Raw genomic sequence first — 98579 nt, 5'->3', positions numbered from 1 at the left:
TACACCTAAGTTGTAAATTATAACAATAAATTCAAAACACTGTTTGTAAATGAAGTGAAAAAATATTTTCTCTTCATCATGAAATGGCGGAAACCGTTGATACATCAATGTTTATAGAGGGAGTTTAGTTGAAGAGTGTTGTTTAACTTGTGTTCAACAATCGGGCCAGATTGTTGAGGAACGTTTTCAATGGATGTTATTGTTGAAATATAGAGTTAGATAAAGATTAACTCCATTTTGATCAATCTTTTTTCAAAATGGAGTTTTTGCATTTGCTGATAAATAAAGTCTGAAGGTAACTTTTTGATCAATCTGTATTCTAAAGCTACATTTACTTGTTTTTTATTTTTTATTTGTAAGTAAATCTTTATTTGGTTGGGAAAATGAAGCAAGGAGGTGAAATAATCCAGGTAAAACAATTAACATACCAACAATCGCATATATTTGACGCGTACTTAAATCTAAAAATGTTGAGGAAGCAAACAATATCCCTAATGGCATGGTAACTCGAATGAATAGTAATCGAACTGCACTTAGTTGGGTTAAACGATCTCTAGGAGCTTCACGCTGAAAAATTGCTGCACTTTGAGCATTGAATAAAGGAAATACCATTCCTCCAAACAATTCACACACCCATGCAATAGGAACTGAATTTACAAAAAACAAGAGTACGAATGAAAGACCTCCTCCTATTAAACCAAGGTACATAGTTTGATAGGTTTTTGGTAACTTCGTAAGTAGTACCATACCTACAGCATAACCGACTGGGAAAGACCCAGAAAAGATCGCATATTCCCAAGAATGACCATTAAGGTCTCCTCGTATAAAAGGAATACTTAAAACCATCGTTGCTCCAACCGCAAATTGTACCGTGGAAGAAAGAATGATAAGTCGAAAAAGATTTGGATATTTAAAGAATGTTCGATATCCTTCCTTCATTTCTGCCCACCAAAATTTCTTTGTCCAAGTTGCCACTTTCTTCTTACTTGATTGAGGGATACGTGAAAGTGCGAGAAAGCTGACGAGGAACATAACAGATGAAAACCCATATATAAAATGTATAGGACTGACCAACAGCAATAATGAAGTTGCTCCAGGAGCGATAAAACTCATAAGTCGAATAGTTCCATCTAGTAATGCATTTGCTTCGACAAGTTCTTTCTCTTTACAAATTTCTGGTAGAAGTGAAAAAGATAGACTTGCGTAAATTGGTTGCATCAAGCCTAACAAACATTGTAAAATGACTAATCCTAAAATGGTTCCCACGTCTGTACCAATTAAATAACCAACAAGTGGAAGGATGTAGGCTCCAGCACGAATCAACTGTATGTTTTGAAGCATTTTCTCCTTTACAACATGGTTTAGGAAAGGCGCACTAATGCCTTGCAAAATTAAAGAGGGGATAAAATATACAAGCCAAAGTACACCCATCCATTCCCTTGAACCTGTCAATTCATAAAGTAACAATCCATTAATAATTCCTCCAGCTGCTCCACCAAATTCGGATACAATTTCACCTATCCAAAGTGCTTTAAATGACTTAGAGAACTTATTCATTTGTGAACCTCCAGGTACTGAGTGAGTCGTCCAGAAAAAGTGTTAATCTGCGTTAGATTTGCTGAATAGATCCCTTTATCAACACGAATAAACTTTGCTGCTTTTAATATAGAAAGTTGGTGATGTAGTGTTGTTTTAGACGTATTAAACTGCACGCTCAACTCTTGAAGTGATAAAGGCCCCTTTAGAAGTTGATAAAGCAATTTCAATCGAAGTTCATCCCCTAAGGCCTTATGACCACGAATTAACTCATTTGATGGAACACCAGGCTCTATCAAATATTCTTCCTTTAAAGGATAAAAGAAAAGTTTAGTATCAGGTGTGCGTTTTTCTAAGATCCAAGGACGATAAGATACATGTGGAATTAATTTGACATTCCAGACAGAAGGTTCAGGGAGATACTTGATTCCACCCGTAATTCGTTCGATTTCCTCAATAGGATTTGTTATATCCAATGATTTGTATTGTTTCTGTTCAAAAGCAAGCGCATGAGTCCATTTTTCCCATTCTTCTTGTTGACTTACCCACATGTACCACTCAACCAATGTATTGTTGAATAGGTCACAAATTTCTTGTTGTGTATAACGACTAAGATTACGCACATATCCACCTAAGTAATCGTGGTCTTCAAAATATGTCGCATACTTCTCAAATAATTCATCTCGATGATGTTCAGTGGCTGTCGCTTTTCTTATAGGTTCTGTATTCCGATCTTTGTACGGCAAAAGTATGTCATAAAAGCGAGCAATTGGAATTTCTGAAAGTTGATTCGAAAAATCTTGAACAGATAATGCAGATAGTTTATCTTGAAGCATAATCAGTCCATACCATAAATTGGTCTCCTCAATTACCTTCAAATGTTTTAATAATGATGAAGGCATTGAATCTTGCTCTGATATCCACTTTTCATCTAAATCGAATGTATGTCGAAGTTGTCCATGTGTGTACCCTGCAATACCAAGTATCACTTCCCAAACAGGTGAGGATTCTACTTGTAAGGAAATGCTTTCAGCTGGATATGGAGAATAAAGGTGTTTCATAAAAGAGCCTCCTTATTATGTATTTCCTATATTCTAATATATTAGAATTTTTTATTCAATAAATTTGGAATTAAAATTTCTGCTTGCTCCCTTGTAACAAAATACTTCCTTTTATTGAAATCTTAAAAGAGAGATGTTTACAGTAATAAAAGCCCGTATTTTAGTTATTCCATTAAAGGGCGCGATTCAGTAACAAGAATCAGTGCTCGTTTTCATTAAAGGGCCATGATTGTTGAATAAAAACTTAAATGGATATTACCAAATGACGCCTTGGGAAGAATTTAGACTAACAAATATAAAAATTAGAATTTAAATTTTTTCATATTTTACTTTTATTAACTTATTTCGCGGTATAATAAAAGTCTAGTTACACTAAAAATTCATAAGGAGTTTAACAATGGAAAAGTGGGATTTATATGATAAACAACGCAATAAAATAGCGAAACAAATAACTCGCGGAGATGAAATGGTTTCAGACGAGTTTCATTTAGTAGTACACGTTTGTATATTTAATTCAAAAGGAGAAATGCTTATTCAGCAGCGTCAGCCTTTTAAGAAAGGTTGGTCGAATCTTTGGGACATTACTTGTGGTGGTAGTGCTATTGCAGGCGACACAAGTCAGCAAGCTGCTTCAAGAGAGTTATTCGAGGAGTTAGGGATTCATTATAATTTTGAACGTGGATTTGATGATTATTACCTCATTGAATATGACTTTAATTTGAATGAATTGACTTTACAAACTGAAGAGGTACAAGCAGTAAAATGGGCTTCTAAAGAGGAAATATTAAGGCTAATCGAACTTGAAAAATTTATACCTTATTATGAAAGTATCATTGCTTTTCTTTTTGAAGGGCGACATCATTATGGCTCTATTCGTCTTTAAAAGGAACGTGAAAAGAATTATACATATATTCATTCAATAAAAACGTCCTCAAATAAATGTTTGTGAAGACGCAAAACATCAAGGAATGCTGTGATAACATCATTTGTGGGGGTCTTCTTTTATACTATTATAGGGGTTTTAGTTGAAAAACAATCTTCTACAATCGAGCGCGATTGTTGACATCAACAGTAGGAAATAATCAAACTTTTTTATAAAAATTATACAGTGTTTTACAAAGAATTAACCATTGCAATAGAACGAGCTGAATATGAAAGGGGCTGGCCCTCTTTCTTACAGTCTACCGTTCGTTTGTGATTTAGAGGGAAGCGAGAAACGACAATGACACAACGCTTTAGCGTTGATATGCTTATCAGTTGAGCTGAAAGCCTGCCCAACAAAAAAAGCCCTTAAAAAAGGACCTCTTTGTTTTCTATGCCGTTATACTATAAACCATACTCGCTGTTATGATTAGAACATAGAAACCGGAACAAGCAAAAACTAATGCTACTTCGGTCCTCGTTGTAAATGGATGATAGTCCCAACGATTTTGTGGCCGTCTATTAGCATTAGTAATCTTACTATTTACTATTACGCCTGATACTAACAACAATCCAATTCCGAAAAGCACAAATATTGGTGCTAACACTGAAATAATAATGTTCATATTCTCCTAGTCAAATTTATTTCACACTACCTTATATACAGTTGGAGTGTGAGTTATGCCATCTTTTCAGATTTATTTTTAATATTTTCACCTGAAGAAATCCCCTGCCGCAGAACGAATAGCTTCTCCGTATTTTCAATACTAACGGAAATTTCGAAAAAGCAAATCGAAAATATGCTCTATATTGTTCTAGTGTGGCTTCGAAATAAAGTTTGATGATTTATAATAAAGTCTGATCTTTTGTGAAAAATTTTGGTCAAATTTCTGTGTAGATAGGTAAGATATTTTCTTGTTCCACAAACGGGCGCGATTGTTTAATAAGCTTCACTTTTCTTCTTCAACTATTTCATTTTCAAACAACGCAACAATTTTGAGGAGGAAGTGATTGACAATATCTATTCACGATGGTGTGTTAGTAGGATACTCAGCAAATTTTCTAGAAAATGAATTGCTATTAGATATCGAAACGGTGGCAGATGAAATTGTAACTGTTACATTCGAGAATTACTTAGCACATTATTTCGATCATGTAATGGCGGGAAGTATTTTATTTGATATTGAAGAAACAGATTTGAATACATTTTTCGAAGAGAACAAAGAACAATTTGAATCACATAAATTATATGCTTGGCCGATTTGGTACGATGATATGAATGAACTCGAACAATTCTTACAAAAAAATAATTATAAATGCTATGTTATTAGTGCGTCACTAGGATTATCAGGTTATGTATTTGCTAAAACGCAGAAAATCAAAAGGAAATGATATGTTGCGTGAGAACAGCTAGAGTTTGTGAAGTATTCTACTTAAACTAACGGGAAGCGATTGTTCAGTTAGAACAGTCGCTTCTTGTGCTAACAGGGCAGCACCTATATTTATTTTTAGTAAATTATTACATAAAATGAATGTGTTGGCTTAACTTGTTATACAATTACAATAGATAATGGTTATCGAATTAATTGACTCTCTGCCCATCAAATTGCAATTTATGGGGAGAAACCAGTAAACACTGAAAGGAAAATATATTAAATTACTTATATGTACCCGAAATGTGACTGATGTATGGTGGGATGATCAATATATTAATGCTAAACAATTGCATTTGAAGGCTAATGAGCGAGGTATTGAAGAGCCACCAAAAAATCCTACTGAAGATGACTTTTCTTATTGGACAATTGAAATGCAGAAACAAGAAGTACATGGTCTTTGGTCACAAATAGAATGATTAGAGTGGATTTCAATCTTAAAGGATAATCGAATTTTGTATTGTCTTATTCAACTACCGGAGGCTTTACGTCAATAAGGAGTGGAGCCATTTTCTCCTTAAACTAAACCGGCAGAATAGTTGAAAACGATAAAATATGGGTGGCAAGAGATGAGAAGAGCAGACTTTAAAAGTATTTCTGCCATAAATGAGTTAAGAAGATAGCTATTTTATTTAAGGAATAGTAGGTAATTTGCATAGAATTTGCGGAGAGGCTCAGAAAACAATAATTTAAGCTATAGCCTAAATTAGGCATTAGAAGATCGCGTATGATATTACAATCATTAATGGTCGCAACGACCACAGTGCTATAATGTATGACATGTGCGAGTGGAGCGATTATGCAGGTGGAGGAGTAACTTTTTACGGTAGATGGTGGACAATTTTTTATTACAGCGAATTTTTGACTTGTTGTGGATATTATCAAGCAAACATTGACGATTTCGAATATTATAGAATGACAATGATAAATCGTTTTATTGCGAACTAATTTTCATTTATCTTAATTGGAAAAGAGGTTTTGAATAAATGAATAGCAATATTATTTGGGGGATAGTATTATTAGCGCTAAGTTTGTTTCTTAAGCCATTATTGGCGATTGTGGGTAAGAATGAAAGGTTATTCAGCTTGCACTTGCAAGGTGAAACTGTGTTTTCATTAAGTCCATTTTTAGTTCAGATTATTCTGGCGGTAATTGGTATTATCATGCTTATCATCGGCAGTATGCAAGTTACAAAGCAGTAGAAAAAATAGTTGAAAGGATAGAGAGCACAACTATTGATCTTGCTACAATATTGAACATTTATAACCAAGGTATTGAAGACCGCGTTATCTAATTAGATGAAAATCATTAGGACCTTCTTCAACTAATGAGGTTTTTTTCTTGATGATCATTGAGTTGCATATGCAGCTCTTTTTTATTGAACTTACGGAGACAGATTAGTGGAAGAAGGAATATGACTTCAAATAGGGGGAGCATCAGGAAAATGCGGATTTTCAACGTTATGAATATTTAATATAAAAAGCCGAATTCAATGTTTATGGAATTCGGCTTTTCAAGTGGCTTTTAATAAAATTCGATGTTCAATTTAGATACTTCCACAATATGAGTAAACGAAACAAACGAGGTCATTATTTACTTTTATTTATAGGAACGACCAATTCCAATTCCTTTATCTCTTCACTAAAGCCCTCATTGTTTGTATGACTTGGCTTGAGTGTAAATGATTTTGGTATCGTATCCATTGGAGGCAAAGTCAGTACCATATGATGACCATAGTTCCCAACAGCCATGCCTGCTTGTAGTTTCAGTTTATCATATACATGACCATTATCATCGACTACAGAGAAATCAAACCATGGCCAACTATCGTTTTCATCCATTTCAGTAGGGTAATCAATCGTTAGGTCTATTCTTGTTGATAGAGGTGAAAATGTTACTTTGTCGGCTGTTAACGTGTAAACTTCATCCACCGTTTTAGTTGTAACTTCTGGATAATATTCAAAAACATCACCTTTTATTTTTTTTAGTGGGAAAGACACCTTCAACTTGCCCTCATAGCCAAATAAATCTTCTCCATGGACGGCAATCTCAATTTCTTCTCCATATTCATTATAATTAGAAAAGGTAAATTGATGATGTTCAATTATTGTTTTTGAGTTTATGTCATCTTGCCCAGTTGAACCAATCGCTGGTTTAACTGGTTGTCCATTAATTGTTATATAATTAAAGCCGACAATTTCTTCTTCCATCGAAAGTTCCTTTTCTCCTGTGTAAACGACTGTTACGATTAACCGGCTCCCATCATAAGCTGCTTCTTTTACAGTCATTGTTAAGCCATTTTTACTATCTTGTTTATCAATTACAGTCGTAAGTTGATCGTGTTCGATTTTATCTGAGGCAATGTCTCTAAAGTCCTTATAAATTGGACCAATCAGGGGAATATTTGATAATGCTTCTGCCATGCCTGTTGAAACAAATCCAGAACCAAGCAAAGATATACATAGCCCACATGCAACTAAGATTGACTGTTTAGTTGTTCTTCCTACTTTTCTTTTTTTCTTGGCTTGAAAGATAGCCGTTTTCTCCCTTGCCTTTAGCTTTTCAACAGGTACATTTATGTTGTCGATAGATCGATTGAAATTGTCTTTATTCATACAGATAACCCTCCTTTAAAATGGGTCTTAACTCTTTTTTTGCTCTATTTAAGTGTGATTTAACGGTTCCTTCCGGGTAATTCATGATCGCAGCAATTTCCTTAATGGACAGATCGTGGTAGTATCTCAACAAAATAATGGTTTTTACAGTAGGGTTTAAGAATTTAAAGGCTTCTGACAAATCCATTGAATGCATGATAAAATCGTTATTTTCAGAAGCGATTAATTCATTAAAGATTTCCTCATTATCCGCAGTAAAATGGCGGGACTCTTTTCGAATAAAATCAATCGATTTAAAAACTAGAATTTTTGTAATCCAACTAGAAAAACTTTCAGGCTTCTTTAATGTTTTTATTGAAATATAGGCTGTATAAATTGTTTCTTGATAGACATCTAAAGCATCTTGTTCGTTTCTAACGTATGCATAGGCAGTTCGGTACAGCTTTTGTCGAACAGAATCAATCAGTTGTTCAAATGCTTCATCATCACCCTTTTTTGCTTTTTTCACTATTTTTCCTAAATCCATTTTGGTCCTCCTATCCGTTACACAATAAAGTCGAATGAACTAGTAAATCGGTTGCACAATTATTAATTAAGCAAAACATTTCTCGAACTTGTACTCTAAAGGCTACCATTCCCGTTAAAAAGAATGTCTCCTCTCCTTGTTATTCAGTTTTTATAATAGTCATCTCATTTGTTGTAAATTTACATTTTTTATACCATTTTACAATGTTCCGTGTTATAATTTTGAAGAAAATTAATATTACTTTAATTTTAAAGGAGCATAAAATGAAATTTAAAGACCCTTGGAATCCTACACAAAAAGAAATAAAAAAATGGGCATATAGTGATGAAATGGCACCTGAGCAAGATTGGGAACTCGCCATTTATAAATCTGAAAATATACCGATGATTTGTACATTCGTTGAGGATAAGCAATGTGAACATACTTCTTATTTCCTTAATACTTTATATGTATTCACAGGAGATACGGTTCGAGTAGGGGACAATGAAGAAATTCAAAAGCTATCTCAATTACTAGATACGATGGAAAAAACAGCTGAATCAAAAGAACTTCAATTGTGGATTGAACGTTCACAACTTCTTATCGAATATCCAGAATACTATGAGAACTCTTATTGGGGTATTTGTTCAAAGTTTGTTTATGACATATAATTTAGAAGCGGGCGCAATTTTCAAAAGTTCAATTTTCTAAACAATAACAAATTCTTACATAGCCAGCAAGTTAGGAATTGCAGTTAACTGCAATTCCTTTTGTTATCTTCTAACTACTATTTGACAGTGCTAAATAGAATAGAAATTCGAATACTATTGAACAAACATAAGCGGGTTGATTCAATAAGGGGGGAATACAATTATCAAGGGAGAATATCACTCATGGCGAAAATAGAAAAGGAGAGTTAGACGATAATTATGGAGGATGTATTAAAGCAGATTATTAAAGATGATATTCCTCCTTTATTTAAGGCTAAAGGTTTTAAAAAGAAAGGAAATCATTTCGCAAAGATATTCCCGGATTTTGCGTGGGTTGTAAATATCCAAACTTCTAAGTGGAATTCGAAAGAAGATGTTGAGTTTACGTTTAATACTGGAATTTTTACTGTTAAATTGTATGGGCCATTTTATAAAGAGGATCCACCAAAATTTCCAACAGAAGATAATTCCGTTCTTAGACTTCGCATATCTGAGTTGAAAAATGAGACAGAGACTTGGTATAAAATTGGTCTTTCGAATAATTTAGATGCAATTAAAAGGGAAGTCCAAAGCGACTTGCAAAATGTGGTTTTTCCATACTTTGAGAAATTCCAAACAATAGAAGATGTAATCCAGGAAATGAAAAGAAAAGAAGAACAGGGCTGGTACGAATGCCCTCACTTCCTTACAATACTATGTAATTCATATGGTTATAATAATGAAGCGAATAAATAAAGTATATCCTGAATCCGAACTGGATTCACAAAAAGAATTCATCAAAGAATTCGCTGAATATTTAGGGCTAATAATAAAATGATTTCACTACAAGTGGAGTTACCGATTAAATTACCATACAGCTTTACCCAAACAAAATATGTTTTTTTACATTCTAAAAGGCAGATAAATTACTCTCATCTGCCTTTTTTCAAGTTATACAACCCAATGAGACGGACGTTTCAGGTGGGAGGGTAATTTTGTTTGAAGATTGCCTTGTGCTGAATTAATTTGCATTTGGGTTAAAAACATACTTGTTGAAAGGTCTGCGCCGCGTAAATTGGCATCACGTAAATCTGCACCAATAAAATCAACCCCTCTTAAATCTGCATTTTGTAGATTGGCAGCAATTAAATAAGAACCTCTAAGATCGGTTGCTCTTAAATCTTTGCCTTTTAAATTTTTCCCCATCCAATCAACCCCTCGATTGTCATACTTTCGAGTGTTTTTTCCAATCTTTACGATAAGACTTTGGCGAATTTGCTCACTTGTTTCTAACAGTAAACCATTCACTGGCAGTCGGAAAGTAGGAATATCTATTGCAAGCAATGCATCAGCTTCCAGCTCAGTTGCACGCTGTAGCTGTTCTAATTGTAAATGTAGTTTGTTATATAGAGATGAATCAACCTTATACGATAAAGCCTCCGCTACGTAAGCAATCATTTCATAAAGTTGGTCCATAATCGGAAAGACACGAAACATTTTCTCGGAAACTTCAGGGAATTGTCGCCAGTCTTGTCCATGAAAAGTTGTTTGTGAAACCTTTTGTCCAGCTCCTAAACAATCAAAAACTGTACACCCTTTAAACCCTTGATCTCTAAGTTTATGATGAATTTGGCAGCTAAAATCTGATTGTAGATTAGGGCAAGGTGTTCCGGCTGCTTTATGAATGGCAAAGTCACTAGAAGCAGCAATATTTAAAGCCGTGCAGCATAGACCAAAACAGCTTTGGCAATCAGCCTGTAAGCTTTCACGAATCTTTTTTCCATTTGTAAAATCCATTTTTTTCACTTCAGACATTGTTGTTTTCCTCTCTTAACGCATAAACTTCTTACATTTAATTCTATCATTTATTATGATTAAAAGGATATTTTTGTGTGGAAGTTTTCTACATATCGAGGAGGCAATATTCATCGTTTAACTCTAGATGATCAGGAAAATGAATTGATAGTTTTTTACAAAATGGAAACAGCCTATTGACAATTTATAGAAAAAAGTTATAATTTTTTGTAGACAGACAGTCGGTCTATTGAGGAGGCGTAATAATGAGAAAAGAAGCAATGGAGCGTAGAAACGAAATACTTGATGTAGCTGATGAGCTTTTCGGTCAGAAGGGCTTTGATGGCACAAGTACTAACGATATTCTTGAAAAGGTTGGTATTGCACGGGGAACGCTGTATTATCACTTCAAGTCGAAGGAGGATATTATGGACGCGTTAATTGAGCGGTATAATGCTCAAATTCTAGGTGCAGCAAAAGAAATTGCTGCAAATAAGAGCATCCCCGTTCACGAGCGAATTGTCCGTGTTGTAATGGCATTAAACATAAGTAGCGGAAACGGTAAAGAAATTATTGACCATATACATAAGCCCCAGAACGCGCTTATGCATCAGAAAATACAAAAGGTCATCATGAACGGTCTGCCACCGATACTGACGGAAATAATCCATGAGGGTATTGAGCAAGGATTATTTAGTACACCGTATCCCTATGAATGTATGGAAATGATTGTGGCTTATACGAATACCGTTTTTGATGATGATATGGTTGATATGACCGATGAAGAGCGTGCTTCACGTATACCAGCTTTTGTCTTCAACGTAGAAAGACTGCTCGGTGTCGAAAGTGGAAGCCTTATGTACATGATGAAGATGTTTGGCAATGGGGGTGAAGAAAATGGAAACAACGATGGTTGATTCCGAGCGTCTTTTCAAAAAATTTCTTCTGCTTTGGTCAGAGCAGCTGAAGAAATGAAAAAGAAAAAACGGTAAGATGGATTCAAAGTAAGTTTTTGGCAATTATTTGAAAATGTGGTGTGTTGATTGGGTAAATAAAGTTTATTATTGATTTCTAAAAAAAACACACATGGTAGTACATAAAAAATATAACAAGAAGCAGTGGTGAAGAATAATGGGGTAACGGTAAAAGATTTACTACAATTGCCATCATTTAGAGGGGCAGAAGTATTAACGGGTAAAATTAATCTTAATCATACGGTCTCCTCTTTATCTGTGTTAGAAGTTTCGAATGTAGATTTTTTATCTACGATCATCCAATCGGTTCAGGAAGAGTGGTATGCAGAAGAGCTAGTTATTAGCTCTTTTTATTCAATTAGAGATAGTGTTGAGCAACAATGTAAAACCATTCAACACTTACATGATCTTGGAGAATTGGGACTTATTTTATATTATGTAGGAATTGTTTTGCCTGAAATTCCAGAGGAGGTACTGCAATTAGCAGATTCTCAAGGTTTTATCATTATTTGTATGCCTAAAAATGATTACTCTCTACGTTATAATGAAGTCATTTATGAAGTGATGGAAGCGATTGTTAGTAATCAGGCTGTTAATGATCAGTTTGTGAAGGAAACTTTAGAAAAAGTCTCCTTATTGCCAGAGCATTTACAAAGTGTAGAAATCACACTGAAAATGTTATCTGATCGTCTGAAAGCTAATATTGTACTGACTAATAGTAGTTTTGATATTGTCAACCAAGTGATGTGGCCTAGAAATTCTTCTTTAGATGTTTGGCAAGTCATACAGGAATTCTCACGCGGTCATTTGCATAAGGAAAAAGGCAAACTAGAATTACAAAGAAGCAATTTAACGTGTGTCGTTGAATACAAAAGTATTCAGCAAAAAAATGGAGAACAGCTTTTTCTGTTTGTTATTAAAGAGAACACACCATTACCAGCAAAGACCATTGAAAAAATAAGTGAAGTTGTCCAAGTGGCCATTAATCTTTGGGTAACTAAACTGTTACAACAAATTTAGACAAACCTATACAAATCTGTATAGAAGCATAAATTTCTAACAGAATACCCTTCGTATCAAGCGATTGGTGCGAACTCCACGTTAATTGCTTTTAACTCCTAAAGCCTTGTGACCAACGCGGAGCTGGAAACGGCAGACGTAACGGTGCGAAAGCAGAAAAAACAACAAGGATGGCATAAGCTGAAAAAAATTACTCAGTGTCCGTAAAGGATCATCGTGACAACGGAAAACGGTGGCGCTAAGTGCTTTGGAAATGGATGTTTAGCAGCGAAACTCCTAAATCTCTCATGAGACAAGGAAGACGTTCAACGACTATCTCCTTGAGGGAGAGTAAAACCGCAAGCGAATGGCGGAAGAAAAATGTGGCTCTTATCAGAGGATAAGATGAAGATATAGTCTGCGCTTATGTGAAAGCATAAGAGGTCTACTCGTGAGAGAAAGACTGCATGAAGGGTTGCGCCGTCATGTGAACAAGAAAAACATATACAACTATAAAAATGTTAACAAACTCTCTAAATAGGGTAATGTGATTTTATCCGAGTGAAAGAGAGGTGGTACGCATGGAATGAATGTCCGTTGAGAAATTTGCTAAACGTGTTGGCGTAAATGTTGTAACGCTAGCGACAAAGATAAGACTAAAACCAACTAAAGAACAAGAGGTTTTGTTTTGGAAGTCTGCGGGGACTGCGAGATGGGCTTATAATTATTTCTTGGCTGAAAGTGAACGTATTTATAACGACGAGAAGCGTACAGTCAAAGAGGGCGAAGTTCGTAAAAAAATCAATAACGAACTGAAACCATCAACGCATAAATGGCTTAAGGAAGTTGGAAGCAATGTGATGAAGCAGGCGGTGAAAGATGCTGACATCGGTAGAAAGCGTTGGTTCGAAGGCATGACTGGAAAGCCAAGGTTCAAAAGCAGACGAAGAAGTAAAGTTAGTTTTTATGTAAATTACGAAAGTTTAAAACGAACGAATGAAGGTTTTAGAGGTGAAAAAATTGGTAATGTGAAAACTTGCAATGCACTTCCTAAGCTTAAAAAAGGTCATAAATATTCGAATCCACGCATTTCATTCGACGGACGAAATTGGTTCTTATCCATTGGATTTGAGCAAGAATTTGAGCCATATGATTTGACAGGCGAAAGTTTAGGAATTGATGTAGGTATTGAAAAATTGGCAGTTTGTTCTGATGGTGAGTTCAAAAAGAACATCAACAAAACCAAAGAAGTCAAACGATTAGAGCGAAAGTTGAAACGAGAACAACGACAACTAGCTCGGAAGCTTGAGGCCAACACGAAAGAGTATACTAAAAACCGAAAGCCAATCTATAAAATACCTTTAAAGAATATGAAAAATATTCAAAAACAAGGCACTAAAATCCGTAATTTATATAAGCGACTTAACGACATCCGAACAAATCATTTACATCAATGTTCTAATGAGATTGTGAAAACCAAACCATCTCGTATTGTAATGGAACATTTAAATGTAAAAGGGTTGATGAAAAATAAACATCTGGCGAAGGCGGTAGCCGGGCAAAAGCTATATGAATTCAAACGGCAAATTCACTACAAATGTCAAAAATACGGAATTGAATTTATTGAAGCCGACAGATGGTATCCATCATCCAAAACTTGTTCTTCTTGTGGGCAAATCAAATCTAATTTGCGACTGAAAGACAGATTATTTATCTGCTCTTGCGGATTAAAGTTGGATAGAGATTTGAACGCAAGCATTAACTTAGCAAATTACTTAATCTAAGGAATTTAACCGAAACTAAACCTTAGATGTGTACGCAACGATACTGCGGAATTTAAGCCTTTGGAGAGTCATATTAAATGGCAGTAGCTTTTTGCGAAACCAGACTCGGAGAATAAGGAAGACAAACATACGAAAGTCGGAAGATATAAGTTGTGTCACAGTAGAGATGTCTACATTTTAGAAATGTATATGTTTTTCGTATCGGGGGACAAGCACGATGAAGTTAGTGAATATGCATTAGTAAAAGCTATTATTAATGATGAAAGTGACAAAAAGCGAAGACTAGCTAACATGCTAAATATCGATGTTTCAACTATTCAAATGTTGTGGTTAATTTATATTAACGATATATCAGAAGAGAAAAAAATAAGGGATGAACTTGGAGAGCAACTTTCAAAATATTATCAAACGACAGTGATTCAATGCATTGATCGCTGTATTATTGTTCTTTTAGGAAATGGCTTGTATAAACTTCATGAATATGAGATTGCTACTGAGTTTATTGAAACAACTAATTACTACTCCCAAATATCAGAAATTGTTTACTCACCGAAAATGAAAAATACGAAAGCTGTCCGTCAAATGTATCAATTGGTGAATCAAGTAGGAGAGAAAGCTCATATCATCTATCCAATGCGCAAATTGTTTACTGCCGCTGAATTTCGATCGATGCAACGAGCTATTGATTTAAGTAAACAGGGAGAAGAAGTGATTGAAGAATCCCTTTCCGTTATTGAGCCGATTTTAGATGAAAAAGAGTCCCTCAATACATTAATGGCTTTTCTTTTAGATGCAAATGGTAGTTTTGATGAATGTGGGAAAAATTTATTCATTCACAAAAATACAGTAAAGTATCGTATCAAAAAAATTAGTGAACTAATCGGAAACGATGTAACGGCTTATTCGGAATTTTACGATGTATATATGGCATGCATGATCTATCGACTAATAAATGGTTAGAAAAGTCTGAATCTTTGTCTAGAAAGACAAAAATTCAGACTTTTTTTTCTTTTTCGAAAAAGACATAGGTCTCTTCCTTCTTTTATAATAACAAACATTAACTAATTCAAAAGGAGGGGACAAAATGGAGAAAGATGGGCAAAGTCAGTCTTGGTATAGTTTAGGGATTATTTGGGCAGGCGCAATGATTTGTATACCAAGCTTATTAGTTGGGAATACATTGATTTCTGGTATGGGTTTAACGAAGGCATTAGCCGTGTCTTTTGTTGGATATGCAATTGAAGTAATCATCATGATTTTTCAAGGAATGCAAAGTAGTGATTTAGGAAAGCCAACCGTTCATGTCGCGGGACAAGTGTTTGGTAAAAAGGGATCCCGGACGATTCTTTCTATTATTTTGGCGATTGCTTGCTTAGGTTGGTTTGGGATTCAAGCCAATGTTTGCGGAGTTGCGTTAGCTAATTTATTTGCAGAGTATGATATGAATGTACCTATTCCCGTAGCTTCTTTACTTAGTGGTTTGGTGATGGTAATTTCAGCTGTTTATGGCATCAAAGTGCTACGTGTCTTAAGCTATATTGCAGTTCCTTTCTTAATTGTCATTTGTCTACTAGGTTTAACGCAAGCTTTATCTGGTGACACGCTACAGCTTATCTTGGACTACAAACCTAAAAATAACATGAGTTTTTCGGATGGACTAGCTATAACAATCGGTTCATTTGCACTTGGGGCAGTAATCGCAGGTGATTATTCCCAATATTCCAAAAAACGTTCCGATGTTTTTAAAGCAGCAACATTTGGCATTATTCCAGCTGGAGTATTGATGATTGGTGTTGGAGCTGTTTTAACAATCGCTTATCAAACAAGTGATATTACTGCAGTCTTTCTGAATATTGTCACGCCATTAATCGGTGGGATTGCTTTGATTTTAGCTACATGGAAAACCAATTTGGTAAATGCAATCTCTGGAGGAATCGCCTTAATTAATGTATTTAATATTTCCAAGGACAAAGAAAAAATGGCGATTGCTCTAGCTGGAACGGTAGGGACTATACTTGCTGTGATTGGTATTTTAAATTACTTTACACCCATTATGTCGATATTATCTGCGATGATTCCTCCAGTTGCAGGCGTTATGATTGCCTCTTATTGGGTGATAAATAAAGGGGATCAAACAAGCTGGAAGGAAGTTGACGGTGTCAATCGTTTAGGTGTTTTCTCATGGCTAGTAGGGGCAGTTGTTGCTAGTATCCCAGTTGTTTTATCGTTATTCCCTAGCTTGCCGCAATTACCTAATCAGCCCTTAATTGGAATTGTTATTTCATTTGTCATTTATTATTTCGGTTATCGTTTATCAATGCAAAAGACTGTCATATTGGAGGAAAATAGATGAGATATTTAGATAAAGAAGCTATTGAACATATTGCGATTGGAGCAGCCTTTTTAGGAACAGGCGGAGGAGGGGACCCTTATATCGGGAAGATGATGGCTCTTTCTGCAATTGAAAAAAATGGTCCAGTTAAATTGTATTCAGTGGATGAAATTGAAGATGAAGATTTTTTCATTCCAGCTGCTATGATGGGGGCACCTTCTGTTCTAGTCGAGAAATTTCCGCGAGGAGATGAGTTTGTTAAAGTTTTTCAAAAACTAGCGAAGTATATTGGACAAGAAAAGATTACAGGAACATATCCAATGGAAGCAGGGGGAGTGAATTCGATGATCCCGATTGTCGTAGCGGCACAACTGGATATCCCACTCATTGACTGTGATGGCATGGGGCGTGCATTCCCTGAATTACAAATGGTGACGTTTAATTTGGACGGTATTTCTGCAACACCAATGGCCATTACTGATGAAAAAGGAAATATCGGGATTTTTGAAACGATTAATAATAAATGGACAGAACGGATAGCACGTTCAGCAACAGTTGAAATGGGCGCTAGCTCTTTAGTTAGTTTGTACCCAACGACTGGAGCTCAGATTAAAAAGAGCGGAGTCCATCATATCATTACACTTTCAGAAAAAATCGGAGAAATAATTGCTTCCAAAAATAGAAATGTAAATGATAAACTTCATGAATTGTTACAGCTAGTTTCTGGCTATGAATTATTCCAAGGTAAAATTGTCGATGTGATACGAGAAACAAAGGGTGGATTTAATCTTGGAAAAATGAATCTGGAAGGAATGGAAGTCAATAAAAACGAAAAAATGAAAGTTCATTTCCAAAATGAAAATCTTATCGCTGAGATAAATGATCAAGTTATAGCAATGACCCCAGATTTAATTTGTTTAGTAGATTATGAGACTTTATTGCCAGTAACAACGGAAAGTTTAAAATACGGTAAGCGTGTCCGAGTAATTGGATTGCCAGCCAATGAAAAATGGCGAACTGATAAAGGAATAGAAACAGTAGGACCAAACTATTTTGGTTATGATTACGATTATGCTCCAATTGAGGAATTGGTTAAAAAGGTGGGTGCTGAACATGTATAAGATTGGAATTGATGTAGGTGGGACGAATACGGATGCCATTATTTTAGATGAACATAGCAATCTCGTTCATAGTGTTAAATCGCCAACAAGTGTAGATATTAAAACAGGTATTGAAACAGCATTACGAAACTTATTACAAGAATCGAATATTGATAAAACGAAAATTACGCATGCAATGTTAGGAACAACGCAATGTACAAATGCCATCGTAGAGCGTAAAAAATTAGCGAAAGTCGGTGTGATTCGACTAGGCTATCCAGCAACTGCCTCTGTACTTCCATATACTGCATGGCCTAAAGATATGATTGAAAAATTATCGGGAAATTATGCTTTAGTCCATGGGGGGTATGAATACGATGGTCAACTTTTAGGCGAGCTTGATGAAGGCGAGATTCAAACGCTTTTAGAGGACTGGCGTGATAAAGTAGACTCTATAGCGATAGTTGGCGTCTTTTCCTCCATTAAAAATGATCAAGAGTTGCGGGTTCGCAGACTAATACAAGAAGTTTATGGAGAAGAATTCCCAATCTCCTGCTCGTCGTTAATTGGATCAGTAGGTTTAATTGAACGTGAAAATGCTAGCATTTTAAATGCGGCTTTAAGCAAAGTAATTGAAACGACAACGACAGGCTTTGTTCATGCGTTAGAAGGTGAGGGGATTTTCAATGCCAAAGTGTATTTATGCCAAAATGATGGAACTTTGATGTCAATTGACTATGCTAAACAATTCCCGATTTTAACGATTGCATGTGGACCGACAAACAGCATACGTGGCGCATCTTATTTAGCCAAAATCAAAGATACGATGGTTTTGGATGTTGGTGGAACAACTTCCGATATCGGTGTTTTACAGGATGGATTTCCGCGCGAATCTTCTGTAGCAGTAGAAGTAGGGGATATTCGCACAAATTTTAGAATGCCAGATATCATTTCGGTTGGACTAGGTGGAGGCAGTATTGTCCGAGTACACAATGGGAAAATTACGGTTGGACCTGATAGCGTTGGGTACAAAATTTCTGAAGAAGCACTTGTTTTCGGAGGGAATACTCTTACGACAACAGACATTGCAGTTCGTCTTGGATTAGCTGAAGTGGGTGATTGTTCTTTAGTAGCGCATATTGATGAAGCGTTCGCTAAAGAAGCTCAATTAGAAATATCATTTTTAATTGAGCAAGCCATTGATAAAATGAAAACTTCATCAGAAGATGTTCAGCTTGTCTTAGTTGGTGGGGGGAGTGTTATTGTTCCAGAAACTCTTCGAGGAGTCTCCAATATTGTTAAATTTGAAAATGGGACTGTAGCAAATGCAATTGGTGCGTCTATTGCTCAAATAAGTGGTCAATATGAACAAATTTATATTTACTCTAGGGAGCCACGTGAGATTTCTCTGAACGATGCTCAAGAAAAAGCAGTGAAACAAGCTGTTTTAGCAGGAGCTCTTGCTGAGACGATTGAGTTAGTAGAAGTAGAAGAAACACCTCTTGCCTACCACCCGGAAAATGCAACGAGATTAAAAGTTAAAGTAGTTGGGAAAATGGGCTAGCAATTGCTTTCAGCTAAATTAATGTAAATAAACTAAATAGAATAAAATCAAGGAAGTGCCATATTTTTTAGAGGGCACTGAAAAAGTCTATATCTTCTCACATTGCGAAGTATTCAACAATTAAATCGTTGAATACCTCGCTTTTTTCATTTGACACTGTGACTCTACTGTTGTTTTCCGAAGCATTCCGCTCGCTTTCCGCGGGCGAGCGCCGAGCCTCCTCCTACGCTTCGCTTCGTGCGGGGTCTCGTCTGTCTCGCTTTCCTTTATAATAAAAGAATCAATGTGCAGGTGGTACCCCCGATGATTTCAAAATCAAGAAACCCTTAATTAAGTCCATATATGGCGATCTACGATATTGTTGTGCCAAAAGATAATATACTTCGCCAAATCAATGAACTTGTTGATTTTTCATTCATTTTAGTCTTCTGATGCGGATGCGCGAAAAGGGTATAAGACGTCGGAATCTTCTTTCTTCGGGTATAAGACACATATCGCGTTGAGTGATGAACGTATTATTACAGGGGCTGTCATTACAACAGGTGAAAAAAGCGATGGAAAATATCTTCAAGAGTTAATTGAAAAAAGCAGACAAGCAGGTATGAAAATTAATACAGTTATTGGTGACGCAGCTTACTCTGATCTCCACTCACCCCTATTCACAAAGGTTGAGTTTTAGCATAGTATTCTAATTTATTAGGAATAGGAGAAACCTCAGCATTAATTTAGACCGAAGACGAAGATACAGCTTTCCCATTTCATGAAAGAAGAGTCCTTTATCAAAGGGTTCTTCCTTTTTTTGAAGTAATACTTGCAAATTTAAAAGTCATAGTGTAATATCTGACTAGTACACTATGACACGAGGTGTTTATGTTGAAAAAATTCGCAGGGCTTTTAAAAAAGGAATGGGTGCTTTATCGGACATGGCTATTTGTAGGGGTTTTTATAGGGATTATGCTGTCGATGGTAGTTCCATATTTAATAAGGCGGTTAAGTGATGGATTTACGATGGAAAATCAGCTGTCATTTGCTTTCTCAATACTAGTACTTATAATAGGGGGATTTTTTTCGATATTACAATTCCTAGCTAGTATGCGTCATGATTTAAAGAGCAAAGAGATATGGCTGCATTCAACTAGTTCTATCGCACAGCTTGTAGGTGTGAAAATCGTATTTTCCTTAATAGGATACGCTATCTTCAATTTTATCTTTGTGAGTTTAGCTATTTACAAAATCAGAGATGAAATTGTTGGTAACTTCGCCCAAGTACTTTTATTGCTGTTGTTTATTGTAGCAATTATTGTAATTCTTCAATTGATGATGTTTGTAATAATGGTATTATTTTTAGCATTTAATCTCCAAATGAAACATTTAGTTGGTAGATTTTCTATTGTTATTACTATGGTTACCTTCTTCTTCAGTATGGATTTGTGGTTTAAATTTACAGAAAGTAAATTATATGATAATATTTTCCATCATGTAGAGATTCCGTTAACGTGGTTGGATCAATATTTCCCGAAAATACAAACGACGGAGCTACTTTTAGGCTCATTTTATGTCGTAGAAGAAGTGGCATCGATCATTTGGCTAGCGATCTTATTTATCATAGCGACAAAGTGGCTTGAAAAGGTGGTTTTACGATGACAATCGACTTTTCTCGTGATAAGCCCATATATAGCCAGCTCGTAGATCGGATATGTGGGGATATTTTGAAAGGGAAGCTAGTGCTTGGGGATCGACTTCCTTCGGTTCGAGAATATGCAGTGGAAACAGGTGTCAATGTAAATACTGTGCAACGAGTGTATAAGGAGTTAGAAGCAATGAATATAACGGAAACCAAACGAGGGCAAGGTACATTTATTACAACCGATGATGAGCGGATTACTCTATTACGGGAAGATATGAAAAATCAACTGGCAGATCATTTTTTAACTTCTATTGAAGCACTTGGGTTTTCAAAGGATGAGATGCTCGTTGTTTTACAAAATAAATCATGAGGTGAAATAAATGCTACAGCTATCAAATGTTTCTTTTCGTTATATGAAAAAGCCTATTTTACAAGATGTGTCTTTTTCCATACCTGTTGGACAAATCATTGGGCTTGTTGGGGAAAATGGTAGTGGCAAGTCGACACTATTAAAAGTGTTGGCCGGCTTATTACGTCCATCAAGTGGTGAGGTATTGCTAAATGGAACGCCTGTTACACGTAGAAGTGCTGACGAAATTGCCTATTTACCAGATATTGATTTGTTTTTTGATTTTTACACAGGTGAGCAGCTTTTTCAGCACTATGCCTCTCAATTCGAAGATTTTTCGTATGATAAAGCTTGTATCGTTGCAGAATTTTTACAGGTTGATAAAAATGTAAAGTTACGGCAATTATCGAAGGGGAACCGTGGCCGGATGAAAATGGCCGCAACTCTTGGGCGAGAAGTACCTTTTTATTTAATGGATGAGCCTTTCTCTGGTCTGGATCCAATCGTTCGAGAACAGTTAATTAAAGGGTTAATTCAATTTACTGACATTGAACACCAAACAATTTTATTATCAACGCATGAGTTATATGAGGTAGAGCCTATTTTAGATCAAATCATTTTATTGCAAAATGGATCGATTATTGCACAAGAGGAAGTAGAGACGATTCGAGATGTTTCGAATAAGGATGCTGTGCAATGGATGAAGGCGTATTATAAGAAAGGGTGAAATTTATGACAACACAACCAATTGTTCAATTGCAAAATTTATCAAAAACTATTGGTGGCAAGCAATTGATTCAGCAATTGAATATCGATTTATATCCAGGGCAAATCACTGGTTTTTTAGGACCGAATGGTGCAGGGAAAACAACGACAATTCGTATGATGACAGGTCTTATGAATCCAACAGAAGGGAAAGTCATTATTGATGGTCTTTCTTTACAGGACAATTATGAGGAAGCGATCAGTAAAGTCGGTGTAATTGTAGAAAATCCGGAAATGTATAAATTTATGACGGGCTATAAAAACCTATTGCACTTTGCGCGTATGCATAAAAATGTTACAAAAGAGCGTATTCAAGAGGTAGTGAGACAGGTCGGTCTTGAAAATCGTATTCATGAAAAGGTTTCGACGTATTCGCTAGGGATGCGTCAGCGTTTAGGGCTTGCTCAAGCACTACTTCATCGACCAAAATTTTTAATTTTAGATGAACCAACAAATGGTTTAGACCCAGCAGGTATCCGCGAGTTTCGTATGTACTTGCGTAAAATTGCGACGGAGGAAGGCGTATCTGTATTTGTTTCCAGCCATTTATTATCCGAAATTGAATTAATGTGTGATCGAGTAGCTGTCATACAAAACGGCAAACTCATCGATATTCGTGATATTAACGTTGAAACATCTTCGTTTTATTATATTGAAGCTACACCAAATGATCAGGTTGCAGCTCTTCTACAAAAGCTCGATTACAACTTTGTGGCGGAAAATAACGGTTATGTAGTGGAAATTAAAAAAGAGGACATACCGAAACTCATTACCCAATTTGTTAACGAAGAAATTCAATTATTTGCCGTACAACCGCATCAAAAAACGTTAGAGGATCAATTCTTAGAAATGACAGGAGGTGGCCAAATTGTTGAAGCTAATGCAAAATGAATGGATGAAGTTATGGCATAAAAAAGGAACTTGGGCAATGGTCGCGCTAGTAATCCTCTTTATTATTGGTCCTGGTATTATGATGAAATACTATGAAACAAAAGAGGGTAGCACATGGCAGGAAAGTGAACAGCAGGCCATTGAGAATTATAAAGAAATACTGAATGATGACAATTTATCGGCAGAGGATAAAAATATCTATGAAGAGAAAATAGCTATTTCTGAGTATCGATTAGCAAATGATGTGCCGTCTCAAGACTTAGCAGGCTTTATGTCATTTACAGGTAGTATGCTGAATTTAGTCACATTATTTACAGTTATTGTTGCCGCAAGTATTGTGTCTAGTGAATTCTCTACTGGTACGATTAAAATGTTATTAACACGTCCTGTTTCACGGGCAAAAATATTAACTTCAAAATTACTAACGACTTTCATATTTGGACTCTTATTATATATTGTCAATGTTGGAGTTAGCGCTCTAGTTGGGCTTATACTATTTGGTGGTACAAATGGTGCTGAGTTAGAAATAGTCAACGGTCAGGTTGTTGAAAAAGCAATATGGAATGATTTAGCATATCACTATTTACTTACTGGTGGAAACTTTGTTATGTCAATGTTGTTTGCTTTCTTAGTAGGCTCTGTTTTCCGTTCAAGCTCTTTGGCGATTGGCTTAACGATGTTCTTATCGTTTACTGGCGGTATGATTGTGATGTTCTTAAGCAAATATAAAATCGTTAAATATGTTTGGTTAACTCATTCAGATTTAACACAATATGAACATAGTAGTTCAATACTAGACGGCATTACAATGCCATTCTCACTCACGATTCTTGCGATTTATGCTGTACTTTTCCTTTTGATCAGCTATATCTCCTTTATGAAACGTGACGTCACAGCATAAATAAAAGAATTAATGAACTGTAGTCCAATTGGCTTGAAGAAAAGCTTCCAATTGGGCTATATTTTGTTCCTATAAAAATCATGCTTATGTGTAATAGGATTTTAAATTTTTGAATTCCTTTCTTCAGTTCAAAAATAATGTTTATTTTTTATTCGAGTGGTAATATAATTGATAACAAACTTAATGAAAACGCTTTTTCTATTAAGTGGTCTAGACAACTATACCAAAGGGGGATATTTAATGTTAGCTTTCTTACAAAAAATCGGTAAGTCGTTAATGTTTCCAATCGCTACATTACCAGCAGCAGCAATATTGTTACGCTTAGGCTCTGATGACATGCTTGGTGCAGTGTCAAATGACGTTATTAAGCATATTGCAAGTATTATGGCAGCATCTGGTGATGCGATTTTAGGTAATTTATCTATCATATTTGCGATCGGTATCGCGATGGGCCTAGCACATGATAATAGTGGTGGTGCAGCATTAGCGGGCGCCATTGCACATCTAGTGCTAGTCGCAGTATTAGGATCTGTAAATGAAGACCTGAATATGGGTGTATTCGGTGGTATTATTGCAGGTATTACTGCAGGCTTACTTTATAACAAATTCTATAATGTAAAATTCCCAGAATGGCTGTCATTCTTCGGAGGACGGCGTTTTGTACCAATTATAACGTCCATCACGATGGCGATTTTAGGTGGTATTTTAGCTGTTATATGGGGACCAATTCAAGGTGGTATTGATTCAGTAGGGAACTGGTTAATCGGTGCTGGATCACTTGGAGTTGGGTTATATGGCTTCTTAAATCGTCTATTAATTCCAGTCGGTCTACATCATGTTATTAATACGATCATCTGGTTTGACTTTGGTGAATTTACGAATGCTGCAGGCGAACTTGTTAAAGGAGATATTCATCGATTTTTAGCTGGAGACCCATCAGCAGGACATTTCCAAGCAGGTTTCTTCCCAATTATGATGTTTGGATTACCAGCAGCGTGTCTTGCGATGTACTTTGCAGCGAAAAAGAAAAATCGTGCAGTAGTCGGTGGTATGTTCGTATCCATCGCATTGACAGCATTTTTAACAGGTGTAACAGAACCTATTGAATTTACATTTATGTTTTTATCGCCAGTTCTTTATGGGATCCATGCAGTTTTAACAGGTATTTCGCTTGCCGTTGCCTATATTATTGGATTCCGTGACGGTTTTGCCTTTTCTGCAGGTTTAATTGACTATCTTTTAAACTTTGGTTTAGCTGATAGTCCATGGCTATTACTGCCATTGGGATTAGGTTTCGGGGCAATTTACTTTGTCGTTTTCTATTTCTTAATCAAGAAGTTAGATTTAAAAACACCTGGTCGTGAAGACGAAGATGAAGAAGGGGCAGATGTTACTTCGGCTGTTTCTGATGATTTAGATGTACGTGCTTTCCGTACAATCGAAGCGTTAGGTGGACAAGAAAATATTAAGCAAGTTGATTACTGTACAACACGTCTTCGTATGACTGTTGATGATGCGGATCAGGTGGATGAAAAAACATTAAAACAAACGGGCGCACGTGGTGTTATGCGTATAAGTAAGACAAATGTACAAGTAATTATCGGTACATCTGTAGAGTTTTTGGCAGAAGCCATGAAGGATCGCCTGAAAAAAGGGAATCCAGCTCCTTCAAATGTAGATGTACAAAAAGAAGCGCCTGGTGAAGAGGCAACAGCAGCAGAAGGAACAAATCCTTCCAATGATTTTGAAATGCCGATTACAGGAGATTTAATACCGTTATCTGACGTGCCAGATGATGCATTCTCGTCAGGTATAATGGGGCCAGGTTTTGGTATTCATCCAAAGGATGGTACAGTTCATGCGCCATTTGATGGTCAAGTAGTAATGGTTTTCCCAACGAAGCATGCGATTGGCTTAAAATCTGATTCAGGTGTTGAACTATTAATTCATGTCGGTTTAGATACGGTCACTCTAAATGGTGAAGGTTTTGAAGCGATGGTTACAGAAGGTCAAGTAATTAAACGTGGCGATACATTATTAAAAGTTGATTTTGAGAGTATTAAAGACAAAGTACCGTCTATCGTTACACCAGTTGTTTTCACAAGTTTAATGGGACAGGAAATTGCACTTGAAAAAACTGGTTTCCAACGATCGGGTTCACGTAACATTATTTCGATGAAGAATTAACAAAAAAGGATGCTGTCTAAAAAGGTCCATCTAACAAAATGAACATGCACTAATCGTAAATCCGCTTAATTTTCTGTGGGAAAGCATAGTCCCACAGAAATCTATGCGGTTCGTAGCGCTTTATCAAAATATGAGCATTGATAGGATCGCTTTAAACATACTATTTTTAGGCCAGTATCTTCTATCAATCCTAGGAGATGTTTTTAATGAATTTATTAATCCGTAACATCACAGTTGTTAATGCAACAGGACGACTGGAATGTGTCGACGTTTTCATGAAGGATGGGAAAATTGCACAAATTGCGCAGCAAATTGACGCAGATCACGTGCAAATTATAGATGGTACAGGGAAATTTTTATTCCCTGGTTATATAGATATGCATATTCATGGCTCTGCTCAAATGGACACGATGGATGCATCGAATGAAGGTCTTCATACAATGGCGAAATCACTTGCAAAAGAAGGTACAATAGGCTTTTTAGCAACGACTATGACACAAAGCTATCAAAATATTGAACGTGCTCTTGAAAATATTGCGCAGTTTACTTCAAATCCAGATGAGGCAGAACTTCTAGGTATTCATGTAGAAGGCCCTTTTATATCAAAAAAGCGTGTAGGTGCACAGCCGCTTGAATATGTTGTACCACCTGATTTTGCTGTTTTTACAAAGTGGCAAAACATAAGTGCCCATAAAATTAAACAAATTACAATGGCGCCAGAAGAACCAAATGGATTTGAGGTCGTTCAAGCAATTGCAGATAGCGGAGTGGTCGTTTCAATTGGTCATTCTGATGCAACATTTGAACAAATGAAAGAAGCGGTTCGTCATGGTGCAACACAAGGCACACATTTATACAACCAAATGCGCCCATTCCATCATCGAGATCCAGGTGTTGTCGGTGGCGTATTATTATTAGAGGAAATGAAGGCAGAAATCATTGTTGATTTTATCCATATGCACAAGGATGCCGTGAACATGGCATATCGTTTAAAAGGGGCAGATGGTATTATTTTAATAACCGATGCAATGCGAGCAAAAGGTATGCCCTATGGGGATTATGACTTAGGTGGTCAAATGGTTCATGTCTCCGAAAGTGGAGCGCATTTATCAAACGGAGCCCTTGCTGGTAGTATATTAAAAATGGACCAAGCTGTGAGGAATATGCAACTCATCACGAACTGCACGTTAGAAGAACTAGTTAAAATGTCGAGCTACAATGCAGCAAAACAACTAAAACTGACGAACAAAGGACAAATCGAAGAAGGATTTGATGCAGATGTTGTAATTGTGGATAAACAGTTAATGTTGCAACAAACAATAAAGGCTGGAAAAGTAGTCTACGAAGCATAAGATTTCGTATGCCTGTTTAATAAGTAAATAAGGGGGAATAGGAAATTGAAACTGGAACGCTTTGCTTCAAAAGAAGATTTATACGCTCGTGCAGTAGACATTATTGTGAGTACTAAAAATGAAGGTGCTACAACGTTCGGTCTAGCTACAGGTGGTACAATGGAGCCGGTGTATAGTAAAATTTGTGAAACTGATATCGATTTTACGAATTGTATTAGCTTCAACCTGGATGAATACGTTGGACTTAGTGCTAAACATGAACAAAGTTACGCATATTATATGTACAAACATTTATTTCACAACAAACCATTTAAAGAATCTTATTTACCGAATGGTTTAGCTCATAATCCTGCTGAGGAAATGGCAAGCTATGAATCATTATTACAGCAGCATCCATTAGATTTTCAATTGCTTGGGATCGGACAAAACGGTCATATCGGCTTTAATGAACCAGGCACATCATTTGATTCGTTTACACATCTTGTAACGCTTGAAGAATCAACACGTCAAGCGAATGCACGTTTCTTTGATTCAATTGATGACGTTCCAACCCAAGCATTTACGATGGGAATTCAATCAATCATGCGCGCTAAGTGCATTTTGTTAATAGCTGTAGGAGAAGCGAAACGTGAAGTATTAGAACGCGTTCTTGCATCTGAATATACAGAAGATGTTCCAGCAAGTGTATTAACAAAACACCCCAATATCATTATATTAACAGATTTACAAAAAGAGGAGAATGAACAATGAAAACAAAACAATTTACAGTAATAGACCCACTAGGAATTCACGCACGTCCAGCTAGCCAATTAGTAGCAGCAGCAACACCATTTGCTTCTTCAATTGAGTTACAGACAGAACAAAGAACAGCCAATTTAAAATCTATTTTAGGCGTTATGGGATTAGCCCTAAAACAAGGTTCAATGTTTACATTACAAGTAGAGGGGGAGGATGAAGAACAAGCGTTTACTGCATTAACAAAATTAATTTCAGAAACGGGGCTAGCACAATGATCCAACTCAAAGGTATTGCCGCATCTGACGGCATTGCCATTGCAAAAGCATATTGTTTAGTACAACCGGATTTATCGTTTGCGAAAACAACTATTCAGGATATTGATGCAGAGCAGCAACGCTTAGTGGCCGCGCTTGACAAATCAGCAGAAGAGTTGGCCGCTATTCAACAGCTAACGCATGAAAAATTAGGGGCGGAAGAAGCTGCTATTTTCGGTGCACATCTACTTGTCGTAAAAGATCCAGAATTAATTGGACCGATCAAACAAAAAATTGCCGAAGAAGCTGTCAATGCTGAATATGCATTGAATGAAGTTTCGACGATGTTTGTATCATTATTTGAAGGTATGGATAATGAATATATGAGTGAGCGTGCTGCAGATATTAAAGACGTGTCAAACCGCGTTTTAGCGCATCTACTCGGTGTACATATTCCAAATCCAAGCAATATTAATGAACAGGTGATTGTTGTAGCAACTGATTTAACTCCTTCTGAGACAGCACAATTGGACCGTAATTTTGTACTTGGCTTTACAACGGATATTGGTGGTCGTACATCACACTCTGCCATTATGGCACGTTCACTAGAAATTCCAGCCGTTGTAGGGACAGGTACAGCAGTTGAGTCTATTCAAGATGGTGATTTATTAATCGTGGATGGTTTAACAGGTGATGTACTTGTGAATCCAACAGAAGAAGTGGTTGCAACCTATAGAAAAAAAGCGGAAGGCTTTACTGCTCAACAAGCAGAGTGGGCAACATTACTAACCGAAAAAACGATTTCCAAAGACGGTGTTCAAGTTGAACTAGCTGCCAACATTGGGTCACCAAATGATTTAGAAGGTGTTCTACGTCACGGTGGTGAAGGAATCGGTTTATATCGTACAGAATTTTTATATATGGGACGAGACAACTTACCTTCTGAGGAAGAACAATTTACGGCCTATAAAACGGTATTAGAAGGAATGGAAGGTAAAGCGGTTGTCATCCGAACACTCGATATTGGTGGCGATAAAAACTTACCATATTTACCGCTCCAAGAAGAAATGAATCCGTTTCTCGGTCATCGCGCGATTCGTCTATGTTTAGAGTATCAAGACATTTTCCGTACACAATTGCGTGCATTACTACGTGCATCCAATTACGGTAACTTAAAAATTATGTTCCCTATGATTGCGACATTGCAAGAATTCCGTGACGCGAAAGCGATTCTTTCGGAAGAAAAGGAAAACCTACTTGCAAAAGGCGTCGAGGTAAGTGAGATTGAAATTGGCATTATGGTTGAAATTCCATCAACAGCAGTGATGGCAGATATTTTTGCGAAAGAAGTAGACTTCTTCTCGATTGGTACAAATGATTTAATTCAATATACGATGGCAGCGGATCGTATGAATGAAAAAGTATCTTATTTATATCAACCATATAACCCTGCGATTTTACGTTTGATTAAAATGGTCATTGATGCGGCTCACAAAGAAAAGAAATGGGCTGGTATGTGTGGTGAAATGGCAGGGGATGAATATGCTGTACCACTATTACTTGGTTTAGGTCTAGATGAATTTTCAATGAGTGCAACATCCATTTTAAAAACACGTTCCTTAATTAAACATTTATCCGTAGCGGATATGCGAACATTAGCAACAGAAGCATTACAATTAACAACATCTGATGAAATATTAGATAGAGTGAAGCAAGCTGTTCATTAATTGTTTGCAAACATAAGACAAGATAATAAGTAGTTGAAGATTAAGAAAATGGGTGATCTTCAACTGCTTTTTTATTTTGTACAATGATGAGAAATGGATTTAAGACAAAGATAGATTTCGATATAATGAATGAAAAACTGGTAAGCAAATTAGAATTAATTATATTGAACTTTTACGTTAATCTGCATCATTTATTCATATTTACCTTCTATACTAGGGGAATATCAGAATTCATAACTAGTTTAAGAGGAGTGGGAAAATGAAAGCAGGAAAAATAACGAAAGATGAAGGAACAAAGTGGAATAAAATCGCCGCTGCGGGTAAGTTATAAAATAGAAGGTGTATGTATAGTTTAATGTCGAAAATAAGTCAAACTATTAGTGGACCTATTACAGTATTTTTAAACGCCTATGAACATTCCCCATTCATTATAGCAATTCTTCTTGGATTAGTAGGCGCTTTAGCACCTTGTCAATTAACGGGGAATATGAGTGCTATCACTTTTTATGGAAATCGATCTTTGCAAATGAAAAACAATTGGCAGGAAATTGTCTTCTTTATAGTAGGGAAAGTCGTTGTATTTAGTTTAATAGGTTTATTCGCCTGGCTATTCGGTCAGTCCTTTGAAACGGTGATGACAAAGTATTTTCCTATTTTCCGTCAAGCGATTGGTCCAATCATGCTAATAACAGGACTCGTTCTAATTGGAGTTTTAAAATTAAAATTTTTAAATCGAATCCCTAATTATATTCCTGCTGTTTTAAAAGAGGGGAAATTGGGCTCATTTCTGATGGGGGCTAGTTTTTCCATTGCATTTTGCCCTACGATGTTTGTGCTATTTTTCGTATGGTTAATGCCTACTGTCATAACCTCTTCATATGGGGTAGTTTTACCGGCCATTTTTGGAATTGCAACCTCTGTGCCACTTCTAATGATGCTGGGGCTTATTCAATTATTTGACGCAAAAAGGTTTATTATGCGTACAAGTATGAAAATGGGAAGAGTGATTCAAATCGTAGCGGGGGTTATTCTTATTCTAATCGGCGTAACGGATACAATTACTTACTGGGGATTGTATTAAAGTGAAAGAAAGTAAAAGGAAGAGAAGTATAGTAAAAATAAAATAGTGATATATAATATTTCGCATTTCTCCAAACAACCTTTTGTTTTTGGTTGCACAGGAGAAAAGCGAATTTTTTTGATTTCGTTAATGGGAACGAGCTTTTATGTATAATAGAGCAGAAAATAGAAATTTTCTTTTTAAATATGAATAGAAAGTGTGAAAAAAATGATAGGTGCAACATTATTATTTATCCTCGCGGGTATTGGGGAAATTGGTGGCGGCTATTTAATATGGCTTTGGCTAAGAGAAGGTAAACCATTTTACTGGGGCGTTTTAGGCGGAATTGCGTTGGCTTTATATGGAGTTGTCGCTACTTTTCAGACCTTCCCAACATTTGGGAGGGTTTATGCTGCCTATGGAGGTGTCTTTATTGTCCTTTCCATTTTGTGGGGCTGGGGAATAGATGGAGAAAAACCAGACACTTTAGATTGGGTTGGAGCTGGTATTTGTTTGATTGGTGTGATGGTGATTTTATTACCTCGATCATGATAGGTTGTTGAAGCGATTAAAGTAGAACGTTAAAGCTGAAAAAGGCTATATACCATTAATATTTTTTAAAATAACATATTAGAGGATTTTTCAAGTTTGAATCGAATATTTGTAGTAATACCGAAAAAGTTTGGAGGTCGCAATTTTGCTACTTTATTTTTGATATGTATCATCTACCTAAAAATTTCAAAAAAATTTAGGAGCTGATATATTATGATGATATACAAAAATTCTCTTGATGGAATTTCTTCTGAGATGTTGAATGGCTTTTTTGTGGATTGGCCGAATCCACCAAATCCCCAAACTCACTTAAAATTACTAAAAAACAGTAGTAAAGTAGTTATTGCTTTAGACGATCATACGAACCGAGTAGTTGGATTTATTACAGCGATTAGCGATGGGGTTCTATCTGCTTATATTCCGTTTCTTGAAGTTTTGCCGGATTATAAAGGAAAAGGTATTGGCAAGGAATTAGTCAATCAAATGTTAAAGGATCTTGATCATATTTATATGGTTGATTTGTGTTGTGACGATGACTTAGTTCCTTATTATGAAGAGTTTGGCATGATCAAATCAAACGGTATGCTCATTAGGAATTACGACATGCAATCGGGCATTTCAAACAAATAAATAGTGAGAAAAACGCTTGGATATTTTCCAGCGTTTTTTTGTGCTTAAATCAATGCTTTCTGCGATTTCACGTGTGAAAAGAATGTTATTTTTTTATAGCTACAAAACGTAATCTGCAATAATCAGCAACCCATTGATGATTCTGATAAAGCATTGGCTTTAATAATTGTTCGCATTTCGCATAAATTTGTTCTTTTTCAGTTTCCGATAAATGCTGGAGCATATTAGTACTGAACATTACTAGCCAATTTCGTAGTCCATCCTCGCCCTGAAGCGGTGTTGGACGTTCATATAGTGAAATCATGTCAACTGTAAAACCAGCACCTTCCAACTTCGATTGATATTCTTCTATAGTTGGAAAATACCACGGGAAATATTCCTCAATATAAGGAAGTTTATATTCTTCCATACTTTTTTGAAGCGCCCAAACAATAGAAGCAATATTACCGTGTCCACCCATTTCAGCGATGAAACGACCACCTTGTTTAAGTGCACTGTAAATGTTTTTGATGACTGCATCCGGATGCTTCATCCAATGTAATGCAGCGTTTGAAAAGGCAGCATCGAATTGATTGGTTATGTGAAGTGCTGTAGCATCCATTGTGTGAAACGTAATGGATGGATATTTTTGCTGTGCAGCAATAATCATCTCGTGGGAGGCATCTATCCCTTGAACATGGGCGCCATGAGTAGCAATTTCATGTGCTAAGTCACCAGTGCCACAGCCGACATCTAAAACTCTTTCATTTATTTGTGGAGCCAGCAAATCAACTAAGCTTCCTCCAAATTTTGAAACAAAGTCATGTTTTTGATCATATAAATTCGCATTCCATTTTGGTGTCATTTCCCTCATCTCCTTTGTTTGAGCATAACAGAGAGTTTAATTGAACAGAAATACGTAAAATGATTAGTTTTGATTCCACATTGGAATATAGAGAGACCGATTTATAGTTTCGGTAGACCATTTCATATAAAAATGAAAGACCTAAAGTATTGATTTACCTGTTCAGCTACTCAATTAAGTCATTTTTTTATTATATTATATGGAAGAATTGTATAAATAATATATAAGCATTTTGTTATAGGTAAAATGAAGGTATAATTTACTTTATGTTGAAAAAATTTGGAAAATAGATTCAGTTGTAATTTTCGGGAAAATGAAATTGCACAATTTATATGAGGGTGGTTTTTTTATGTGGATTTTTTTGGGGGGCATAATAATAGGACTTTTACTAATATGTATACGCCTACATTATCAAAAATCTAAGCTACAACAAAAAGTAGAGTTATTAGAACCACTAGTGGAATCGGTTGAAAATATACGTGATATTTTATATTACTGTGAGACAGTTCCTAAGTTGAAATATCTATATTTAAGTCCTACTGTCAATAATCTCCTTGGTCCAAATGCATTAAGCGATCATACACAGGATCCTGATAAAATTTTTGAAATAATCCATCCTGATGATTATGAGATCTTAGTAAAGAAAATAGTAGGGACACTTAATTTTAACCAGCCTATTACGGTACGCTTAAGAAATCATCTAGGGGAATACATTTGGTCTGAAGAATACGCTACACCTGTTTATAAGGACGGCAAGTTTGTAGCTATACAAGGTTTATTTAGAAATATTAATGATAAAATCGTATTACAACAGCAATTAGAGTACAAATCTACTCATGACGCCTTAACAAATTTGTATAATCGTGATTTTTTTCAAGCAAAGATGGCTCATTTTAACGAACGCAACGAGCCGATTACAGTAGTCCTAGCAGATTTAGATGAGCTGAAATGGGTTAATGACGAATACGGTCATCAAATGGGAGATAAATTAGTTTGTGAAACAGCAGCTTGTTTGGAAGCTTATGCAGATAATGACATGTTTATAGCAAGAATCGGTGGTGATGAATTCTCTATTCTTATTCCAAATAAAAGCGTTTTACAAGTCGAGCAATATTTAAAAAATGTTGAGATGAAAATGCAAAGAGACTATAAAGATTTGCCGTTCTCATCGATTAAAATATCTATCGGATATGAATATAGTAACTCCTCTTACGGCGTTATGGAGCAGTTGTTTAGCCAAACAGATGCGAAGATGTATAAAAATAAGAAGAAAAGAAAATTATTAAAGCAAAAGGTTTAGTTTTTTATTTTGATCAGTTAAACCGCATCATAACTAAGTGCGCTTATGAAAAGAGAGTATGGAACATAATAAAAAGTCATCATTTCTTGAAGAAAGAAATGGTGGCTTTTTGCTATTGAAGGAATTGATTTACGTTCGAGGTATGCTTTAAGGGGGGAGGATGCTCTTATAGTATCAACAGTCTCGCCGCTTCGCTAGGAGTATCCCTGCACGCCTGTTAATTTAATGACTATCAAATTTTTATAAAAAAAGTTCCAAGAAGGGAAAGAAAAGTAAGATTTTTATGCTATAATTCCATAGCGGACTTTCAAGCCGCCAGTACATATTCAATAGTTCGAAGCAATGCAACCTAGTAAAGTTATAAGAGAGGAAGTTAGAATGATGAAACGTTTTACAGTTTTTTTACTTATTATCGTGTTATGTACGAGCTTTTCAAAACAAATCTATGCTGAGGAGGCTCCTAGCAAAGAAGTGGTCTTTGCTGACCCAAATCTTGAAACAGCTATTAAATCATTATTGAAAAAAACTAGCGAAGAAGCGGTTACCAAATCAGATTTAGAGACCCTTACGGACGTTAATTTATCAGATAAGGAAATTAAGAATTTGCAAGGATTGGAGTACGCCACAAATATTACGCAATTAAAATTATCCTATAATCACATTGCTGATATCTCACCTTTGAAGGGGCTTACAAAGATCCGAATTCTCAACCTTACGGATAACCAAATCTCTTCGATTCAAGATTTGTCAGCTATGAAGGAGCTGGAAACTCTTCACATTTCAAATAATCAAATCTCATCTTTGGATGCGGTGAAACAACTTCCCTGTCTACTACAGCTTTTTGCTGATAGAAATCACATTTCGAATGTCCAAGGTCTATCGAATGCCATAGAATTGAATCTTTTAGATTTGAGTTATAATAAAATTGAGAATATAGCGCCTCTCAGCAACTTATGGAAGCTAACAGATTTGTATGTTGGTTATAACCAGATTCATGATCTTACGCCACTTCGGGTGCTGACTACCAATTTAAAGTCACTGTCAGTTAATAATAACAGGATTACGGATATTAAACCGCTAGAGACGTTGTTCAACCTAAAAGCACTGTCACTTAGCAATAACAAGATTACGGATATTAAACCGCTAGAAAAATTGGTCGACCTAACATCGCTTATAATTGGCAGCAATAATATTACTGATATTAAGCCGTTAGCAGGATTAGTTAACCTTGGTACACTCAATGCAAGTGATAATAACATTAAGGATATTGCGCCTTTATCAAAATTAGTCGACTTGATAGGGTTGGGCTTATCATCGAATCAGATTTATGATTTGGAACCATTAAGGAATATGAAAAGACTGGTTACCCTCGATTTGAACAACAATCGGATTTGGAATTTAGAACCCATTCAGGATATTAAATTTTCGACTTCTTACGAGTACGAGAGTGGGGTTGAGCTGTATAACAACAACTTGGACATGAGCCCAGGTACAAAAGCATACAAAATATTCTTAAAAGTGAACAGTATTAGTGATTATGAAAAAGTTAAAGCGTCTCAGAGAAAGACTCAGCGCCTGATAATTGGAAGCACTACAGCATATGTGGGCGACAGTGCTTACCGTAATACGATGGCCCCATTTATTTATATGGATCGTACTTATGTGCCAATTCGTTTCGTTTCAGAGCAGTTGGGGGCAAACGTAGGGTGGAACCAAAGTAAGAAAGAAGTAACGATCCAAAAAAACGGAAAATCGATACGTTGGACAGTGGGGAACAAGCAAGTACAGGTTAACCAGCAAACGATGATGTTTGACTCTCCTTTACTTCTAAGAGGTAACACTACTTTTGTTCCTATACGCTTCGTTTCAGAACAGTTAAATACTTCCGTTGAATACTTAGGTAGTAAAAAAATGGTCATCATTTTCGAGAATGAAGCAAAATAAGTTTTGATTTAAGGGCATCCGTCAAGAGGATGCCCTTAAATTTGCCATTACAGACAGCAAGGATAGGCAAGGTTTTTAAAAGCACCATCTAAAACGTTGATTTAATAATGTTTTAGACTGTTTTCTTTAATCATAATATCAAATATAAATAGATGGAGATTCACACATAATGAAAAGGTTCCTACTAAAATGGTTAGGATTAGCAGCTATTTGCTTAATAGGTATAGTAACTTCAACAAATGTTTTTATGCCTGACAAAGGCTTAGACTCCCGAAAGATCGACCGTAATATTAATAAACTAAAGTTATTTTCATGGTTTAATGAGTTATTTGAAGATGACAGGCATCATAGCAGTTTCTTTATCAATTTACATGTTAGAAAATATTTAGAAAGCTCTATTCATGTTTTTCTACTAAAGAGTAGCGAAAAAGAACAGAAAAAATTTATTCAACTATTAGAGAAAGTTGCTCAAGAGCGAGAGAAAAATAAAGTTGAAAAAACTTCCAGTTAATATGGTGAGGAGAATTTTACGGTAATTAAACAATTCTTATTTATGTTTAGGAAGGATAAAATGAAGCTTATAAAAAATATACACATGGTTTTTTAACGGATGCCTAATCAAATAAATCTCTAGTAAACAAAGTAAGCTCCTTGTTTACTAGAGATTTTTATTGTAATTATTTAATTGAAATGCTCTTGTTTTTAGCGTTCCAAAGTACAGTTTTACCAAGTTCTTCACTTACAAAGCGAAGCGGGACAAATGTCGTGCCATTAATGACTTCAGGTTTTACTTGAAGTCTCTTATAACTGCCGTTAACAGTTACATAATAGCTATCAGTATTTAATACAATTTTTGTACCGTTTAACTGTACTATAATATCATTTGTTTTAGAGTTCCAGTCAACTTTTGCACCAAGCTCTTCACTTACAAAGCGTAAAGGAACTAAAGTTGTTTCTTGTTTAGTGAAAGGTGCAACAGCAAGTGTTTTACTTTTACCATTGATATAGGCTGTTTTACTATTTAAATATAATAAAATCTCGTTACTTTTTGTTGTCGCATTTGGATAACCAGCAGTTAAAGTATACATACCTGAAGAGTATTGATCACCCCAAGAGTCACTGTAAACTTTGATATAGTATGTGCCGGCTGCTAAATATTTTGAATAAGACTGTGAGTAGCTACTACCCAAATATTTTTTATTTGCATCATAAATTTCAAAACGTGCTGGCGCTGAAGCATTGGATAACGAGATGCTAATATTTCCTTCTTTATTTGACGTAATTGAATAAAAATCAATATCATAGCTATTAGAAATTTGAGATGTGATTGTAACATTTGATTTGATAGGGAAAGCATTTTCACTTGTATCATTAGGTTCAAATGTTGAAGGATTGTGCTCTTTAGAATTTGTAGAATAAGTCGCCATTAAATCATACGTACCAGAAGAGTATTGACTACCCCAATTGTGTTCATAAACTTTAATATAATATGTTCCAGTTTTTAAAGATTTGAAAAGAGATGAGTTATAGCTAGAAATTAAATTTTTATTACTATCATATAAATCAAATTTGATTGGTGCAGATGTATTTGCTAAATAAATATTAACATCACCATTGTCTACAGTCGTAGTAAATTTATAAAAATCAACATCATATTCATTTGAAATTAAAGAAGAAATCTTTTTTCCTGACTGAATAGGGAAAGCATTTTCACGCGTATCATTAGGTTCAAATGTAGTCGAATCATGCGTTACATTTCCACTACTATACGTCGCTTTAATTTCATAAGAACCGCTAGAATAGCTATTACCCCAATAGGAAGCATAAATTTCAATATAGTATGTACCAGCTTTTAAAGTTTTTAAAAGAGATGTATTACCGCTACTAATTAAATTTTTATTACTATCATATAGAGTAAATTTGATTGGCGCAGTTGTGTTTACTAAATAAATATTAACATCGCTGTTATCTTGCGAAGTATTAATTTGATACCACTGTGATTCTTTTGAAGATGTTAGTGTGTTTGAATGTGTGTTGCTAGATTCTAAATAAATCATATCTGATGCATGACTTGTTGAAGCGAGTCCAACCATAGCAAACATCACAAGAAATAAACTTAAAATATGTTTTTTCAATAATGACACTCCTTTAAAATAATATTGTATTATTATACAAATAAATAACTATAATATCAACAAAAGGATAAATTAACCTAGTTTTAAAGGATTATATCGTAAAGTAAAAATATTAAGTAGGTGATGGAAATTAAATTTAAACTTCATAAAATTGGTATAAGGATTATTTTTAGGTAATTATTAATGAATATTCATGAACTATGTAGTAGGATAGTTCATTTTATGCGGCAGTTTATTATAGATGGACAACTCTAGCGACTTTATACCCTAAATATATGGTGGATCAAAATTGGTTATATCCAACCCAACCTTGCGAATAGATGATTATTTCGTTAGGTATTTTCGGCGTCCTTAATTTTGTTTGCTTTGGAGTGGTACCAGTACCAGTCCCGGCTAAACAAATTCCATTGTTCACACAAAAAAATTCACCCTCATGTTATGGTGATGATCCAATATTATTCAAAGTTTTTTTAGTACTTTGAATTGTGTAACTAAGTTCTTATTGTTTTTTTGTCAACGTTTTTTGGATAAATATAAAAATAAGGGATGTGGTACAGTGACTGGCTTAATTACCGCTTGCCATCTCAATAACTGCTGCAATCGGTAGTTTTATTACAGTTTGGTTAGGGGTCAAGTTAGGAAGTAAAGTAGCGGGTGTTCGAATAAGTACATTCACTGTAGGGCAATTTGGAACAATTGTTAGTGGAGTAATTTTGTTAATAATTGCTTTTGAAGCGTTCTTTTAACTTCTTTCAGCAGGAGATCTTTGTGCAATCATAAGGTCGAAACTGGACGCAAATGGGTAGAATTTATCTTGAGTGTTGACAAAATGTCAACGTGATAATAAACTTCTTGATAATGATAATTTTATATACAACTGTTTAATGTATGTTAGTCACAGTAAGAAGGAGGAATCAAAGATGGCTGAGGAGAGAAACAGTATTACTCTTGGTGTATTGCTGAGAGAATTATTAAAAGAACGTTCATTATCTATGCGGAAGTTTAGTGAACTCACTGGAATCGATACAGCTACGATTTCACGGATAATAAATGGAAAGAGAAAAGCGACCCCACAACATTTAGAAAAATTTGCTGACTGCCTTGGCGTTCCGTTAATCAATCTTTTTGAAGCAGCAGGTTATGCTATAGAACAGAGACAAGAAGAGTCAGATTCAGATATGCATACGTCTGTTGACGCAATACAGGCTCTACTTAAATCTTCAAATGTTTATGATGATGAATTTTCGGTAGCACATGTTGAACAGAAACTAGAAAGCTATGGATTATATGCGCAAACAGAAGAAGGTAAAAGTTCGATTCATAAGGATTTTGATGAAAAAATTAAGAGTGTAGGTAGCATAGGTCCGTTTATAAGCAAATTAAAAGAGTTATATGAGAAATTCTCATTAGGAAAGGGCACAATTTTTGAACTAACTGTAATTGGAAGTACATTATTGTATTTTATTATTCCAGTAGATGTTATACCTGATTATCTATTTGCTGTTGGTTATTTAGACGATGCAATAGCTGTACAACTAACTTCAAAGGCATTACTAAAAATATAATTTAGCGTTAATGATAGGTGGATATGGATGAAAAAAAGCAAAAAGAGCCGTAAATGGTTAAGGAATGTGTTCTTAACATTCGCATTGGTTATCGTAGCAGGGATTATTTATGGGGTTTATCAATACAGGAGCGGTTTGGCTATGGCAGACGATGGTCTTTATAAAGATGACCAAAAGGCGTATGACCCATTTGAAGGTGCAGATGTGCAATTTGGTCAGATTAATGTGCTATTACTGGGAAGTGACGCTAGGGACGAGGATGGTAGATCGGATTCGTTAATGATTGCACACTATGACCAAACGACGAATGATGTAAAACTAATTTCTATCATGAGAGATACGTATGTTGACATCCCAGGGCACGGAATGAATAAAATAAATTCTGCTTTTGCCTTTGGAGGTCCTGAACTTGTAAGGAAAACAATTAAGCAAAATTTTGATATTGATGTTAATTACTACGCTATCGCGGATTTTAAAGGATTCCCTAAAATTATTGACCTTTTAGCACCGGATGGAATTGAAGTTGATATTCCATATGAAATGTCCTATGGAATTGGTATGACCTTACATCCTGGAAAACAAACTTTACATGGTGACGGGTTATTAGGCTATGTACGATTCCGCCACGACCGTTTAAGTGATTTTGGGCGAGTGGAACGCCAACAAGAGGTTTTGACAAAGGTGAAAGAACAAATCGGTGTTTCAAGCTTAATGAATTTGCCAAAATTACTTGGTGTTGCAGATTCATACTTTGATACAAATGTTGATAATAAAACAATCCTTACCATTGGAAAAGGGATCGTAAATGGAAAATCTAGTATGGACACTTTACGAATTCCAGTTGCAAATTCTTTTGAAGATAAACGTACGAATGTAGGAGATGTTTTAGATATTAACTTAGATAAGAACAAACAGGCGTTAGAGGAGTTTTTATCATCGAAGGACAGTGAAAAAATAGCTAAGACAGACGGAATTTCATCTTAAGTGAAAAGGTATCAAGTTAGCAACACAATAAAATTAGAGTATGTTTTGAACAGTTTTTCAAAGCATACTCTTTTTGTTGTTTTATAGGTTATGGAGATTTTTTTATCTGCAAATTACTTAACATTTTTCGTGAAAATTCTCATATTAACGGATGAGTTAAACCACTAATGCTACATATCTAAAATTTTTTTCATTTTTTGTTCAAGCAAATTTAATAAGCGTCCTCCAAATTTTGAAACAAAGTCATATTTTGATCATTAGATAGTGAAAACATCAATTTAATATTAGTTTCGATGAACCGTATCATAAGTAAGCGCGGTTTATTCACATAGAAGGGGAAGTTATTTTGCGCCTACGTTTGTGGATTTTAAATTAAGATACAGAGAGAATTTATTTCAAAAAGAAGAATTTTATTGATTGGTATAAAAACATAATAAAAGGAGGCATTCCTAAATTTAATGTTAGGATGCCTCCGTTGGCTTTTTGTAAGTGCTAAACTATTACATTTCTACCTTTCGATATTCTGTATATTCGCCTTCATATTCGGCAAGGCCTAAATGATTGCAAGAGCCGTACATATTTTCGATATGGATAGCATCATCATATTTAACTAAATCAAATGAGCAGCCATTTACCTCATATGATGCCACATCATCAGTAATTAGCTGTGCGTCACGTGTTGTATACTTAAAATGCCATGGCATTTGGTAGCCAAATAATTTTCCATTTGTAGGGTCATAGCGAATGCCATTAACAGATGTAAATTTAATTTTTGTCGGTGTTACTTTATCAATACGAAGTGATGTTATTACACCTGATCCTGAAAAGCCTGAATTACCGTAATAGCCTAACCAATGTGAGCGTTCTACTTGCAAAGATCCTTTTGCATAAATTGATACATCATGTGAATCTTGATCCCAAGAAACTGTCGCACCTAATGCTTCGCTAATAAAGCGTAATGGCACTAATGTTGTCCCTGATTTTATAATCGGTGCTACTGACACAGCTAATGGGGTGCCGTTAATTTTTGCTTTTTTCGAACCGACCATTAGCAAAACCGTTTTCGTACTATTTTTCGCTGTAATCGTTTTATCTTTCGCATTCCAGTTTACTGTTGCGCCTAATGTTTCAAATACGCCTCGCAGTGGTACTAGCGTTACGCCATCTTGAATAATTGCATCACTGTGATAGCTTTGTGTTTGTCCGTTTGCTACGTATACATCGATGCCAGAGTAGGCAGAAGCATTATGTCCTTGTAAACTAAATGTAACGATGCATATCATAGCAATTATAAAAGATTTAAAAATCTTATTCATAGTATTCTCTCCTTCTAATGACTAACTGATTGAATAATTTGATTGCTAGTTAATTTTTGTGACTTCTTGGTTTTCCAAATTTACCCTTAAATAAACATATTATACTAGTATAAAACGAATGTAAAGGAAATTAACCCATTTTTTTAATAGATTTTTACTGGTTTTAAACATGCGTATTAGGAGTAAAGGTTTATGTTGGACACTATTGTGGATTATGGAATGAATTATCATTATTTTATGTCTATCAATCTAGTAATCAACGATATATCAATTTGAAAAAAGGTAGCTGACGATTTCATTCATCAGCTACCAATATTATTTTTCAAGCTTTGTTAATGTTTTACCGCTCCAACCAAAGAGGATCGTCAAAATTGGTCCGAGTAGACAGAAGAAGGTAAATGGCAGGTAAGATGTTGTTGGTATATCTAGTACACTAGCAATAAAAATACCACAAACACTCCACGGAATAAGAGGATTGACTACAGTCCCTGCGTCCTCCATAACTCGGGAAAGGTTTTTAGGGGCAAGTCCAACCTTTGCAAACTGTGCTTTAAAAGCTTCACCCGTTAGTAGGATAGATAAATATTGCTCACCAATTAATGTGTTCACACCGATCCCAGTAATGGCAGCACCCGTAATAACAGAGCCAGCGCTTTTAAAGAAGCTTTCGACCTTCGCTAAAATACTTTGAATAATGCCGAGCGTAAATAGTAGACCGCCCATTGTTAATGCTAATAAGACTAAGGCAATTGTAAATAGCATACTGTTCATACCTCCACGAGACAGTAGTGCATCAACATCTTTATATCCCGTAGTAGATACATAGCCTTCAAAAAGGATTTTAAAGACATTCGATAAAGCAATCGGTTCTTGTATGTAGGCAAGTCCGACACCAAGAATGGAGACAACTGCGAGTGTGATAAGTGCAGGTGCTTTATAAAAAGTCATAATAACTAGAACGGCAATTGGTAATAATGTATACCAATGAATAAGTCCAGTTGACAGTAAGCCTTCTTTAAATAGCTCAACTGTTTCAAATGAAGTATTTCCTCCTGTTGGCGATATGATTGCATAAAGGACGAATGAGATCACGAAAGCTGGAATCGTTGTCCAACCCATATTTTTAATATGCTCGAAAAGATCAACACCAACTGTACCAGATGCAAGATTTGTTGTATCCGATAGGGGAGACATTTTATCCCCAAAGAAAGCACCGGAAACAATCGCACCAGCCGTTATAGCTAAAGAGATGTCCATTGCACCAGCAATCCCCATAAAAGCAACGCCCACTGTCGCAACAGTCGTTAAAGAACTCCCAACTGATACACCGACGATACTACAAATTAAAAATACGATGGCAAAGAAAAAGCTTGGTGAAACAGTTAAAAAGCCATAGTAGATAAGTGTTGGAATTGTGCCACCCATAATCCAACTAGAAATTAAAATACCGATAAAGAAGAAAATAAAAACTGCCCCAAGTCCAGCACTTGCACCAGCAACCATACCAGTTTCAAGCTCACGGAACGGAACTTTCTTTAGTAATCCATAGGCAATTAAAAGTGAAATGACAAGAAAAATAGGTATATGGGGTGTCGCCTTTAAATACCCAATACTGTATGCCATCACGGCAATAATTAAAAGTATAATAAAGCTTGCCTCGATAAATCGAGGGTTACTCTTTGCTTCAATTCGAAACATGCTAATCCTCCTACTAGTTACTTCTTCGCTTCAACGCGGTGAAGCCTAAAAGAATTATAGCACGCTAATAATTTTTGTCAATTGGCTGATAATTTTCATTAATGAAATTGGTAGTATTTTACTTAGTGGGTGATGAAATAATCCCATGCATTTTTGACAATTAATGTACAAGTCATGATGATAAAAATAATACGCATCATTTTTGTCCCACGCTTCAGTGCAAATTTTGAACCCAATATAGCACCAAAGATCATGACAAAGCCCATAGGAAGACCGTATAAAAAATTAACTTTTCCTAATAGTAAAAACATAGCCAGTGCAGCTAAGTTCGATGTGAAATTAAAGGCTTTAGCATTACCGGCGGCCTGCAAGAAATCATTGCCCATCATTAATAAAATGAAAATAAAAAAAGAACCAGTGCCAGGTCCGAAGAAACCATCGTAAAAGCCAACAGCTGCAAAAGCGCCAACAAAGATGATTTTCTTTCTAGTACTTAGTATCCGCTCTTCAGATTGCTGTCCCCAATCTTTTTTAAAAACCGTATAAGTGGTAACAAGGACGAGCATAACAAGCATTAGAGGCTTTAAAATAGCCGGTGATACAAGATGCACAGTATAGGCACCAATGAACGAACCAATAAAAATAAAAGGTATTATTTTTCGATTCTTTTTTACATCGACCTTGCCAGCTCGTAAAAAAGTTAACATGCTAGTCCCGTTGCTAATTGTATTGGCGAGTTTGTTTGTGGCAATCGCTGTACTTGGCGGTAAACCAACCGCCATAAGCGCAGGTAATGAAATTAACCCTCCGCCACCGACAATCGCATTTAAAAAGGATGCGATAAAGCCGAGTACTAAAAGTATTACAAGTGATAGTAAATCGATGTCCATATGTATGATACTCACAACCTTCTTTAACGCATATTGTGTAAGTTACACTTTTCTTATAACAGTACTGCGAATTGTAATAAATGACAATGGAGTTTTTCATTTCTAATGTAAATTTCGTTTACAATTCCTTAACATTTATAAAGATGAAAAAAATAGAAGGGAAAAAAGTTTTTCAAGTATTTTTATAAAAATAAAAGAAAAAATGGGTATATTTAAAGAAAAATCGTTCATTTTTGTTATCGAGTTTCCAACGTTTTCAACTTGGAAAAGTACCTAGAAATAATTGTGGCGAATTTTATATTACATTTTTGTAAATTCAACTCGTTTATGTTTAAAAATCTGTAGAAGTATGTGAAAGTTTTGTTATGATGATTGCAGAAATCGACAATATTTATTCAACAGGAGGAACATGATGTTCAACTCAAACAAGCAAGATCCATTTTTTAAAGCATTATTAAATATTTCTAAAAACGTCAAAGAAGGTATTTATTATGCGCATAATGCACGTATTCAAAATATAGATGGACTAAAAGAAATCGCAGACACAATGAAGGACTATGAAACAAGTGGAGATAAATTAATTCACGAACTTATTGTAATGTTAAATAAGTCATTTATGACACCAATTGAGCGTGAGGATATTTTAGCACTTGCCAATAAATTAGATGATGTTATTGATGGCATGGAAGGCTGTATTGCTCATTTTGATATGTATAATTTAACAGAAGTGACAGAGCCGATGCGCCAATTCTTAACATATATTGCGAAAAGCACAGACGAAATGGTCCAAGCAATGGAGCTATTAAATAGTAAAAAGCTTGTTGAAATGCGTAAACATGCTATTCAAATTAAGGACTATGAGCGTGAATGTGATGAAATTTTCCGTTCTTCAATGAAGCAATTATTTATTCAAGAAAAGGATCCAATGCGCATCATGGTGTTTAAAAGTATATACGAACAATTTGAAGATATAGCAGACAGCTGTCAAACAGTAGCAAATACAATTGAAACAATAATTATGCGTAACGCGTAAGATGGAGAGTACGAAATGGATACGATATTACTGATAACAATATTAGTCGTTATATTTGCACTTGTGTTCGACTTTATTAACGGCTTCCATGATACAGCCAACGCGATCGCAACTTCTGTATCAACACGGGCATTGAAGCCACGTACAGCAGTATATATGGCTGCGGTTATGAACTTCATTGGAGCTATTACATTCGTTGGGGTAGCGAAAGCTTTAACAAAGGATATTGTTGACCCGTTCAGCTTAAATTCTTATATTGGAGATACTACAGGTTCTGTCGTTATTTTAGCGGCATTATTATCAGCAATCACATGGAACTTAGTCACGTGGTACTTTGGAATTCCGTCTAGTTCATCGCATACTTTGATTGGTTCTGTAGCAGGTGCTGCTATTGCAGCGGCAGGCTTCAATGTATTGAACTATAGCGGCTTTATAAAAATCCTTCAGGCACTTATTTTCTCACCATTACTTGCGTTTGCAGGTGGTTTCTTAATGATGTCTTTATTCAAAGTATTATTTAAGGATATGAACTTATATCGAACGAATAAAGGCTTCCGGACAATGCAAATTGGTACAGCAGCTTTACAATCATTTACTCACGGCACAAACGATGCGCAAAAAGCGATGGGGATTATTACGCTAGCTTTAATTGCAGGAGGCTTGCATCATACAGATGATATTCCTTTTTGGGTACGTTTTGCAGCAGCATTGGCAATGGGTCTTGGTACTTCTGTAGGTGGTTATAAAATCATCAAAACAGTCGGTGGTAAGATCATGAAAATCCGTCCAGTAAATGGAGTTGCAGCAGACCTTGCTTCTGCATCCATCATTTTCGGTGCGACATTGATTCACTTGCCAGTATCTACAACACATGTTATTTCTTCATCTATTATGGGTGTAGGGACAGCACATCGTGTAAAAGGTGTTAAATGGGGCATGGCACGGAAAATTGTAACAACATGGGTAATCACGATGCCAATTTCCGCAGTCATGGCTGCAGCTATTTACTTTATATTAAGTTTATTTTTCTAACATATGAGGGAATGCACATATTGCGTGCATTCCTTTTTTATTTGATTTATTGGATAGGGTTGATGGATTGAAAGGCGAAGCGAGGGATAGTCCAGCTACAGTGGCGGAAAGGCAGGGCTAAGCGACGGAAAGAAATGGCGAAGTGACGGAAAGGCAACCCAGAGCGACGGAAAGAAATGCAGGCGACGGATAGAATGGGCAGAGCGACGGAAAGAAAAGGCGAAGTGACGGAAACCCACCCAGAGCGACGGAAAGAACGGGCGAAGTGACGGAAGTCCCGCCTGAAGCGACGGATAAAAAACGAGAAGTGACGGAAAGGCAGATCTATGGTAATTATAAAGAAAGTATAAAGTTCAAAAAAAATGTCTTTTTACATAGTAAGGTTAGTGCAGGAGGAAATCAGATGAAAGAAAAGCTATTAGTGATTGAGGATGATACGGCGATTGGACGTATTGTGAAGGAAACGCTTGAGCAAGAAGGTTACCAAATTACTTGGGCAACAACAGGACTTGAAGGGTTAGCTGATTTTCAAGCGGATACTTTCGATTTAGTGTTAGTCGATTGGATGTTACCGGAGATGGACGGTCTGACGGTTTGTCAAAATATTCGTTGGGAAAGTGATGTACCTATTTTAATGATGAGTGCACGTAAGGAAGAGGCTGATAAGGTTGAGGGCTTGCAGGGCGCTGATGATTATATTGCGAAACCGTTTAGCTTAGAGGAGTTAAAGGCACGTGTTGCCTCACACTTACGTCGTTGGAAACGTTATACGAAAAAAGAAATAACAGAAGATGTTACATCCTTTACACAAGGCTTAAAAATTGATTGGCAAAAGGAAACAGCGCGCCTTCATGATGAAGAGCTTACTTTAACACAGAAGGAATTTGCGCTGTTAAAACTACTTGCGAAAAATCCAAACCAAACTTTTTCAAAAGAAGAGTTATATCAGCATATTTGGCAACAGGTGAGCGTAGATGAAACACATACTGTCACAGTACATATAAAGGCGCTACGAGAAAAGATAAAGGACCCAGTTAAAACACCGTATTATATACAAACAGTTTGGGGCAAGGGCTACCGTTTTATAGGTGAACCGCTATGAAAATAAAAACTTGGTTACTCATCACTTTTTTCATCGTGATGGTGTTACCGATAACAGGTGCTTATAGCCTTTATGTGTGGATTAATGCCTATTATCAAGATAAAAGCGTTGTTGAATATTTCGAAAAAATGACCGAGCTTAATCAGGTGAAATCTGTTCTTGAAAATCCTGAGCATTATAAAAAAAACGCGGATATACAAGATATTAAAGCACTATCGAATGATCAACTCGCCATTACACTTTACTCGAAATCAGGCATTCTTTTGTATTCCTCAAATCCATTGAAATCAGATTATGAATCTATGAATACTATTTTAAAAGGTTTATATGAACTAAAGCAAAATTACAATGCCTTTACGTATAAAGAACCTGTTTATCAAGAAGCGGAATTACTTGGGGTATATGAAATTCAATTAGTTCGGACGGATTGGGTAAAAGGTGTAGAAAGCCGTTCGTGGCTTGTAATAGCTAGCTCTATACTATTATTCCTCCTTATTTATTTCGCAGTTATGATGCTGCTTAACCGTAAATTAAATCGGCCGTTACATGAACTGATGTGGCAAATGCGTGCTTTTGCAAAGGGGGAACATGTGGAATCGAATTTAGTAGCAAGAAAAGATGAAATTGGAGACCTTGCTCAAACCTTCCTTGCCATGCAGGACGAAATTGAAACTGCACGAGCTCATTTAAAAGTTGAACAACAGCAAAAAGAGCTAATGATTGCAAGTATTTCCCATGATTTAAAAACCCCTCTTACAGCTATTCAAGCGTATGCCGAGTCTTTACAAAGCAAGGCGTTAACAGAAGAACAGCAAGACGAATACCGACAAATTATTTTAACAAAGTCTGAAACGATGAAGCAGATGCTAGAGGATTTACTAATGTTCACTTTACTGCGATCCACAAGCTATCATTTAGACCTTGTTGTAGTAGATGGGGCCGAGTTTTTTGAAATGGCACTATCTGATTATGAGCAACTATGTAAGGATCGAGGATTTATGCTTGAAGTCACTTGTGACATAGTAGGTATGTATGCAGTGCATCCAAAGCAGCTTCAACGGGTGATTGACAATTTAATGAGTAATGCTTGGCGCTATGGAGCACTAGGTACAACGATAGGCTTAGCTGCCATGAATGCTGGAGAATGTCCGGTTTGGAGCTTTGATTTTGTACGGCCATCTCTAAAAAAACAAGATGGTATGTATATCATCTTGCAAAATAGCGGGCAAGGTGTAAAAAAAGAGGATATTGAGAAATTATTTGAGCCCATGTACCAAGCAGATTCAGCAAGAACAAAGGCTGGGGAACGCGGAACTGGACTAGGATTAAATATAGCAAAACAAATAATAGAAAAGCATGGTGGGACAGTAGAACTTGTATCAAAAGAAGGCTATGGAACAGCTGTACTTTGCTGGTTGCCACCATTAAAAGGAGAGAATTGATGATGAATTGGAAAAAATCATTACGTGCAGCAGGTTTAGTTGCTGCCTTAACATTTAGCTTAGTTGGTTGTAATACGGAGGGATCATTTTCACCTCAGGAAATTATTGACCAAGCGTTACAGGAAACGAAAGAGCCACTTACTTATTATGCTGAATACAAAATGGATATGGGGGAAATTGGTGGAAAAGCTCAAGTTAAGGAGTGGACTAAAGATGGTAAACGACGTGTTGAGATAACAGCTGAAAACGGTGAGCATATTATCACAGTCAACAATGGCTCACAAGTCACTTTATATGATGTTGTAAAAAACACTGTTCATAAAATGGATATGGATGAAAGTAGTCCGGATTTATTTCAATCACCAAGAGATCAGGCAGAATCACTTTTCAATATTGTAAAGGATACACATGATGTGAAAATTGCAGGGGAAGAGAAGATTGCTGGAAGAGATACGTATAAAATTGTAGCGAAAGCTAAAAAAGACGATACTTTAGTAGGTGATATTGAAGTATGGATTGATAAAAAAACTTGGGTGACGTTAAAAACAATAACGAATAGTGCTGGAAATAAAATGACATCAGAATATACGAAACTAGATGACAGTGCAAAAATTGATGATGCACAATTTACAATTGATATTCCAAAGGATGCAAAAGTGGAGGAAATTAGCACGCAAGAATCTGAGTCAGTAACACTTGATACAGTGAAGGGAGAGCTTGGTGAATTTTTAATGGTGCCAGAAGAAAATGGATTGATTTTGGAGGATATTTCATTAGATAAAGGGATAGAAGGTCGTTCAGAGTATACCTTTAATTATACAAAGAACAGTCAGAAAGAAATTTCAGTAACAGTTTTTAAAGCAAGTGGTAGTGCACCTGAGGTTGATCCCACTTTAGGTGAGAAAGAAATAGACATCCGAGGTCAAAAAGGGTCTGCCATGGACGAGAAAAAATTCCGTTATATTGGCTGGCAGGAAAATGGCTATCAATATGGCATTATGAATGAAAACCCTGAGCGAGCAATTGAAGACCTTAAAGCCTATGCAGAACAAATGATCATCGTTAAATGAGGTGAATTGAAATGAAAAAAAATGAATTTATCAAATGTCTTGCATTGTTTTTATTTAGCACAGTTTTTTTATACGGTGTAGGTGAAACATACGGTGTTCCATGGCTGCAATTTCATTTCTTAGGACAATACAGTGATGAAGGTTATTATTTCAGTTTTAGCTCTTTAACGCCTATACTTGGCGGCATACTAATAGTTGCACTATATGAAACGAAGATTAAGCGACTCATCTAATATGAGGAAAATCCACTCTAGAAAAAGAGCGGATTTTTTTCTGGATTAATCTATAGGTATAAATGCTATAATATGTAAAAACTTTAGGGGGAACTATGAATGGGACGGGAGATTATAGAAACAAACTATTTTACTTTGCATAATTTATGTGACGGTGTATATGCTGCGGTTGCTAAACCAGGTCAAGGTGCTTGGAGTAATGCGGGAATCATTGATTTAGGTGAAGAACTTTTAGTTTTTGATTCGCTAAGTACTCCTTCAGCGGGAGAAGAGTTGAGACGCCAAGCTGAAAGTTTAACCGGTAAGAAAGTAAAGTATTTGATTAACAGTCACTATCACGGGGATCACGTTTTTGGGAATCAAGTATTTTCGGATACAACAATTATTTCTACATATGCAACAAAGAAATTGTGCAAAGAAAAGAATAAGATGGAAGACTACGAGAAGGAAAAGCAGGATATGAATCAATACCTGCTTCAGCTAAAAAGTAAAATTGATTCAACAGAGGACATCATTATAAAAACGAGTTTAATCAACCAATATCAAGAAATGTCGAAGGTGTTGGATGATTTATCTCAATTACAAATTGTGTTGCCATCCATGTTGTTTGAAGAAAAATTGACTATCACAGGTTCCGATAAAACTGTGGAATTATACTGTTTAGGTGGGGGACATTCACCGAGTGATACATTTATGTACTTACCTAAAGAAAAAATAGCTTTTATGGGGGATATAGTGACAGAAGATTTACATGTCCCGATTTATGACCCTGAAGAATTTTTGAACATATTAAAGCGAGTTAAACAAATCGATATAAATATAATTGTTCCTGGTCATGGTAATGTTGCAGATTTGACTGCATGCGATACGTTAATTGATTATTTATCTTATATGACTCAACGAGCAGAAGAGGCCCTTCAACATAAGTTGTCACTGGAAGATTTCATTTCTGAATTTGATGTACCTAAAATGTATAGGGAGTGGAAGGGAGTAAACGGTATTAAAGCTAATCTTACAACGGTATACACATACCTTCAAAAAAGCTGAAAATCCACTTTTAAAACAGTGGATTTTTTAGCGTTGATTAAATACGGACAATAAAATCTGATTAATGATGATTAGTATAGCAAATACATTAGCTAATTTTGATTGACCAATAGCATATAGTGCTATGACAGCTAGCGAAAATATCACAAATTCAAACATAAAATGCGAAATCCCACTCAATGGACATGTTGCTTTGGGTGAACCAAACATACTCCAAAGAACTACAAACAAAGCGGGTGCTCCAACCCCTAGTAGGAGCTTGAAGAACATACCTTTCCCAGTTTGTATACCCCAATATCCATAAGCCATTAACACGCAAATTTCTAATAGAAAGCGAAGAACTAAGTTCAACACCATTTAATCGCTCCGAAAAATTGTTTTTTAAAAGGGTAAACTTAAATGCTAATAAAGTGAACAGAACTACGTAAGAGAACGCTCATCGCTGATAAAATATCGTTAACTGTTAGAGTCTCAACTTCTCACTTATGCTATTTGTTGTAAATGAGTTTTTGTAAAGGCTTCATCATATTTTAAACCATAGCCTAGTGCACGATCTAAAAATATATGAGCTAACCAAATTATAGAAGCCATTAGTAGCGGTGATGATGCAATGACAAAGCCTATGATCAAGAGAATCCCTGGCAGGACTAAACTGTGGCCAATATTGTAAAATAACGCGCCAACTTTAGTGTTTACTATATAGCCTAACATCGTTATATCAGGTAGTAATAAAAGTAGTACAAAATATAGGAACGAAAATTCAAAATGCCAGTAGAAAAATACAGTTACTAAAAGTGCTATTAAATATTCCGATGAGATAATTTTACGTAGTTTCATGATGAACACTTCCTTCTTGTAATTTATTATACATATCCTCAATAAGTGAACCGATGATTAACTTATTTTCAGCGTATTTTCCTTCAGCCATTAATGTTTGAGTGAGCTGTAAGGATTGTAGTGCCTGCTCATAAAAATATAACTGCTGCTCAATATGAGTGATCTTTGCAGAGAAAAGCTGTACAGTCTCTTGATTGCAGGAATCTGAAGTGGGCTTTTGCTCTAGTGTAAGGAGCTGATTGATTTCTTGTAATGTGAAGCCAAGCTGCCTTAATACTAAAATAAATTTGATTGTATGTTCACACGTGACGTCATACACGCGATAACCATTGTCCTGTTTATTCGGATGTAGTAATCCTTCTTTTTCATAGTAACGTACGGTATCAGTAGATAAATTATACTTTGCTGCAAACTGTTTTATATGCATGTGAGCACCTCCTAAATTTATCCTAACATTGGAGTATGCTCCAAGGTCAATACGATAATTGAAATTTTTAAAAATTAAGTGAAACAGTCATTTTGTGTAAAGTAGGTTTCGCTATGGTATGTCTTAGTCAAAAAAGCTTTTAGGTATTGGAGAATCTTTACAATAAGCGTTATGATAATATAATCGGCGAATCTAAGCATTTGATCTTTTGTGGGAACGCTTTCTTTATGACGAGGTTTGATTTCTTTAAATAAATTCATTTAGTGATTAAGAATAGTTGATTTTAGCAAAACCATCACGTCCTGTTGTTGTTGCTCCCGCTACCTTGGCGCTACACATTCGCACAAAAATCTGTTGCCCCGAAGCTTCTAGAAGAGTAGCTAGCCGGAACGGAAATCAATCTCACATTATGATGATGATCCCCACCTTCTTCAAGTCTCTTTCGAGAAGAGGCCGTTTTTTAATTTATCGGAAAATTATGGTTTTTATGGTATCTTAAATATTCCCCCTAAAAAGAGTCATTTTACAGGTGTAATCACAACTTTTTAGGATAAACGAATCACTGAATGGAATTTTGAGGTTAATTTTACTCATAAATTTGAAAATAAATGAGTCTGAGGAATTGTAATATTAGGCTCGTAAAGATAGTATTAAAGAAGTAGGGGTTACTTTAAGGAGGGGCGGTATGAACACACAGGAGTTTGAAGAATTATGGATTACGCTCAATGAATTGTATGAAGCGAATCGCTTTATAGAATATATAGAATTAAGTAGTGTCGCAATTGAAAGCGCTATTGAGCTTGGTATGTATAAAAAAGCAATTCTGTTATTACGTTATAGCTGTGCAAGCTATTTTCAAACAGGTGATTTGCAAGTATCCATTAGTGTGCTAGAGCAATATCGAGAATTAACCTTCCAATATGGCGATGATATCGATTTGATCCATCATTATATTTTAGCATCCATTTATTGGGGGACATTCGGCCATATAAAGAAATCAAAAGAGTTTATGATCAAGGGGCTAGAGATTGCTGAGCGTATTCAACATACAGATAGCATAGGGAAAATTTATAATAATTTAAGCGACTTAGAAAACTCTTTAGGGAACTATCAAAAAGCGAAGGATTTTGCATTAAAGAGCTTATACTATGCCAATTATTTTGAGACAAAGCATGAAAATCCTTATTCAGGGATTATTTATTCAAAAATAAACTTAGCTGTTGCACAAATTTGCTTGGAGGAATTTGATGAAGCAGAAGAATTATTGCAAGAATTGCTAGTGACGATTAAGAAACCACCTTACTCCAAGTTACAATTGGAGGTAATAAATGCCTATGCATTGCTTTGTGAAAAACAGGGGCGCATTGGCGAGGCCATTGATTTGTATCAAAAGTCGAAACACTATGCCTTACAAAATAATGATTTGTCTATGCTTCAAACTATATATAATTCTTTAGTGAAGTTAATAGAAGAACAAGGGAATAAGCTTGTATTGTGCTCGATACAAAAGGAATATATTAACATTCTATTGGAAATACAAAGGGAAAATTATACTCATTTATTATTTGAGATGGAGTATAATGACCAGAAAAAACATTTTGAAAAAACTTCTTACATTGATCCATTAACGAATATTTATAATCGACGTTATTTTGATGAGAATGCAGAAAAAATGCTGAAGAAAGCTTCGATAGAAAATCAGCAATTAGCATTAATGATGATTGATTTAGACCATTTTAAAGAAATTAATGATGCTAATGGTCATTTATTTGGTGATGATGCTTTAACGATTACAGCAACTACATTAAAGGATTATTTTCAATCATTTGAGTCGATCGTTGCTCGTTTTGGCGGAGATGAGTTTATTGTTCTTAGTCAATTACCGGATGGTGAATCTATTCAAACGATAACTGAAAATCTCTATCAAACATTAAACTCTCTGTCCTTAACAATTAATGATGAGACCGTTCATTTGGAATTTAGTATTGGCGTAAGTACGAATAAACAAGGTCAGATTGCCACTGTTGAGGCGCTGATCCATAATGCGGACACAGCACTATATACGTCAAAGCGCAATGGTCGTAACCAAATCACTGTTTTTAATCAATATAGTGGTGCTGGGAATCGTAATTAAATAAGTCAGATGACTGGTACTGGCGTGTAAGTGCAAATATTTAATATCGATCAAAAAGGATCTGCTTCATTTCAACGTCTAGTCGTTGGAGTTTCGCAGATTCTTTTCTTTTGAAAAAATTTTAAAAAAATGAATCGGAAATGAAGTGGCGTCCGTCAGTAGTTTAGAAAGAAGGTGAGGACAGCGATGGATATTGAAAATATTATTGCAGAGCACGGTGATTATTTATTAAAGGTTGCTTATTTATATGTGAAAAATGAAGCAACAGCTGAGGACATTGTGCAGGATGTGTATATCGCCTTTTATCAAAAGCAGGAGCAATTTCGTCAAGAAGCATCATTACGTACATATTTAGTGAAAATGACGGTCAATCGAAGCCATGATTATTTGCGCAGCTGGAAAAGTAAACGACTGACACTCTTTGAAAAAATAACAGGACGTACGACAGCAGTCACGCCTGAAAAAGAATATCTTGCTAAGTCCACAAAACGAGAGCTAGTAGAGGCTTTGTTTACATTATCAGTTGCCTATAGGGAAGTACTGATTCTCTATTATTTTGAGGATATGACGACAGTTGAAATTGCACAGCTCGTATGTTGTCCAGAAGCAACAATACGTACAAGATTACAGCGTGCTAGAAAGCAACTTGCAACAGCAATCGGTGATTATGATTGGGAGGTGTTACGCCATGAATCAATTTAAAGAAGATGTGTTACAAGAACTTCGAGATATAAAGCTTTCAGATGAGAAAAAACAGGCAATTGCTCATAAAGCACGTAGTAAAACGAAACTAAGAAGAAGTAGTCCGTGGCAATATCGTGTGGTGCTTGCGACGTTTACGATGTTGGCCATTGGTTTTAGTTATTTATTATCACAGAATAAACATTCAGGTAGTCATCAGGCAGCCAGTGTAGAGCAAGAAGCGGATACATGGAGCCTATGGACAATTTTACAAAACGATTTCGTAAAAGGTATATTGCTTTTTAGTTTTTTGGTAGGTATTGCCTTTATTATTAAACGTGTGCTAATCAAGAAAGGCTATGGCCTACCGGTGTGCATTGAGTGTGGGGAAACTTGGTCAGAGAAGCATGCTCGAAAAATGTACCGAAAAAATGGACAACTTGAATGTCCTTATTGTGGAAAAAAACAATATCGCTCAAAAAAATCAATGAAAATGGGTGGTATTTTAACGTTCCCGATTCCACTTATGGTATTTATGCATTTGACTTTTTATAATATTGCTATCGGGACTATTTTCTTTATGGCTGGTGTTCTTATTTATTATCGACTACTAGCACCATATGTCTTTGATTTACAAGAAGATGATCCTATCAACGATCCGCTTTGGTAATTTGTATAGAGAAATTGCTAGTTCACTATAGCAATTTCTTTTTTAAGATTAGATTGCCAACAGTTGAGAGGATGCAATATTCGCTACGGTTTCGGCCATAAGGCACTTCTATGAAAAGCCCCTCCTAATCACTCGGCTAACGAGGATATGGAGGGGCTTTGATTATTCCTATTTTTTTAACCACATTCGTGATACATTTAGCGGTTATTTCTTATGCAAATTAAACTTTCTGCTTGTCAATCTCTTGGTCCTTGTCCTGGTCTTGTGCAGGTTGCTCCGATTGCTCCGCTTGTGTCGGTAGTTCCTCCGAATGTTCAGGTTGCTCCGATTGCTCTTTCTTCAAGCCCATTCTTTTACGAATAAAGCCCCAAATCGCACCGACAGCCAGCACAATTATGATCCCGAACTTCTTCAATAGAGGGAGGAGTATAGCAAAAAAGCCCGCTTTTTTGGCAACTGCTAGACCCGCACCTCCAAGAATTAATCCTGTCAAGCCGAATTCAGCTACCTTATCAGTTTTTTTGTCAAAATCCTCATAGCGCTGACCCTGCTTTAAGTTAAACTTGGACAGGATCTTGTTGTTAAATACAATACGATCGGCCTGCAATTTTGCCGGATCTGAGACTAGTATCGCCGAGATATAGCCTTCGCGAGATAGAATTCGCACATTGTAGTTAATAACACCGTTGTTCTGATTATCATGCGCTAATAAAGACCAGGACAAACTATGTAATTGGTTGTCGTAGAATGGAGCAACATCCCATTTGTCAACGAATAATTGATTTTCAGGGCTTAACTCCTTATTCATTTCTTCCGTACCTTCTTTGTAGCTTTCCAACAAGGCATCAGCATCGATTTCCGCTTTTTCGTCGTCTTCTATATATCCAGATTCGTCATATTCGAAATAAACGGCCCAAGTCTGATTTTCATCCTTTGGAAAAACCACGCCGATTTCTGACCCGCTCGGTTCCATTCCGCTCTGCGTTAGGTACTTTTTCGTATCTTCGGCATTAAGAAAAATAAAATCACTGTCTAACTCCAGTTCCGCTAAATTGGTCCCCACGTCAACTTTCTGTCCACCTTCGACCCAATTTAACTCTTCTTCAGCGAATGCGGGAACCGCACACACCATCATAATTAAAGTCATAACAGTTACTGATTTAAATAGTCTTGCAATTAACGATTTCAAAATACTTTCCTCCCAAAAATCACATGTTCTTATGCTGCGGACGACTTGTCCTTCTTTCCTTTAAATAAATGGATGCATACTAGGACGGCGCCTATACCTGCAAGAGCAATTTCGACATAGGTTTCGCCTCCGCCAAAAATGTCGTTAAAAACGGTAAATAGTTTGAATTGTAGACCGAATTGCGGCAGTATAAATGCCCCTAAACCTAAAATTAAAAAAATGATTCCAGTGCGTAACATAACTTACCTCCTTAATAATGGAAAAATACTTAAGTATGTTACCATATAAACCAAAATGTTACAATGTGCATTCTTCCAACTATATATGCTGGCACAATTTCTACCATTTACTCGCTCACGTTTGGAGACTGAGATACCTATTCTTCATTTTCAAAATACGGGTCTTTTTTAGAACTATTTATCCAAATGAACTAATTATAGTCAAAAAATCAACATTAATTGTAGAATGTTAACGAATCGTACATTCAATATAAATATGTGACTAATTAAATTTACACATTTTTTAATACCCATTTTGGAATTAAATTATATTTGGTGAGATTTTCTTATCAAATAGTTGCAGATTTATTTAAATTACAAGCTTACGTATGATTAAAAATTGCTAGTTTACTATAGTAATTTCTTTTTTTATAGCAATTTTTCGAAATAGATTGACAACAGTTTTCATTTGCTTTATGTTTGTGTTAACTTATTTTCATCTATAGTTAACGCACAAGGGGAGGAAATTTAGTTTGAAAAAGAGTAGTACATATAATTATGTGTTAGCGGCATTTGGTACAGCGATTATTGCTGTTCTTGCGCAAGTAACGATACCGTTACCACTTATTCCGATAACAGGGCAAACATTAGCAGTAGGCTTAGTCGTAACGATTTTAGGAACAAAACTTGGAACGTTGTCAGTATTGATTTATATTTTGCTTGGAGCGGCAGGTCTTCCAGTATTTAGTGGTATGTCTGGAGGATTTGGGATTTTAGTTGGGCCTACAGGTGGCTATATTGTCGGATTCCTTGTCTCAGCAATCATTATGGGCTTATATTTAGATAAATTTGGTATTACAATTTTCCAAGCTATTACTTCGAACATCATTGGGATGGTTGTGACATTGGCATTTGGAACGACTTGGTTAAAAATTGTTGGAGATTTAACTTGGACAGCTGCATTTATGGGTGGTGCGGCACCGTTTATTATAGTAGGTATTGTGAAAGCCGTTATGGCAGGGTGGTTTGGCGTAATTGTTCGTCGTCGCCTAGAGCGAGCACATTTAATTGAAGCGATTGCATAGGAGGAAATGTTTTGGCAACGTTATGGACAGGTGGAAAAATTTACACGATGGAAAAAGTTGGCGAAACAGTTGAAGCAGTCCTTGTAGAAGATGGAAAAATTGTGGCGACAGGCTCAGTAGATAGCTTGTCGCCACAAGCTACTTCTATTCAATATTTACAAGGAAATGTGATGTATCCAGGCTTTGTCGATAGTCATTTACATATTATTGGCTACGGGGAGAAATTAAAGCATATTGATGTATCGAATGTCAGAAGTAAGGATGAGCTACTGGCCATTATTCGTGAAAGGATGCTGGAAGTTCCTGCAGATCAATGGGTGATTGTAATAGGGCTTAATGAGACACAGTTTGAAGTTCCTCTTTTCCCAACATTAGCGGAACTCGATGCTCTAGGGGAAGCACATTTAATAATTAAGCGTAGTTGCCATCATTTAATTTTGGCTAATTCCAAGGCAATGGCATTTGCAGGAATAACAAACAACACACCATCACCAGAAGGTGGTGTCATTGAAAAAATAGATGATCAGCTAACAGGCGTCTTAAAGGATGCAGCTTTGTATATGATTGTTAACCATATGCCCCATATTACGCTCGAATATATAGAGGACGCGCTTGAGAAGGCGGTAATATCCTTGCAATCATATGGCTTAGTGGGCGGTCATTCTGAAGATTTAAGCTATTACGGGCCACCGATTCAACCAATAAATGCTTTTCGCAAAATCGTCGAGGCAAAGCAATCTTTTAAAGTTCATTTATTACAACACCATACAGTATTTAAAGAAGTAACTAAGATGGAAGAAACATCTTCTCCGTATTTAGAGTTTGGTGCAATGAAGATTTTTATCGATGGTGCCTTTGGAGGACGTACTGCAGCCTTACGAGAACCATACTGTGATGAGCCAGGCAATTGCGGTATGCTTGTCCATTCAACAGAACAATTAGAGCAATATGTTCAACTTGCACGACAGTATGGACAAACAGTGGCAGTGCATGCCATTGGGGATTTAGCTATTGAAACAATTTTAAACGTATTTGCTACCTATCCGCCCCAGAAAGGTCAATTAGATCGTGTTATTCATTGTAGTTTAGTGGATGAAGGGATATTAGAAAAACTTGCGGGGTTGCCAGTCGCCGTGGATATGCAGCCGCAATTTGTGCAGGGCGAGTATGCAGCAGAACTAGCTAGGCTAGGAGAGGAACGAGCAAAAGGCTTGCACCCACTTAAATCGCTACTAGATCGCGGATTAGTCGTTGCAGGTGGTAGTGATGCCCCGATTGAAGTGCCAAATCCCTTATATGGTATATACGCTGCAGTCACAAGACGGAATTTGGGAGAATCTCATAACGGCTACGGACCAGAGGAGAAAATATCACGTTTTGAGGCAGTACGACTCTATACTGTAGGAGCTGCACAAATAATAGGCCAAGACGATATTCGAGGTAAGATTGAAAAAGGCTATACAGCAGACTTCACTATTTTAGAAGAGGATCTTTTTACGATAGATATTGAAAATATTCCACAAGTAAAAGCGGCATATACGGTTGTGGATGGCCGTATTGTTTATGAGAAACGCTGTAAAGAATAAACTTTACAGCGTTTTTGCTTGCGATAAAAGAAGTTTGTACAAAGCCATTTTCATTTCTAAAAGAATTGGATTATGGCAATTTGATTATTTAAGAAGTACATTCCTTAATCTTTGAATTATTACGGGAACTAGTAAATTTGTAAACATTACAGAAGGAATAAATCATATTATTTTCTAATGTTAAAGTACCATTTATGGAACCATCATAACCTTGGGTAATAATTTTGAAAATATACAGCTCTGCTACTTTACTATTTAGGAGTTCTTTATTGTTTTCAATAAAATTTTCTTTTGATAATGTTCCATTGAAAATTATCTGAAATACTATCCATAATGAAAACTATATCGTTATTTACACAAGCAATAATTGGTTTCGGAATTAATACTTCTAAAAGTACGGCGCTGCATGATATTAATATTTTTATAACACCGTGAAAGACGCTGTAAAGAATAACTTTACAGCGTTTTTTCATTTAACAAATATTTTTTTAAGAGTTATTGTCTTTCTGATAAATTTTCCACACGATGCTCTAACGCTTTCACCCGTGTTGTTAAATCGTCTACTTTTTGTTGAAGTGTTTCTTCAGGAGGTAGAGGAGCGGTCGATTTCATTTTTTTAATCATATTAATCATCACGAAAAATATGGCGAGGAAACTTACAAGAAGTACAGTTGTACTAATAAGATCTCTAAAGTTAAAAATCGTATGTATCATAATTATTAGCCCCCTTAAATTGTATCGATTTTATTATTTACTGAGTAACATACAAAAAAGTTTCAAAAAAATTTTTAGGCACTACTATAAATACTGAAATCTTATCATTTTTACTCGCATATTATATGGGACAAATTGTATTTCAAGAGCTCAAGTAATTTAACATAAATGGCTTTAAGGAAGAGCTTTTAAAAATCGTAAAAATGCTTAAGATAGGGGATACGATAGGTATGACTGTGGTGAGTAAATGCACAAAACTGGACAATTGATGCGCCAAGCCGTCTACAATATTTATAAGTATCGCTTTGATTATATACAAGGTTTGGCAATGATTAAATTATTTCAGTTTTTATTAATTGTTCCAGTAACAGCTATCGTATTTAAGCTAATGCTACGAGTTACTGGGTACACGCAAATAACTGAGCAAAATATTCAAAGTTTTGTGGGGCATCCCTTTGTCATCTTGATGATCATTCTTTTGATAATGCTCATTTTGCTATTTATTTATTATGAAATGGGCTTTCTTTTTATAATGGCATTTCATCAACAAAAAGGTACTCGCTATCGATTTCTACACATATGGCAGCAACTCCATCGTAAGGCGCTTTCCTTTTTTAGTATTCAAGTCATTTTTTTTATAATGTATAGTGCACTTTTATTACCATTAGCTTCAATTATATTTCCACTAACAGTTACCCAAGCCATTTCTCTTCCGCATTTTTTGACAGATGAAATCATGAGCACTCGTTCTGGTCGTTTACTCTATGCGGCTATTACATTAGTTTTAGTTATAGTAGGGATACGTAGCATTTTGGCAATGCCGATTTTTACAATCCAACCAAAAATATCATTGCTTCGTTCATTCATACGAAGCTGGCGTTTTCCAAAGCGCGGCTTGTTGGGCCTACTTGGATTAATATTCATGATTATTATAATTCATTTACTTGTGATGCTTGGCATTACGCTAATAAGTACTTTTCCATTATATTTGTTGGAGCGTTTGATTCCGAGCACAGCACTTGTCACAGCAGCGATTACTCTTGCTTTTTTAGAAATGGTTTTTGGGGTGTTATTTAGTTTACTGCAAGCAATGATTTCACAAGTAATGGTGGCGATTACGTATAATACGCCTATTTTAGGCAGATCACGATTTACAACGAAATTTAGAAAAAGAAACTATAAGCCGTTAACTTTCATCATTTTGGTTGTTTTCATCGCATTAAGTGTGATGAATGGTATTTCATTAGAGAAAAGTGTCTATGCACCAGATACAAAAATTATTGCACATCGTGGTTACACGAAGGGGAATGTGGAAAATACGATTAGCGGCCTTGTTAGTGCAGCAAGTTCTGGTGCAGATTTAATCGAGATCGATATTCAACAAACCGTTGATGGACAATTCGTAGTATTTCATGATCAAACATTAAGAAGACTCACAGGTAAAAATGGTGTTATCGCCAATATGACGCTTGGTGAATTAAAGACGTTAACAATTCATGCTAATGGCTTTAACGACAAAATTTCATCATTAGATGATTTTATTGAAATAGCAAAAGCCCTAAATGTTTCCTTATTAATTGAACTAAAAGTACACGGTAAAGAAACGGAAGACGTATTGCCCAAATTAGTAAAAAAACTAAAAGCTTACAAGGTTCTTGACAAGTATTATGTGCAATCTTCAGACCCACAAATGATGTCACAAATAAAAAAATTGGCACCGAACTTACGCGTTGGAATTGTCTATGCATTAAATATAGGGCCTATGGATGAAACTGTTGATTTTATTTCACTAGAGGAAGCGTGGGTAACAGACCAGCTAATCTCAGAGATGAAGCAGCAAAAAATCGACTTGTTCGTATGGACATTGAATAATAATCGGTCATTACATGATTTTATTCGGAAAAATGTCAATGGAGTCATAACTGATCTCCCCGATATGGCTTTGGATATACGAACAAAGCAAAATGAACGTGAATACTTTTTACAGCGTATACTAAACCTACTTCAATTCATGTATTAAATCTGTATGGAATGCTTGTAATACTAGTTGCAATGAAATACCCGCGGGGGGAGGGGAAATACCCGCGGAAGGTAAGCGAATACCCGCGGGAGGAAGACGAATACCCGCGGAAGGAAGGCGAATACCCGCGGAAGGGGAGCAAATACCCGCGGAAGGAAGGCGAATACCCGCGGAAGGAAGGCGAATACCCGCGGAAGATAAGCGAATACCCGCGGAAGGCGAGCGAATACCCGCGGAAGGGGGAAATACCCGCGGAAGGGGAGCGAATACCCGCGGAAGGCGAGCGAATACCCGCGGAAGGAAGGCAAATACCCGCGGAAGGGGAGCGAATACCCGCGGAAGGAGGAAATACCCGCGGAAGGTAAGCGAATACCCGCGGAAGGAAGGCGAATACCCGCGGAAGGTAAGCGAATACCCGCGGAAGGAAGGCGAATACCCTCGGAAGGCGAGCAAATACCCGCGGAAGGAAGGCGAATACCCGCGGAAGGCGAGCAAATACCCGCGGAAGGTGACCGAACACCCACGCGAAGCAAGGAAATATCCGTAAATCAATACAAACAGTATAAGTAAAAGCCGCGATTCTTCGTTGTAAAAGAATCGCGGCTTTTTTGGGGAATGCTAAAAAAGTTGGCAATGCTGTAACCTTTTTCTTTTATAATCGACTACTTCTATGAATTCGTGAAATGAAGGAGATGCTTTTTTATGAAAATGACGAAAGTCGTACCATTTGCCATGTCAGCATTATTAATCGGGGGCGCTGTAGTAGCTCCAACCGCATCAGCAAACGAAGGAGAAACAGTTGTGACGAATGCTACTGATAATAAGGAGCAAAATCCAGAAGTTCAACCAACGTTTATTAAAATAGCTGGAACAATTGAGAATGTTGAAAAACGTGAGGATGCAACCTATTTCACTGTGAAAGAGAACGAAAATATAAATGTTTTTGTCGTAAATGACGAGACACTAGTTTTCGATAATACAGGTAAAGAAGTTAAACTACAAAAGGGTGATCAAGTAACAGCTTACACGTATGCAAATAAGCCGATGCTTATGATCTATCCACCACAATATAACCCAGAAGTAATTATTGTTGAAACAAAAGAAATGGGAATTGGTGAAGTAGACTTTTTCAATAAAGAATTAGTGAATACTGATAATACGTTAAAGCTAAATGTTGGGAAAGAAACGGAATTACTCAGCCTATCTGGTAAAAAAGTAAAAGCTAAAGATTTAGCAGAGCAACATTTACTAGTGTTCTACACAATTACAACAATGAGCATTCCAGCACAAACTCCACCTTCAAAAGTTGTCGTTTTAGATACGATTGCACAAGAACAAGGTGAAGTAGATCCGTCTAAAGCTGCTGTACAAGAAATTATTAACAATGACTTTTATGAGGTTGAAGGTACTAAGATGGTGCCATTACGTTTAATTGCCGAAGAGTTAGGCTTTAAAGTAGAATCTACAGGAAAAGGCGCTATTATCTCTAAAGGCGCAGTATCTTATACAATTACACGTGGTCAAAAAGAATATGGCTATAATAAAGCACTTCGTTATTTTAAAGTAGCACCAGCTTTATTAGAACCATCAAAAACATATGTACCAGTTGAATTTATTGAAGAATTAATGAAATAAAATAAAATGTAGTTTTACCCCCTTCATGGCATCGTTGCTATGGAGGGGGTTTTATCTTAACTTCGTATATGCTTTAGAAAGGGTGCAGCTCATATGAAGCTCTCAAGAAAGTATATAGCCGGAACGGAAATCAACCACACGCTATGATAATACGATATTCACCCCTCTTAATTCTCTTCAAATGGAAAATAAATTTATGTACAATTAGATAATTAAAGTCAAATTTTAAAGGAGCACTATATGAAGCAGGCATTAATTATCGTGGATATGCAGGAAGCTTTCTTTTTGGATAGTGAAAATTATTTATTTGATTATGAAAAAGTGTTAGATAATATTAATATGTTAATAACTTGGGCTCGTAATAGTGAGGTTCCTATTATTTTCATCCAACATACGGTTTCAAATAAGGACGACGATTTTGCATTTGGTAAGCCAGGTTGGGATCTATATCACGGGCTTCTGCGACAACCTGAAGATAAAGTGATTCAAAAAACAACTTGGATGCATTCTATCAAACGGAATTAGCGCAATATTTACAAGAACAACAAATTGAGCAGCTTATTTTCGCTGGTGCTCAAACAGAATTTTGCCTTGATACGACCATCCGAAATGCTTACAGCCATGGATACCATCATAATATTTTAGTTGAAGGTGCCCATACCACACTACATAGTCTTGTATTAAAGGCAGAGCAAATTATTAAGCACCACGAGTCTGTTTGGCACAATCGATTCGTAAAAATTCAGCCGACTACTTTTTATAAAACTAAGTAAAAGAGGTTTCAATAATGCTTATAAACAGTCAAAAATTTATTGTCAACGAACTTCATTATACAATTAGATCTGCTAATCTCGAAGATGCCCAAGCATTATCAGCTTTAAGGCTACAACTTGATGGAGAAACGGAAAACTTCGATAGAGAACAAGGGGAAGGATTTATCGATACGAATGGTTTTGAAGCGATTATTAAGGAAGACACAGAAAGTCCAAGAAATTTGTGTTTAGTGGCAGTAGTCGATAATCGCATTGTCGGATTCTCAAGATGTGCGGGATCACCATTTAAAAGAATTGCTCATAAAGTAGAATTTGGTGTAGGTGTATTGAAGGAGTTTTGGCGCTATGGAATAGGCAAAAATTTTTTAAATGCTTCGATAGAGTGGGCTGACGCTAATGACATTAAAAAGATGGCCTTGAATGTTGTAGAGACAAATGACAAAGCAATTTTGCTCTATAAAAAGCTTGGCTTTGAAGTTGAAGGCGTTTTAAAAAATGATAAACTCCTTTCAGATGGCAATTATTATAATACAATTGTCATGGGAAGAATTAAGCCATAATTTTAATATAAACTCAGCTAAGCAAATAGGTGCTTAGCTGTTTTTTTTACAACAAAAAACATTGCTATGGCAAGATGGAAGAAAGTTTCAATGAGAGAACTACAAATAGCTTATTTAGCATAAATAATACATAAAGAATAAAATATTATATATTTTTAGCTAAAAATAACTTGTATAGAAAAATGCCGTTATTTACAATAACTTTTACTGAATTTCCTGATTATAATTAAAGGGAACAAATTAAAAGGGGTTGATACTATGTCAGTAAAGGTTAATCCAAACGTTGAGCTAAGCCACCCATTATCACCATTATCTGAAGTAGAAATTGAAAAAGCTGTTCAAATAGTCAAGGAACAGCAACAGTTGTCTGAACATGTACGATTTATGTCGGTGATGTTACATGAACCTAAAAAATCAGAAGTACTAAATTACAAGCCATGTAATACTGTAGATCGCCAAGTATTTTTAGTGATTTTAGATGATAAAGAATTGAAAACATTTGAAGCAGTTGTAAATTTAACTTCAGAAAAAGTTGATTCCTACGAATATATTCCTGGCGTACAACCTAATGTAGCCTTAGAGGAATTTGAGCAATGTGAGGAATTAGTAAAGAGCCACCCTGATTTTGTAGCAGCTTTACAGAAACGTGGCATTGACAATCCTGATTTAATCATGGTGGATCCTTGGTCAGCAGGGAATTTTGGTATTCAGGAACATGAAGGTAAACGCTTACTTCGTGCGATTTGCTGGCAAAAAAAATCACTAGAAGATAACGGATATGCTTACCCTTTAACAGGTATTGTAACGTATGTAGACTTAAACAAAATGGAAGTTTACAAAGTAGAAGATCACGGGGTACGTCCAATCCCAACAACATCAGGTAATTACTATCCTGAAGTTGATGAATCAATAGTGTTTAGAAATGACTTAAAACCATTGGAAATCATTCAACCTGAAGGGCCAAGTTTTACAATTGAAGGTAATTTGATCAAATGGCAAAAGTGGAGTTTCCGCTATGGATTTACACCACGTGAGGGCCTTGTATTATACACAATTAATTATCATGACAAAGGCAAGGATCGTCCGGTTCTTTATCGTGCAGCATTATCAGAAATGGTTGTCCCTTATGGTGAACCAACATTTTCGCATAACACTCAAAATGCCTTTGATGCTGGCGAATATGGAATGGGTCAATTAGCCAATTCGTTAGAACTTGGTTGCGACTGCTTAGGTGAAATTCAATACTTTGATGGTGTTGTAGCTGATGTTAAAGGAAATGCGCGTACGATCAAAAATGCGATTTGCTTACACGAAGAAGATTACGGGATTGGTTGGAAACATACAGATTGGCGTACAGGCCATGTAGAAGTAAGGCGCTCACGTCGACTAGTAATTTCATTCTTCTGTACAGTTGGAAATTATGATTACGGCTTCTATTGGAGTTTCTACCAAGACGGTACGATTGAAGCTGAAGTCAAGCTAACTGGTATTTTAAGCACTGGTACATGTGAAGATGGCATCCAAACAAAATATGGATCTGAGATATCACCAGGATTAAACGCATCACATCATCAACACTTCTTTAATTTCCGACTTGATACGATGTTAGACGGTGAAAATAACTCAGTAGTTGAAACAGAAACAGTTTCAGAAACATTGGGAGAACACAATCCGAATAGTAATGGTTTCTATCCTCTTTCACGTATCTTTAAAACGGAGAAGGAAGCGTTACGTAATTTAGATTTAAAAACGCAGCGTACTTGGAAAATTATTAATAAAAACTCACTTAACCGAGTGAATCAACCCGTTGGATATAAAATTTTGCCTGGCGAAAATTGCTTCCCATTTGCTCATGAAGAATCAAGTGTTATGAAACGTGCTGGTTTCCTTAAGCACCATTTACACGTTACGCAATTTGATGAAAATGAAAAATATGCAACAGGTATGTATCCAAATCAACATGCAGGAGGAGATGGACTTCCAAAATACGTTGAGAAAAACCGTTCAATTGATGATGAAGATATCGTCGTGTGGTACACAATGGGCCATCATCATATCCCGCGCCCTGAAGATTGGCCTGTAATGCCAACTGCATACATCAATTTCCAATTGAAACCAGTTGGATTCTTTGATCGAAACCCAGCAATAGACGTTCCTAGACCAGACAAGAAGTGTCACACAACTTCGTCTTGTCATATACAATAAAACTCTTAAAGGAGTGTTTATATGCTACCATTCCTAAGCATGTTGGTGATTGTTACTTTTACGGTAATCACGAACCGTTTACTAAAACAGCGTTTTGCTAATCATGGCATGGCTAAGTGCTGTATAATGCTGATTTCTATGACAATGAGTACTGCTGTTGGGATGAATATGGCTACCTGGCTTCCTGATATGGTACTAGGTGCAATAACATCTATTATTATTTCTATTGCTTTAGGCTATTTATTGTCAACGGGCTTACCAATGCACCTATTCATGGAAAGTATAGGATCTAGTTTTATGGGAGCAATGATGGGTGTGATGCTAACATTAATGACTACCCAATATTCAACGTTAAGCATTATCTTTTTTACAATGATGTTTATAGTAAGTGCAATCATTTCTATCGGTGTATGGAATCGAGAAATGTTTCCTATCTTTATAAAAGCCATTCCAAAGCATATTTACATTGTGGCTGGTTTAATGATTTGTGTACTAGTAGTAAGTAGTTTTGAGATTCAAAAAGAGGTACCTGTAAAAGAAGAACAACAGCATCATAATCATCATTAAAGGGGTCGATAATTATGGTAAAGGTAAATGTTAAACCGAATATTGAAGAATCTGGCATTCAATTCAAAAAGAAATATGACAATTTTATCGGTGGTGAATGGGTAGCACCTGTAAATGGAGAGTATTTCGATAATAGTACGCCTATCACGAAAGAAGTATTTACACGTGTAGCTCGTTCAACAAAAGAAGATGTAGAGCTAGCATTAGATGCCGCTCATGAAGCCCAAAAAACCTGGGGGAAAACACCCGTAGCAGAACGGGCACGTATTTTACTAGCCATTGCTGATCGTATGGAAGAAAACCTTGAAAAAATTGCAAAGGTAGAAACTTGGGATAATGGGAAAGCGATTCGTGAAACTATGTATGCTGATATTCCATTGGCAATTGATAATTTCCGCTATTTTGCAAGTGCCATTCGCGCACAACAAGGTCAAGTGACACCTTTTGATGAGGATACAGTAGCTTATCATTACCAAGAACCTATTGGTGTAGTCGGCCAAATCATCCCATGGAACTTTCCTGTTTTAATGGCAGCTTGGAAATTAGCGCCAGCACTTGCTGCTGGAAATAGTGTTGTTTTAAAATTAGCAGAACAAACGCCGGTATCATTTTTATTCGTAGTTGAGCTTATTCAAGACCTATTACCAAAAGGTGTATTAAACGTCATTAATGGTTTTGGTGTAGAGGCAGGGAAAGAGTTAGCTTCAAGCCCACGTATTGCCAAAGTGGCCTTTACGGGTTCAACAGCTGTCGGTAAACTGATTATGAAATATGCATCTGAGAATCTAGTTCCTGTTACACTAGAGTTAGGTGGCAAATCTCCTAATATTTTCTTTGAAGATGTCATGGATGCTGATGACGGATATCTAGATAAGGCGATCGAAGGATTAGTTATGTTTGCTTTAAATCAAGGTGAAGTTTGCACTTGTCCATCTAGAGCCTTGATCCATGAGTCTATTTATGATCGTTTCATGGAAAAAGCTATTGAACGAGTAAAGCAAATTAAAGTTGGTGATCCATTCGATGTTGAAACAATGATGGGTGCACAGGCTTCAGAAGAACAACATAAAAAAATTCTTTCTTATTTTGAAATTGCTAAACAAGATGGTGCAGAATGTTTAATCGGTGGCGCCGAAAATCACCTTGATAATTTAGATGGTTATTTTATTCAACCAACTATTTTTAAAGGCAATAACAAAATGCGTATTTTCCAAGAGGAAATTTTCGGTCCTGTATTGGCAGTGACTACGTTTAAAACCTTCGAGGAAGCAATTGAAATTGCAAATGATACTATGTATGGATTAGGGGCAGCTGTATGGTCACGTAATACAAATGTTACCTATAAAGCAAGTCGAGAGATCCAAGCAGGACGTGTTTTTATAAATACCTATCATCAATACCCTGCGGGTGCAGCATTTGGCGGCTACAAAAAGTCAGGCTTCGGTCGAGAAAATCATTTAAAAGCTTTAGAATCGTATCAATCAACTAAATGTGTTTTAGCTAGTTACAATGAACAGGCGCAAGGATTCTTTTAATTTTACCTAAGAGTGAAGTGAGGGGGCGGCTTATTGAGTAGCTATTATCCAATCCAACCTGAATTGGTCCAAAAAACGTATTCTTATAGAGAACTGACTCCAAACAGCGAGTTAAACGAGGATATACTATTTTATTATGAGTTTGAACCAATAGGCATTAATAGTGATATTCATGTCATTCCTGATGCTTGCCAAGATTTAATGTTTTACATGGGCAAAGATCAAAAGGTTGTCTTAGGGAATACGCCGACTACACGTGAAATTTATTCATTTACCCCAAAAGGTAAATATTTTGGTGTTCGTCTAAATCCAAAACAAACAGTTATTCAATACAATTGCGCATTAAAACAAATTATTCAACAACCGTTTGTTAATGTTGAATTAGGCTGCACACTAGACTCAAAATTTATAAAAGCTGTTTTTGAAGCAGGAGATTTCGAACAAAGAGTGCAGATTTGTAATGAATATTTTTGTTCTCGAAAAATGGAAAAAAGCTTGGGTGATGAAATATTCGCTACTTGTTTTGATTCTATTATTGAAAATTATGGTCTGTTCATACCAGATGTAATTCAACATAAAACAGGTTATTCTGAGCGATATATCCGAGAACTTTTCTACAAAAAAACAGGTTTTGGACCGAAAAAATTAAGCAAATTCATTCGTATTCAACTCTTACTTCAACATTTTTCTTTTGAAGAGACACCTGTAAGCATTGACCAATATGGTTACTATGATCCTTCACATTATTACAAAGAATTTAAAAGCTTACTTGTCATAACACCTGCTGAATATATAAAAGAATTTTTAGGTTGGAAAAATATAAAACGAAAGTTTCTATCTTATTAGCCCCTCAGAGCTTTCACTCTGTCTTAAAAAAACATACTATATTAGTATGTTTTTTTAGTTCATGAGCAGAAATGGTTCTATGTTCTGTGGCAGTTGAATTTTCACCTCCAAAACACCCCTTATTCGGGTGATGAACAAAACAAATAACATTTCATAATATAGAAATAAGAAATATTTATCTTCATTCAGTCAAACACCTACTAAATGAAGATAAAGCCTCCGGCGGTTGTCATGGATTTTGAAAGGAATGAATTGTGCTGGCCATTTCAAAATCTGGACTCAATTACGCCAAGGTGAAATTGATAAGAAAAGGAGGATGTATTATTTCTATAGCTAGAACTGGTACCCTTCCTAGCGGAGAAATACAAGACGGCTTGGAAGATGTTGATGTTGTTTGGGACATTGATCGTTGGGAGAATGACGGCGGTAGAAGTCTTGGAACGAGTTCGAGGACGTGAAACATATTAAATGGAAAGGGAGACAAACTTGTCTCCCTCTAAATATTTATAAGGACAAGTTTCGAATGAAAATATTTCTATTGCCTTTCACAATCATATGTGGAGGGCTTTTTTTAGCTGGATTAAGTCCTTTCTATTTTTCATTTGGTTCATCTTTAGTTTTATATAATTAATAAACTTGTAAGGAATGAGTAAGAAAAAAGAGACAATCGATTCGTACAATTAAAGTACGAAATGAAAGGGGCTGATCCAAATGATACTAATTAGAGGAACCGATTTAATGGCAAAAAATTTTACTGAGGAAGATATTCCATTACTTAAACAAAGGTTACGTGAAAGTTGTGCTCAGAGTTGGAAATCGAAAGGATACAAATTAACTAGCATCGATACACTTACTAATGAAGTCGGCATATCAACCGAATTATTTTACAGGCTATATAAAACAAAAGAAGAGCTCTTTCTAGAAGTACTGTCAATGATTCAAAATCAATTGAAAGAACAATGGCATTTTATGATACAGACTAACTCGGGTATTGAAGGGTTTAAAAAAGCTATGAACTGGCTTTTTGAAGAGTATGTAAAGCATCCTACATTATATAATTTCAACAATCCAGATTATCATTTGTTTTTAAAAAAGCTACCTAAAGAAAAAATTGAACATCTAAGAGAAAATGATATGCAGTTTTTTGATGAAGTTTTAGAGCGTTCAAATTTAAAAATGAGAATACCAAAAGAAAAAGCATATGGAATCTTTAGTACATTATTATATACTGCAGCGATGAAAAAAGATTTAGTTTATAACAAATGCGAAATATTCAATTTTCTACTTGATAGTTCAATATATCAAATTTTTGCAAATTCGTTTTCTTTAGCAAACCAAAAATCCTACTAATGACCATTGTGTAAACTAACAGAAACAAACATTAAGATTGGGGGAATTTGCTTTGAGAGATTTAATAGTAGATATCTTGCAACAAAATAGTTCTATAGGAATATTCAGCTACATATCAATTGGGCTTGCACTGGTTGTGTTTATGATTGGGTTGTTTTGTATTTTAAAAAAGAAAAAATACGGTGTATATGTATTGGCTTCCAGTTTCTTGCTATTAGTAAATCCAGCTATTGATTTTTTATTCAATTTATTATAACGGAGGAAAACTAAAATGATTAAACAATTAGATGCTGCTTTGAGTAAGGTAAATAAGGGGTTTGGGGTAAATATGAAAATGCCAAAAGTAACAAAATCAAAACTGAAATATAGTAGGTATTTTACAACTGTCGTAGGAGTAGGAGGATTAACATTAGGAATTATTGGTCCTTCGAAATCGTTGTTAGTTCTCGGGACAATAGGTATTTTGAGTTCTATTGCAACAACCAATGAAATAAGAAAAATTTAGTATGCTGAACTGTGCTAGGTCAAGGGGAATAATAACCATGTATAAAGCGGCTTGAGCCAGGAAAATTTTAAAGGCTCAGGTCGTTTAATCGATTCTGCTAGCGTATTAATGGATATGATGTCAATCGCATAAAATGATTTTTTGACGTTAGTTTGAGAATACATTTTTAATAATTATATGAATAGGGAATTGAAACTTTTTCCATTGTTTAACGTATTATTTAAGAGAATTAGTGGGAGGTGAGAATTTGGAAGAAAAAGTACAGGGAAAACTAAAAAATGAGTTAATCGAATGGATAAAGGCGATTGCATTCGCTATATTGGTGGCGTTTGTCATCAAATCGTTTTTATTTACGCCAGTACTCGTAAAAGGTGCTTCAATGATGCCGACATTGGAAGACAAAGACCGTGTAATTGTTAATAAAATCGGTCCGAAATTTAAGTCGATTGATCGATTTGACGTTGTTGTTGTTGAACATGTTCTTCTTAATAAAAATGAAGAAAAAAATATTATTAAACGTATTATAGGTCTACCAGGAGATAAAATCGAGTATAAGGATGATCAATTATACATAAACGGTGAGAAGTTCAGTGAACCTTATTTAGACCAATTCAAGAAGGAATTAAAAGGTTCTAGATCACTCACTTATGATTTTACGCTAGATCACTCACTTATGATTTTACGCTAGACCAACTTTTAGGTGAAACTACGGTACCTGAAGGACATTACTTTGTATTAGGTGATAATCGTCCTGTAAGTAATGATAGTAGAAATCCTGAGGTAGGATTCATCCCTAAAGATAAAATAATGGGTACAACAAGTATCGTCTGTTGGCCAATGGAGCATATTGACTTGAATTTTAACTGAACCTAGGAGTTGGTTGAAAAAAACAAACTTACTGCAGCAATAATTCTGTGGTAGAACGAGTAGGTAAATTGAAGATTAGTTAACCTGAATATTCAGTGGCAAACCTCCATTTTTAAGTTGTAAATGGAGGTTTACCATTTGAATAAACAGGGGATATTACCTTTTGATTATACGGTTTTATTTAAATGCTTTAAGTAATTTTTTCCACTGTTTAAAATAATCTTTTTTAGGCGTTCGATACCATTTTTCTATCTTATTTTTTTTGAGATGATATTCACCGCCTTCTAGGATATACATATAATCTTTATGTTCAAAAATAAAAATTTGCCAACCTTGTTCCAAATCCCGAAAAGGATGTTTAATAGTTCCGGATGGTATATCCCGTTTACACCATTCTTTTAGGTAGGTTTCAGCATGGTCCAAATATGGAAACGAACCTAATTTTTCATTTCTGCTCGCACTATAAAAATATATATGTTTACCAAAGCCTTTAGACAAACGTTTCTTAGTGATAAGGATTTCGAAGTCATATACAATAGGAAACTTTTCGAAGTTCAATTCTTTTAAATTAATTGTATTATTTGTACAAATATTTGTTAGTTTTTCATTATTGTTAATATGTATTTTTGTATCAATCTCTTTAAAATAGAATTCACCACTTTTTGTACCTATTACCTTAATATCCTTTCCTTTATATTGCTTAACTAATTTATTCCACTCTTTGAAATATCCCTCTTTAGGCGTTCGATACCAGGTGTGAATCGTATTAATTTTCTTTTTAAATTCATTACCTTGTAAAATATAAATATACCCTTTATATTCAAAAATAATAATTTGCCAACCTTTCCTCATATCATAAAACGGATCGTCAATAGTTCCAGTTGGTATAGTACTACTACTCCAGTCTTTTAAGAAGGCTTCAGCACAATGCCACCGAGGAAATGTAGTTAACTGTTCATTTCTGCTTGCGCTATATAATGAAATTAGTTTCCCTCTACCTTTGTAATCTTTATTATTAATTAGTACTTCAAAGTCATTTACAACAGGGAACTTTTCTAAATGTAACTCCTTTAAATTTGTTAAAGTTACATCTGATAATCTTTTATGATCGTTTATATGTATATCTTTCTTTTTTAATTTGAATTTACCACTTTTTGTACCAATTACCTTCATAAACATTCCTCCTAAATTCCTTGAAACCTATTGTTATTATATTAACCTTGTCAGTAGTTGAACAACAAGGATATTTCCTTTTTTAGATATATTATCTTAAATTCCTGTTATTACTAAAAAAGAAGAGGTGAAATTGAAATTTCGAAATTAAAGCATAATGAAGATTTTAAGGAAGATTACCGAATTCACTGCCAACATAAGAAACATTTAACTCAATTCATATTGGAATAATGAACATGTAACAATACTGTAAATGTCAAAATCACAATGTACATTTTTGCTAGTCTAAGCATGTACTCTTTCGCTGATTAACTACTTTTCTATACAAGTGCTTGAATAATACAACTTGACAAGGAGCCTCTACTCGCATGATTCGATAGCCTAGAACCCGGCTATATCAAGGTCTGGCTATCCGCTCAAGGCTATCATGCTCGCCACTCCCTGTAAAGTTGTAATATACAAAGGAAATCAAAAATGTACTTGGTTAAACAAGCAATTTTGTACATATTTATTTCAACGTTTATAAATACAACACAAATTAACAAAAGTCGGTTTAATAAGCGTGACAAGTACCCACAAACTGTAGGTAGCAGACCGGGTTTTAAAAAACTGGCTTGAATGGTAGTGAGGAGGATAAGTAATGACTCATTTTGAATACATGGAACAACACGGTCAAATGACTATATATGATTTTCTTGCGGACCAGGAATCGGACAATGATCTGTTAGCGGACCTAAAAGCTTACAAACTAATAAAGCTGTTGAAAAGAAGAAAACGATATGGCATCGCATATGAAGGTATATTGTGCGGAGGTAAGAAAGGGGTTAAACCTCAAATCATTGTTTAATGACTTTTAGGATAACCCCGAATTTTTACTGGTTAGTGTAGTGGAAGATAGTCATGGCTGTTTATCGTTACTTTAGAAGCTGATATAAGAATTTCTTTATTTGCTTCAAAATATGGGTTTAAAATTTTGTGAAATGTTTCCCATTTTGCTTCGATTTTTTCTTGTTCTTCTTTTTCATTAAGAGCGAAGATTTCTTCATAAAGCTGTTTTAATTTCTTACTATCTGTTTCACTAACTTCGAATTCAAATTCAGCCATGTATTCTTCAAATGTTTGAGGTTTTATGGACTGATGATTAAGGATTTCATAAAATTCTTCCCAAAGCTTATCATTCAGTTCGTCATCTCCCTCTTCTAATGCTTTTTGAGAATCTTCATAAATAGTTTTTAGTTTGGCTAAAGTTTCAACAGGGATATTTAATTTAGTGTCTCCCATATAGTCATCCAAATATTCTTCAAATGTTGGAGGTGCATATAGCGCAACTAGATATGGTTCAAGGATTTTATCAAACTCTTCATATTTTTTGTTAGCTTTTTCCTCATCACCACTTTTTTCAAGCTTTATCCATTCTTTATAAATAGCTTTAAGTTGTACGTTATCGGTTTCTTTAATAATTATATTTTTCTCATTAAATCCGTAATTCGCCATATACTCTTCAAATGATAGAGGTTGCCAATTAGCTAATGTATACGGCTTTGTGATTTTATGTATTTCTTCGTAAATTTTTTCTAGTTCCTCATGTTTCTTTTCTATCTCTTCATCTGTTAAGTTTATCTCTTTTGAAAATTCTTTTTGCAGCTGTTTCATTTCATTGAACAATTTTTCTAATATTGTTAAATCTTCTTTTGTCATCTCCTTAGGAAAGTCTTTTTTAAATACTTCAAACGTGAAGAAGTCTGAAAAACTCTCTACAGTGTTACCTTCTACAGAGATTTCCTGTCCTTCTACTAGTTTCATTTTTCTTATTTGTTCATCAGAAAATTTGTGGAAACTTATAAAGTAATTTTGACCATCTCTTCCTTTGATGTTCATTCCATCATCATAGATATGTTTAATGGTTCCTGTAATTTTTTGTTCAAGTTGAACAGTAATACTACTATTATCTGTTGTTTTTACTGACGCAGCCCCAGCTTGAAGTGGTGTCAGAACAGCTATTCCAATAGTAAGTGCTGAAGCAATCATCAAAGTTTTTTTAATCGGTTTTTTCATATGTATTTCTCCTTCTATTTAAAAAATAGGTATTACCAATAATTAGACGAATTACCATATATAAAAGTTCATTGATTTATAAAATTTATAATGAAGAATAGGTGAGAAGACCATCCTTGATGAAGCGACACTTAAAAGTTAGACATAGTTATTTCATTAGGCAGCGGTTTGGGCATGAGTTCGATATTGGATACAATTGCGGCACAGTTCACAATGAGTGGTTATTGTCATTTGCTAAATCAACATCTGTGGAAAACAGACACACAAAATGTAAAACGTTAAATAAATCTTAGATGATTTGTTCTGGGAGAAGTAAAACTGTGTCAACTTATAGAGCAGGGATTGTTTAGAAAGTGTCTCTTCATTGAAAAGAAAGGGCATAGCAAATTGAACTTTCAATATGCTATGCCATTTAAATTATCTAATTCAAAACTATATTTCCAGACTTCGTTACAATTTGTATCTTATGATCACCATTACCTGAAATACCTTGTAACCCCTTTTTTGTCTTTGAACTGCTGTTTAAAGCTAAGTCAATTGATTGTCTACCGCTGTTTGTATTGATATCTAATTGTAAATTAGGCTGTTCTTCATCAAAATCCACGGATACTTTACCACTTGTGGTTGTTATCTTTACATCATTGTTCAATTCTATAAAATGGAGTTTAACATTACCGCTGCTTGAGCGTATTTCAATGTTATTTTGAATTAATTCCTTTCCGGTAACATTTCCAGAAGATCCATCAAGAATTAATTTACCTTTGAATTGCTTAGGTACTTTAACTTCTAAAGACGGTTTTTTACTAAGATTAAATAATCGTGTAATATCAGTATCCAATTTAATCGATAGCTGTTTTGAAGATTTTTCTACTATTGCACCCGGTCCGTCATCATTAACCGTTAAATTTGCTTCTATTTCATTTGTTTCACTTGGAGAAAATACAACATCAGTACTTGCAAAATTTATCATAATCTCCTCAATATTTTCTACAGATTCTTTATTGACGACGACGTTTTCCTCCCTTGACGAACATCCTGCAAGCATAATTAGTACTATAAATAAACGAATGGTTGTTTGTTTAATCATTTTCCGCCCTCCTTAAACTTGATTATATTAAATGACGTAAGGTCAGTTTCAAATTTTATCCAACAGGATGTTTAAATTCCTTGAAAGTGACCTTGCGTCATCTTTTATACTGTTAGTAGAGCTTTTGCTTTAAACTAACTTAAAAGGAGAATCCTGTTATGAAGAAAGACGATATTATTATTTATGCTTGCGTTATTATTGGAGCAGGAGTCGGTTTATTGAGTGATAATGCTTTTCCGGGGGTACTAATTGGCTTAGGAATTGGTTATCTGTTAAAAACTATGTTTTTTAAAATAAATGAATAAGAAAGTAGGGGTATTAACTTGTTTCATATTAACGAATTTAAAAAACTGAGTGGTGTATCAGTTAGAACCTTTAGATATTATGACAAAATTGGACTTCTGAAACCTGTCTCAAAAACAGAAGGAGGTCATCGATTATACTCATACACTGAGTTAAAGAAACTTCAGCAAATACAATTCTTAAAAACTATAGGATTTCAATTAAGTGAGATCAAAATGATGCTAGAGTCCGAAGAATGGGATTGGTCGAACAGTCTAATGAAACAACTATCTTATGTTATTAGTGAACAGGACCGTCTTTCAAAGATAAAAACTAGTTTAAGGGAACTCATAAACGGTATAGCGATTGATGGAGAAGAATTTAGGATTAAAAAAATTATGGATTTATATAATAATCAGGATTCTAAAGAAGTATTAAAAAATAATCGAGATACATTAAATTTTAAAAACATGGAAGCACTAGAAAAACTTCCAAAAATGGGTAGTAGCGATCCAGACTCTTTAGAGTGGATTGCTTTAGTAGGGCAATTAAAAAAACATATGCACCTTGGTTATAGTAATACACGAATACAAAATATAATTAAGAGAATGGAAGTGAAAAAAGGTGAAGACTTTAATGACGAAGATGCTTTTTTAGATAAGCTTTGGGACATTAGAAAGTCACCTGAGGAATCCGAAAAATATAATTTATATCCAATGGATCAGGAAATCCTTAACTTTATGGAAAAGGCTTATATATATTATCTCGGACATAAATCATAGTTTTTTGAAATGTGGAGGGGAAAGATGGGAACAGATATATTAATTTATTTGGGTGGCTTAGCTCTTTTAGATACATTAAGCCCTACAATTATTGGTGTTACTTTATTTCTCGTTTTAACAGACAAAAAAAATTTAACATCAAGATTATTTGCATATCTATTTACGGTTGCACTACTCTATTTTTCATTAGGTATCATCATGATGTTAGGCTTAAATTTTATTATAGAAACATTTTCTAACATTTTTCAAAATAAAATAGTTAGCTGGGTCATCTTTATAGTAGGGGTGATATTATTTACTGCTAGCTTTTTTATCCCTGCGAATAAAAAAAGTAATATTCCAAAGCCTAAAACTCAAAGTATATTCTCAATTATTATTATTGGTATTACGACTTTTATGATAGAGGCAGGCATGGCTTTACCGTATTTTGCTGCTATTGGCTTACTAACGACAACGAATATGCCTTTTTATCAGTGGCTTCCAATTATAGCGGTATACAATATTATTATGGTTTTACCAGCTCTGTTACTATTTTTAGGATATAAATTGTTTGGAAAGTGGATAAACCCTACCTTAGTAAATCTTCGGAATAAAATATCAAGTAGTTCAAGTTCTACCTTATCCTGGATGATGTGTATAGTTGGGGTAATATTAATATTTTACACTAAAGATTATCTATAATGAATGAAACGGGTTTTAACACCGTTAATCACTTTGTAGAATTTAAAATGGTAGGGGGGAGGTATTCGTCATGAGTGATAAATGGTTAGAATGGGCAAAGAAGATCCAATCAATTTCCCAAGCAGGATTAACTTTTTCAAAAGATGTCTACGATATTGAACGATATGAACAATTAAGAAGTTTAAGTGCCGAGATTATGAGAGAATACACCGGGTTAGAAATGAAAAAAATCAGGGATTTATTTACGAATGAAACGGGTTATCAAACACCTAAAGTGGATGTTCGAGGAGTAGTCTTTCAGAACAATAAAATACTAATGGTCAGAGAAAAAAATGATGATAAATGGTCTTTGCCAGGTGGTTTCTGTGATATAGGTTTGTCGCCTAGTGAAAACATTGTCAAAGAAATTAAAGAAGAAGCGGGTTACGATGTAGTCCCTACGAAATTACTTGCTTTATTGGATATGAATAAGCACCCGCATCCACCTCAACCTTATCATTATTATAAATTATTTGTTCAATGTGAGATTATTGGCGGGCATGCAAGAAATGGTTTGGAAACAAAAGGAGTAAAATTTTATCATGAAGATCATTTACCGAAGCTTTCTTTAGGGAGGAATACAAATACACAAATTAACATGCTTTTTGAATTTTTAAGGGACCCTTCTAAAGATACAATATTTGATTAATAGTGATAAGTTAATGGAAGCGCTGAATTTACTATGATAAACAATCGGCAATATTTCTTTATAATGATAAAAGTCCAATTTCTTAATGATAATGTATAAGAAATTGGACTTTTACGTTTATAAAAAATTAATCATTTAATCCTTTACCTTCGAGAATGTGCTGCGTGTATTTTTCGATTCTTGATAATCTAGTTTTGGATTGTTTAGGTTGAGAAAAATGTAAAATATATGCTCTTTGTCGCCCTGGTGTTAAGCTTTCAAACGCCGTTTTTAAGGCAGGCATTTCATTAAATTTATTGTCAAGTTCTTCAGGAATGATGTATTCCTTATGCTCTTTCATCGGCACTTTTAAACCTGCTTTTTCAACTTCAATGGCTTCAAGTATATAATCTTTTATAATGGTTTCCATTCCAACTATTTCTTGAGCGCTAGTGAAACGAATTTGGCGCGCGGCCTGTACATTTTCCGTTTGCTGAATTAAAATCCCATGGGAATCCTTTAACAAGGCACCTTTGTGAAAAAGAAGCGCACAATAATCTTTAAATCCATGGATTAACACGACATTTTTGTTCTCAAGCGTGTAACAAGGATGCATCCATTTAAATTCTTCGGTCAGCTCACAGTCAAGAACGATATTTCTCAACACCGAATATTCTTCCTGCCACTTTTTAGCTTTGTTTAAAAATTCATCAACCTTCGGATTCATTTTGTTATTTGTCATCCAAGAAAACCCCTCTACTATCAGTAATTAATCGTTTAATCGATTTATCATAAAACAATATTTAGTGTGATGTCTAGCTAAAAATAGTGAGCTACGAATAGGGGGCTACTAAAATAATGCACTAAATAGATAAAATAGTTTCATGAGGGCATACGGATGGAAAATAAAAAGGATTGGGGCATTAACCCCAATCCTGCTCATTTACATATATTTTTTGTACAGCACGCTCGCTGAATATTATTTGCTCTAATGTAGCGCAGCAATAACCGTAATATACAAGTTACAAAATGGAGCTTGTTATCTAAAAACGTTGATATACCAACGTTTTGCGTTTAACTTATACGCCTATCACTTTACATTCGGATAAATCATTGTCGCAGGGTCTACATATTCATCGAACTGCTCGTCTGTTAGTAACCCTGATGCAATTGCTGCTGCTTTTAATGTTGTGCCTTCTTTATGGGCTTTCTTCGCGATTTTAGCCGCATTTTCATAACCGATGTAAGGGTTTAAGGCAGTTACAAGCATTAATGAGTTTTGTAAGTTATGGTCAAGCACTTCTTTATTTGGCTCAATTCCAACAGCGCAATGATCATTAAATGATTTCATTGTGTCTGCTAGTAGGCGAGTCGATTGTAAGAAGTTATAAATAATTACTGGCTTGAAGACATTTAGCTCGAAATTACCTTGGGAAGCGGCAAAGGCAATTGTTGCATCATTGCCAACGACTTGTGTAACAACCATTGTCATTGCTTCACTTTGTGTTGGGTTTACTTTACCAGGCATAATGGAAGAGCCTGGCTCGTTTTCTGGAATCGTAATTTCACCGATACCTGAACGAGGACCACTTGCTAACCAGCGAACATCATTGGCAATTTTCATCAAGTCAGCTGCAAGTGCCTTCAATGCGCCATGTGCGACAACGGCTTCATCATGACTTGTTAGTGCATGGAATTTGTTTGCGGCTGAAGTGAAATGCTTATCAGTGATGTCACTAATTTCAGCTGCTACACGCTCACCAAATTCAGGGTGTGCGTTAATACCAGTACCAACTGCTGTTCCACCAATCGCTAGTTCCTTCATATATTCAATATTTTGGACGATCATATGCTCAGACTTAGCAAGCATTGCTGCCCAGCCACTAATTTCTTGACCTAAAGTAAGCGGTGTTGCGTCTTGTAAATGAGTACGACCAATTTTAATAATGTCTTTGAATTTCTCTGCTTTGTCATCAAGTGTTGCTTTTAGTAAACGTAGACGTGGTAGTAAATAATCTTCTACCTTTAGCACTGCTGCAATATGCAAAGCTGTTGGGAAAGTATCGTTAGAGCTTTGAGATTTGTTGACATCATCATTAGGATGAATACGATCAGCTTCACCGGCATTTTGTAAAATTTGGTTTGCTCGGTGCGCAATTACTTCGTTTACGTTCATATTAGACTGAGTACCACTACCAGTCTGCCAAACTACAAGAGGGAATTGATCGTCCCATTGACCATTTAAAATTTCGTCAGCTGCTTGCACAATCGCATTTGCTTTAATATCTGAAAGTTTACCTAGTTTATTATTGGCGATTGCAGCACTTTTCTTTAAAATGGCCATTGCTTGAATTAGCTCAATTGGCATTTTTTCTGTACCGATTTGGAAATTTTCTTTACTGCGCTGTGTTTGAGCACCCCAAATTTTATCTGCAGGTACTTTAATTTCACCCATAGTGTCTTTTTCAATACGATAATCCATGTAAAACAGCTCCTTTATTTATGTAAATCTGTCCATTAATAATAATTAATTATGCATTGGCATAATTGTTTCCGATTCGGCTTTGTGCTTGCACAAAGGAGTTGAAAAACGGATATTCTTAGTCTGATGTAAGAATATCCGTTTGATACATGCTTATTTCAAAAAAATAGGGGGGATTCTGAATTAAGCATTTCGGAGAAAAGAAATAATCTACCGATAATGATAATCGTTATCAATTGAAAAGTCAAATATTTAGTTTTGAAATAATTATTCTCATTGAGAACAATTTGCAATGGGAGTTTTGTAGAGTACGATTCCTGCTTTTAAAAAGTTAAAACGCTACCATGAAACGATAGCGTCAGCACAATAAAAGGGAAGAGCTATCTCTTTTTCTTCCCAATTTCTTTTAATGGTTGTTTTTTAGGTACTTTTTCAAAAATGATACTTACGTGATAGTTGTGATCGTCCATCTGAGTAATCTGAACAATTTTTGCTTTACGTCCTTTAATTTTAATGTTTTCTTCGACAATAGGAAGACTTACTAGTAGTTGGCTTAAAACGGACGTCTTGTTTTCGTAAAAATGAGTTACATACATATTTTCTTCTCCTTATAACATGTTATTTAACGAAAAAAACGTGAGCTGTACCTTCCATTTAAACATGACATTAATTGTACTTATAGAATGAAGAGGGGGAGATTTTTTTCGGAGATATTTGCAAGGTAGAAGGTTTTACACAATGTATGAGAAGAGCTTAAAATATAGAACATTTCAAAATGGTAGCAATGCTTTTAAGTGTTCTCCCAAGATACCATAAGAATCTTGGCAGTAGAAAAGAAATTTATGGACGGTGTTTGGATGCTTGTTTTATTGTTTTTTGATTGTTGAGGTATGAGTAAACTGGTAGCAAGTAAGGAAAAGCCACAAGTGAAATTGGCTATGTAGTCATTAACGAAACAAACAATTGTGTTAAGAACATCGAAAAATCTAAATTAGAAATTAAGCGAAGATATTTTTACTCGAAAAAAATTTGATTTTATTTCAATCGTAAATGGCGAGTAAAAGCAATTAATAATAGTTTCTAATATATTCTGAATTGTCTTCATATTAATAATATTTTTTATTTTCTATATTTTACCTTTATTTTTCCTGATATTTCTATTAAACTACAAATAGATTAAATCCAAAGGAGGAATAAAATGAAAAAAATTACTTTTAAGTTGTTCTTTATGCTTATCTTTTTGTTAGTTCCTATGAATGTTTTTGCTGAGGAGTCTTTAGGTGAATTTTCATTTGATCCAAGTAAGGTATCTCATCCTTATGACATGATCAACTCGAAAGGAGAAATCATTAAGTATGAAGAGTTTAATGACGGTATTTCACAATTAATCAATGAAATACCAAGCGTTCAAGGAACAGGTGAAATTTCTCCCGTTCAGATTGATTCCATAATGGAAGGTCACTCGTTTATCGATATCACACCACCACCAGTTGTTATTAATGATTCTACTGCTAGAGGACCAATACAAATATCCCCACGGATTGTCATCGGTGACGATAGTAGAAAAAAAGTAGAGAATACTAAAGACATGCCATATAGTGCAATTACGCATATTGAAATAAATTGGCCTGATGGAAAAGGTGGTTCTTGTACAGGTTCTTTAATTGGGAAAAACAAAGTCCTAACAAATGGACATTGTGTTATAAATCCAGAAACAAAAGAAACTATAACTAGTGCAAAGGTTTACCCTGGTGTAAGTAATAGTGTTGGATTATTTGGTTCTTATAATGTTAATGATTATTATGTAGCTGCTAATTGGGCTTCAACTGGTTCGAGCTCTGAAGACTTCGCTATTCTTGTTTTAGATGTATCAAAAGACAATAAACAGGCGGGAGATGTTGCAGGTACTTTTGGAATCAAACAGGTGAATAATCTTCTTAATCAAAATATCGGTATTTATGGTTATCCGGGAGACTTAATGGAGGCAAGTGGTGAAATTTCTCAATTTGGTACGAGAGGAAATATTACTAGAGAGGATGCATCTGTAGCCTTTTATACAATTGATACTGCACCAGGACAATCCGGTTCGGCATTGTTAAATACTGACAATCAAATTGTAGGTGTTCATAGAGGTTCATTCGTTATTAATGGGAACCCTATGAATGGAGGACCTAAGATGAACTCTTATATGTTTAAATTTGTTTCCAAAGCTTTAGAGTAAAATTACTAATATTGTAGACAAACTGAGAATTTCGGTTTGTCTATTTTTTTTTTGGAAATTGAAATAGAAAGCCTTCAATAAACTGGTCATTATTTCAGCTTTTTCAAGGAAAATTCTGATACCTATAGTTAGTATACACCTGTATAAATATATTGTTTTACCCCGTGGAATTAGGAATTGTAATAAAGATCCGTAAACAAAAAAACGAACCTAAGGGAAGCTATTTCCTAAATCAACGAGTGATTGCTATAGGTATATTTATTGTAAGTACAAAATTAATATTAGCTATAGCGGGAAATAGCAGTTCAAAGTGGGTTGTTCTTTGTATGTTTTAAGATGAGATAAACAGTTTATGCTACTACAATGATTTTTGTAAATCGCTATTTTATGGCATAATTTTATTATTTTTCATTGCAACTTTCGACATATTTTTTATTTATTTCTCAGGAAATATTTCATATAAAATTGTAGCTGTGGCAATGTTTTTTAATGAACATTATATAGTTTTTATAGCTTTGGATTAGGTACGGTTGTAGGGTAAGTGAAATGATGAGTTTATGACTTGTTCTAATACTCGATTTTTTTGCGACCTATGAACTTTTTTAAGTCCTTGATATCGTAGCTTATATTTGGAAAAAAGCGTAATCGCGGTATAATAGTAGTAAGGGAGGAAACAAAATGTATTTAAAATCATGTAAGGTATTACAGGATGATATTGAAGATAATGACCAGTATCCCTTCAATATACCAAGTTTGCAGGATTTACAAGAGCTAGAGTTTCCTACGAATGTGACCTTCTTTGTTGGGGAAAATGGTTCTGGGAAATCAACACTGTTGGAGGCAATTGCGGATCGCTGTGATTTTAATACAGCGGGTGGTGGTCGTCAAAATATATATGAAGTACATAAGGCGGAGTCTTCACTAGGAGAATATATCCGTTTGTCATGGATGCCGAAAGTGACGAATGGTTTTTTTCTACGATCGGAAACATTTTATCAATTCGCAAGTCATATTGATTTGATAGAAGATCCAAGAAAATATACCGCTTTTGGTGGTAAGTCTTTACATCATCAATCACATGGTGAGTCCTTTCTATCGCTATTTATGCATCGCTTTAAGGGGAAAGCTATTTATTTATTGGATGAGCCTGAAGCGGCATTGTCACCGACTAGGCAGCTTAGTCTTCTTAAAATTATGAAGGATTTGGAGCATGAGGCCCAATTTATTATCGCCACTCATTCACCTATTTTACTTGGCTATCCAAATGCAACAATCTATAGTTTTGATAATGGGGACATTGAGTCTATTCGCTATGAGGATACCATTCATTACATCGTCACGAAGCGCTTTTTAAATGCACCGGAATCCATTTTTTCAGAGTTATTTGATGAGGAGAGAGAATCATGAATCAACGTAAAGGCTTAGTCATGCGAGAAATACGATTAGATGAAATGGCACAGTCTATCGATTTGCTTAATTATGTTTTTCAAATGTCCATGTCCATTCATAAGGATCGTCGCTTTGTAAATGCCAAAAGTAAGCAATTTAATGAGGGGCATGCCATTGGTTGGTTTGATGGTTCGCATCTTGTATCTCAAATTTTAAGCCTACCTTTTGAGGTAAATGTTCATGGTAGGATCTATGAAATGGGAGGTATTACTGCGGTCGGAACGTACCCCGAATATTCTGGGCATGGATTGATGGAGAGCCTTATTATTGAGAGCCTGGAACGAATGCGCAATGAAGGACAAAGTATATCCTATTTATTTCCATATTCAATCCCGTATTACCGGAAAAAAGGCTGGGAAATTATGAGTGATATTGTGGAATTTCAGATTAAGGATACGCAGCTTCCTCACCATAAAGGCTTAAACGGTAAAATCCGCCGTGTCGATCCGAAGCATGAAGATGTTGTAAACATTTATGCACGTTATGCCAAGAAGACACATGGTGTCATGGTGCGAAATAGCATTGCTTGGAATGAAAAGTTTCAAGAAGATTTCTGGGAAGAAAAATTTATTGATAGTGATGTGAACCTTCAGGCAGCCGTATATTATGATGAGGATGATCTGCCACAGGGGTATATGTTTTACCGCATTATGGAGGAAAATTACTACATCGATGAGATTGTCTATTTGCAGGAAGAGGCGCGTAAAGGCTTATGGAATTTTGTCTCAGCACATAGCTCGATGATTTATAATGTCTATGGTAAAACAACTGGCAATGAAGCCGTTGCCTTTTTATTAGAAGATAGTGAAATTATTCAAAAAGTGTCCCCTTATTTTATGGCACGAATTGTCGATGTGAAAGAATTTCTACTTCGCTATCCATTCACGGGAAATGATTTTCAGCTTCGACTAGCTGTAACTGATCGCATTGTGGCATGGAATAATGGCACATTTGTCATCACAAAGCAAGATGGAAAAGTCACGGTCGAAATGGTGAGTGAGGTGCAGTCTGAAAATGCTGTTCAGCTAACGGTCCAAACTCTTGCCACGATGTTACTTGGTTATAAACGACCGAGCTATTTAGAAAAAATTGAGCGTTTACAAGGCAATGCCATTGAAATTGCATTACTAGAGACAGTACTACCAATTGGTATTCCAACGTTTATTGATTATTTTTAAGAAGAAAACGGGATTTGTGCAGTGAGTTGCTGTGCAGACCCCTTTTTTATGGATTCAGGGGGGGATTGATCGGGACAGCGAAAAAACTGCTCTGGAGAACTTTATTATTTTATTACCTTATTAAGGAAACAACTGCTTCGTTTAAATCGTTTCTTATATATCAGATTGGGGGATACCGATGAACGAATCCGAGAAGCTGCAACGCAAGAAAGTATATAAACAAACTCTTCTAGTGCTACTTATTTGGATTTTGTTTTTTGCTAGAATTATAGGGTACGGTATTTACTGGTTATTTTTCGATTGGTCTAGATTTAAACAAGATTTGATTGCTGAATCTACATCGCCATAAGGAACTTATACGGTGAAAGATTATGTTTCAGATGCTGGTGCAACGATGATACGGTCAGTATTAACGGAGAGACATTGAATGTGCCAGATGAAACATATGATTATCGAGAAAATAAGTAGCCATAACCATTGCAGTTATGGCTTATTATTTTGTAATCCAAGCTTTTTTTAATAGTTGCACACCTAGGATAAGTTCTTCCGTTTTTAATTTACTAAAGCCTAATTGAATAATTGGCGCTGAACTTGTCTGTTGTAGATAATAGGGGCTCGTAGGGTAGACCTTTACTCCGTATTGTTTAGCGTTTTGGATGAGCTGATCTTCTGAAAATTGGGTGAGCACCTTGACCAAAATATAAAGTCCAGATTGCTCTCCAAGAATCATAATTTTTTCTCCGAATTGTTTGGTAAGTTCCTCTACAAGTGTATTTATTTTATGTTTATAGGTGATACGCATTCTTTTAATATGTCGTGTCCATTCACCTTGTTCCATGAATTTCGCCATTGTTAATTGATGTAAGGACGAGGCGTTATGTTCAAAATGAGCAAATCGTTTTTTATATGGCTGAACAAGTGCTTTTGGTAGCACCATATAACTTAAACGAATCGCTGGTAAAAATGATTTTGAAAATGTCCCCATGTAAATAACACGTGACTTGTCGATGGAGGCGAGAGCAGGAAATGGCTGTTGTGTATAACGGAATTCACCATCATAATCATCCTCAAGTATATATCCATCGACGTTTTTGGCCCACTGAATTAATGCTTGTCGCTGCTGAATGCTCATGGAAACCCCATATGGGAAATGGTGAGAAGGGGTGACATAGAGTAACCGCGAATGTAAATGCGCTAAATGCTCAAGCTGCGCACCGCTTTGCAACACAGGTAATGTCTCTATACGAAAGTCATGTTGCTTGAACGCTTCTCGTGCACCGTTGTAGCCTGGGTCTTCTAAAATTACACTTTGGAAATCTTGCTTTAATAGAAAGCCTAAATAAATTAACATTTGTTGCGTGCTACTACCGATAATAATGTCTTCTTCGTTTACATGGACCCCACGAGCTTGAAGTAAATAATGTACAAGCTGCTCCTTTAAAAGTGGCTCGCCGAAAGGGTCGCCATATTGATAGCACTCGTTTAAAGGTAACACTTGATTAGCCATTTGACGCCATATTTTTAAAGGGAAATGCTGCTGATCGACAGCGCCAGCACGAAAATCAATGTTGATATCTTCACGCTTACTTTTCGTACTTTGAGTAAAGCTTGGTCGTTCCTCTTGAAGAAACACTTGCTCAAAATCATTGACGTAATAGCCCTTGCGTCCTTCACCAAGTATGTATCCTTCCGCTACGAGCTGCTCATAGGCAGTTAACGTTGTATTCCGACTGACATGTAAAGTTTCGGCTAGCCTCCGAATAGAAGGAAGAGAATCATCTGTTTTCAATGTCCCTTGTTCGATTAACAATTTGACCTGCTGATAAATTTGTTTATACTTTGCCTCTTCATCAGTGAATAAGAAAATAAAATCCTCCATAAAACTCCTCCTTGACATGGTGAAATGTCTAGAACTGTTTCTTTTTAAATGTCAGTTTACTATTTATCATTATACAAGAATGACATATAAAAAAGGAATGGGGAGATAAGTGAATGGAGATTTGTACAGTAACTTTAGCAACTGTTGGAGACGTGCTGCCATTATTTAATGCCTATCGGGAATTTTACGGTCAACAATCTGATTTAGAGCTGGCTAAACAGTTTCTATTAGAGCGTTTAAATAAGGAAGAGTCGGTCATTTTTCTAGCTTATATAAATGCGCAGCCAGTTGGTTTTGTTCAGCTCTATCCTACTTTTTCATCTGTTGCAATGAAGAAGGCATTTATTTTAAACGATCTATTTGTGGCCGAGCATGCTAGGAAACATGGTGTAGCACATGCCCTAATTGAACAATGCTATTCGTATTGTGTACGAAACGATGCGCGTTATCTAGGTTTAGAAACAGCGACAGACAACGTGCGTGCTCAAAAACTATATGAGAAGCTCGGAATGAGAATTGATAATGGCGTATTTCATTATATTAAATATTGGTAAATGGAGGTTCGAATAATGACTGTAACCATCAAACAATTAACAACGGAGCAGGAGTGGTTGGATGCATATGCAGTTATCGTGCAGCTCCGCACGGAATTAACAGTAGAAAAGTATCTCCAATTGTTAAAGGAAATGACTCAAGATGGCTATATGTTATTTGCATTATTTGAAAATAAGAAAATGATTGTTGTCACCGGATTAAGTTGGAGAGTCAATTTTTACAGTGAACGCCATATCTTTGTCTATGATTTAGTAACGGATGAGCAGTATCGTTCAGGAGGCTATGGTGAGAAACTTTTGCATTATCTTCATCAATGGGGCAAAGAAAATCGGGCGCACTATATTGCTTTAGAGTCAGGTATCCAAAGGAATAATGCACATCGCTTTTATGAGGATCGATTAGGATATGAAAAATGGTGCTATTCTTTTCGAAAAGCATTGTGATTAAGAAGGAATATGATTTTTTAAACCTCACACACTAATGTAAACATGAAGGAGGTTTATATGAAAGTAACGTTCAAAAAGCTTTTTCTAATAAGCATAGTTATGATGAGTTTTACACCAATTGGTTATGCAAATAATGTAATTCAACAACATGCAAATGGTGAGGAAGGACAGGTTGTTTACCATGTAAAGTACGATTATGCTGCTATTTGTAAAGTTCTTGGGATTACGCAAGAAGTGTATGATCAATATTGGAAAGAAGGACTTTCGATTGTCGATATGGCAAAAAGGGAAGGTATTGACCAACGTGAAATAATAAATTATTTTGTGACATTTCACTATCAAGAAATGCAAAAATGGCGAAAGAAGGGGGCGCTGAACGAACATCATTATTTTGATTTAGTTTATGAATTAAAAGATGAAATTACAGATTTTATTGAGCGAAATCCGAATAAAGAATGAAAACGACTAGTGTTTTTCTAGTCGTATTTTTTATGGGTAAATAATGATTAACATTTAGTATTTAGTTATAAAAGTTAAGTATTTAATGATTATCATTAAATAAACCTTGATTTTAACTCGGCTATTTAATATGCTTAACATTGAAGAAGGGCAGCTAGAATAACGGCGGATTTCTCCATCCGAGAGGAACCTTTCACCATCGCTTGTCATACTTCATGTAAAACATTATGAACAGGGGGAAAAAATATGGTTTTGCAAAGTGTAATAGATGCAGTTTTTCAGGTCATTTTATTTTCAGTTATACCGTTCATTTGGTGGTTGATCTCAGCTAAAAAGGAGCAATCATTTTTTGCATGGCTCGGACTTCGAAAGCCTGTCATTGAAAACAAAGGAAATTATTTCTTATGGCTTTTAGTCATTATTGTTTTATTTTTCGGACCACTTTTTACAATTACTTACTTTTACCTAGATAGTTCAATCTTAGCGTCAAATCGTTTTACAGGGCTTGGTTTTTCAGCGCTCATTCCTGCACTTTTATATAGTATTGTTCAAACTGGATTGTCAGAGGAATTGTTCTTCCGAGGCTTTTTACTGAAAAGATTCATGCATAAGTTTGGTTTTCAAATCGGAAATATCGTGCAAAGTTTATTATTTGGTATTTTACATGGTTGGATGTTTTACTCTTATATTCCTTTTGGAGTTGTCATGTTAGTTGTTTTAGCAACTGGTTTTGCAGGATATTTAATGGGGTGGATCAATGAAAGAAAATCTAATGGCTCCATCATAACAAGCTGGGGCATACATGGCATTGGTAATCTGTTGGCCTCCTTTATGGCCATGTTTAATGTACTCTAAATGTATTGCCGATTTGCATTTCATCATGTTCGATTGCATAATAAAGCAGAGGAGTGAAAGAAATGCAATTTATCGAGCAAGTTGTAAAAGGATGCTTGATTATCGGTTTAATATTAATGGGAGGGCGTATTATCACTGCCATATGCCATTATTATAATATAGCATTTACGACCTTTTTCGTTGATTATCATGTCGCCTCACTCGCTATACTAATAATAGGTATTATAGGAACAGAGATCCTTAATAGACGAAAAAGGAAGGGACGAGCATAAATGACGGAATGGCCAAAGGGTGTAGCGAAGCCTGCTATACGTGCATTAAATGCGGCAGGATATACACGATTAGAGCAATTGGAAAAGGTTGATTTATCGACGTTAAAAAAATTACACGGGATGGGACCGAAAGCATTAGCGGCCATTGAAGTAGCACTAAATGAAAGTAGGGAGAACTGTGAATAAACTAACATTATTATTACTGGCAATGGTTGTTTATTATATCCTTGTTGTTCTCGTAATTAGCAAGTTATTTATTATTCCCCTCATGAAATTTATGGCGCTTATATTCTTCCTTGGAGCAGGCTTTATTTTTTCTCGAAAAATGCGAAGGAAATTACAATAGGTAGAATTATGAAAATTACATAACTAGCCATATTTTATTTGGTCATATTTATGTTGGCACTATTACTATCACTAGCTGGGGTTCGCCCATCTATTTCACTTGGCATTATTATCCTAATCGCGATTGCAATGATATATAGATATATACATATTGTATTGTGGACTAATAATATGAAATTGGTAGATAAGTTAGTAAAAGATCGCAAGAACCATCTTTTTTTGCCTACCTATATGCAGTTGCTTATGGTATAAAGGAAGACCAGATACACTCATTAGAAACAGCAATTGTAAAGTATAAGCAGCCAGCAATGAAATATAACTGTAAATTTATTAAGGCGATCATGGAAGAGAATTTAGAAGAAGCAAAGGATGCGGCAAATAAAATAAACTGGCTATGCAAAATGTTATATCGCTGCACTTGAAGAACGAACAACAGACATGCGAAGCAATCAGCTCACAAAGCCGTGGATGCAGCCAGCAATTGAAGCGGTTTATGCGCACAAGGTGAAAAATGAAACCGCGTTTGATCAGTATCAGAAAGAAAGCATTGCCTTTGCGCGCGGCGTACAAAAATATGTGTTAATACATACCTACGAACAAATGAAAACGGATCTGTAAAAAATATAAGCTACTTGATGCTATTTGACATCAAGTAGCTTTTTTTTTGTAGATTTGAAATAAAGTATGTTCAATGCGCTCGATTAAAAAATGCCTCTAAGCATTTCGATAATTTGCAAACATAATTTCATCATAATATTTATCAAATTGGGGCATACCCAATTTTTCTGCAATCATAAGCTCAGCCTGCCTGTCATAGTCAACTCTAATAAATTGAATGGCATCGTGTCTTTCATAATGAAAGAGCAAAGAAACCCCTTTAGACAAAACAAATCTAAAGGGGCAAAACGATGCAACTTTTTGATAAACAGATATTTTCATTCTACATTTTCTGTTATTTATCATCCATTAGTACAGCGGACCGTATGCTCTATTTCTCTTTATTCAATAAAACCCCACGCACAATCCCCATTATAAATATTGTACTTAGTACAAATAAAAATACATAAGCATGCCACTGCTGTAAAATGCGATCATGTCCTAATGCAACTGTTAAATCATTGAATAGTGAGTATGTAAAGTATAAGAGTATACTATTTTTGATGAGACAAAAGGTAATGATTCCATTTTGTCGCTGGATATGAGATAAGGTAGGCTTATTTTTACGTAGAGTAGGATAAGCTGCTTTCATCTCTAAGTATTGTAAAAGCAAAAATAGCATTAAGGCAATGAAAGGTAAATAAAAAATGGTGATTTTCGGGCCAAATTGTGCATGTTCACTCTTAAAGCTTTGCAAAACCGGTATAGAAGCGGGGAGCTTATTGTATTGGATTAGTGTTGCCGTAATGCCAGCTAAAAAAATAGTCGCAACAATAAGCGTTAGCGATTTACAAAAGCGTGGTGTAGGTGTTTTTTGTTGTTCTAGCATTTGTTCACCTCATAGTTTAATTAAAAAAGTGCAGTCTGTTATACTGTATCATAAGAATACCACCATGTGTGACATAGAAAGAAGGGTTAGATGGAATACTTGTTGTTTTTACTAATTGGAATCATCGGCAACATCATTGGTACCTTAGTTGGAGGTGGCGGGTTAATAACATTACCGACGATGATGCTAGTAGGGGTACCAGTCCATTCAGCGATCGGTGCGAATAAGGTTTCTAATATGGTCAGTGCCTTTTCAAGCTTTTACACAATTTATAAAAGAAAAGAAATTTTATGGTCAGAAATGCGTTCAGTATTATTTGTTTCCTTAATAGGTGGTACACTTGGAGGTCTGTTTGCATCATTTATGAGCAGTCACACATTAACGTTTATCGCCATCATTTTATTAGGCTTTGCCCTTGTTATGTCCTTTTTAGGTGGGGCTGAATTTGGAGAAAAAGAAAGCTTTACAATGAATCGTAAAAACGGTCCAATCCTTTTAGGGGTTGGTTTTTATGATGGCATGTTCGGCCCTGGTAGCAGTACGTTGGCGCTTTATACATATGCACATGAGAAAATCTCTTATATGAAAGCAGTAGGTTTGTCGCGTGTAGGTGTTTTTGCGATGTGCTCAGGAGCTTCGATTACGTATATTTCCACAGGGAAAATTGATTGGCCGTTGACAATCGTATTAATGATTGGTTCTGTAATCGGTGCACAAATAGGCATTTTCCTTGCCAGAAAGGTTAAAGCAAATCAAGTAAAGCTATTGCTGCGAATTGTAACCATTGTGCTGATCGTACAGCTCGTTTATGATTTTATCTTTATTCAGTAGAAGATTTACCTACGAAGGTGATGAGATAAATAGAGATGTAATTTCTTTTCAGGAAGTATCCAAACATCTACTGAAATAGAGGAACTCAGTCTAAGAACGCCACGTCCTGTGGCAACGACTGAGTGACCAACATCATGCTGGCCCAAAGCCTCCGGCGGATGTCACTTATTTTGAGAGGAACGAATTGTGCGAACACAATTCAAAATCCAGACGCAATTACGCCAAGGCGAAATTGATAAAATAGATTTAAGGAGGCGATATGATGTTTGAAATCACACCTTATCCATCTTTTTCGTGGTCACTATCACGTCATAAAACGTTAACAAGCTGTGCACGGAAATATGGCTATGAATATTATTTTTCTCATAATGGCTGGCTCAGTTACAATGTGGAACCATATCATCAACATGTCTATCGCTTAAAAAAGCTTCAATCGTTGCCGATTTTATTTGGACAAATCGTCCATCATTTAATAGAACAATCGATCAATGATTATTTGCAAACCCGCGAGATTCCGACTGTTGCTGAACTTGTAAATCGTGCACGTGGCCAGCTTAATGCCGCTTTTATCGATTCTACACGACATGTAGATTTATGGAGACATAAGCCTAATAAATTTCATATGATGCAAGAAATTTATTACGAAGGGAAGTTGAATCCTGAACTGGTACAGGACTATAAGGAACGCATGACGGCTGTGTTTGACAACTTTCTTAATAGTGCAACGTTCCAGCAAATTACCGCACAAAAAGGCTCTCTACGAATCGGTGAGCCTGAACAATTTCGTTCCATGAAAATCGAGGGTGTACAAGTTTTTGTCGTAATGGATTTTCATTATTATGATGAGATAGCAGAAAAGTGGATTATTATCGACTGGAAAACAGGGGGAGAGTCCGATGATGATCGCCAACAATTAGCACTCTATGCTTACTATATTCAGCAGAAATATCGCGTATCTCTTGACCAGATTGATGTTTATAATGAATATTTATTAACAGGCAAACGAAAAAAATACGCCTTTACAACATTTGATATGGACAATATTTTACATACGTTTCAGCGAAGTGTGTTAGAAATGAAAAAATATCAGGCGGATATTTTCTCGAATGAACCCGTAGACTTTGAGGAATTCGAGCAAACCCTTGAAAAATGGCACTGTAAAGGGTGTAATTTTAAAGAATTATGTGTGCAGAATTGATTTTGAAAATGGAGCTAGTGACCAACTAGATTAAGTCATCAAAATAGTCACTAGCTTTATTTTTATCTTTACTAGTTAAATGACTAAAACAAGTAAACGCAGCATAAGCTAGCGTTATTTTTTATGTCAAAAAAATGTTAAGAGTCTATTTGATTCCGTTGTAGAATTAAGTATTGAAAGGTGGTAATCAAATGGCAAATACAGCAAATGTTAATGTTATTCATCAAGTAACATTAGATGATGCTAAATTGGAAAAAGAATGGGTTCTATGTCTGCAATGGTGTAAATACAACTATGAAGATGGAGATTCAGCATATGGGTATCGTTTTATTTGGAGACGACCAGATGGTAGTTTACAGCCAGCAAGAGGACAAGCGAGAATTCCGAGTTTTGCTCATATGGAGTATTTAATGGCAAAAGCTAAACTTCAAGGATGGGGGGATCTTACAGATAACAATCCCAAAGTCGATAATAAATAGTTTTATAGTTGAATTAATGAAGCACTCTCAATCGAGGGGGCTTTTTATATGCCTTCCACAATTATCTGTGGAGGGCTTTTATTATGCGGAAAAGGAAGGTGTCAGATGAAAACAGACACATTATATACATCATTTATTGGCGGTGCAATGGCATGGATAGGATACCTAATTGGAGGGATTGACCACTTAAAAAAAGCGTTAGTTATATTCATGACTATCGACTATACACTCGGATTTATTGTTAGTTTAGTCTTCAAGAAAACTGAAAGTAAAAAGATGTTTAAGGGCTTAATCAAAAAGACAGCTATAGTATTGATGGTCATTGCAGCAGTATAACTTGATTCAGCAACAGAGAGTGGAAACTTTATGCGTAATGCAATGATTCTATTTTTGATTGGTATGGAAGGTATAAGTATGATTGAAAATCTAGGGAAGTTAGGCATTAAAGTACCTAAATTCTTAGCAAATGCTTTTACACAATTACAAATGGATAACGATGATAAAAAGGGTGATAAACAATGACTAGCGTAACTAATACATGCAGAGACATTAATGAGCTATTACCACCCTCACAATTAGCTTGTAAGTTATTGTTCCAAGAGGCTACAAAGCAGGCATCAAAAATATCTTCATTACTGAAACATACCGTAGTCAAGAACGACAAAATTACCTATATTCTCAAGGACGTACAAGACCCAGAACAATTGTTACTTGGACATTAAACAGCAATCACAAATCACGCCTAGCATGGGACGTTACTGTTGGCCCTCCACAATCGCTATATGATGTAGCAATACTTAGTCGAATAGGAGCTATTGCACGTAAGCTAGGCATTACATGGGACGGTGATTGGGTAGAGAGCATTGACCGACCTCATTTTGAAGTTAAATCAAATTGGGTTATTCCTAGAGGTTATAAACTTGAAGGACAAGTAATCGTTCCAATTAGTAGCGCAATAAAAGTTCAATTAATTGTGGAAGACAATAAGCCAAAACCAGCTGAAAAGGATGATGATACAATGCAATTCACAAACGCGCCAACTAAAGCAGCAGTACGTGATTATATGAAACAAGCTGTTGATAAAAAGCTGATTGATAAAATGTGGTTAGATAAATTTGATAAAGGTGAGATGACAAATAGTGATTATGAAGGTTTGAAACTTATCATTGCACAGCGTAGTAACTAAAATGTCAAGACCAAGATAGCTTAATTGATATGCTCCCTATTAAGTAGACAGATTAAAAAATAAAATCTGTTTATCTAAGGGGAGTATTTTTTATGGGGCGAAGCAAACATCCACTCGAGTTAAAACTACATATCCTTCAATTGTTCGAAGAA

101 protein-coding genes and 6 pseudogenes are annotated in these 98579 nt (G+C 35.5%); 82 read left to right on the top strand and 25 right to left on the bottom strand.

The features are described from left to right. Positions 1-342: 342 nt before the first annotated feature. Complete coding sequence (locus ACVYAD_RS21115) at positions 343-1557, bottom strand: MFS transporter (protein WP_476427853.1); 1215 nt, start codon at positions 1555-1557, stop codon at positions 343-345. Continuing rightward, positions 1554-2597: an ArsR family transcriptional regulator gene (locus tag ACVYAD_RS21110; RefSeq protein ID WP_476427852.1), complete on the bottom strand. Its 1044-nt coding sequence runs from the start codon at positions 2595-2597 to the stop codon at positions 1554-1556. The genes ACVYAD_RS21115 and ACVYAD_RS21110 overlap by 4 nt, the downstream gene beginning before the upstream one ends. 397 nt (positions 2598-2994) lie before the next feature. Here ACVYAD_RS21110 and ACVYAD_RS21105 point away from each other — a divergent pair, with 397 nt between their 5' ends. The 4 genes from ACVYAD_RS21105 (at position 2995) to ACVYAD_RS21090 (ending at position 6153) form a co-directional block, all read left to right on the top strand. After that, positions 2995-3480 (top strand): NUDIX hydrolase, encoded by a 486-nt coding sequence (locus ACVYAD_RS21105; protein ID WP_476427851.1) that lies wholly within the window; start codon positions 2995-2997, stop codon positions 3478-3480. 1049 nt (positions 3481-4529) lie between these two features. Beyond that, positions 4530-4910, top strand: coding sequence for a hypothetical protein (locus ACVYAD_RS21100; protein ID WP_476427850.1), 381 nt, complete (start codon positions 4530-4532; stop codon positions 4908-4910). A 286-nt stretch (positions 4911-5196) separates the two neighbouring features. Then, complete coding sequence (locus ACVYAD_RS21095; protein ID WP_349658590.1) at positions 5197-5370, top strand: hypothetical protein; 174 nt, start codon at positions 5197-5199, stop codon at positions 5368-5370. Between the two features lie 567 nt (positions 5371-5937). Continuing rightward, positions 5938-6153 carry a hypothetical protein gene (locus ACVYAD_RS21090; protein ID WP_476427849.1) on the top strand — a complete coding sequence of 72 codons (216 nt, stop codon included), beginning with the start codon at positions 5938-5940 and terminating at the stop codon, positions 6151-6153. A gap of 387 nt (positions 6154-6540) precedes the next feature. Here the strand turns inward: ACVYAD_RS21090 and ACVYAD_RS21085 are convergent, their stop codons facing one another. Both ACVYAD_RS21085 and ACVYAD_RS21080 read right to left on the bottom strand, forming a co-directional pair. Then, positions 6541-7566, bottom strand: coding sequence for a DUF4179 domain-containing protein (locus ACVYAD_RS21085; protein WP_476427848.1), 1026 nt, complete (start codon positions 7564-7566; stop codon positions 6541-6543). Further along, a complete protein-coding gene (locus ACVYAD_RS21080; protein ID WP_476427847.1) occupies positions 7559-8092 on the bottom strand; it encodes a sigma-70 family RNA polymerase sigma factor in 534 nt (177 codons plus the stop codon). The genes ACVYAD_RS21085 and ACVYAD_RS21080 overlap by 8 nt, the downstream gene beginning before the upstream one ends. A gap of 263 nt (positions 8093-8355) precedes the next feature. On the opposite strand from ACVYAD_RS21080, the gene ACVYAD_RS21075 reads away from it, so the two are divergent. Both ACVYAD_RS21075 and ACVYAD_RS21070 read left to right on the top strand, forming a co-directional pair. Next, entirely contained in the window at positions 8356-8742 is a 387-nt protein-coding gene (locus ACVYAD_RS21075; protein WP_476427846.1) for a hypothetical protein, read from the top strand. 258 nt (positions 8743-9000) lie between these two features. After that, the gene (locus ACVYAD_RS21070; RefSeq protein ID WP_476427845.1) at positions 9001-9516 is read left to right on the top strand and encodes a DUF4304 domain-containing protein; all 516 of its coding nucleotides are present in this window, start codon (positions 9001-9003) and stop codon (positions 9514-9516) included. Between the two features lie 195 nt (positions 9517-9711). On the opposite strand, the gene ACVYAD_RS21065 is transcribed toward ACVYAD_RS21070, so the two are convergent. After that, positions 9712-10575: a pentapeptide repeat-containing protein gene (locus tag ACVYAD_RS21065; RefSeq protein WP_476427844.1), complete on the bottom strand. Its 864-nt coding sequence runs from the start codon at positions 10573-10575 to the stop codon at positions 9712-9714. A gap of 245 nt (positions 10576-10820) precedes the next feature. On the opposite strand from ACVYAD_RS21065, the gene ACVYAD_RS21060 reads away from it, so the two are divergent. From ACVYAD_RS21060 to ACVYAD_RS20960, 21 genes and pseudogenes are all read left to right on the top strand, one after another. After that, positions 10821-11471: a TetR/AcrR family transcriptional regulator gene (locus ACVYAD_RS21060; RefSeq protein ID WP_349658583.1), complete on the top strand. Its 651-nt coding sequence runs from the start codon at positions 10821-10823 to the stop codon at positions 11469-11471. A 201-nt stretch (positions 11472-11672) separates the two neighbouring features. After that, the gene (locus ACVYAD_RS21055) at positions 11673-12548 is read left to right on the top strand and encodes a PucR family transcriptional regulator ligand-binding domain-containing protein (RefSeq protein WP_476427843.1); all 876 of its coding nucleotides are present in this window, start codon (positions 11673-11675) and stop codon (positions 12546-12548) included. 569 nt (positions 12549-13117) lie between these two features. Next, entirely contained in the window at positions 13118-14311 is a 1194-nt protein-coding gene (locus ACVYAD_RS21050; protein WP_476427842.1) for an RNA-guided endonuclease InsQ/TnpB family protein, read from the top strand. Between the two features lie 150 nt (positions 14312-14461). Beyond that, entirely contained in the window at positions 14462-15271 is an 810-nt protein-coding gene (locus ACVYAD_RS21045; RefSeq protein WP_476427841.1) for a PucR family transcriptional regulator, read from the top strand. Between the two features lie 124 nt (positions 15272-15395). Beyond that, positions 15396-16664, top strand: a complete 1269-nt coding sequence (locus ACVYAD_RS21040; protein ID WP_476427840.1) for a cytosine permease — start codon at positions 15396-15398, stop codon at positions 16662-16664. Beyond that, a complete protein-coding gene (locus ACVYAD_RS21035) occupies positions 16661-17764 on the top strand; it encodes a DUF917 domain-containing protein (RefSeq protein WP_476427839.1) in 1104 nt (367 codons plus the stop codon). The genes ACVYAD_RS21040 and ACVYAD_RS21035 overlap by 4 nt, the downstream gene beginning before the upstream one ends. Next, complete coding sequence (locus ACVYAD_RS21030) at positions 17757-19307, top strand: hydantoinase/oxoprolinase N-terminal domain-containing protein (protein WP_476427838.1); 1551 nt, start codon at positions 17757-17759, stop codon at positions 19305-19307. The genes ACVYAD_RS21035 and ACVYAD_RS21030 overlap by 8 nt, the downstream gene beginning before the upstream one ends. A gap of 424 nt (positions 19308-19731) precedes the next feature. Then, positions 19732-19950, top strand: a pseudogene (locus tag ACVYAD_RS21025) (transposase); the annotation flags it as partial. A 227-nt stretch (positions 19951-20177) separates the two neighbouring features. Beyond that, the gene (locus ACVYAD_RS21020; protein ID WP_349658574.1) at positions 20178-20951 is read left to right on the top strand and encodes a hypothetical protein; all 774 of its coding nucleotides are present in this window, start codon (positions 20178-20180) and stop codon (positions 20949-20951) included. After that, positions 20948-21304: a GntR family transcriptional regulator gene (locus ACVYAD_RS21015; RefSeq protein ID WP_349658573.1), complete on the top strand. Its 357-nt coding sequence runs from the start codon at positions 20948-20950 to the stop codon at positions 21302-21304. Before ACVYAD_RS21020 ends, ACVYAD_RS21015 begins: the two co-directional genes overlap by 4 nt. Before the next feature lie 10 nt (positions 21305-21314). Next, entirely contained in the window at positions 21315-22010 is a 696-nt protein-coding gene (locus ACVYAD_RS21010; protein ID WP_476427837.1) for an ABC transporter ATP-binding protein, read from the top strand. 5 nt (positions 22011-22015) lie between these two features. Further along, positions 22016-22939: an ABC transporter ATP-binding protein gene (locus ACVYAD_RS21005; RefSeq protein WP_476427836.1), complete on the top strand. Its 924-nt coding sequence runs from the start codon at positions 22016-22018 to the stop codon at positions 22937-22939. Beyond that, positions 22917-23840, top strand: coding sequence for an ABC transporter permease (locus tag ACVYAD_RS21000; protein ID WP_476427835.1), 924 nt, complete (start codon positions 22917-22919; stop codon positions 23838-23840). Before ACVYAD_RS21005 ends, ACVYAD_RS21000 begins: the two co-directional genes overlap by 23 nt. A gap of 240 nt (positions 23841-24080) precedes the next feature. Next, positions 24081-26027, top strand: a complete 1947-nt coding sequence (gene nagE / locus ACVYAD_RS20995) for an N-acetylglucosamine-specific PTS transporter subunit IIBC (protein WP_476427834.1) — start codon at positions 24081-24083, stop codon at positions 26025-26027. Positions 26028-26233: 206 nt separating this feature from the next. Beyond that, positions 26234-27379 (top strand): N-acetylglucosamine-6-phosphate deacetylase, encoded by a 1146-nt coding sequence (gene nagA, locus ACVYAD_RS20990; protein ID WP_476427833.1) that lies wholly within the window; start codon positions 26234-26236, stop codon positions 27377-27379. 45 nt (positions 27380-27424) lie between these two features. Beyond that, positions 27425-28129: a glucosamine-6-phosphate deaminase gene (locus tag ACVYAD_RS20985; protein ID WP_476427832.1), complete on the top strand. Its 705-nt coding sequence runs from the start codon at positions 27425-27427 to the stop codon at positions 28127-28129. After that, complete coding sequence (locus ACVYAD_RS20980; RefSeq protein ID WP_349658566.1) at positions 28126-28392, top strand: HPr family phosphocarrier protein; 267 nt, start codon at positions 28126-28128, stop codon at positions 28390-28392. The genes ACVYAD_RS20985 and ACVYAD_RS20980 overlap by 4 nt, the downstream gene beginning before the upstream one ends. Continuing rightward, on the top strand, positions 28389-30098 hold the full coding sequence (gene ptsP / locus ACVYAD_RS20975) for a phosphoenolpyruvate--protein phosphotransferase (RefSeq protein ID WP_476427831.1): 1710 nt from the start codon (positions 28389-28391) through the stop codon (positions 30096-30098). The genes ACVYAD_RS20980 and ptsP overlap by 4 nt, the downstream gene beginning before the upstream one ends. A gap of 343 nt (positions 30099-30441) precedes the next feature. After that, positions 30442-31179: an urease accessory protein UreH domain-containing protein gene (locus ACVYAD_RS20970; RefSeq protein ID WP_476427830.1), complete on the top strand. Its 738-nt coding sequence runs from the start codon at positions 30442-30444 to the stop codon at positions 31177-31179. 207 nt (positions 31180-31386) lie between these two features. Next, positions 31387-31710: a YnfA family protein gene (locus tag ACVYAD_RS20965; RefSeq protein WP_386830974.1), complete on the top strand. Its 324-nt coding sequence runs from the start codon at positions 31387-31389 to the stop codon at positions 31708-31710. Between the two features lie 216 nt (positions 31711-31926). Next, entirely contained in the window at positions 31927-32340 is a 414-nt protein-coding gene (locus tag ACVYAD_RS20960) for a GNAT family N-acetyltransferase (protein ID WP_476427855.1), read from the top strand. Between the two features lie 85 nt (positions 32341-32425). On the opposite strand, the gene ACVYAD_RS20955 is transcribed toward ACVYAD_RS20960, so the two are convergent. Continuing rightward, complete coding sequence (locus tag ACVYAD_RS20955) at positions 32426-33184, bottom strand: class I SAM-dependent methyltransferase (protein WP_476427829.1); 759 nt, start codon at positions 33182-33184, stop codon at positions 32426-32428. A gap of 349 nt (positions 33185-33533) precedes the next feature. Here ACVYAD_RS20955 and ACVYAD_RS20950 point away from each other — a divergent pair, with 349 nt between their 5' ends. The 3 genes from ACVYAD_RS20950 to ACVYAD_RS20940 all read left to right on the top strand — a co-directional run bounded on the left by ACVYAD_RS20950 (position 33534) and on the right by ACVYAD_RS20940 (position 36939). Next, positions 33534-34484 (top strand): sensor domain-containing diguanylate cyclase, encoded by a 951-nt coding sequence (locus tag ACVYAD_RS20950; protein ID WP_476427828.1) that lies wholly within the window; start codon positions 33534-33536, stop codon positions 34482-34484. A 378-nt stretch (positions 34485-34862) separates the two neighbouring features. Next, the gene (locus ACVYAD_RS20945) at positions 34863-36428 is read left to right on the top strand and encodes a leucine-rich repeat domain-containing protein (protein ID WP_476427827.1); all 1566 of its coding nucleotides are present in this window, start codon (positions 34863-34865) and stop codon (positions 36426-36428) included. A gap of 169 nt (positions 36429-36597) precedes the next feature. Continuing rightward, positions 36598-36939 carry a nitrite reductase gene (locus ACVYAD_RS20940; RefSeq protein WP_476427826.1) on the top strand — a complete coding sequence of 114 codons (342 nt, stop codon included), beginning with the start codon at positions 36598-36600 and terminating at the stop codon, positions 36937-36939. 166 nt (positions 36940-37105) lie between these two features. On the opposite strand, the gene ACVYAD_RS20935 is transcribed toward ACVYAD_RS20940, so the two are convergent. Next, positions 37106-38563 carry a stalk domain-containing protein gene (locus ACVYAD_RS20935; protein ID WP_476427825.1) on the bottom strand — a complete coding sequence of 486 codons (1458 nt, stop codon included), beginning with the start codon at positions 38561-38563 and terminating at the stop codon, positions 37106-37108. Positions 38564-39135: 572 nt separating this feature from the next. On the opposite strand from ACVYAD_RS20935, the pseudogene ACVYAD_RS20930 reads away from it, so the two are divergent. The 3 genes and pseudogenes from ACVYAD_RS20930 to ACVYAD_RS20920 form a co-directional block, all read left to right on the top strand. Continuing rightward, a pseudogene (locus tag ACVYAD_RS20930) lies at positions 39136-39309 on the top strand (sporulation membrane protein YtaF); the annotation flags it as partial. Positions 39310-39483: 174 nt separating this feature from the next. Next, the gene (locus ACVYAD_RS20925; protein WP_349658558.1) at positions 39484-40128 is read left to right on the top strand and encodes a helix-turn-helix domain-containing protein; all 645 of its coding nucleotides are present in this window, start codon (positions 39484-39486) and stop codon (positions 40126-40128) included. A 27-nt stretch (positions 40129-40155) separates the two neighbouring features. After that, positions 40156-41112, top strand: a complete 957-nt coding sequence (locus ACVYAD_RS20920) for an LCP family protein (RefSeq protein WP_476427824.1) — start codon at positions 40156-40158, stop codon at positions 41110-41112. A gap of 500 nt (positions 41113-41612) precedes the next feature. On the opposite strand, the gene ACVYAD_RS20915 is transcribed toward ACVYAD_RS20920, so the two are convergent. The 3 genes from ACVYAD_RS20915 to ACVYAD_RS20905 form a co-directional block, all read right to left on the bottom strand. Then, positions 41613-42428, bottom strand: coding sequence for a stalk domain-containing protein (locus tag ACVYAD_RS20915; RefSeq protein WP_349658556.1), 816 nt, complete (start codon positions 42426-42428; stop codon positions 41613-41615). A gap of 315 nt (positions 42429-42743) precedes the next feature. After that, a complete protein-coding gene (gene nhaC, locus ACVYAD_RS20910; protein WP_349658555.1) occupies positions 42744-44126 on the bottom strand; it encodes a Na+/H+ antiporter NhaC in 1383 nt (460 codons plus the stop codon). A 122-nt stretch (positions 44127-44248) separates the two neighbouring features. Continuing rightward, the gene (locus ACVYAD_RS20905; RefSeq protein ID WP_476427823.1) at positions 44249-45016 is read right to left on the bottom strand and encodes a sulfite exporter TauE/SafE family protein; all 768 of its coding nucleotides are present in this window, start codon (positions 45014-45016) and stop codon (positions 44249-44251) included. 412 nt (positions 45017-45428) lie between these two features. Here ACVYAD_RS20905 and ACVYAD_RS20900 point away from each other — a divergent pair, with 412 nt between their 5' ends. From ACVYAD_RS20900 to ACVYAD_RS20870, 7 genes are all read left to right on the top strand, one after another. Continuing rightward, positions 45429-46049: a DUF47 domain-containing protein gene (locus ACVYAD_RS20900; protein WP_349658851.1), complete on the top strand. Its 621-nt coding sequence runs from the start codon at positions 45429-45431 to the stop codon at positions 46047-46049. Positions 46050-46064: 15 nt separating this feature from the next. Next, on the top strand, positions 46065-47081 hold the full coding sequence (locus ACVYAD_RS20895) for an inorganic phosphate transporter (RefSeq protein WP_476427822.1): 1017 nt from the start codon (positions 46065-46067) through the stop codon (positions 47079-47081). A gap of 403 nt (positions 47082-47484) precedes the next feature. Beyond that, the gene (locus ACVYAD_RS20890) at positions 47485-48183 is read left to right on the top strand and encodes a response regulator transcription factor (RefSeq protein WP_476427821.1); all 699 of its coding nucleotides are present in this window, start codon (positions 47485-47487) and stop codon (positions 48181-48183) included. Then, positions 48180-49625 (top strand): HAMP domain-containing sensor histidine kinase, encoded by a 1446-nt coding sequence (locus ACVYAD_RS20885; RefSeq protein WP_476427820.1) that lies wholly within the window; start codon positions 48180-48182, stop codon positions 49623-49625. Before ACVYAD_RS20890 ends, ACVYAD_RS20885 begins: the two co-directional genes overlap by 4 nt. Beyond that, the gene (locus tag ACVYAD_RS20880) at positions 49625-50695 is read left to right on the top strand and encodes a LolA family protein (RefSeq protein WP_476427819.1); all 1071 of its coding nucleotides are present in this window, start codon (positions 49625-49627) and stop codon (positions 50693-50695) included. The genes ACVYAD_RS20885 and ACVYAD_RS20880 overlap by 1 nt, the downstream gene beginning before the upstream one ends. A gap of 11 nt (positions 50696-50706) precedes the next feature. Then, on the top strand, positions 50707-50928 hold the full coding sequence (locus tag ACVYAD_RS20875) for a hypothetical protein (RefSeq protein ID WP_476427818.1): 222 nt from the start codon (positions 50707-50709) through the stop codon (positions 50926-50928). Positions 50929-51027: 99 nt separating this feature from the next. After that, positions 51028-51975 carry an MBL fold metallo-hydrolase gene (locus ACVYAD_RS20870; RefSeq protein WP_476427817.1) on the top strand — a complete coding sequence of 316 codons (948 nt, stop codon included), beginning with the start codon at positions 51028-51030 and terminating at the stop codon, positions 51973-51975. A 27-nt stretch (positions 51976-52002) separates the two neighbouring features. On the opposite strand, the gene ACVYAD_RS20865 is transcribed toward ACVYAD_RS20870, so the two are convergent. From ACVYAD_RS20865 to ACVYAD_RS20855, 3 genes are all read right to left on the bottom strand, one after another. Further along, positions 52003-52332 (bottom strand): YrdB family protein, encoded by a 330-nt coding sequence (locus ACVYAD_RS20865; protein WP_476427816.1) that lies wholly within the window; start codon positions 52330-52332, stop codon positions 52003-52005. 126 nt (positions 52333-52458) lie between these two features. Then, positions 52459-52812, bottom strand: a complete 354-nt coding sequence (locus ACVYAD_RS20860) for a DUF4260 domain-containing protein (protein WP_476427815.1) — start codon at positions 52810-52812, stop codon at positions 52459-52461. Further along, positions 52799-53239, bottom strand: coding sequence for a MerR family transcriptional regulator (locus ACVYAD_RS20855; protein ID WP_476427814.1), 441 nt, complete (start codon positions 53237-53239; stop codon positions 52799-52801). The genes ACVYAD_RS20860 and ACVYAD_RS20855 overlap by 14 nt, the downstream gene beginning before the upstream one ends. Positions 53240-53924: 685 nt before the next feature. On the opposite strand from ACVYAD_RS20855, the gene ACVYAD_RS20850 reads away from it, so the two are divergent. The 3 genes from ACVYAD_RS20850 to ACVYAD_RS20840 all read left to right on the top strand — a co-directional run bounded on the left by ACVYAD_RS20850 (position 53925) and on the right by ACVYAD_RS20840 (position 56724). Beyond that, on the top strand, positions 53925-55373 hold the full coding sequence (locus tag ACVYAD_RS20850) for a GGDEF domain-containing protein (RefSeq protein ID WP_476427813.1): 1449 nt from the start codon (positions 53925-53927) through the stop codon (positions 55371-55373). Between the two features lie 186 nt (positions 55374-55559). Next, positions 55560-56075, top strand: a complete 516-nt coding sequence (locus ACVYAD_RS20845; RefSeq protein WP_476427812.1) for a sigma-70 family RNA polymerase sigma factor — start codon at positions 55560-55562, stop codon at positions 56073-56075. Further along, positions 56062-56724 (top strand): TIGR04104 family putative zinc finger protein, encoded by a 663-nt coding sequence (locus ACVYAD_RS20840; protein WP_476427811.1) that lies wholly within the window; start codon positions 56062-56064, stop codon positions 56722-56724. The genes ACVYAD_RS20845 and ACVYAD_RS20840 overlap by 14 nt, the downstream gene beginning before the upstream one ends. A gap of 220 nt (positions 56725-56944) precedes the next feature. On the opposite strand, the gene ACVYAD_RS20835 is transcribed toward ACVYAD_RS20840, so the two are convergent. Then, positions 56945-57913, bottom strand: a complete 969-nt coding sequence (locus tag ACVYAD_RS20835; RefSeq protein ID WP_349658542.1) for a DUF2167 domain-containing protein — start codon at positions 57911-57913, stop codon at positions 56945-56947. A 29-nt stretch (positions 57914-57942) separates the two neighbouring features. Next, positions 57943-58152: a hypothetical protein gene (locus tag ACVYAD_RS20830; RefSeq protein ID WP_349658541.1), complete on the bottom strand. Its 210-nt coding sequence runs from the start codon at positions 58150-58152 to the stop codon at positions 57943-57945. Between the two features lie 512 nt (positions 58153-58664). Here ACVYAD_RS20830 and ACVYAD_RS20825 point away from each other — a divergent pair. Both ACVYAD_RS20825 and ACVYAD_RS20820 read left to right on the top strand, forming a co-directional pair. Further along, positions 58665-59216: a biotin transporter BioY gene (locus ACVYAD_RS20825; protein ID WP_476427810.1), complete on the top strand. Its 552-nt coding sequence runs from the start codon at positions 58665-58667 to the stop codon at positions 59214-59216. 11 nt (positions 59217-59227) lie between these two features. Continuing rightward, positions 59228-60802 (top strand): amidohydrolase, encoded by a 1575-nt coding sequence (locus tag ACVYAD_RS20820; RefSeq protein ID WP_476427809.1) that lies wholly within the window; start codon positions 59228-59230, stop codon positions 60800-60802. A 495-nt stretch (positions 60803-61297) separates the two neighbouring features. Here ACVYAD_RS20820 and ACVYAD_RS20815 read toward each other — a convergent pair whose 3' ends face one another. Further along, positions 61298-61516 (bottom strand): hypothetical protein, encoded by a 219-nt coding sequence (locus ACVYAD_RS20815; protein WP_386831171.1) that lies wholly within the window; start codon positions 61514-61516, stop codon positions 61298-61300. Between the two features lie 247 nt (positions 61517-61763). Between ACVYAD_RS20815 and ACVYAD_RS20810 the strand changes: the two genes are divergently transcribed. From ACVYAD_RS20810 to lepB, 13 genes and pseudogenes are all read left to right on the top strand, one after another. Continuing rightward, complete coding sequence (locus ACVYAD_RS20810) at positions 61764-63536, top strand: glycerophosphoryl diester phosphodiesterase membrane domain-containing protein (RefSeq protein ID WP_476427808.1); 1773 nt, start codon at positions 61764-61766, stop codon at positions 63534-63536. A gap of 11 nt (positions 63537-63547) precedes the next feature. Further along, complete coding sequence (locus tag ACVYAD_RS20805) at positions 63548-63901, top strand: hypothetical protein (RefSeq protein WP_476427806.1); 354 nt, start codon at positions 63548-63550, stop codon at positions 63899-63901. 337 nt (positions 63902-64238) lie between these two features. Continuing rightward, positions 64239-65171 carry a stalk domain-containing protein gene (locus ACVYAD_RS20800; RefSeq protein WP_476427804.1) on the top strand — a complete coding sequence of 311 codons (933 nt, stop codon included), beginning with the start codon at positions 64239-64241 and terminating at the stop codon, positions 65169-65171. A 240-nt stretch (positions 65172-65411) separates the two neighbouring features. Then, a pseudogene (locus tag ACVYAD_RS20795) lies at positions 65412-65779 on the top strand (isochorismatase family protein); the annotation flags it as partial. A gap of 179 nt (positions 65780-65958) precedes the next feature. Next, the gene (locus tag ACVYAD_RS20790) at positions 65959-66504 is read left to right on the top strand and encodes an N-acetyltransferase family protein (protein ID WP_476427802.1); all 546 of its coding nucleotides are present in this window, start codon (positions 65959-65961) and stop codon (positions 66502-66504) included. A 258-nt stretch (positions 66505-66762) separates the two neighbouring features. Beyond that, the gene (locus ACVYAD_RS20785; protein WP_476427800.1) at positions 66763-68709 is read left to right on the top strand and encodes a primary-amine oxidase; all 1947 of its coding nucleotides are present in this window, start codon (positions 66763-66765) and stop codon (positions 68707-68709) included. A gap of 21 nt (positions 68710-68730) precedes the next feature. Next, complete coding sequence (locus ACVYAD_RS20780; protein WP_349658532.1) at positions 68731-69276, top strand: hypothetical protein; 546 nt, start codon at positions 68731-68733, stop codon at positions 69274-69276. 14 nt (positions 69277-69290) lie between these two features. After that, positions 69291-70811: an aldehyde dehydrogenase family protein gene (locus ACVYAD_RS20775; RefSeq protein WP_476427798.1), complete on the top strand. Its 1521-nt coding sequence runs from the start codon at positions 69291-69293 to the stop codon at positions 70809-70811. A gap of 33 nt (positions 70812-70844) precedes the next feature. Then, the gene (locus ACVYAD_RS20770) at positions 70845-71657 is read left to right on the top strand and encodes a DUF6597 domain-containing transcriptional factor (RefSeq protein ID WP_476427796.1); all 813 of its coding nucleotides are present in this window, start codon (positions 70845-70847) and stop codon (positions 71655-71657) included. 711 nt (positions 71658-72368) lie between these two features. Beyond that, positions 72369-73007, top strand: a complete 639-nt coding sequence (locus ACVYAD_RS20765; protein ID WP_349658529.1) for a TetR/AcrR family transcriptional regulator — start codon at positions 72369-72371, stop codon at positions 73005-73007. A gap of 52 nt (positions 73008-73059) precedes the next feature. Then, the gene (locus ACVYAD_RS20760; protein ID WP_476427794.1) at positions 73060-73263 is read left to right on the top strand and encodes a hypothetical protein; all 204 of its coding nucleotides are present in this window, start codon (positions 73060-73062) and stop codon (positions 73261-73263) included. A 15-nt stretch (positions 73264-73278) separates the two neighbouring features. Beyond that, positions 73279-73512, top strand: a complete 234-nt coding sequence (locus ACVYAD_RS20755; RefSeq protein ID WP_349658527.1) for a hypothetical protein — start codon at positions 73279-73281, stop codon at positions 73510-73512. A gap of 247 nt (positions 73513-73759) precedes the next feature. Further along, a pseudogene (gene lepB, locus ACVYAD_RS20750) lies at positions 73760-74379 on the top strand (signal peptidase I). 177 nt (positions 74380-74556) lie between these two features. Here the strand turns inward: lepB and ACVYAD_RS20745 are convergent. Beyond that, the gene (locus tag ACVYAD_RS20745) at positions 74557-75552 is read right to left on the bottom strand and encodes a hypothetical protein (protein WP_349658525.1); all 996 of its coding nucleotides are present in this window, start codon (positions 75550-75552) and stop codon (positions 74557-74559) included. A gap of 640 nt (positions 75553-76192) precedes the next feature. Between ACVYAD_RS20745 and ACVYAD_RS20740 the strand changes: the two genes are divergently transcribed. Continuing rightward, positions 76193-76399, top strand: coding sequence for a hypothetical protein (locus ACVYAD_RS20740; protein ID WP_349658524.1), 207 nt, complete (start codon positions 76193-76195; stop codon positions 76397-76399). Between the two features lie 32 nt (positions 76400-76431). Here the strand turns inward: ACVYAD_RS20740 and ACVYAD_RS20735 are convergent, their stop codons facing one another. Further along, complete coding sequence (locus tag ACVYAD_RS20735; protein WP_476427791.1) at positions 76432-77607, bottom strand: hypothetical protein; 1176 nt, start codon at positions 77605-77607, stop codon at positions 76432-76434. Between the two features lie 421 nt (positions 77608-78028). Next, entirely contained in the window at positions 78029-78694 is a 666-nt protein-coding gene (locus ACVYAD_RS20730) for a DUF4097 family beta strand repeat-containing protein (protein ID WP_476427789.1), read from the bottom strand. A 158-nt stretch (positions 78695-78852) separates the two neighbouring features. Between ACVYAD_RS20730 and ACVYAD_RS20725 the strand changes: the two genes are divergently transcribed. From ACVYAD_RS20725 to ACVYAD_RS20710, 4 genes are all read left to right on the top strand, one after another. Next, entirely contained in the window at positions 78853-78999 is a 147-nt protein-coding gene (locus ACVYAD_RS20725; RefSeq protein WP_476427787.1) for a hypothetical protein, read from the top strand. Between the two features lie 18 nt (positions 79000-79017). After that, positions 79018-79758, top strand: a complete 741-nt coding sequence (locus ACVYAD_RS20720) for a MerR family transcriptional regulator (RefSeq protein ID WP_476427785.1) — start codon at positions 79018-79020, stop codon at positions 79756-79758. A 24-nt stretch (positions 79759-79782) separates the two neighbouring features. Further along, the gene (locus tag ACVYAD_RS20715; protein ID WP_476427783.1) at positions 79783-80439 is read left to right on the top strand and encodes a GAP family protein; all 657 of its coding nucleotides are present in this window, start codon (positions 79783-79785) and stop codon (positions 80437-80439) included. A 70-nt stretch (positions 80440-80509) separates the two neighbouring features. After that, a complete protein-coding gene (locus ACVYAD_RS20710; protein WP_349658518.1) occupies positions 80510-81127 on the top strand; it encodes an NUDIX hydrolase in 618 nt (205 codons plus the stop codon). A gap of 127 nt (positions 81128-81254) precedes the next feature. On the opposite strand, the gene ACVYAD_RS20705 is transcribed toward ACVYAD_RS20710, so the two are convergent. The 3 genes from ACVYAD_RS20705 to ACVYAD_RS20695 all read right to left on the bottom strand — a co-directional run bounded on the left by ACVYAD_RS20705 (position 81255) and on the right by ACVYAD_RS20695 (position 84184). Beyond that, positions 81255-81848, bottom strand: a complete 594-nt coding sequence (locus ACVYAD_RS20705) for a YdeI/OmpD-associated family protein (protein ID WP_476427780.1) — start codon at positions 81846-81848, stop codon at positions 81255-81257. 348 nt (positions 81849-82196) lie between these two features. Next, complete coding sequence (gene fumC / locus ACVYAD_RS20700) at positions 82197-83588, bottom strand: class II fumarate hydratase (RefSeq protein ID WP_476427778.1); 1392 nt, start codon at positions 83586-83588, stop codon at positions 82197-82199. A gap of 380 nt (positions 83589-83968) precedes the next feature. Further along, the gene (locus ACVYAD_RS20695; RefSeq protein ID WP_349658515.1) at positions 83969-84184 is read right to left on the bottom strand and encodes a hypothetical protein; all 216 of its coding nucleotides are present in this window, start codon (positions 84182-84184) and stop codon (positions 83969-83971) included. Between the two features lie 602 nt (positions 84185-84786). Between ACVYAD_RS20695 and ACVYAD_RS20690 the strand changes: the two genes are divergently transcribed. The 5 genes from ACVYAD_RS20690 (at position 84787) to ACVYAD_RS20670 (ending at position 88904) form a co-directional block, all read left to right on the top strand. Next, positions 84787-85809, top strand: a complete 1023-nt coding sequence (locus tag ACVYAD_RS20690) for a trypsin-like serine peptidase (RefSeq protein ID WP_476427776.1) — start codon at positions 84787-84789, stop codon at positions 85807-85809. Positions 85810-86487: 678 nt separating this feature from the next. Next, positions 86488-87216 carry an AAA family ATPase gene (locus tag ACVYAD_RS20685; protein ID WP_476427774.1) on the top strand — a complete coding sequence of 243 codons (729 nt, stop codon included), beginning with the start codon at positions 86488-86490 and terminating at the stop codon, positions 87214-87216. Next, positions 87213-88436 (top strand): GNAT family N-acetyltransferase, encoded by a 1224-nt coding sequence (locus ACVYAD_RS20680; RefSeq protein ID WP_386830516.1) that lies wholly within the window; start codon positions 87213-87215, stop codon positions 88434-88436. Before ACVYAD_RS20685 ends, ACVYAD_RS20680 begins: the two co-directional genes overlap by 4 nt. Before the next feature lie 178 nt (positions 88437-88614). Further along, the gene (locus ACVYAD_RS20675; RefSeq protein ID WP_476427772.1) at positions 88615-88785 is read left to right on the top strand and encodes a DUF5412 family protein; all 171 of its coding nucleotides are present in this window, start codon (positions 88615-88617) and stop codon (positions 88783-88785) included. Beyond that, a complete protein-coding gene (locus tag ACVYAD_RS20670) occupies positions 88770-88904 on the top strand; it encodes a DUF5412 family protein (RefSeq protein ID WP_476427854.1) in 135 nt (44 codons plus the stop codon). Before ACVYAD_RS20675 ends, ACVYAD_RS20670 begins: the two co-directional genes overlap by 16 nt. A gap of 25 nt (positions 88905-88929) precedes the next feature. Here ACVYAD_RS20670 and pdxR read toward each other — a convergent pair whose 3' ends face one another. Beyond that, the gene (gene pdxR / locus ACVYAD_RS20665; protein WP_476427770.1) at positions 88930-90315 is read right to left on the bottom strand and encodes a MocR-like pyridoxine biosynthesis transcription factor PdxR; all 1386 of its coding nucleotides are present in this window, start codon (positions 90313-90315) and stop codon (positions 88930-88932) included. A 113-nt stretch (positions 90316-90428) separates the two neighbouring features. Here pdxR and ACVYAD_RS20660 point away from each other — a divergent pair, with 113 nt between their 5' ends. The 7 genes from ACVYAD_RS20660 to ACVYAD_RS20630 all read left to right on the top strand — a co-directional run bounded on the left by ACVYAD_RS20660 (position 90429) and on the right by ACVYAD_RS20630 (position 93865). Further along, entirely contained in the window at positions 90429-90869 is a 441-nt protein-coding gene (locus tag ACVYAD_RS20660; RefSeq protein WP_476427768.1) for a GNAT family N-acetyltransferase, read from the top strand. A gap of 15 nt (positions 90870-90884) precedes the next feature. Further along, on the top strand, positions 90885-91313 hold the full coding sequence (locus ACVYAD_RS20655) for a GNAT family N-acetyltransferase (RefSeq protein WP_476427766.1): 429 nt from the start codon (positions 90885-90887) through the stop codon (positions 91311-91313). 60 nt (positions 91314-91373) lie between these two features. Beyond that, a complete protein-coding gene (locus ACVYAD_RS20650) occupies positions 91374-91775 on the top strand; it encodes a hypothetical protein (RefSeq protein WP_476427764.1) in 402 nt (133 codons plus the stop codon). Between the two features lie 246 nt (positions 91776-92021). Beyond that, complete coding sequence (locus ACVYAD_RS20645) at positions 92022-92630, top strand: lysostaphin resistance A-like protein (RefSeq protein WP_476427762.1); 609 nt, start codon at positions 92022-92024, stop codon at positions 92628-92630. A 62-nt stretch (positions 92631-92692) separates the two neighbouring features. Next, positions 92693-92902 carry a hypothetical protein gene (locus ACVYAD_RS20640; protein ID WP_349658504.1) on the top strand — a complete coding sequence of 70 codons (210 nt, stop codon included), beginning with the start codon at positions 92693-92695 and terminating at the stop codon, positions 92900-92902. Continuing rightward, complete coding sequence (locus ACVYAD_RS20635; RefSeq protein ID WP_476427760.1) at positions 92903-93088, top strand: helix-hairpin-helix domain-containing protein; 186 nt, start codon at positions 92903-92905, stop codon at positions 93086-93088. It begins immediately after the preceding gene. Between the two features lie 597 nt (positions 93089-93685). Next, positions 93686-93865 (top strand): hypothetical protein, encoded by a 180-nt coding sequence (locus tag ACVYAD_RS20630; RefSeq protein WP_476427758.1) that lies wholly within the window; start codon positions 93686-93688, stop codon positions 93863-93865. A gap of 96 nt (positions 93866-93961) precedes the next feature. On the opposite strand, the gene ACVYAD_RS20625 is transcribed toward ACVYAD_RS20630, so the two are convergent. Continuing rightward, on the bottom strand, positions 93962-94186 hold the full coding sequence (locus tag ACVYAD_RS20625; RefSeq protein ID WP_476427756.1) for a hypothetical protein: 225 nt from the start codon (positions 94184-94186) through the stop codon (positions 93962-93964). Between the two features lie 49 nt (positions 94187-94235). Beyond that, positions 94236-94733 carry a DUF1648 domain-containing protein gene (locus tag ACVYAD_RS20620; protein ID WP_349658500.1) on the bottom strand — a complete coding sequence of 166 codons (498 nt, stop codon included), beginning with the start codon at positions 94731-94733 and terminating at the stop codon, positions 94236-94238. 90 nt (positions 94734-94823) lie between these two features. On the opposite strand from ACVYAD_RS20620, the gene ACVYAD_RS20615 reads away from it, so the two are divergent. The 7 genes and pseudogenes from ACVYAD_RS20615 to ACVYAD_RS20585 all read left to right on the top strand — a co-directional run bounded on the left by ACVYAD_RS20615 (position 94824) and on the right by ACVYAD_RS20585 (position 98427). Beyond that, positions 94824-95564 carry a sulfite exporter TauE/SafE family protein gene (locus ACVYAD_RS20615; protein WP_476427755.1) on the top strand — a complete coding sequence of 247 codons (741 nt, stop codon included), beginning with the start codon at positions 94824-94826 and terminating at the stop codon, positions 95562-95564. Between the two features lie 259 nt (positions 95565-95823). After that, positions 95824-96762 (top strand): PD-(D/E)XK nuclease family protein, encoded by a 939-nt coding sequence (locus ACVYAD_RS20610; protein ID WP_476427753.1) that lies wholly within the window; start codon positions 95824-95826, stop codon positions 96760-96762. 191 nt (positions 96763-96953) lie between these two features. Further along, entirely contained in the window at positions 96954-97241 is a 288-nt protein-coding gene (locus ACVYAD_RS20605; protein WP_476427752.1) for a hypothetical protein, read from the top strand. 48 nt (positions 97242-97289) lie between these two features. Next, positions 97290-97763, top strand: a pseudogene (locus tag ACVYAD_RS20600) (phage holin family protein). Next, positions 97760-97963, top strand: a complete 204-nt coding sequence (locus tag ACVYAD_RS20595; RefSeq protein ID WP_476427750.1) for a hypothetical protein — start codon at positions 97760-97762, stop codon at positions 97961-97963. The pseudogene ACVYAD_RS20600 and the gene ACVYAD_RS20595 overlap by 4 nt, the downstream one beginning before the upstream one ends. Then, positions 97867-98067, top strand: a pseudogene (locus ACVYAD_RS20590) (M15 family metallopeptidase domain-containing protein); the annotation flags it as partial. The gene ACVYAD_RS20595 and the pseudogene ACVYAD_RS20590, both read left to right, overlap by 97 nt. 147 nt (positions 98068-98214) lie before the next feature. Further along, positions 98215-98427 (top strand): hypothetical protein, encoded by a 213-nt coding sequence (locus tag ACVYAD_RS20585; protein WP_476427748.1) that lies wholly within the window; start codon positions 98215-98217, stop codon positions 98425-98427. Positions 98428-98579 lie beyond the last annotated feature (152 nt).

The sequence above is a fragment of the Lysinibacillus sp. G1-3 genome, assembly GCF_056322905.1.
This window is presented reverse-complemented; position numbering and strand designations above follow the sequence as displayed.

Excerpts from the sequence above, each read along its gene's own strand:
- ACVYAD_RS20680 (WP_386830516.1), top strand. The coding sequence starts at position 87,213 with ATGAATCAACGTAAAGGCTTAGTCATGCGAGAAATACGATTAGATGAA.
- ACVYAD_RS20900 (WP_349658851.1), top strand. The coding sequence starts at position 45,429 with ATGTTCAACTCAAACAAGCAAGATCCATTTTTTAAAGCATTATTAAAT.
- ACVYAD_RS20805 (WP_476427806.1), top strand. The coding sequence starts at position 63,548 with ATGCTTGTAATACTAGTTGCAATGAAATACCCGCGGGGGGAGGGGAAA.
- ACVYAD_RS21070 (WP_476427845.1), top strand. The coding sequence starts at position 9,001 with ATGGAGGATGTATTAAAGCAGATTATTAAAGATGATATTCCTCCTTTA.
- ACVYAD_RS20980 (WP_349658566.1), top strand. The coding sequence starts at position 28,126 with ATGAAAACAAAACAATTTACAGTAATAGACCCACTAGGAATTCACGCA.
- ACVYAD_RS20850 (WP_476427813.1), top strand. The coding sequence starts at position 53,925 with ATGAACACACAGGAGTTTGAAGAATTATGGATTACGCTCAATGAATTG.
- ACVYAD_RS20595 (WP_476427750.1), top strand. The coding sequence starts at position 97,760 with ATGACTAGCGTAACTAATACATGCAGAGACATTAATGAGCTATTACCA.
- ACVYAD_RS20915 (WP_349658556.1), bottom strand. The coding sequence starts at position 42,428 with ATGAATAAGATTTTTAAATCTTTTATAATTGCTATGATATGCATCGTT.
- ACVYAD_RS20685 (WP_476427774.1), top strand. The coding sequence starts at position 86,488 with ATGTATTTAAAATCATGTAAGGTATTACAGGATGATATTGAAGATAAT.
- ACVYAD_RS21060 (WP_349658583.1), top strand. The coding sequence starts at position 10,821 with ATGAGAAAAGAAGCAATGGAGCGTAGAAACGAAATACTTGATGTAGCT.
- ACVYAD_RS20690 (WP_476427776.1), top strand. The coding sequence starts at position 84,787 with ATGAAAAAAATTACTTTTAAGTTGTTCTTTATGCTTATCTTTTTGTTA.
- ACVYAD_RS20895 (WP_476427822.1), top strand. The coding sequence starts at position 46,065 with ATGGATACGATATTACTGATAACAATATTAGTCGTTATATTTGCACTT.
- ACVYAD_RS20875 (WP_476427818.1), top strand. The coding sequence starts at position 50,707 with ATGAAAAAAAATGAATTTATCAAATGTCTTGCATTGTTTTTATTTAGC.
- ACVYAD_RS20830 (WP_349658541.1), bottom strand. The coding sequence starts at position 58,152 with ATGTTACGCACTGGAATCATTTTTTTAATTTTAGGTTTAGGGGCATTT.
- ACVYAD_RS21075 (WP_476427846.1), top strand. The coding sequence starts at position 8,356 with ATGAAATTTAAAGACCCTTGGAATCCTACACAAAAAGAAATAAAAAAA.
- ACVYAD_RS20715 (WP_476427783.1), top strand. The coding sequence starts at position 79,783 with ATGGGAACAGATATATTAATTTATTTGGGTGGCTTAGCTCTTTTAGAT.
- ACVYAD_RS20870 (WP_476427817.1), top strand. The coding sequence starts at position 51,028 with ATGGGACGGGAGATTATAGAAACAAACTATTTTACTTTGCATAATTTA.
- ACVYAD_RS20660 (WP_476427768.1), top strand. The coding sequence starts at position 90,429 with ATGGAGATTTGTACAGTAACTTTAGCAACTGTTGGAGACGTGCTGCCA.
- ACVYAD_RS20970 (WP_476427830.1), top strand. The coding sequence starts at position 30,442 with ATGTATAGTTTAATGTCGAAAATAAGTCAAACTATTAGTGGACCTATT.
- ACVYAD_RS20725 (WP_476427787.1), top strand. The coding sequence starts at position 78,853 with ATGAAGAAAGACGATATTATTATTTATGCTTGCGTTATTATTGGAGCA.
- ACVYAD_RS20630 (WP_476427758.1), top strand. The coding sequence starts at position 93,686 with ATGCGAAGCAATCAGCTCACAAAGCCGTGGATGCAGCCAGCAATTGAA.
- nagE (WP_476427834.1), top strand. The coding sequence starts at position 24,081 with ATGTTAGCTTTCTTACAAAAAATCGGTAAGTCGTTAATGTTTCCAATC.
- ACVYAD_RS21035 (WP_476427839.1), top strand. The coding sequence starts at position 16,661 with ATGAGATATTTAGATAAAGAAGCTATTGAACATATTGCGATTGGAGCA.
- ACVYAD_RS21065 (WP_476427844.1), bottom strand. The coding sequence starts at position 10,575 with ATGTCTGAAGTGAAAAAAATGGATTTTACAAATGGAAAAAAGATTCGT.
- ACVYAD_RS20880 (WP_476427819.1), top strand. The coding sequence starts at position 49,625 with ATGATGAATTGGAAAAAATCATTACGTGCAGCAGGTTTAGTTGCTGCC.
- ACVYAD_RS20785 (WP_476427800.1), top strand. The coding sequence starts at position 66,763 with ATGTCAGTAAAGGTTAATCCAAACGTTGAGCTAAGCCACCCATTATCA.
- ACVYAD_RS21105 (WP_476427851.1), top strand. The coding sequence starts at position 2,995 with ATGGAAAAGTGGGATTTATATGATAAACAACGCAATAAAATAGCGAAA.
- ACVYAD_RS20740 (WP_349658524.1), top strand. The coding sequence starts at position 76,193 with ATGACTCATTTTGAATACATGGAACAACACGGTCAAATGACTATATAT.
- ACVYAD_RS20625 (WP_476427756.1), bottom strand. The coding sequence starts at position 94,186 with ATGAAAATATCTGTTTATCAAAAAGTTGCATCGTTTTGCCCCTTTAGA.
- ACVYAD_RS20965 (WP_386830974.1), top strand. The coding sequence starts at position 31,387 with ATGATAGGTGCAACATTATTATTTATCCTCGCGGGTATTGGGGAAATT.
- ACVYAD_RS20940 (WP_476427826.1), top strand. The coding sequence starts at position 36,598 with ATGAAAAGGTTCCTACTAAAATGGTTAGGATTAGCAGCTATTTGCTTA.
- ACVYAD_RS20855 (WP_476427814.1), bottom strand. The coding sequence starts at position 53,239 with ATGCATATAAAACAGTTTGCAGCAAAGTATAATTTATCTACTGATACC.
- ACVYAD_RS20955 (WP_476427829.1), bottom strand. The coding sequence starts at position 33,184 with ATGACACCAAAATGGAATGCGAATTTATATGATCAAAAACATGACTTT.
- ACVYAD_RS20650 (WP_476427764.1), top strand. The coding sequence starts at position 91,374 with ATGAAAGTAACGTTCAAAAAGCTTTTTCTAATAAGCATAGTTATGATG.
- ACVYAD_RS20645 (WP_476427762.1), top strand. The coding sequence starts at position 92,022 with ATGGTTTTGCAAAGTGTAATAGATGCAGTTTTTCAGGTCATTTTATTT.
- ACVYAD_RS20950 (WP_476427828.1), top strand. The coding sequence starts at position 33,534 with ATGTGGATTTTTTTGGGGGGCATAATAATAGGACTTTTACTAATATGT.
- ACVYAD_RS20605 (WP_476427752.1), top strand. The coding sequence starts at position 96,954 with ATGGCAAATACAGCAAATGTTAATGTTATTCATCAAGTAACATTAGAT.
- ACVYAD_RS21115 (WP_476427853.1), bottom strand. The coding sequence starts at position 1,557 with ATGAATAAGTTCTCTAAGTCATTTAAAGCACTTTGGATAGGTGAAATT.
- ACVYAD_RS21040 (WP_476427840.1), top strand. The coding sequence starts at position 15,396 with ATGGAGAAAGATGGGCAAAGTCAGTCTTGGTATAGTTTAGGGATTATT.
- ACVYAD_RS20705 (WP_476427780.1), bottom strand. The coding sequence starts at position 81,848 with ATGACAAATAACAAAATGAATCCGAAGGTTGATGAATTTTTAAACAAA.
- ACVYAD_RS20780 (WP_349658532.1), top strand. The coding sequence starts at position 68,731 with ATGCTACCATTCCTAAGCATGTTGGTGATTGTTACTTTTACGGTAATC.
- ACVYAD_RS20810 (WP_476427808.1), top strand. The coding sequence starts at position 61,764 with ATGCACAAAACTGGACAATTGATGCGCCAAGCCGTCTACAATATTTAT.
- ACVYAD_RS20860 (WP_476427815.1), bottom strand. The coding sequence starts at position 52,812 with ATGAAACTACGTAAAATTATCTCATCGGAATATTTAATAGCACTTTTA.
- ACVYAD_RS21015 (WP_349658573.1), top strand. The coding sequence starts at position 20,948 with ATGACAATCGACTTTTCTCGTGATAAGCCCATATATAGCCAGCTCGTA.
- ACVYAD_RS20745 (WP_349658525.1), bottom strand. The coding sequence starts at position 75,552 with ATGAAGGTAATTGGTACAAAAAGTGGTAAATTCAAATTAAAAAAGAAA.
- ACVYAD_RS20790 (WP_476427802.1), top strand. The coding sequence starts at position 65,959 with ATGCTTATAAACAGTCAAAAATTTATTGTCAACGAACTTCATTATACA.
- fumC (WP_476427778.1), bottom strand. The coding sequence starts at position 83,588 with ATGGATTATCGTATTGAAAAAGACACTATGGGTGAAATTAAAGTACCT.
- ACVYAD_RS20840 (WP_476427811.1), top strand. The coding sequence starts at position 56,062 with ATGAATCAATTTAAAGAAGATGTGTTACAAGAACTTCGAGATATAAAG.
- ACVYAD_RS20765 (WP_349658529.1), top strand. The coding sequence starts at position 72,369 with ATGATACTAATTAGAGGAACCGATTTAATGGCAAAAAATTTTACTGAG.
- ACVYAD_RS20865 (WP_476427816.1), bottom strand. The coding sequence starts at position 52,332 with ATGGTGTTGAACTTAGTTCTTCGCTTTCTATTAGAAATTTGCGTGTTA.
- ACVYAD_RS21030 (WP_476427838.1), top strand. The coding sequence starts at position 17,757 with ATGTATAAGATTGGAATTGATGTAGGTGGGACGAATACGGATGCCATT.
- ACVYAD_RS21110 (WP_476427852.1), bottom strand. The coding sequence starts at position 2,597 with ATGAAACACCTTTATTCTCCATATCCAGCTGAAAGCATTTCCTTACAA.
- pdxR (WP_476427770.1), bottom strand. The coding sequence starts at position 90,315 with ATGGAGGATTTTATTTTCTTATTCACTGATGAAGAGGCAAAGTATAAA.
- ACVYAD_RS20845 (WP_476427812.1), top strand. The coding sequence starts at position 55,560 with ATGGATATTGAAAATATTATTGCAGAGCACGGTGATTATTTATTAAAG.
- nhaC (WP_349658555.1), bottom strand. The coding sequence starts at position 44,126 with ATGTTTCGAATTGAAGCAAAGAGTAACCCTCGATTTATCGAGGCAAGC.
- ACVYAD_RS20640 (WP_349658504.1), top strand. The coding sequence starts at position 92,693 with ATGCAATTTATCGAGCAAGTTGTAAAAGGATGCTTGATTATCGGTTTA.
- ACVYAD_RS21050 (WP_476427842.1), top strand. The coding sequence starts at position 13,118 with ATGTCCGTTGAGAAATTTGCTAAACGTGTTGGCGTAAATGTTGTAACG.
- ACVYAD_RS20925 (WP_349658558.1), top strand. The coding sequence starts at position 39,484 with ATGGCTGAGGAGAGAAACAGTATTACTCTTGGTGTATTGCTGAGAGAA.
- ACVYAD_RS21080 (WP_476427847.1), bottom strand. The coding sequence starts at position 8,092 with ATGGATTTAGGAAAAATAGTGAAAAAAGCAAAAAAGGGTGATGATGAA.
- ACVYAD_RS20695 (WP_349658515.1), bottom strand. The coding sequence starts at position 84,184 with ATGTATGTAACTCATTTTTACGAAAACAAGACGTCCGTTTTAAGCCAA.
- ACVYAD_RS20775 (WP_476427798.1), top strand. The coding sequence starts at position 69,291 with ATGGTAAAGGTAAATGTTAAACCGAATATTGAAGAATCTGGCATTCAA.
- ACVYAD_RS20620 (WP_349658500.1), bottom strand. The coding sequence starts at position 94,733 with ATGCTAGAACAACAAAAAACACCTACACCACGCTTTTGTAAATCGCTA.
- nagA (WP_476427833.1), top strand. The coding sequence starts at position 26,234 with ATGAATTTATTAATCCGTAACATCACAGTTGTTAATGCAACAGGACGA.
- ACVYAD_RS20615 (WP_476427755.1), top strand. The coding sequence starts at position 94,824 with ATGGAATACTTGTTGTTTTTACTAATTGGAATCATCGGCAACATCATT.
- ACVYAD_RS20945 (WP_476427827.1), top strand. The coding sequence starts at position 34,863 with ATGATGAAACGTTTTACAGTTTTTTTACTTATTATCGTGTTATGTACG.
- ACVYAD_RS20960 (WP_476427855.1), top strand. The coding sequence starts at position 31,927 with ATGATATACAAAAATTCTCTTGATGGAATTTCTTCTGAGATGTTGAAT.
- ACVYAD_RS21020 (WP_349658574.1), top strand. The coding sequence starts at position 20,178 with ATGTTGAAAAAATTCGCAGGGCTTTTAAAAAAGGAATGGGTGCTTTAT.
- ACVYAD_RS20920 (WP_476427824.1), top strand. The coding sequence starts at position 40,156 with ATGAAAAAAAGCAAAAAGAGCCGTAAATGGTTAAGGAATGTGTTCTTA.
- ACVYAD_RS20755 (WP_349658527.1), top strand. The coding sequence starts at position 73,279 with ATGATTAAACAATTAGATGCTGCTTTGAGTAAGGTAAATAAGGGGTTT.
- ptsP (WP_476427831.1), top strand. The coding sequence starts at position 28,389 with ATGATCCAACTCAAAGGTATTGCCGCATCTGACGGCATTGCCATTGCA.
- ACVYAD_RS20730 (WP_476427789.1), bottom strand. The coding sequence starts at position 78,694 with ATGATTAAACAAACAACCATTCGTTTATTTATAGTACTAATTATGCTT.
- ACVYAD_RS21085 (WP_476427848.1), bottom strand. The coding sequence starts at position 7,566 with ATGAATAAAGACAATTTCAATCGATCTATCGACAACATAAATGTACCT.
- ACVYAD_RS20905 (WP_476427823.1), bottom strand. The coding sequence starts at position 45,016 with ATGGACATCGATTTACTATCACTTGTAATACTTTTAGTACTCGGCTTT.
- ACVYAD_RS20735 (WP_476427791.1), bottom strand. The coding sequence starts at position 77,607 with ATGAAAAAACCGATTAAAAAAACTTTGATGATTGCTTCAGCACTTACT.
- ACVYAD_RS21010 (WP_476427837.1), top strand. The coding sequence starts at position 21,315 with ATGCTACAGCTATCAAATGTTTCTTTTCGTTATATGAAAAAGCCTATT.
- ACVYAD_RS20655 (WP_476427766.1), top strand. The coding sequence starts at position 90,885 with ATGACTGTAACCATCAAACAATTAACAACGGAGCAGGAGTGGTTGGAT.
- ACVYAD_RS20710 (WP_349658518.1), top strand. The coding sequence starts at position 80,510 with ATGAGTGATAAATGGTTAGAATGGGCAAAGAAGATCCAATCAATTTCC.
- ACVYAD_RS20890 (WP_476427821.1), top strand. The coding sequence starts at position 47,485 with ATGAAAGAAAAGCTATTAGTGATTGAGGATGATACGGCGATTGGACGT.
- ACVYAD_RS20885 (WP_476427820.1), top strand. The coding sequence starts at position 48,180 with ATGAAAATAAAAACTTGGTTACTCATCACTTTTTTCATCGTGATGGTG.
- ACVYAD_RS20675 (WP_476427772.1), top strand. The coding sequence starts at position 88,615 with ATGAACGAATCCGAGAAGCTGCAACGCAAGAAAGTATATAAACAAACT.
- ACVYAD_RS20800 (WP_476427804.1), top strand. The coding sequence starts at position 64,239 with ATGAAAATGACGAAAGTCGTACCATTTGCCATGTCAGCATTATTAATC.
- ACVYAD_RS20610 (WP_476427753.1), top strand. The coding sequence starts at position 95,824 with ATGATGTTTGAAATCACACCTTATCCATCTTTTTCGTGGTCACTATCA.
- ACVYAD_RS20815 (WP_386831171.1), bottom strand. The coding sequence starts at position 61,516 with ATGATACATACGATTTTTAACTTTAGAGATCTTATTAGTACAACTGTA.
- ACVYAD_RS21005 (WP_476427836.1), top strand. The coding sequence starts at position 22,016 with ATGACAACACAACCAATTGTTCAATTGCAAAATTTATCAAAAACTATT.
- ACVYAD_RS20635 (WP_476427760.1), top strand. The coding sequence starts at position 92,903 with ATGACGGAATGGCCAAAGGGTGTAGCGAAGCCTGCTATACGTGCATTA.
- ACVYAD_RS21090 (WP_476427849.1), top strand. The coding sequence starts at position 5,938 with ATGAATAGCAATATTATTTGGGGGATAGTATTATTAGCGCTAAGTTTG.